A 115,343-nucleotide genomic window follows, 5' to 3' on the forward strand; every position below is an offset into this window, starting at 1 on the left:
CGGGCGCCAGATGAAAGCTGAAGTGCCCGTTGTGGTGAAGTTGTTTTGTTTGGGGCCCCTAGCGGCAGCCGGGGTAAGGCAAAAAGGCGGGGCCACTGGAAAGCGTGGCCTTACCCGCCAGCCGGCTTAGGCCACCGCTCCCCCCAAACAAAACAACTCCACCACAACGGGCGGTTGGGTTCGGCGGGTTTCGAGGCGCGCGGTGCCAGTTCTGTGTGGTGCTTCACCGCACGACGGTTTCCGGGGGGGGCGCGGTGCAAGTGTGGGACTTCGTCGATTTGGGGTGGGGTTTTGGGGAGCGCGGTGCAAGAGTGGCGCTTCGTCGATTGGGGAGTAGTTTTTTTGGGTGCGTGGTGCGAGGCTGTTTGTAAATGAGCCCGGCCGACCGCCTGCGTGGGGTGGTCGGCCGGGCCTTTGTTTTCTATCGGTAACTCAGTAGACGAACCAGCTAAAGGTGTCCTTTCCGCTGCCGCCAGACGCGTCGGTGGCGGTGACTGTCACGTTGAAGATTTGGGTGGCGGCTGCGGGTTTGCCGGTGATCAAGCCGGTGGTGGCGTTGATCGACAGACCTGCGGGCAGGCCGGTGGCGGTCCAGCGGTAAGTGCCTGATCCGCCGGTGGCCTGGAGTTGGAGGTTGACCTGGGTGCCGTGTTGGGTGAACTGGAAACCGGGGTCGCGGACACTGATCTTCGCCGGGGTGCCGGTTTGGACGGTGAGGGTGAAGGTGGTGTCGTGGGTGGTGCTGCCCTTGGTGCCGGTGATCTTCACCGGGTACGTGCCGGCCGGGGTGGTGGAACTCGTGCTGATGGTGAGGTTCGATGAGCCGCCCGCGTCGACCGTGGTGGGGTCGAAGGTGGCGGTGGCGCCGGTGGGGAGGCCGGTGGCGGTCAGGGTGATCGAACCACTCGGTGGGGTGGGGGTGCCGGTGGGCAACTGGGCTTTGATCTCGTCGGCGTAGGTGGTGACCCTGGCGTAGACGCCGTAGGTGTCGCATTGGGTGGAGTCCCAGGAGAAGATGCCGACGACCTGGTTGTTCTCCAGGAAGGGGCTGCCGCTGTCGCCGGTGCAGACGCCCTGGTGGCCGTCGGCGTAGCCGACGCACAGCATGGAGCCGTCGCTCTTGTAGTTCGACGACAGGACCGGCTGCTTGGCGCAGGACGAGTCCGCCGCCACCGGCAACTGCACCGTTCGCAGGACGTCGGAGTACGAGTTGGCGCCGGTTTGGCCCCAGCCGATGCCGGTGCCGGTGGTGCCGACCTTGTTCACGCCGGTGTCGGTGGCGATCGTCGGGTAGACGATGTTCGACGGGACCGGGACGTCCCGGTCCAGGGTGAACACGGCGACGTCGTGGCCGGTCTGCCAGCCGTTGTAGTTCGGGTCGACCCAGGTGCTCTTGATCTCGGCCCGGAAACCGCTGTCATTGAGGTTGGTGGCCCCGTAGATGAACCACTTGGTGCCGTCCTTCTCCTTGAGGCAGTGTGCCGCGCCGAGCACCGTGTGCGGGCCCATCAGGGCCATGCTGCACGACTGCTGACCGGGGAACACGCTGCCCTCGCGGCGCATGGAGATCATGTACGGGTACTGGTCCACAGTGGTCGGATTGCCGCCGACGACACCGGGGCTCGACGCGACGCGCGCGGTGGAGGTCGTGCGCACAGTGGCCGAAGTGGACTGTCCCGCAGTGACCGTCGCCGAGGTCGGCGCGACGCTGATCGAGAAGTCGCCCGGGGTGGTGGTCCCGTTGACGGTCAACGCGACCGTCGCGGTGTGGGTGGCGTCCGTGCCGGTACCGGTGATCGTCACGTTGGTGGTCCCCGGCGAGGCCGAGGACGACGCGGTGAGGGTCAGCGTCGCGGAGTTGCCCGCGGTCACCGAGGTCGGGTCGAAGGACGCGGTGACGCCAGACGGCAGACCACTGGCGGACAGCGAGATGTTCTGCGCGTTGCCCTTGGCGATCGTGGTGCTGATGGTGCTGGTCACCGACTTGCCCGGGTCGACGCTCACCGAGGACGGGGTGGCGGCGATGGTGAAGTCGTTGCTCGCGGGCGGGGTGGCGCCGTTGATCAGCGAGTCGGCGAGCGTGTCGCCCTTCATCGAACCCCAGCCGGTGCACAGGTCGTAGCCGGTGCCCGCGCTGTAGGTGCCGTTGCTGCCGCTCGTCACGTCGTGGAAGTTGTCGCCGTACTTGGCCGACCCGGCGATCGCGTAGAGCGTCGGGTTGATGCCGCCCAGGTTCGACTTGCCGCCCGCCTTGGCCTTCTGGTTGACCATGGCGATGTACCCGGCCCACAGCGGGGACGACAGGCTGGTGCCGCCCACGTCCTGCCAGCCGCCGTTCATGTACACCGACAGCGCGCCCGCGCCGTAGTCGGCGTCCAGCGCGACGTCCGGCACCGAGCGGTACTTGTTGGTGCCCGGCTGCCAGGACGGCTTGTCGAAGATCTGCGAGTACGCGCCGCCGGAACGGGTGTTGCCGCTGCCGCCCTGGTTCCAGCACGACTCCGACTGCCAGGTGCCCGCGCTGTCGCTGGTCTTGAGCTGGGTGCCGCCGACCCCGGTGAACAGCGGGTCGCTCGGCGGGAAGTCGGCCTGGATGGTCGAGTTGTCGCCGTTGTAGCCGCAGCCGGTGGCGCCCCAGTCACCCGACGCGGACAGCAGGGTGACGCCCTGGGCGGCCATCTGGTTGTACGAGTCGTGCGAGGCCTGGATCGGCTCGGACTCGCACTTCTCGCCGTTGAGCCAGGAGCCGGACAGGATGGTGATCGCGTTGTCCGAGGCGATCTTGGCCATCTCGTCGACCCACGCCGAGTCGCTGTTGGCCGCCTCGTAGACGACCTGCGCGGCCTTCGGCGCGGTGGCGGCGACGGCCTCGATGTCCAGCGTCACCTCCAACTGGTTGCTGCCGGGGGTGGACGGCGGGTTGTCGATCTTGACGACCTGCGGGGTCACCGACGGCTGGCTGAAGTTGCGGGTCCAGCCGTCGATGTCGGACTGCTTGAACCCGTCGAACTCGATCAGGCCGACGGTCTGGCCGGTGCCGTCGTAGGACGACGACAGGTTCTTCATGCTGTACGCGGTGCGGAACTGCGCCGGGGTGTAGCCGCCCCCGGGCCCACCGGGACCCGCCGGACCACTGGCGCGGTGGGCGAACGGCAGGCTGTTGAGGCCGACCACGGTGCGGAGTAAGCCCGCGACGTCGGCGGGCGCGGTCGGGGCGGCGTCGTTGGCGTAGAAGTGCGCGCCGTCCTGGCCGGTGTAGTCGCTGAGCGCGGTGCCGAACGCGGCCCGCACCTGGTCGGCGGTGCCCGCGGCGTTGACGACCTGGCGGTTGCCGGACACGCCCTTGACGGCGAGCCCGTTGGCCTGCAAGAAGTTCCGCACCGAGTCCACATCGGACTGTCGCGGCGCGAACTGGTCGTTGTACTCGGCCGAGGTCAGGAAATGCCGGTACGCGGGCGAAGCCGGGTCGTTGACCGCGGCGACGAACCGGTTCAACCCGGCTTCGTCGTGCGGCCGCAACGCGATCGCCACGTCGATCTGCCGGTTGCCGGCAACCGCACCGTCGCGGTGCGCGCCCGGCGGGACCGGGGCACTGCGCGCGGCAAGCGCGATCCGGGACATCGACGGTGCTGCCGGTGCCGACGGTGCCGCCTGGGACGCGTCCGCGGCACCGTTCACCACCATCGCGCCGATCGTCGCGAAGCAGGCCGCCGCGGCGACCACCTTCGCGGGGAGCAGGGACCTTGACATGCACGTCCTCCAAGCCCGAGGCAGGGGAAACCCGGTCGCCGAACCGCGACCGGGGCTCGAACAGTGCGCCAAGGTATGCGCGGCGGGCCCGGAATCACCGCCCTGACTGAATGTTCACTCCCGTTCAACCAGCGTCGGCGCGGATGACGTTCCCGCAGGTCAGGGCGTCGTGGATTGACGAACGTTCACAACGGGCCGGGTAAGTAACAGTTGACCCTGATCGATTTATCCGAATTCGGGGATAACGCCGGATCAGCCGAAGATCGCGCGATTCGCCAGCACGAACTCGGCGAGACCGCGCGCGGGGTGCCCGGTGAGGTCGAGCACGGTCGACGTCACCGCCGCCGCTCCGCCGTCCCGGAACGCCCTGGCGACATCGATCAGGGCGTCGGCGTGGAACTCGGGCATCCCCTGTCCCACCAGGCGAGAACGGGCTTCGTCGTCCGGGAACCCCAGGTAGCGCACGGGTTTGCCGAGGACATCGGCGAAGGTGGCCGCGGCCTGCGGGTAGGTCAGCGCCGCCGGGCCGGTGAGGCTGTAGACGCGACCGTCGTGGCCGTCGGTGGTGAGCACTGCCGCGGCCACGTCGGCGATGTCGTTGACGTCGACGAAGCTGATCGGCGCGTTGATCACCGGGAAGCTGAACTCGCCGGACGCGCGGATGCCGCCCTGCCGCAGGAAGTTCTGCAGGTAGAAGTTCGGCCGCAGCACCGTCCAGCGCAACCCGGACACCCGCAACGCCTCCTCGACCGGCCGGTGCAACCTCGCGATCGGCGACAGCCCCTCATCGGCCCGCCACACCGACAGCTTGACCACCCGCGCGCCCACCCGCCGGGCCGCCGCCAGGACGGCCAACTCGTGCGCGGTCTGCGCCGGGCTCATCGCACCCAGCAGGAACACCGTGTCGACCCCGCGCATCGCGGGTACGAGCGTCCCGGGCTCGCCGAGATCGACCCGGACCGCGCGCTGCCCGGCCGGGGCCTTGGCCGGATCGCGGTAGGCCCCCACGGCAGCGGCCCCCTTGGCGCGCAGGCGCTCCAACAGGGCCGATCCGACATTGCCACTCGCCCCGGTCACCAGGATCACCGCGCCCCCAACCACTGTGGACACCAGTATCCCACCGGCTGCCGACAAAACCGGGGCCGCTCGTGTTTGCCCCCGTGAACGTTGTCCGGATTCCGCCCCCACGCCGCGCCCCGCACGGCCACAATGACCGCAGGCGACGAGAGGGCAGGGGTCATGAGCGGGTTCGACGTCAACCTGGGGGAACTGCGGGCGCACGCCGCGACCGTGGCGGAGGTCGCGAGCGAGGTGAGCGCGGCGACCAGCGGCGCGCAGGCCACCAGCGGCAACGCGTTCGGGGTGATCGGTTCGTTCTTCGCGCAGGCCATCCTCGCCGCCAGCGGGGACGTCGGCGAGGCGTTCACCAAGACCGCGCAGGCGTACCAGGACGTGCGCAGCGGGCTGACGACCGTCGCCGACGACTACCAGCGGATCGACGAGGCGCACGCCCAGGTGTTCGGGGGTGGCTCGCCCAGCACGACCCCGGCGGGCACCACCCCGGCAGGCAGCACCCCAAGCGGCACCCAGCCGCAGTACTCCGACGGGCAGCGGTCGAAGGCGATCGAGGTGCTGGAGAAGATCTCCAAGGAACACCCGGTCAGCGTGGCGACGGTGGCCATCAAGCCGGTCAAGTGGTTGAACTCGTGGGCGGGCAACGTGCTCTCCGGCCACATCGGCGACCACTACGAGCGGGACGCCGCCGCGATCCTCGCCTCCCCGCCGACCAACGCGAACCTGCGGACCCTGGCCGACCGGGAGACCAAGTTCTGGAACTCCGACCAAGGCAACTGGGCCGGTCGGATGGTCTCCGCCGACCGCCGGTACAGCATGCTGGTCGACAGCCGCACCGAGTGGCTGGCCGCGATGCCCGCCGACCAGCGCGCGCAGGTCAAGAAGGACCTGGGGCTCTAGCTCCTGCGGGCGACCAGCAGGGCGATGTCGTCGCGGGTGTCCTCCCGGTCGACCAGGGCGGTCATCACCCGCGAGCACACGGTGTCCGGCGGAGCGGGGACGACGGTGGCGGCGAGCCCGGCCAGCGACGCGTCGATCGCCACCCCGCGCCGTTCCACCAGTCCGTCCGTGTAGAACGCGATGACCGACCCCGGCGGCAGGCACACAACGGTGTCGCGGCGTTCGCCGAGGTCGCGCAGTCCGAGACCGATCGGCGGGTCCGCCGGGATCTCCACCAGCCGGGACGCCTCCCCCGGTGCGGCCAGCACGGGCGGCGGGTGACCCGCGAGCGACAAGGTCAGCCGTTCCCGGGACCGGTCGACGATGCCGTAGCTGACGGTGGCCATCGCGCCGTGTTCGAAGTGGGTCGCCTTGCGGTTGAGCTTGGTAAGGACCTTGGCCGGGCTGTCGTAGTCCAAGGCGTATGCGCGCAACGCGCTCCGGAGCCTGCCCATGACAACAGCGGCCGGTAGACCGTGCCCGGCCACGTCGCCCATGACGATTCCGAAGCGGTCGCCGGGTAGGCCGAACACGTCGTACCAGTCGCCGCCGACGGCGGTCTGGGTGCCGGGGAGGTAGCGGGCGGCCAACTGCAGACCCGGGACCGACGGCAGCAGCGCGGGCAGCAGGCTCCGCTGCAACGCGCCCGTCGCCGCCCGTTCGGTGCGCGCCGTCTCCATCTGGGTGACCAGCGCGACCCGGTCGGCGACCAAGCGCAGCGACTCGATGTCGGACGCGTCGAACCGGCGGACGGCGCGGCGGCCGATGTGCAGCACCCCGACCAGCTCGCCCCGCGCGAGCATCGGCACACCAAGCAGGACCCGAACCCCCTGCGACCACAGCAGCGGGCCGACCGACTCGGAGTCCACTTGGTCCACCACGATCGGCTCGCGCGCGGCGGCGACACCACCGGAGAACCCGACCCCGACCGGGACGGTGATCCCCTGCAGGACCTCCTCGGACGAACCGACCGCGGCCGACACGCGGAGCAGGTCGGTGGCCGGTTCGTAGAGCAGCACCGTGGCCGTGTCGACGTCGAACAGCTCGCGGACGCGACCGAGGATCTCCTGGAGGAACTCACCGAGTTCAAGGTGCTCCAGGGCCCTGTCGGTGACCACCTCCAGGACACGCAGCCGGTCGGATCCCGAGGACACGGGCGCAGCCTAGCCAAGGGCAGGTGCCGGTGCCGGTATGGCCACCAGCTCAACCCGGTCGATGTTCCGGGCAGGCCACCAATGGCTCGGACCAGAGGGGTGGCCGGGTATCGGCCCGCCCACGATGCTCCTGGCCAGGCACCGAAACAGCCTCGGAACGCACGTGGTCGTCCCGACAACGCGGCCGGGACGCCGTGGGCGGGTCGAGACCCGGTCGACGTTCCGGGGTAGGCCGCCAGTGGCTCAACCCAGAGGGTCGGCTGGGTCTCGGCCTGCCCAGGCGTCCCTGGCAAGGCGCCGAAACGGCCTCGTACTGGATTCGGCAACGCCGCCGGCGGCGCCATGGGCAGGTCGAGACCTGGTCGACGTTCCGGGTCGGGCCACTAGGATCTCGCGCAGGCGGATGGTTGAGCGAACAGCCTCCCGAGGGGTCGTGGCGCGCGTGCCCGGTGTCCAAGCCCCGCCGCCGGTTCCCCCGTCGAGTCCGAGATCCCTTGAGTGGAGCGCGCGATGAGCACCCGTCCCCACCCCGCCACGGCCCGGTGGTCCCTGCGCCGGTGGTGGCTGCTGTCCTCGCTCGTGGTCGTGTTGGTCCTGATCGGATCGATGGTGGGGGTCGGGTTGGCCATCGCCGACCTGTCCGCCGCCAGGTCCCGGCTGCTGGACACGATCGGCCCGGCCGTGGTGACCACCCAGCAGCTCGGCACCGCGCTGGTGGACCAGGAAACCGGCGTACGCGGGTACGCCCTCAGCGGCCGGGACGACTTCCTCACCCCTTACCAGGACGGGCACGACCGCTACACCAAGGCGCGTGACCTGGTGGCGGGGTCGGTCGACGCGATGCCCTGGCTGGCCGGTGACCTCGCCGCCGTCGACCGGACGATGCGGGCCTGGAGCGCGAACTACGCCCAGCCGGTGATCGACGCCGTCCGCGCGAACACGACCGTGCCCGGGGTCGACGCGGGCAAGCGGGACTTCGACGCCGTCCGCGCGGCGCTGGCCAAGCTGCAGTCCGACCTGGAGACCGAGCGGGCCGCGGGCAAGGCGGCGCTCAACGCCGCCGCGGCGAGCATGGCCACCACCTGCGTGATCACCCTGGGCGGGTTGTTACTGGTCGTGCTGGCCGCGGTCGCCCTGTTCACCAGGTCGGTGGTCCGGCCGTTGAGCAGGCTCACCGACCAGGTGCGGGTGGTGGCGGACGGCGACTTCACGCACGCCGTGTCGGTGAGCGGGCCCCGGGAGATCGCGTCGCTGGGGCACGACGTCGACGCCATGCGGGACCGGATCGTCGTCGAGTTGAACCGGGCGCAGGAGGCGGGCCGCGACCTGGCCAGGTCCAACGCCGAACTGGAGCAGTTCGCCTACGTCGCGTCGCACGACCTGCAGGAACCGCTGCGCAAGGTGGCCAGCTTCTGCCAACTGCTGGAGCGCCGCTACCGGGGCAAGCTCGACGACAAGGCCGACCAGTACATCGGGTTCGCGGTGGACGGGGCGCGCCGGATGCAGGTGCTGATCAACGACCTGCTGGCGTTCAGCCGGGTCGGTCGGCACACCGGCAAGCACGCCGACCACGACGCGACCGCGCTCGCCGAGGCGGCCGCCCGCGACCTCGCCGACGTCATCGCCGCCGCTGGGGCGACGGTCGTGGTGGGCGACCTGCCCACCGTGCACGGCGAGGCCCCGCTGCTGACGTCGGTGTTCCAGAACCTGATCGGCAACGGCGTCAAGTTCCGCGGCGACCAGCCGCCGCACATCACGATCAGCGCCGAGCGCGCGGACGACGACTGGGTGTTCACGGTGACCGACAACGGCATCGGCATCGAGGCGCAGTACGCCGACCGGGTCTTCGTGATCTTCCAACGCCTGCACGGCAAGGACGCCTACCCGGGCACCGGCATCGGCCTGGCCATGTGCCGCAAGATCATCGAGTTCCACGGCGGCACGATCTGGGTGGACACGGAGCACACCGGCGGCACCAGAATCCGGTTCACCCTGCCCGCGGTCTGAACCGCGCGGTGGTGCCTCGGCGGGCTCACTCCCGTCGCGCCCGTTCGATCACCTCCTCCTGGGTGAGCGGGCTCGCCGGGTGGTGGGTCAGGCACAACGGTGTCGTCACCCGCCGGAACCCGAACGCCTCCCCCGACACGTAGAACTCGGCCCGCTCCAACCGCGAGATGTCCGCGACCCGGCTGCCCTTGGCCCGCGCCAACTCGTTCGCCGCCGCGATCTGCGCCGGGCTGTTCAACCGGCCGAAGAACTGCGTCATCGCATTCCCGGCGACCTGGTTGTGCAACCCCTTCGGCGCCTGCGTGGCGAACAACAACCCCAACCCGTATTTGCGGCCCTGCGACGCCAGCACAATCGTGCTCCGCGTACTCGCGGTGAGCGACCCGGACGCCGCAAGGGTTTGCGCCTCGTCCATCACGAACAACGCGCCCAACGGCCGATCCCCGGCCGGATTCCGCTTCGCCCAGGCGAACAACTCCATCTGCAACTGGTTGACGAAGTTCTGCCGCTGCTCCTCCGCGGGCAACCCGATGAAACTGATGACCGACACCCGCGCTTTCTTCCCCTCCTTCGGCGTCACCAACTCACCCGGGTCAACCCCGGTCCCGCTCCCGGCGAACAACGGGTCGTTCACCATCGCCGCCTTCAACGACTCGGCCAACTCCCCCGCTATCCGCCGCCCGTCGTTGAGCGTGCTCACCCCCTCCGGCAGGTCCGCCAGCACGTCGATCAACTCCGGCAGGCTCCGCGACCCCGTCCGCGCGTGGTGCACCACCGCCTGCCGCAACACCGCCAGCCCCTTGGTCGCCTTCACCGTGCTCCCGGTCAACCGCACCTGCGGCGCCAGACTCGCCACCGCCACCTCGACCGCCGCCGTGAACTCGTCCTCATCCGCCAACACCCCCGCGAAATCCGGCAGCGGCCGAAACGCCAACGGCCGCCCATTCGCCCGCCCCGGCGTCCACACCCGCACATCCACATCCGCCAGGTACCGCCGCGCCAACTCCGCGTCCCCATCCCCCCAAGCCCCCGGCGCCGAAGGCCACGCGTCCCCCAACCTCGCCAGGTCGTTGTTCGGATCCAGCACAATCGCCGAAACCCCCTGCAGCGCGCACTCCTCCACAATGCGCCGCAACAACACCGTCTTCCCCGACCCCGACCCCGCGAACACCACAGCGTGCTTGCGCAACGCCGCCAACTCCACCCTGATCGGCTCCCCCGCCTCACTCCCCAGCAGGATCTCCCCATCCGGCGGCCGTGGCCCGTCCTCCCGCTGCATGGCGGGCAAGACCTCACTCAGAAACTCCGACCCACTCGCATGCCTCCGGTCGACCAACCACTCGTGCAGGTTGGGCACACCGTCGGCGCGCAGCCGGTCCAGCGCCCAGAACGTCCGACCGTCCTTTTCGGACATCTCGACCTCGCGACCGCCCGCCGCCCGGAACGCGTCCAGCTCGGCCTGCGTCTTGGTCCCGTTCGACCAGCGCACATTGCGGATGATCACCAGGTTCCGGTTCTCCGCGCCCTGCCGCAGCCCGGCCGCCGTCCGCGCCTTGCGGAACCGGTGCAGCGCGGTGATGTGGTGCTTGGCGTTGATCGCCCGGAACGCCCAGTACTCGACCAGGTCGGACCTCTCGTCGACGGTGTAGGAGAACCACGCGTGCAGCTCGTGCCCGGCCCCGACCTGCAGCCGGTTCCAGGCCATCTCGTCGTCGCCGACCTCGGTCAACCAGGCCGCGAAGGCGGCGGCGAGCAGCCGGGGCATGACCTCGTCCTCGGACTTGTGGTCGAACAGCTCAGCCGGGTTGGCCTCGGCCCGCGCCTGCTCGAACAGTCGATCGATCTCGGCGAACCGGTCGACCGCGGCCACCCGGCGCACCGGCTGGACCGGTCGGGGCCCGTCCTCGCGGAACGTGGTCAGCTCGTGCGCGTTCCCGGCGCGCAGGCACGCCTCGATGTGCGAGCCGATGCGTTTCAGCAGCTCACGCGGGGTCATCTCCTCCCAACCCCGGTCGAACGCCGCGGCCGCGACCGGCCAGGTCGGGTGCGGCGGCGTGAACCCCATCCCCCGGTAGGCGACGCCGAGCCGCCGCTCGACCAGCGCCCGACCGAGCCCGCCGTCGACGATCCGACCCAGCGCGATGACGTCGCGGAACCGGTCCGGCACCGAGTCCGTGGCGCTCGCCCGCAACTGCGCCCAGGTGTTCGGCAGGGTGGCCAGCACGGTGACGGTCCGCCGGGTCAGCTCGCGCAGCCGCATCAGCCCGTCCGCGACCTGCGCCACCACCTGGGTGGTGGCGCCGGACCCGGCCTGCCCCGTAGTCTGGTCCGATTTGGCGATCAGGGTGTCGAGCTGGTCGACGCAGATCACCACCGGGCCGGTCATGGCCAGCAGCCAGGTGACGTCCCGCACGATGGTCAGCGCCGACCGGGACCGGCGGATGCCCCACTTCTCCCGCTCCCCCGCCTTCGATTCCACCGAGTTGCTGAGGTAGTCCTCGGCGATGTCGTTGGTGGCGTCGTCCTCGCTGCCGAACAGCACCAGCGCCCGCGCGGTGTCGGAACACTCGACGGCGACCTGTCGGTCGAGCGCGCGCAACCCGGCCACGAACGCGTCCACGTCCTCCCGCCGGAGCCCGTGGCCACTCAGAATCCGCTTGGCAGCCCCGGGGTCGACCACCCCGAACTCGCAGATCCGACGCAGGAAGCTGCGCAGTTGCATCTCCCCCGACTCGTCCACCTGGGACAGTCCGAAGCGGAGTGAGTCGGCCGCGTTCTCCCAGAACTCGTCCCCGGTGGACAGGTTGTCCAGGAAGAAATAGCCCCTCGCGGCATGCACTTGCCTGCGCACCATCCCGAGCAGATGCGTCTTGCCGATGCCCTTCTGCCCCTGCAACACCAAACCGATCGGGCTTGGGCCGTCGCTGCCCGAGGCATCGCGAACACTGCCCGCGATGGCCGCGTCCACCTCGGGGTGCAGCCCGTCCACGTGGTAGGGCGAGTCCTTCCACACGTGCCCCGGCGTGTCCGCCCAGTCGAACCGCAGCGTCGCCAGCACGGCTTCCTGTTCGATCATGACGCCTCGATCGAGATCAGGTGGTTGCCCTCGCCACCAACGCGAACGGCCGCCTCGTGGTCAGCCGGGGTGAGCGCCTTGCGGTTGGACTCGGGGACCAGTCTCACCTGCCGAGTCCGGCTCAGCTCCCGCAACACCTCGTCGACCTCCTCGGTGGGCACATCACCGAGCAGCGACCGCAGTCGCGCCAACCCGACCCACTCACCGGGTGCCTGCGCCAACTTCTGGTACGCCTCACGAACCCGCTGCTCAACATCCACTTCGAACGGGAGGAAGTCAGCGGGCCTGAGCCGACGTCGTTCCATTCCGGACACGAGAACACTCATGAGCTGGTACTGCGCCGCGACGATGACACTCTTGGCCGCGGGGGGCGGCGGCGTGGCCAACCGCACCTCCTCGTCGCACCACGCCCATCCGCTGTCGGTCAACTCGTGGTTGAAGCACCTGCTGACGATCTCCGAGCGGACGAACTGCAAGTCGTTGAGCTCCCGCCGCTCCTTCCCATCGAGCGTGTACCCGAACCGGGCCTTCATCTCCCGGTTCGAGATCTCCCCGGCGTAGCCCATCAAGATGAACATCACCGCGGTCTGCTTGTGCCCCAACCGTTGGGCCATGCTTCCTCCCTCGTATCGGTCGCCCGAGCACCAACCACCCGGCGCGCTTCGTCAACCACTTCCCGGACGTCGTCCGGCAGCGCGGTTCGGCGGACGTGCCTACTCCCCGCGGCCCGCGGCCGGATCAGGAACTCCAGATCGGCGGCGACCGACCGCACCTGGTCGCCGTCGCCGTCACCGACACCCGCGATGAGCGCGCCGGTGAACTCGTTCACCAACTCCCAGACCTGCGGCCGCAACGTCGCCCGCGCCACCCGGCTCAACAGGTCCACCAGATCGATCTCGGTGTCCACCAACGGCAGCACCCCCGTCACCTGGTCGGCGAGGGCCCCGGCCACCGAGGGGACGGCGCCGAGCCGCAGGTACCGCAGGTTGGCGATGAACCCGGGCAGCGACCCGATCTTCGTGTCGGCGGTCAGCACCGGGATCACCCGGCGTTCCTGACCGACCGTGCGGTGCAGGAAGATCTCCGCCTCGGTGAACTGCCACCTGGTCAGCTCCCGGTCGATGACCAGGCACAGGTGCCGCGACTCGTCGCTCACCCTGGTCAACTGCTCGCGGTCGCCGGAGAGCGACCGTTCGACCAGCAGGCCCCGCTCGGCCAGTTCGCCCGCCAACGCCTTGCCGGTGTCCGGGATCGTGCGGGGCGCGCTCACCCGGATGTCGTAGGCGTAGTCGCGCTTGCGGTCCCGGACGACCGCGACGAACGCGTCCCGGTTCTCGGCGAGCAGGGCGGTGCGGTCGAGGTCGTGCGCGATCACCGCGGCGATGGTCTCCAGCGCGAAGCTGATCTGGTCCGCGGCCGGGTCCTTCTCGTGCTCGACCGCGAGCTGCTCACCGTAGGCCCAGAAGGACACGTACGGGATCGTGAGGTGACGGGCCATCTCGCTGACCTGCACCGTCGTGTCCAACCAACTGCCGAACAGGTCCTTGGCCTCCTCGAAGCAGGTGTCCCGCCAGCGATCGGCCACTGTGTACTCATCCCGGGTGTCGAACCGGGAGAGCACCGGAACCACGGACAACCTGGGCCGGTCCAGCGGTAGCCGATCGCGGGCGGGCTTGGCCCGGTGGGCGACATCGACAGCGCCCCGCACGCTCTGCGCGTTGGCCGTGAACAGGACGACCAACCGGTCCGGCAACTGCGCGGTGCAGATGCCCCCGATGTCGGAGACCCCGGTCCTGCTGTCCAGGAGGACGAACTCGTAGTTCTCGACCCACTCCGCGCGGCAACGCTCCAGGTAGTCGCCGAAACCCTGGTCGTAGAGACCGTCCCAATCGATGTCCTGGACGCGGCCCGCGTCGTCGATCTCCTGACCACCGGCGGCGATGAAGTCCAGGCCCGCGAACCCCGCCAGCTTGACCACGTGGTGACCGGGTCGGAAGCGGCCCGCCCGGAAGTCGTCCACCAGGTCCACCACCCCGCTGGTCGGCTCGCCGTTCATCAGCGGGCGGAAGTAGTGGTGCAGGCCGGGTGCCTCCAGGTCCCAGTCGACGCACAACACGCGGTTTCCCCACCGCGCCAACAGAACGGCGATGTTGGCCAGGGCGAAGGATCGGCCGACCCCGCCCTTGAACGAGTAGAAGGTGATCACGGTCCCGCGCATCGGTCAGAGCCTCGGTTTCGCGAACGTCGGCGGCGGCTCCGGATCCGGCATGACGACGGGCCAGCCGGACTGCCAGCGCGGGGCCCGCAGGATGCGCGGGGTCAACTCCTCGGCGAGGTAGCGCACCTCCCGGCTGAACGTGAGGAAGTCCTGCGAGTCCTGGAAGTGCGGGGACGGCTCGGACCAGTCGCTGAAGTCGCGCATGTGCCGCCGCTTCGCCCAGTCGGGGTAGCTGTAGGAGTCGCTGTAGATCACCGGACAGATGAGACCGTGCGCGCCAACGGATTCCTGCTGTTCACGCCTGGCCATCGACTCCCACTCGGCCAGGCACCACTCGTTGCGGAAGTACTGCGGTGAGCACACGACGACCAGGACCTTGGCCGCCAACAAGGCGTCCTTGAGGACCGCGGGCCACTCGCCGCCGATGGCGACGTCGTCGTCGGTGAACACCCGGACCTTCTCCGACATGTTGTCGTTCAACCGATCGGACAACAACTTGCGGAAGTGGTTGCGGACCCACCTGGCGACGGTGTCGTTGTCCCGGTGATAGCTGATGAACACGTCGTACTCGTACACGTGTGCCATGGCTCCCCTCGGGCGGCGCACTGGGCGGGGGAAATCGTATGGCGCTCACGGCGGGGGCGGAGCTGACAAAAGGTGGACAAATGCTGGACAAGTCCGGGAAAGCCCGGCGGGACAAGGAAAAGAGGCGACAAGGAGGCGACAGTCGGGTGACAGATCTCGTCCCGGCGTGTCGGGGAGTGGACAATGCGTGTCGCCGGGGACGGTTATTCTCAGGGGAGTGTCGAGTGGCAGAACATGAAGCGCCGACGGTGTTCGTGACGTACTCACAGGATTCGGACCGGCACATGCGGCTGGTACACGAGTTCGCCACGTACCTGCGGGAGCGGATCGGGCTGGAGGTGGAGCTGGACCAGTGGGCGGACGGGGCCAGGCAGGACTGGTCGCTGTGGGCGCTCGACCACTTGCACGGGTCGAACTTCGTCATCGTCGTGGCGTCACCGGAGTACAAGCGCAGGGCGGAAGGCCGGGCGGCGCCGGACGAGGGGCGCGGGGCGCAGTTCGAGGCGTCGATCCTGCGGGACCAACTGACGGAGAACCTGCGGGCGGCGACCAAGCGCATTCTTCCGGTGGTCCTGCCCGGCGGTTCGGTGCGCGACATCCCGGCGTTCCTCGCGCCGTACTCCACGACCAGGTACGAGATCCCCGCGTTCACCGAGTCGGATGTCGCCGGGTTGATCTCGGCGATCACCGGGCTCAGCCAGTACCCACGGCCGGAACGCGCACCGTGGCGGGGTGGCGCGGAGAGCGTTGCCCGCGACCGGAAACCGCTGCCGTTGGCGGACAAGGGAAACTGGCTCGACCACAGCCCCGGCGTCGAGACCGGTCCCGCGACGATCGACGGGATCTGTTACCAGGACAGCATCCTGGTCCGGGGCATCGCTTCCCGTCCCGGTTTCGTCGACATCGATCTCGACCGCGGTGGCCACCGCACCCTGACCGCCGTGCTCGGCGTCCTCGACGACGCGGATGACCAGTTCCAGGTCGGGCAGTTCCGCGCGCACCTGGACGGCACACCGAGGCTGGACCACATCGTGGCGCGCGGAAAACCGGTCGAGGTCGAGTTGGACCTCACCGGAATACGGCGACTTCGGTTGGAGATGTTCCGGCCCGCTTCGGGAGTGGCGCCGTCGATACCGGCTGGGGGCGGGTTTTCCAGTCGGGCGCCGGAATTGGCGTGGGGGGATCCGGTTGTGCGCTAGTGCGGCCTGCCTTCGTGGCGGGTCGCGGTGACGAAACCGCGGCCGGGGCCGTGCGGGAGGTGGTCGAAAAGGTATGGGCGGCCGTAGGCGGCGGCTCTTTCCACAGGGTCGTGGACGGTGGCTTGCCAGCCGTGGCTCGCGAGCCAGGCGATGGGGTCGTCGGGGGTGCCGGATTGCCACAGGTCGACGATGGCGTTGTCGAGTAGGCGTTCTTTGATCTCGCCGAGGCGGCTTTGGTTGAGCACGGTGAGGGCGAGGTGGCTACCGGGGGCGGAGAGGGCGCTCACCTCGGCGATCAGTGCCTCGTTCTGCTCGCTGGTGAGGTAGACGAGGAGTCCTTCGGCCACCCACACCGTCGGTGCCGTGCGGTCGAAGCCCGCGGCGAGCAGCGGAGTGGTCCAGTCCTCGGTGAGGTCGGCCACCACGACCGAGCGGGCGCAGGCCGGGGTGTCGTCGGCGAGCACGCTCTCCTTGAACGCCACCATGTCCGGTAAGTCCACTTCGAACAGTTTCAGCCCGGGTGGCCAGTCCATCCGGAACGCCCGGGTGTCCAGGCCCGCGCCGAGCAGGACGACCTGACGGCAGCCCGCGTCCGCCGCGTCGGTGAGGGCTTCGTCGAGGAAACGGGTGCGGATCGGGATAGTCAGCACGACACCGGCGAGTCGCGTCCGCCCGTCGGCGCGGGTGGGCGGGGTCCAGCCGGTCGCGGCGAGGAAACGGGACGCGTACGGGTCGTCGAACAGGCGGTCGGGCCGCGTGCTCTCGTGGGCGCGAACGGCCGCGACCCCGATCGCCGTGGCACCGACGCCGTCGGGCACGCGAGTACTCACCCCGTCAGGTTCTCACGACTTCACGTCGTAGCGCAGGTGCGTGACCAGCCGGGTGTGCCGGACCTCGATGGGGACCAACTCGGTGCGGGCGACCCCGGTGAACAACCGCTCACCCTGGCCTAGCAGCACCGGGGCGACGTGCAGGCGCAGTTCGTCGATCACGCCCGCGGCCAGGTACTGGTTCACCGTGGCGGCCCCGCCCGCGATATCGATGGACTGACCGTCGGCGGCTTCCTTCGCCCGATCGAGTGCCTCGGTGATACCGCCGGTGACGAAGTGGAAGGTGGTTCCCCCTTCCATGGTCAGCGACTCCCGCGGGTAGTGGGTCAGCACGAACACCGGGGCGCGGTACGGCGGCTCGGCGCCCCACCAGCCGGTCCAGGTCAGGTCCCAGTCGCCGCGGGCCGGGTCGAACATGTTGCGGCCCATGATGAAGGCGCCCGCCGCGGTGATCCGGCCCAGCTCGACCGCGTTCTCCTCGGCGGCCTCGAACATCCACCGGGTCAGCACGTCGTGCGCCCCGTCGCCGAACGGCGCCTCCAGCCGTTGGTTGAGACCGGCGGCGTAGCCGTCGACGGACATCAACATGTCGCAGGTGATCTTGCTCATCTGGCGTCTCCCTCGGGTCGGACTCGCCACCATGACGGCGCCCGAAGCACATCATCGACCTGACCTGGTTGTGACGCCGCTCACTCCACAGTGGGGCGAAAACGGCTCAGGTCCACCTTCGCGCAGACTATTCTCTCGGTGCACGCCGACGCTGGGTTTCGCCTGCTCGGACCACACACCGAGGGGACCGACACGGTGAGCGACCTGTCCATCACGCTCGTCCTGTGCGTCGCCGTGTCGATCATCTACGCCGGCGCCGCGCTGATCCAGGCACGCCTCGGCCACCTCACCGTCCGCGAGCTGACCCGGGTGCCGATGTGGTGGGCCGCGCAGGGCCTCAACGGTGCGGGCGCCGCGCTGCACGTCCTCTCCCTCGGGTTCGGACCACTCGCGCTGATCCAGCCGCTGGGCGTACTGACCCTGGTCATCGCGGTCCCGGTCGCCGCGGCCACGGCCAAACGGCGGGTCACCGGCCTGGAACTGAGCGGGATGACCTGCACGGTCGGCGGCCTGGCCGGGCTCACCGTCATCATCGCGACCTCCGGCCACGCCGCCGCGCTGGGCGACGCGCAACTGTTCGGGCTGCTCGCAGTAGCCACCGTCGCCGTGTCGTGGACGTGGTGGCGCGGCCGCCAGCACGGCGCCTCCACCGTCTGGGAGGCAGCCGGCGGCGGCCTGGCGTACTCGGTGTGCTCCGCCCTGTGCCAAACAGCGGTCCTGCACTTCAGCGACGAAGGCCCCAGCATGCTGCTGCAGCCGCTGACCATCTTCACCATCATCGCCATCGTCGGCTTCGCCATCGCCGCAACAGTCCTCACCCAGCGCTCTTACCGCGACGGCCTCGGCGCCCCGTTGGCGGTAACGAACCTGGTCAACCCAGTCAGCGCCACCATCATCGGCGTAGCCTTCCTCGGCGAAGACCTGGGCGCCACACCGATCTCACTGACCCTCGCAGTCCTGTTCGGCATGGTCGCCGCCTTCGGAGTCACCCAACTAGCCCGCGCCCGCGCCGAGGAACCAGTCACCGCCACCGTGTAACCCCGCTGACCAGGACAACCCGGCGGGTTGCCCGGGTCAGGCCGTGATCAACGTTGGCGCGGGGTCAGGTCGGAGGGTCACCTCGCCCGCTGGTTCGGTCAACTCCAGTAATCGGTACATGGTCTGCCGGAGGATGCCCCCGGTCTGTCTTGGTCGCGAGGTGAGCAACCCGCACACGCGTTCACCCAAACCGGCGTCGACCACGAACTGTTCCACCAACGGTCGCTCCGGCTGCCACCACGGCACCGACTCCGCGACCACGGCCGCCGGACTCCCGGATCGCAGTGGACCGTCTGGTCCGGCCGACATGAGCACACCCACCCCGAGCCCGGCGGCGTACGTGGTGACCGACCCGTAATCGCCGATCAGGTGGTCAGCGGCCACCAGTGCGGCTCGCCAGCCCGCGTCCGGCGGTACGAGTCCCAGGCCGGAGCGCAGGCAGCGGGCCAGCCAGGCACGGATCTGCCACGCACCGTGGTGGGACCAGATGTTCGGGTGCAACAAACCGACAACCCGGTACCGGTCGGGTGGCAGCCCCGCCAACACCCGGTCGAACAGACCCGGGTGTCGACCGAAGGCCGAGGCCGGTCCCCAGGTGGAGCTGATCACCACAAGCCCCTGCCTGGCCGACACGCCCAGTGCCGCCCGGTAGTCGTCCCGGTGCGGGCGGCTCGTGGTGAGGCGGTCGAAGGCGATGTCACCTGCCACGACCGCGTACGGCACCGCCTGGGGGCAAACTTGTTCCAGTACCGCCAGTTCGTCGTCGTGGGTGAGCACGATCGCCGCGGCGCGGACCCGGCCGTCTCGTATCAACTGGGTGGAATCGAGGTTGAGCACCGGCGCCCACGATTCGCCGGTCTCGCGCGGCCGCCACCGCCGGTATTGCGCGAAACCGCCACCATGGGGAATGAGGAGAACGGGGCCGGAGACCTCATCGATTCCGCGCAGGCTTCCGGCGAGCACCAAGTCGTATTCGCCGCGTCGGGCTTGCGACCACGGCAATACGACTCCGCCGTGTTGAGCGAGGAAATCACCGGTCGCCTGCCAGTTCTCCCACGGCTCCGGTTGGGTGAACACGACCTGGACGCGGTGGTCGTCCTCCAGCAACGGCAACAGGTCGAGCAGGCGCGCGCCCGCCACCAGGTGCGGGACCATGACCAGCACTGACTTGCAGCCCTGCCGGGTCGCCCAATGGCGGTCCGCGGCTGCGGTGGGATCGCGGATCCACGGTTCGGTCATCGCGGGTGTTCTTTCGAATTTGGTCGGCGTTCCGGTTACTCGGCGTCGTGGAAGATGAGGGCTAGGGTGTGGCGGGAGCCGGTGTGGATTTCGCTTACACCGTGGCGGAGGGTGACTCGGCGCCAGGTGCGGGTTGGGGAGGGGACGGGGCGGTCGCGGACGGTGAAGATCATGCCCTGGCCGAGGGTGGGGCGGGCGACCATGGGGCGGGACTGGGCGCGGGGGCGCTGTTCGACGAAGACGTTCTCGCCGCCGGTGAAGTCGGCGTCGGGGGTGTTGAGCATGATGGCGAGTTGGAGGGGGAAGACGACTTCGCCGTAGAGGTCCTGGTGGAGGCAGTTGTAGCCGCCGGGGCCGTAGCGGAGGATCAGTGGGGTGGGGCGGTGTTGGCCCGCGGCGGCGCAGAGGGCGTGCAGGTCGGCGAGGTCGAGGGGGAACGCGGGGGTGCCCAGGCGGGTGGCCCAGGTGTTGGCGACGCGGGCCAGGTGTGGGTAGAACTCGGCGCGGAGGCGGGCGACCGGGTCGGGCAGGGGGTGCGCGAAGTAGCGGTAGACGCCCTCGCCGAACTGGTGGCGGGCCATGACGACGGTACTGCGGAAGCGGTCGAGGTCGTCGAACATGTCGCGGACCGCGGCGCACTCGTCCGGGGTGAGCAGCGGCGGGGTCAGCGCGAAGCCGTCCCGGTCGATGGCGGCGGCCAGCTCTGTCCAATTGAGACTATCGGCTGGGTGGGCGGCTGAGCACATGGTGATGACCTCGCTTGACTGGGGTACCCGGACACCGTAGCCACGGTCGGACCGCGGTGGCCTGTGAGAAGACACGCTGCAACAACACCGGGCGGTCCGGTGTTGTTGCGGATCAGCCGGGTAACCGCGCCAGCAACCGGGCCTGGGCCGGGCCGCCTGCCAGATACCTGCCGGGCTCGAGGATCGTTCGGTGCTGTAAGGAGAACTCGGCTTGGGCAAGCAGCGCGCACACGCGCTCCACCGGCAGGTGGTGGATGTCGAGGCTGATGCCTTCGTGGCCGTAGCCCTCGGTGCGGTGGCGGTGGGTGTCGCCGACGTGGAACGCGAGCTGGAGGTACCCACCGGGCGCGAGGACGCGGGCGAACTCGGCGACCGAACCCTGGACCACATCGGCGAACACGCGCAGCAGAGCGCGATCCAGCACGCTGGTCTCCAGCGCGGGCACCAGTCGGGCGTAGCTCTCGGCGACCGTGTTGTAGGACTCGCGGGTCGCCACCAGGAATTCCTCCACGCGGCGACCGTAGCGGGACCCACCGACAATTCAGGCGCCGCGCAGTTTGCGGATCAGCTCAGGGCGGCGCACCTTCCAGGTGGAGGTGCGCGGGACCTCGTGGAACGGCAGGTGGATCGGGTCGCCGAGGTGGCCGAGATCGCGGACGGCGGTCTGCCAGGCGGTGCGGTCGAGTGGCTGTTCGTCGCGGGTGCAGATGACCGGGGTGGGGCGGTTGTCCACACCGGGGATGATGACGACCTCCCGCAGGTCGGCCAGCCGGGACATCAGGATGTCCTCGATCTCCAGGTTGGAGTCGACGTCGTCGATCTGGTCGACCTCGCGGTCCATCAGGTGCAGCCTGCCGCGCTCGTCGAGCTTGCCCATGTCGCCCATCCGCCACCAACCGTCGTTGAGCTGGGCCTGCCAACGCGCGTCTTCAGCGTGGTAAGTCAACGCGCGTGCGTGGTTGCGCACCTCGATGTACCCGATTGTCCCGCGCGGCACGGGTTTCCCGTCTGGCCCGGTGATGCGGACGCGCACGAAGCCCGGTAATGGGATACCGACACAACGCCCGTCCGCGTTAAGAGCCGACGCCCGGGTGTACCGCTGAAACGACACAGGGCCCGTCTCGGACTGGCCGTAGAACTGGAAGAACATGGGGTTCTTGCGTTCCGACGCGTCGAGCAACCTGCGGATGGTGCGCGGGTGCATCGCGTCGAACGTGGCGCTGTAGTACCGCACGCTGGACAGGGGCTTCCCTGGCGCGGTGTCCATGTATTCCCACTCGATGAACGTGTTCGGCTGGGTCTCCAGCAACCCCGGCCGCGTGCGCACGAACAGCGGTCCGACGGTCTTGGGGTCAGGCGACACGGCGATCACGAGCGGGTTGCCGTAAGAGAGGAAAACGCCAAGTGCGTGATAAAAGCGCGAGTGCACGAACGTCATGCAGAACGCGACAGTCTCCACGCGGCGGATCGGCAACGCGACAAGCTTCTGCGGTACCAACCGGAACCACATGGCACGCGCGCAGTGCACAGCCAGCTTCGGCAATCCCGTAGTGCCTGAGCTGTGTGTGATCAGCGCGGGCTCGAACGGCCCGGTGAGCACCGGCCGCTGCCGAGGCGATCCGGCAAACCGGTCGAGCGACACCGCACCCCCGGCGGGTTCGCCCGACGCGAACAGCACCCCGCGCACCAGCTCGTCGACCCGCAAGCTCGACAGCTTCGCCGGGTCGGTCACCAGCCACGGCCGGTCCAGCCGCTCGACCAGGGCCGCGACGACATGCGGTTCCAGTGCGGGCGAGAGCATCGCGGGGACGGCGCCGATCCGGCCGACCGCGCAGGCCAGCACCGCGATGTCGAAGTTGTCCGTCTTGTGGATGGCGACCTTGTCCCCGGCGCGCACCCCGGCCGCCGCCAGCCGCGCCGCCAGCTCGTCGACCAGCTCGGCCAACTGGTCGACGGTGAGGTCGACCCCCAGGTCGGGGGCCAGTTCCAGCGGCTGGTCCAGGGTGACGGTGACGTGCCCGTACCGGGCCGCCGCGGCCTGGAACATCTGTCCGATGTGGAACACCCGGCGGTCAGCCATCGTGGTCACCCTTCAGCAGGTCCGGGGCCTGGTCGCGGAGCAGGTAGCGGCGCAACTTCCCGCTGGGTGTTCGGGGCAGGCCCGGTACGGTGTGGACCGAGCGCGGCACCTTGAACGGGGCGAGCCTGGCGCGGGCCAGCTCGACCAACTCCTCGGCGAGTCCGCTCGGCGGATGCGGCGCATACGTGACCACGAACGCCCGCAGCTTCGTCTGCCCCAGCTCGTCCGGGACCGCGACGACCCCGGCCTCGCGGACCTCGGGGTGGCTGCTCAGCACGGCCTCGATCTCGGTGGGGGCCACGGTGATCCCGCCGACCATCTCCATGTCGTCGGCCCGGCCGAAGTGCGTGAACGCGCCGTCGTCGTCGCGGACGACCAGGTCACGGGTGCGGAACCAGCCGGACTGGAGCACGGCGGCGGTCTCGTCCGGGAGGTTGAGGTACTCGGTCATCTGCACCGGCCGCACCCACAGCTCGCCCTGCTCACCGTCGGCGACCGGCTGCCCGGACGAGTCACGCACCTCGACCTCCAGTGCCCCGACCGGCTTACCGATCGACCCCGGCCGGTCGAAGTGGATCGTGTTGGCGGTGATCGCGCACCCCACCTCGGTGGCACCCAACTGGTTGAGCAGCGGCGCGTCAAGGAACTTGCCGACCTTGCCCGCCAGGTCCGCCGTCAACGCCTCACCGCCGGACACGGCCGCGCGCACCGACCCGAACGCGCCCGCGTCGGCCTCGGCGATCAACCGCGCGTACCAGGACGGCACCGAGTACAGCAGTGTCACCCCGTACCGGGTCACCAGCTCCTGCGCGACCTCCGGGGTCGGCCGGTCCTCGACGAGCACGGCGGAGGACCCGGTGTGCAGCGGGAAGACGAAGGTGTTGTTGAAGCCGTAGCCGAAGTACATCTTCGACACCGACAAGGTCACGTCGCCGGAGGTGATGCCGAAGGCACCCTGTCCTACCGCGTCGTGGTACACCTCCAGGCTGTCCTGCCCGTAGACAACGCCCTTGGGGCGACCGGTGGTGCCGGACGTGTAGTACACGTACAACGGCCCATCGGTCTCGACCGGGTCGGCAGCGTTCGCGCTATCAGCCGCGGATAAGAGTTCCTGCGCGGACAGGAAAGAAGACGCCCTCTCTCGTAACGCCTCCTCACCCACCATCAGTACGGCGCCGCTGTCCGACATCTGGAAGCGGTGGTTGTCGGCGGTAAGAGCGGGGTTCACCGGTACCGCTGTCCCGCCCAGCCTGGCTACCGCGAGGAAAGACACCACCCACGCGATGGAGTCCGACAGCGCGATCAGCACCCGGTCCCGTTCACCGACACCCCGCTCGGACAGCACTGTCGCCGCGCGTGCGGCCAACTCGTGCACCTCGCCGTGGGTGTAGCCGCGGCCGGGTGTGTGGAACGCGACCAGATCGTCCCACCCGGCCTCCGCGGACCGTTGCCGCAACCGCGCCGCCAGGTTCATCAGGCCACCGCCTCTGTATCGCTGCCGTCCGTCTCACCCGCATTGACCAGGGTCTGCGCGCCCAACCAGGCGCCTGCCTTGAGCTCCATCTCGGCGAACTCGTCAGCCGGGTCCGAGTCGAGGACGATCGCGCCGCCTGCGCCGACCTGCCACTGCCCGTCGCGCAGCACCCCGGTGCGGATGACGATGTTCAGGTCGGCGGTGCCGTTGCAGGCCAAGAACCCGATCGCGCCGGAGTACACGCCGCGCGGGCCGGTCTCCAGCCGGTCGATGATCTCCATGGTGCGCAGTTTCGGTGCGCCGGTCATCGAGCCGCCGGGGAAGCTCGCGCGCACGCAGTCGACCACATCGGCGCCCGCGCGCAGCGTGCCGCGCACGGTGCTGACCAGTTGGTGCACCGTCGCGTAGCTCTCCACCGCCATCAACCGGGGCACGTGCACCGAGCCGACCTCGCAGATCCGGCCCAGGTCGTTGCGCAGCAGGTCGACGATCATCAGGTTCTCCGCGCGGGTCTTCGCGCTGGCGGCGAGTTCCTCGCACAGCCGCCGGTCCTCGGCCGGGGTGCGCCCGCGCGGCGCGGTCCCCTTGATCGGCTTGGTCTCCACCACCCGGTCCGCGCCGATCTTGAGGAACCGTTCCGGCGACGAGCAGGCGACCTCCATGCCGTCCTCGGCGGAACCGAGCCGCAGGTAGGCCGCGTACGGGGCGGGGTTGCTGCGGCGCAGCCGCCGGTAGAGCTCGAACCCGGTGGACGTGGCCGGGACGGTGGCCATGTTGGTCAGGCAGATCTCGTAGCTCTCGCCGGCGACGAGCTGGCGTTGGCTCTCCGCGATGTCGGCCAGGTAACGGGACCGGCTGGTGCGCAGCCACGGCTCGACGTCGGCGCGGACCGGACGGCGCACCGCCACCCGCTCAGCGCCGCCGACGAACCCGCGCAGCGCGGTACCGGTCGCCGCTGTCCACGACCGGGCCGACGCTTCCGAGGCCGCGCTGCCGTCGCTGAGGGCGAGGACGTACGAGCGGTCGGTCTCGTGGTCGACGGCCACCATCCGGTCGGCGAACAGCCAGTACGCGTCCGGGGTCGCCGCGCGGTGCGGGCCGGGCGCGCCGAGGTCGGACTTCAGCTCGTAGCCGAAATAACCGACGTACCCGCATTGGAAGTCGAAGGGCAGCTCGGTGTCCGACCCGACCTGCCGGGCGGCGAGCTCGCGCTGCAGGTAGTCGAAAACCGTGCCCGGCTCGGTGCGCACGATCCCGCCTGCCCGGACCTCGACCTGGCCGCCCACGTGGTACGACACGGACTCGGCGTGCGGACCGGTGGCGTCACCGTAGAAGGAGAACCGCGAGCGGCCGGGTTCGACGTGCGAGCTGTCCAGCCAGAACGCCTCGGGCGAGTCCCCGTAGAGGCCCGCGAAAGCCGCCTCCGTGTCCACCCTTCCCTCCACAGTGGACACGTGCAGGAAGAACTTGCGGGTGGCGGGTGCCGCGGAGTACTTCGCGCAGGAAGGAGTGGCCACTGTCACCCGTTCGCGAGCCTCACCGCGCTGCCCCCGGGTCAGGTCGGCGAAGTTGGTCACCAGTTCGTGCCCGAACTGGCTCGACACCGACTCAGGGTGGAACTGCACCCCCCACAGTGGACGTTCGCGGTGCCGGATGCCCATCACCACGCCGTCCTCCGCGCGCGCCGTCACCTCCAACGATTCCGGTAACGGCTCCAATACCGCCAACGAGTGGTACCGCACGACGTCGAATCCCTGCGGCAATCCCCGGAACAGGTCCTTACCGTCGTGCTGCACCTGTGACACATAGCCGTGACGCGCGCGGGGGGCCAAGTCGACCACCCCACCCGCGAGGACCGCGATGCCCTGGTGGCCCAGGCACACACCGAGCACCGCTAGCTCTGTCTCCGCCAAGAGCCGCGTGCAGCCGCCGAAGTCGCGCTCTCTACCCGCGTGGCCCGGACCCGGCGAGACCACGACGTTGTCGAACTCGCCCAGGTCGATCCCGGTGAGGTCGTCGTTGGTGCGCACGGTCGGCTCCACCCCGTTCACGCCCGCGATGAGCTGGAACAGGTTGTAGGTGTAGGAGTCGAAGTTGTCGATCAGCAGGGTTCGCATCAGCACTCCGTCGCAGGTCCTGGGTGACAGGTCCGGGGTGTTGGGCCGCGCGGGGACGGTGGGGTGGGGTCAGGCGGTCAGCGGGGTGGGGAGCAACTGTCGGACCTCGGTGAGCACCTGGTGTGCCTGCGGCACGCTCAACCTCGGGTCGCACAAGGTGCGGTACGCCGTCGGTAACGCGGCCTCGTCGGTGGGGCCGCCCGCGCCGAGGCACTCGGTGATGTCCTCGTCGCCGATCTCCAGGTGCACCCCACCCGGCCACTCACCCGCCTCCAGCAGGACCTCGGTGAAACCGGCCCACTCGAACGCGATGTCACCGACCAGCCGGGTCTTCACCCCCGACGCGGTGCGGATCGTGTTGCCGTGCATCGGGTCGCACATCCACACGACCGGGTGCCCGGCGGCGCGGACCGCGGCCACCAGCGGCGGCAGCCTGGCGGCGACCTGGCCCGCGCCCAACCGGGCGATCAGGGTGAGCCTGCCGGGTTCCCGGTGCGGGTCCAGCCGCTCGCACAGCCGCACCAGGTCGTCCGGGGTGGCGGTGGGACCGACCTTGGCGCCGATCGGGTTGTCCAGTCCGGACAGGAACTCCACGTGCGCGCCGTCGAGTTGCCGGGTGCGCTCGCCCAGCCACGGGAAGTGGGTGGACAGCAGCGACCAGGTGCCGGTGTCCTGGTTCGGCCGGGTCAACGCCTGCTCGTACTCCAGGACCAGCGCCTCGTGACTGGTCCACAGCCGGTCGGGACCGGGCAACCGGCCCAGCTCGGCCATCACGTCCGCCGCTGCGCCGTAGGCGGCGACCAGCCTGCGCGGGTCGGCGCGGCGAGCGGCCTCGGTGGGTTCCGGACCGTTCACGATGGACCCGCGGTAGCTGGGCAGCTCACGCCCGTCGACCACCTCGGTCGCCGTGGACCGGGGTTTGCCGAACTGCCCGGCCAGCCGCCCGACACGCACGACCGGGACGCCCATCCACCGCTCCAACCGGCCGGCCAACTCGTGCAGGGTGGTCTGGCGGGCCCGCGCGGCGGCCACACCCTCCGGCCCGAACGGCTCGGCGCAGTCGCCGCCCTGCAGCACGAATCCGCGACCAGCGGCCACCTCGGCGAGCCGGGCGCGCAGCCGCGCCACATCGCGGGACGTGGTCAGCGCGGGCAGTTCGCGCAGCCGCCGGGACGCCTCGGCCAACTCGTCCTGGTCCGGCCACGGCGGCCGTTGTGCCACCGGTAACCCGTGCCAGGACGCCGGGTGCCAGCGCCGGTCCCGTTGCACCGGGATGGCGGTGGGTGCCCCGTTCTGGTTTCGTTGCTGCTGTCGCTCTTGCTGTCGGTCCTGATGTCGTTCGTGCCGCCGGTCGTGCTCCACCGTGCCGTCCACGCGTTTCCCCCCGGTACGAGAGCCCCGTGCCAACCCCGTGCTGTCCTGGTCGCTCTGTGTCTGCCACTGACAGTGTCGGCACCGGCACGGCCCCGTCCGGTCGCTTGGCATGTTCCTGTCAACGGCTTTCGCGACCTTGGCGAGGACGAAAAATGGTGGTGTGGCCACACCTGAGCGCTCACCGGAGAGTCCGGTCGTCCCCGTTCTCGCCCCTGTACTTGTCGTGGGCGCGGGTCCGGTTGGCCTGTCCGCGGCGATCGCCCTGCGGTCGCTGGGAGTGCCCGCGGTGGTGCTGGAGGCCGACGGGCAGAACCGGGAACGGCCCGGCAGCCGCGCCCTGTTCGTGCACCGGGAGTCGTTGCGGCTGTTGGAGTCCGGGGCACCGGGCCTGGCAGGTGAGCTGACCGGGTTCGGCGTCGTGTGGCACACCAAGCGCACCCTGTACCGCGGGCGGGAGGTGTTCGCCAAGACCTACCCGGCGCCACCCGCCGACGCAGCCCCGTTCACCAGCCTGCGCCAGGTCGACACCGAGCGGTTCCTGCGCAAGGCCTGCGAGCAGGCCGGGGCCACCGTGCACTGGGGCGCGCGGGTGAGCGGGCTGCGGGTCGACCCGGACGGGGTCGAGGTGGCCACTGAGGATGGTCGAACCTTCGCCGGCAGCCACGTGATCGCCGCCGACGGCGCCCGCTCGACGGTGCGCCGCGCGCTGGGCATCACCATGTCCGGCGGCCGTTCGGCGGGCTTCCACACGACCGTCGACATCGCCGATCCGGATTTCCCAATGGAGCGGCTGTTCCACTACCACCACCCGGCGCTGGGCAGCAGGCACGTGATGACGGTGCCGTTCGCGGGCGGCTTCCAGGTCGACGTGCAGTGCGCGCCGCAGGACACCGAGGCCCGGTTCAGCACCCCGGAGGCGGTGCGGGAGTGGCTGCCCCGGGTGGTTGAGCGGCGGCACCTCGACCACATCCTGTGGATCTCCAGCTACCGGTTCAACCAGGTCATCGCGGACAGGTTCGCCGAGGGCCGGGTGCTGCTCGCCGGTGAGGCCGCGCACCTGTTCCCGCCGTTGGGCGCGCGCGGGATGAACAGCGGCATCGCCGACGCGTTCGCCGCGGCCGACGCGATCGCGATCGCCCGTGGCGCGCACAACCCCGTGCGGGCGGCCGCCGCCATCAGCGGGTACGACGCCGCGCGCCGGTCGGCCGCGCAGCGCAACAACGCCGCCGTCAGCCAGGCCCTCGCCCACCTGCGGCCCCGGCACTGGCACACGACCGCCAGGCAGCGGGCGGCGGCGGCCCTGTCGTCGGTGGTGCCGAGGTTCGGCGCGTGGCTGGAGAACGCCACCTATGGGCCGAAGACCACCTCCGTGCGGTCGGGGCGGTACTGATGTCCACTGTGGAGTATGTGTTCACCGGCGGAGTGCTTCGACCGGGTGATCTCTGGACGGGCGAGTTGCTCGCCGCCGAGTCCTGGCTGGTGCACGAGGGCGGCGTGCGCGGGCTGCACTGGCACCGGCGCAGGTTCCAGCGGGTCTGCGCGGCCACCGGCCACGACGACCCGGGGCCGTTCTGGTCATCGATGGTGACAGCACTACCGACCACGGGCGCCTGGTTCCCCCGCGCGGAACTGACCCCCAACGGCACCTTCCAGCTCCGAGTGCGCCCAGCGCCTCCGTTGGGGCAGACGATCCGAATCCACCGCGCCGACCATCCGGACGTACGCACGCAACCACGTCGCAAGGGGCCGGATCTCCCGCTGCTGAACAACATCCGCGAGAAGGCACGGGCCGCAGGCGCCGATGAGACCCTCTTGGTCGACGGCGGCGGTTACGTGTTGGAGTCCACGACCGCCGCTGTGGTGTGGTGGGAGGACGACATCCTGTGCGTGCCGGACGACGAGCTACCGGTGCTGGACAGCGTCACCGTCAAAGTTGTGCTCGAACACGCACACGCGATCGGTACCCCTGTCGGGCGGAGGCGACGCAAACCGCACGAGTTGGCCGACAAGGAAACCTGGCTTCTTAACGCGCTGCACGGTCTTAGGCCCGTCGTGTCCTGGCCCGGCCCAGCAGCCCCCGCACCAAGAGCGCCCTACTGGCAACAGGTCTTGGAGTCGCTCCGCAGCCCCTTACCCGGATCGCAGAAAGGCACGTCATGAGCGCAGAGCACTCCCCGGCCTACCGGCTCAACGACCTGATGACCGGGTACTGGAAGACCCAGGCCATCAGCGTGACCGCGCGGCTGGGCATCGTGGACGCGGTGGCGCACGAGCGGCTGAGCAGCGCCGACCTGGCCGAGAAGCTGGCGGTCGACCGGGACAGCCTGCACCGGCTGTTGCTGTTCCTGGTCACCCTGGGTGTGCTCAGCGGCGACGAGCGCACCGGGTACGCCGCCACCGAGGTGGGTGAACTGCTCCGGGTCGACAATCCCGGCACGATGGCGCACTACGCCAAGATCTACGGCGACGAGTTCTACACCGCGTGGGGCCACCTGGAGGGGTCGGTGCGCACCGGCAAGTCGGCGTTCTCCCTGGCGTACGGCCAAGAGCTGTTCCCCTACCTGCAGTCGCACCCGGAGACCTCGCTGAGCTACGAGCGGGCGATGATCGCGGGCGCGAACTTCTTCGGCGAGGTCGACACGGTCTACCCGTTCCCGGAGACCGGGCTGGTGGTCGACATCGCCGGTGGCCACGGGCTGCTGCTGCGCCAGATCCTGGCCAAGCGGCCGGAGCTGCGCGGGATGCTGTTCGACCGCCCCCAGGTGATCGCCGAGGCCAAGGAGCACGGCTTCCTCGGCGACTTCGCCGACCGCTGCACCCTGGTCGCGGGCGACATCTTCGAGACCGCCCCCACCGGCGGCGACATTTACCTGATGTCCCGGCTGCTGCACTGCTTCGACGACGCGGGCTGCCTGGCGCTGCTGGGCAACTGCCGCGACGCCTTCGCCACCGGCACCCGCCTGCTGATCGTGGAGCGCCTGCTCCCCGAGGACGGGCAGGTCTCGCTGACCCCCGGCTACAACATGCACATGCTGGCCGTGATGGGCCAGGGCCGCGAACGCACCCGGTCGCAGTTCGCCGACCTGCTGGCCCAGACCGGTTTCCGGCTCGACGGCGCGCACGCCCTGCCGCTGGACGCCTACGTGCTGGCCGCCACCCGGGTCTGAGCCCGAGCGATCAGCCGGTCGGCGAGCACCACGAGCCCACCGGCCACTGCCTGCACGGCGGCGAGCACCAGCAGCACACCACCGAGCCCCTGGGACCGCAGCAGCACCACGACCTGCGGTCCCAGGCTGGCCCCCAGGAGCAGGGCGAAGGTGTAGACCGAGATGCCGGTCGCGCGCGCCGCGCCCGCCATCGACCCGACCAACTCGGTCAGGCCGGGCGAGATCAGCGCGATGGCCGCCACGTAGACCAGCAGCAACGCGCCCAACAGCACGACCCCTGGCGCGGACAGGGCGGCCAGCACGACCAGAACGGCGGCCGCCACGAACAGCGCCAGCGAGGTCCGGCGGGTGGCGCGGAACCGGCTCAACCAGGCCGTGATCAGCGGGATGAGGACCATCGCGGGCAGCGCGCTGGCCCGCAGCAGGAAGAACTCGTGCGGGCCGCCGACGAGCGCGGCGGGGGCGAGGACCTGCAGAGCGGTGTAGACACCCACGAACCCGCCGAGCACGGCCAGGGTCGCGAGGTAGAGCAGCGACAGTTCGGGGCGGACCACGAGCGACCCCATCGCCTTGAAGGACCCGCTCAAGGTGAGCGTGCCGCCTGCCGTGTCCGGTCGCATGACTTGGCGCAGCGCCAACATGATGACCAACAACAGGACCGCGTTCGCGTAGAACACCGCGCGCCAACTACCCAGGCCGGACAGCAACTGCGCCAGCAACTGCCCGACCACGGCCGCGGCGAGGAACGACGTGACGAGGAACGCCACCGCGCTCGGACGGCGGCGCGGTTCGATCCGCTCGGTGAGGTAAGCCAGCGCGGCGGGCGAGAACGCGGCCGCGCCCAACCCCTGCACAGCGCGCAGCACACCACCTACGGCCAACGAGTCCGAATAGCCGATGAGCACTGTGGCCACCGCCATCACCGACAGCCCTATCGTGATGACCGTGCGGCGACCGAACCTGTCCGCCAGCGGTCCCGTGAGCAGGAACCCGCTGGCGTAAGGGATGCCGAAGAACGTTGTTGTCGCGGTGGCCGCACCGACCGTGGTGTGCCAACTCGACGCGATGTCCTGCAACAGCGGGATCACCGCGTACAACTGCCCGACGATGACAAGACCGGCGACCGTCATCACCGACACGGTGCGCCAGAACGGCGCCCAGTCAGACCGTTCCGACCCCACTTCAGACACCACTGCTCCCCCACTCACGCGGCGGCCGATCCTACATAGTTCTCGGAGAAGCTCGTCATCGCCGCCTGCGACCCGGCCAGGTAGCGCAACCTGGCCTCCCTGAACCGGAACTGCATGTTCTGCTCGTCCGGGAACCGGTGCAGCAGCCCGGTCATCCAGTCGGAGAACTCCTCGGCCCGCCACACGCGACGCAGGCACGTCCGGGTGTAGCCGTCCAAGCCCGACCTGTCGCCCTTGGTGAACCAGTCCGCGAGGGCCTCCGCCAGCACACGGACGTCGGACATCGCGAGGTTGAGGCCCTTGGCGGCGGTGGGCGGCACGATGTGGGCGGCATCGCCCGCCAGGAACACGTTGTGGTGGCCCATCGGTTCGGACACGAACGACCGCATGGCGGTGATGCCCCGCTCGATGATCGGCCCCTCGGTGAGCTCGTGCCCCAGACCGGTCGCCAGCCGGGTGTGCAGCTCCTCCCAGACCCGGTCGTCCGGCCAGTCCGCGAGCGTGTCGGTCGGGTCGACCTGCAGGTAGAGCCTGCTCACCTCGGGCGAACGCATGCTGTAGAGCGAAAAACCGCGCTCGTGGCAGGCGTACACCAGTTCCTTGATCGCGGGCGGCGCGTCGACCAGCACGCCGAGCCACGCGAACGGGTACGTGTGCCGGTAGGTGCGCACGGTCGACGTGGGCAGGCTCGGGCGGGTCACCCCGTGGTACCCGTCGCAGCCGACGACGACATCGCACCGCACCTCGACCCGCTCACCGTCGAGTTCGAAGCGCAGCACCGGGTTCTCCGGGTCGGTGACAGTGACATCGCGCGCCTCGAAGTGCAACGGCGCCTTGCCCAGCCGCGCGGCGATGAGGTCTTTGACGACCTCGGCCTGCCCGTACATCCACACCGCGCGCCCGGACAAGTCCGCGAACGGCAACCGCACCGCCTCGTCGACGAACCTCAGCTCGAAGCCGGTGTGCACCGCCGCCAACCGGTCCAACCGGTCCGCGACACCGGCATCGCGTAAGAGCTCCACCGTGCCCTGCTCCAACAATCCCGCTCTTACCCGCTTTTCCACGTAGTCCCGCGAGCGGTGCTCGACGATGACCGAATCGATGCCCGCCAGCTCCAGCAGCCTGCCGAGCAACAACCCGGCGGGACCCGCGCCGACGATCCCCACCCGCGTCCGCCAGACAGCCACCGCACACCCTCCCGTCCGCTCCCCCAGCCCAGGTCAGCCGGGTCCATGGTCGGGGACCGCGGCCACCGCCCAGCGGCTCTGACAGCTTCCTGTCACCCGGAAAACCAACCAGGGCTCGATCCGGTAGTTTTTGCCCATGACCGAGGCTCGCATCAACCTGGGCAAGGCCTGGCCCGAGGGCTACCGGGCACTGTTCGCCTTCCACTCCGCGGTGGTCGAATCCGGGCTCGACCCGAAGATCATCCAACTGATCTTCACCCGCGGCTCGCAGATCAACGGCTGCGCCTTCTGCCTGGACATGCACACGCTGGACGCGCTCGCCGCGGGCGAGACCACCCAGCGCCTGCTGCTGCTCGACGCCTGGCGCGAGGCCGACTTCTACACCCCGGAGGAGCGCGCCGCCCTGGCGCTCACCGAGGCCATCACCAACGTGGCCACCAGCCACGTCCCCGACGACGTCTACGCCGAGGCCGCCAAGGTCTTCGACGAGGCGACCCTGGCCAAGGTCATCATGGCCGCCACGCTCATCAACGCCTGGAACCGCACCGGCGTCACCCAGCGCAAGGCCCCGGGGCAGTACACCCCGCAGCCGCAGGGCTGACCGCCACCAGGGCCTGACCACCCCCGTCACCGGCCGGTCCGCCGGCCGGTGACCCGCACCCGGTCACCCCGCCGGCCAGAATCCGGACCCGCCACCGCACTGCTCGGTCGAGTACACAGCACGGTCGAATACTCAGCGCGGTTGAGTACACGGCGCGGTTGAGTACACGGCGCGGTCGACAGCGGGATCAGCATCCCGGCGCGGACACCGAGTCGAGCCACGGGCCGCGACCCTGAGCCGCGCGAATCACCGCAGGCCCCCAGGCTTCCTCGTCGCGGACGCGACCGGGCCGAAGTCCACCGTGGCCGGTCCGGCCCGGCGACTCCCGCACCTGTTCACGGCATCTGGGGGGCTGTCAGTGCTGTCCGGAAGAGTGTCCCGAAGGCTGTTCCTGCGCGCCTCCGGCGTCGCCGCCATCGCGGTCGGACTGCCCGCCGCCGCCCAGGCGAGCCCGGCGAGCTGGGACCGGCTGCGCCGCCGGTTGGGCGGATCCCTCGTGCTGCCAACAGATCCGGGTTACCCGGTGGCGAAACGGCTGGCCGCCGCGCAGTTCGACTCGCTCAACCCGGCCGCCGTCGCCTACTGCGGTTCGCCGCGCGATGTCGGTGAGTGCCTGCGGTTCGCCGCGCACGAGGGCGTCGAGTTCGCGGTGCGCAGCGGTGGGCACAGCTTCCTCGGCTGGTCCTCGGGTCCCGGCCTGGTGGTCGACGTGTCCCGGCTGGACTCGGTCACCGTCGTCAGCCCGCACTCGGTCCGGGTCGGCGCGGGTGCCACGGCGGTCGACGTCAGCGTCGCGCTCAACCCGTACGGCCTGTCCACCCCGTCCGGTCTCTGCCCGACGGTCGCGCAGGGCGGCTTCATCTCCGGTGGCGGCCTCGGCTGGCAGACCCGGCTGCACGGCCCCGCCAGCGACCAGGTGACGGCCGCGCGGGTCGTCTTGGCCGACGGCCGGGTCGTGCGCGCGAGCCACCGGGACGACCCCGATCTGCTGTGGGCGGTGCGTGGCGGTGGTGGCGGGAACTTCGGCGTGGTAACGGAGTTCGAACTGCGCCCCGCCCCGGTGACCCGGGTGGCGTCGTTCAGCCTGAGCTGGCCGTGGGACCTCGCGCCGAAGGTGATCGCCGCGTGGCAGGCCTGGATCGCCGCGCAGCCCGCCGAGCTGACCTCCGGCATGGGCGTGCTGCTCAACGACGCCGCCCCGGACAAGGCGCCGATCACCGTCGCCTCCGGCGCGCACTTCGGCACCCTCGCCCAGGCGCAGGCCGCCGTCGACGAGTTCGTCGCCGCCGTCGGCACCGCGCCGCTGGCCCGGCGCGTCGAGGACATCCGCTATGACCAGGCCCTGATGCGCCTGTGGGGCTGCGCCGACAAGACCTCGGCCCAGTGCGACCTGGTGCAGCACAACCCCGAGGCGACCCTGCCCCGGCAGCAGTACATCCACCACCGCAGCCGGATGTTCACCGACGTCTGGCCGTCCTCTGGTATCGACGCCGCGTTGACCGCGTTCAACGCCGACCGCCGCGCGGGCCAGTACCGCTGGCTCGGTTTCCTGGCGTTGGGCAAGAACGCCAACGCGATCCCGGTCGACGCCACCGCCTACCCGCACCGCGACACGAGCTTCTTCAGCGTCTACTCGGTGGGCCTCACCGTCGCAGACCCCAATGCCGAGGAAGTCGCCCTCGCCACGGCCTGGGTCGACGCGGGTTTCGCCGCCGTCGACCCCCACTCCAACGGCCACACCTACCTCAACTACCCCGATCCGGCCCTCCCCGATTGGCGCAACGCCTACTACGGCCGCAACTACCCACGGTTGACCCGGGTCAAGCGGGCCTACGACCCACACGGACTGTTCCGACTGCCACAGGGAATCACCGCCAGGTAGGGCGGTCGGCGGCTACCCCTAGGCCACCGCGACCCCCCTAACCGGACAGGACCACCGGTCAGACCAGGCCGCGTTCCTGCGCGAGCATCCCGGCCTGGAACCGGGAGTCCGCGCCGAGGTCACGCATGATCGCCGCCACGTGCCGCCGGTACGTGCGCACCGAGATGCCCAGCTTGCGCGCGGCCGTGTCGTCGGTGTGGCCGCGGCCGAGCAGGGTCAGGATCTCCTGCTGCAGCTCGGCCCCGGTGATCCCGTCCAGCGGTCCCTGGTAGCGCGAGAGCGCCGCCTGCCAGCCGAGCGTGAACAGTTCGCGGACCGCCGCGACCACCCCGCTGTGCCGCAGCACGGTCGGCGCCACGTCGTCGGTCAGACCGGGTGGGAAGACGACCGCGCGGTGGTCCACGATGATCACGTCCGGCATCGCGCGCGGGACCACTTGGACCTCGACGGTGGGCTGGGCCAGTTCGACCATGCTCAGCTCACCGGCCGCGCACACGTTCTCCCGCGCGCACAACACCTGGACCGACGCGCCGCGCCCGGCGACCCCGGCCAGCAGCGCCACGGTCGCCCGCGGCGTCAGCGGCAACACCCCGTCGCGCCAGACCACCGCCACGTGCTGCCGGGCGGCGTGGACGAGGTCTTCGGCGCGTTCCCCCCTGGCCGCCACGGGTAAGGCACCACCACGACGGCACGACAACATCCCACTGGTCATTCAATCCCCCAACTGAAGATCAGAGCCGGTGATCCCCCAAGCCATCGCAGCACATGGTGGCATGGCCCTAACCACCCGTCAACAACGCCGGGATGTCGGGAAATCACCCTTGCCACCCCCCTTGAATGGCGCTCGACTTAGCCCTTTCCCAGCGGAATGAACGGGATCTACTCCCATTGCTGGAATCGCGTGCTCCGACCTTTCCGGTGGGCCGGACAGTGCCCTGAGCTGGGTCGACGGAGTCGACGGCGGGGGTGCAAGGGGTGGTCCGGGGTCACCCCTACCGCCGTCACCCGGTCAAGTGACTTCCACCGGGCGGACCCGGCTGTCCGTGCTGCGAACAACACCGAAATACCCTCGAATGGGCGTTGCCCACCGCATCGCCATCACTGCACGTATCCACCACTAGTGGTGATTTCTCGGCCGTCCACACGTGCGCCCGGTGACCTTTCCGGAAAGGTGAGCCACCGTCAAGGCGACTATTGGGGGTCGGGTTCCCGGCCCATTCGACTCGCCCGAACGGCGCAATCCGGCGCGGTCCGCCGCGGTTCGGGTTCACCGCCGATGCCCGGTGGCACCTCTTCAGTGATACCGAGTGGGGTGAGAGTTGTGCGCAAGAAGTGGATCGGCGTCCTCGCCGTCGTCGTGCTGGTCGTGGCGGCGGCAGTGGTAGGCATCGGCGTGGCCGGGTGGCTGCCCCAGTCGCCGGGGACCGACACGGTCGACCGCAGCCAGCCCGCCGTGCTGCAGGCCGTGCGCGACCTGAGCGAGTACCACGCCGCCGCGGGCGACTACCAGGTCGTGGTCGACATCGAGAAGGACGTGCGCTACGTGCCCGCGGAGATCGCCGGTGAGCGCACGCTGTTCGTGGCCGCGGGCAGCGTCGACGCGTTCGTCGACTTCCGCGGCTTGGCGGACAACGCGCTCACGGTGGACGAGCAGCACAAGACCGTGCAGGTGCGCCTGCCGAAGGCCCAACTGGGCAAGCCGAACCTGGACAACCAGCGCAGCTACGTCTACCGGCAGGACCGCGGCCTGTTCGACCAGTTGAGCGCCCTGGTCAGCGCCCCGGAGGACCAGCGGGAGTTCTACACCGCGGCGGAGAAGAAGATCAGCGAGGCCGCGCAGAAGTCGGGGCTGACCGACCGGGCGGAGAAGAACACCCTGTCGATGCTGACCGGCATGTTCTCCACCCTCGGCTACCACGTCACGCAGGCACCCCAGGGCCGGTAACCCTCCACACAGGACGCCCCCCGCCCAACGAGGACGGGGGGCGTCTGTGCTGTGCGGGCCTCTTACGGCAACACGCGCGGGTCCGCGTGCAGGCGGTCGGTCAACCGGACGGTGATGAACTCGTTGTTGTCCGGCTTGCCCGGCGTACGGCCTGACGAGAACGGGAAGTTGTTGTCGTTGAGGACCGCGATGGTGCGATCGTCGAGGATGGCGATGTCCTCGATGGTCTGGAACGGGAAGGTGAACGGGTCCGCGAACCCACCCAGGTGCCGCGGGTTGGCCAGGTTCAACAGGTCTGCCACCAACGTCTTGTCCACCTTGCCGTCGTGGTCACGGTCGCGCTTGTCGATGAGGTACACGCGCTTGAGCTTCGCGTCGGCACCCTGGCCCCCGTCGCGTTCGATGACGAGGAACCTATCGCGGTCGACCGTCGTAAGATCGCCGATGGAGTTACTCGGCGCGTCGAGCTGGTAGAACCAACGCTTGCCGGTAAAGCTACCGGAGGCCACGTCGAACTCGTTGAGCCGCAAGGCCCCCGCCGGGTCACCGGCGACCGTGCCCTCCAGCAGACCATAGAGCGTCTTGCGGTCCGGGGAGATGGCCAACCCCTCGAACCCCTTGCTGCTGTTCAGGTTCGGTGTGCCCGCCGGGTTCTCCGGCGCGAACACCCCGGGCAGTTGCACCGGCGCGGACAACAACCGGCCCGCCCGGTCGAAGTGCAACAGGTACGGACCGAACTCGTCGCCGATCCAGTACGTCCCGTCCGCCGCCCGCACGATCGACTCGACGTCGAAGTCCGCGCCGGTGAGCACCCGGTCCGGCCGGGTCAGCGGCTGCGGCGCCTTGTGGTTCGGGTCGGTCAGGTTGATCCCGCCCACCACGTCGACCGCGCCGGTCCGCAGGTCCGGGGCGATCCGGTGGATCCGCAGCACGAAGTCCGCGCTGTTGGCCTTGGTGCCGTACCCGTTGTCCGACAACACGTCGTACGTGCCGTCGCTGTTGCGCACGATGCCGCTGAACCCCTGCACGGGCTGATCGGCGAACGGCGGCACGATCCCGTTGATCGGGCTCGTCCCCAGCGCGGCGCCGGACGGGTCGCTCGCCGACACGTAGGTCTCGGCGGGCAGCGCCGCGAACCCGGTCAGGCTCGCTTGTCCGAACCCGTGGTCGCCGCGGTCGGGCGCGGCCGAACTGGGCGCGACGAACAGCGCGCCACACACACCGACCACGGCGACGGACGCGCCGATGGACAGAGATCTCCGCATACCTCTCCCCTTCTCCGCTGACACCCCCGATCGCCCGCACGCTAGAGACCCCAGGTGAACGCCGCGTGACCCCCGTCCGCACACGGGACGCCCCAGCCGGTCGCGCACGAAATCGCCCACCAGTACTCCTGGGCCACCCGGGTCAGGCGAGTTGGCCGCCGTCGATGGTAAGAGTCGTACCGGTGATGTGTCCGGCGGCCGGGCTTGCCAGGAATGTAACCGCGCCGGCGATGTCGTCCGCGGACCCGTAGTAGCCCAGTGCACTACGACCCCTCTGCGCTTCCGCCGCCGGACCGGTGGCCGGGTTCATGTCCGTGTCGGTGGAACCCGGCTGGACCAGGTTCGCGGTGATGCGGCGCGGGGCGACATCGTGGGCAAGACCCTTGGTGAAACCGAGGAGAGCGGACTTGGTCATCGCATAGAGGGCGTAACCGGGCTGGAAGACCTTCTCCGCGAGGTTGCTGCCGATGGTGATGACGCGGCCGCCGTCGCGCATCACCGGGAGGGCCGCGCGGGTGCCGATGAACACGGCACGGACGTTGACGTCGAGGAGTTCGTCCAGGTCGGCGTCGGTCACGTCGGCGATGTGACCGCCACGGCCGAGTCCGGCGTTGTTGACCAAGATGTCGAGGCCGCCGAGTTCGCCCGCGGCGGAGGTGACGGCGGTGGCGACGGACTCCCGGTCGGCGGTCGGGGTCTTGAAGGTGAGCGCGCGCCGCCCAAGAGCGGTGATCTCGTCGGCGACCGCGTCGGCCAGTGCCGCGTTGGTGTTGTAGGTCAGGGCGACGTCCGCGCCCGCTCGCGCCAGGTGCCGGGCGATCGCCGCGCCGATCCCCCGGCTGCCGCCGGTGACGAAGGCGACCGAGCCCGCGAGCGGTCCGTGCTGTGCCATCTGAGCATCCCCTAATTCCGCATCGAACGTTACACAAATACCCAACACCGGTACCATGGCCGTTGTCAACCACGAAGGGAGCGCCGATGCCGGGGCCGGGTCGCCCACGCGCGTTCGACCGCCAGGCCGCGCTCTGGACCGCGACGCGGCTGTTCTGGGAGCGCGGCTACGAGGGCGTGTCGATCGCCGACCTCACCGCCGCCATGGGCATCGGCACGCGCAGCCTGTACACGGCCTACGGCTGCAAGGAGGCCCTGTTCCGCGAGGCCGTGGCGCTCTACGCCACGCTCGACGACACCCGCCGCTACTGCGAACTGCCGACCGCGCGCGAGGCCGTCGAGCGGTTGCTGCGCCACCGCGGCGACGGTTACGCCGACCCGGCCACTCCCCCGGGCTGCATGGTCGTGCTGTCGGCGACCAACCTGAGCGCCGACAACGAGGCCATCCGCGAGTTCCTGGCCGAGTTCCGGCGGGCCGACCGGGTGCTGCTGGTCGACCGGCTCGCCACGGCCCGCGCTGACGGCGAGATCACCGGCGACCCGGCGACCGTGGTCGACTTCTACCTTTCAGTCCTTTATGGAATGTCGATCCGGGCGAGGGACGGGGCGTCGGCGGCCGAGCTGGGCCGGGTCGTCGACTCGGCGATGCTGGCCTGGGCGGCCCTGGCCTGCGGTTGACCACATGCTGGGAGGCCGTGTCCCGCCCGGTGAACCGGTTGCCACGCAGGCGAAGCACGGTCAAGGCGGGGTTCGGCACCGTCCGCGATGTGGGAGCGCCATTCAGTGCGTGAGAGCGCGGTTAGCGTGGCAGGGCCGATGCCCGTCGTACCGCTGGAGGCCATCCGTGTTCGGGCCCGCCTTACGTCCACTCCGCGCCGTCGGGCTGATCGCCCTGCTCGGGCTCGCCGCCTGCGGCACGCCGACCGCCGCGGACCCCGGTGCCGCCGGGCCGCCGCGCCCCGGTGGCACCCTGCGGTTGGGCATCTCGTCCAACCCGGACTGCCTGGACCCGCAGCAGATCGGCACCAACGCCGGGCTCAACGTGGGCCGCCAACTGGTCGACTCGCTGACCGACCAGGACCCGACCTCCGGCGCGATCACCCCGTGGCTGGCCGAGAAGTGGGACGTCTCCCCCGACTCGACCGGCTTCACCTTCCACCTGCGCCAGGGCGCCACGTTCGCCGACGGCACACCGGTCGACGCGGCCGCGGTCAAGGCCAGCTTCGACGGCATCAAGGCACTCGGCGCGAAAGCCCAGCTCGGGTCCGGCTACCTGGCCGCGTACAAGGGTTCCACCGTGGTCGACCCGAGCACCGTGCGGATCGACTTCACCGCGCCGAGCGCGCAGTTCCTGCAGGCCAGCTCGACGATGTCGCTCGGCGTCCTCGCTCCCGCCGCGTACGCGAAGTCACCGGAGCAGCGCTGCCAGGGTGACGGGTTGGTCGGGTCCGGCCCGTTCGTCTTCGAGAGCTTCAAGTCCAACCAGCAGATCGTGCTCACCAAGCGCAAGGGGTACGCCTGGGGTTCGCCCCTGTGGCGGCACCAGGGTGCGGCGTACCTGGACCGGGTGGAGTTCCGCATCGTGCCCGAGCCGGGGGTGCGGACCGGCAGCCTGGGGTCGGGCCAGTTGGACGCGATCACCGACGTGCAGCCGGTCGACGAGCCGCAGTTCGCGGGCAACGGGTTCACCGAGCCGGTGCGCGCCAACCCGGGCATCGTCTTCAACCTGCAGGCCAACGTGACGCGCGGCGTACTGACCGACGCGAAGGTGCGGCAGGCGGTGCAGAAGGGTGTCAACCGGCAAGAGGTCACCGACACCGTGTTGACGAAGAACTACAAGCCCGCCACGAGCATCCTTGGCTCGGCGACACCGTTGTACACAGACCTGTCAGCGTCGCTCGCCTACGACCCCGATGGGGCTAAGAAGCTGCTGGAGGACCAAGACTGGACACCGGGGCAAGACGGTATCCGCGTGAAGAACGGGCAGCGCTTAACGGCGAAGGTAGCGTTCTCCGCAGTGTTCAACCAGAACCAGAGCGTCCTGGAGCTCGTACAGCAGCAACTGCGCAAGATTGGCTTCGACCTGCAGATCGAGCTGCACACCACGGCGGAAACGCAGGCCTTGACGCTGGCGGGCAACTACGACTTCCTCTGGTACAACACGACCCGGTCTGATCCGGACATCTTGCGCCAACTGTTCTCGACGAAGTCAGGCAACCGCAGCAAGCTCACCCCCGGCGATCCGTTGGACGCGGCGCTGGACAAGCAAGCAGCGACCGTTGACCCTGTCGTGCGCAAGCCCGCGGTGGCCGACGCCCAGCGGATCATCCTGGATCAGGCCTACTCGATCCCGGTGTTCGAGCTGACCCAGGTGTGGGGTCTGGGGCCTAAGGCGCACGACGTGGACTTCGAGGGGTCTTCGCGAATGCGGCTGTTCGACGCGTGGGTGTCGGGATGACTGGCCTGCCACGCCGCCTGCTCCAAGCGGTGGTCGTGCTGTGGGCGGCGTTCACGGTGTCGTTTGTGATTCTGTACCTGCTACCGGGTGACGCGGTCCTGGCCAAGCTCGGCGCGTCCGAGGGCGGTCTTACCGCGTCGGCCGCCGACCTGACCAGGGAACGCGCGGCCTACGGGCTCGACGACCCGCTGCTCGTGCAGTACGGCAAGCGGTTGCTGGCCGCGTTGCACGGCGACTTCGGGCGCTCCATCACCACTGGCGAGAACGCCACCTCCCTTGTGCTGAACGCGTTGCCGTCCACGTTGGCGATAGCCGGGCTCGGGCTGCTGTTCGCGGTCCTCTTCGGCGGCTCTGTCGCGGTGCTGAGCACGTACACCCGGTCGCGGTGGCTCAGCCAGGCGCTGTCGACGCTGCCCCCGCTCGGCAACTCCCTCCCGACGTTCTGGGTGGGGTTGATGCTGATCCAGGTGTTCTCGTTCCAGTTGGGGCTGGTACCGGCGTTGGGGTCGAGCGGGTTCGCGTCGCTGGTCCTGCCCGCGGTGACGTTGGCCCTACCGACCGGCGCGGTGATCGGTCAGGTGCTGGCCAAGAGCCTGCGAACACAGCTCTCGGAGCCGTACGTCGAGATCGTGCTCGCCAAGGGCGCCTCGCGCGCGAGAGTCCACTTCGGACACGCGTTGCGCAATGCCGCGCTGCCCGCGCTGACGCTGGTCGGCGTGGTCACGGGCACCCTGCTGGCGGGCTCGGTGGTCACCGAGTCGGTGTTCTCCCGGGACGGTATCGGCCGGGTCACGGCGACGGCGGTCGGCAGCCAGGACATCCCGGTGGTGCAGGCGGTCATCGTGCTGGCGGCGTTGTTCTTCGTGACCATCAACCTGGTCGTGGACCTGCTGTACCCGGTCCTCGACCCCCGGGTGCGGACGGTGGCGCGTGTCTAGCATCGCGGTGCGACAAGAGATGAGCTTCTACCTGCGTCGCCCAGGTTTGGTGCTGTCCGTAGCGGTAGTGGCGTTCGTGCTCTTGTGCGCGGTAGCACCAACGCTGTTCACGGGCCAGGACCCACTCGCGGGTGTACCGGCGGAAAGATTGCAGGGACCGTCCGCGCGACACCTGTTCGGCACCGATGAAACCGGACGCGATGTGTTCACCCGGGTCGTGCACGGGTCAGCACTGTCCCTGCAGGCAACCGTGCTCGCTGTCCTGGTGGCCTTGGTCATCGGGGCCGGGTTGGGCCTGCTCGCCGGGAGCCGGGGCGGCTGGGTCGACTCGCTGGTGATGCGCGTGGTCGACGTGTTGCAGGCCGTTCCCGCGATCCTGCTGTCCTTGGCGCTGGTCACCGCGCTCGGGTTCGGCACGACCAACGTCGCCATCGCGGTCGGAGTGGCGAACGTGGCCACTTTCGCGCGGCTCACGCGCGCCGAGGTCCTGCGTGTGCGCACCGGCGCCTACGTGGAGGCAGCACGCGCGTCCGGGGTGCGCTGGAGCGGTGTGCTCACCCGGCACGTGCTGCCGAACGCGGTCGGCCCCGTGCTCGTGCTGGCCACGCTGACCTTCGGTACCGCGGTGTTGGAGGTCTCCGCGCTGAGCTTCCTCGGTTACGGCGCGACGCCGCCGACCCCCGAGTGGGGCTCGCTGGTCGCGGGTGGCCGCAACTTCCTCGCGACCGCGTGGTGGATGACCACGTTCCCCGGTCTCACCGTCGCCGCCGTGGTGCTCGCGACCAACCGCATCTCCCGCGCCCTGGACAACGAACGGACCCCGGAGTGAACGCGTTACTGGAGATCCAGGGTCTCGCGGTGAACTACCACACCCGCTCCGGCCTGGTGCCCGCCGTGCGTGACGTAAGCCTGACCGTTAGCCCCGGCGAGATCGTCGCGGTGGTAGGGGAATCCGGCTCCGGTAAAAGCACAACAGCCCACGCCGCGATCGGCCTCTTACCGCGCGGTGGACGTATTGCGACAGGCAGCATCACCTTCGCCGGACGGGACCTGACCGGGCTAACCGACCGGCAGTGGCAGCGGGTACGCGGCACGGACATCGCATTGATCCCGCAAGACCCCACGGTGTCCCTGGACCCGGTGCGGCGCGTCGGTGACCAGGTGGCCGAGGTGCTGCTCGTACACCGGTTGGCCGGTCGGCGAGCCGCCGCGAGCCAGGCCGTGGAGTTGTTGCGGCGCGCGGGGATCAGCGAACCGGAGCGACGGGCACGCCAGTACCCGCACGAACTGTCCGGTGGTCTGCGGCAGCGGGTGCTGATCGCGATCGCGCTGGCGGGCAGGCCCAGGCTGATCATCGCCGACGAGCCGACATCCGCGCTCGACGTGACCGTGCAACGCGAGATCCTGGACCACCTCGCGCACCTCGCGGGCGAGTCGACGACCGCGATCCTGCTGATCACACACGATCTCGGCGTCGCCGCCGACCGCGCGTCCCGCATTGTCGTGATGTCCCAGGGTCAGATCGTCGAATCCGGCCCCACCAAGGAAATCCTCGCCGCGCCAACCCACACGTACACGCGCGAGTTGCTGTCCGCCGCTCCCAGCCTCACCCGCGAACCACTACGACCTCGCCGACAAGGCACAGACGTCCTCTTAACCGTCAACAGCGTGTCCAAGTCCTTCGACGGTCGCACCAGGGTGGTCGACGACGTCTCCTTCGCTCTTACCCGGGGCACGACTCTGGCCCTGGTAGGGGAATCCGGCTCCGGTAAGACCACCACGGCCCGTATGGTCGTGGGCCTGGAAACGCCCGACGACGGCACAGTCACCTTCGACGGCAACGACATCACCGACCTCACCCGTGAGGAGCTACGCCGCCTCCGTAGGCGCTTCCAACTCATCTACCAGAACCCTTACGCCTCACTGAACCCGCGCTTCACCATCGAAGACGTCATCACGGAACCACTCCGAGCCTTCAACGTCGGCACCAAACGCGACCGTCGAGCCCGTGCAGTGGAGCTACTCGACCAGGTCGCCCTCCCCGCTGACACCCTCGCCCGCAAGCCTGCCGAGCTCTCCGGTGGTCAACGCCAACGCGCGGCGATCGCTCGCGCCCTCGCCCTGCACCCCGATCTACTGGTCTGTGACGAGCCGGTGTCCGCGCTGGACGTGTCCGTGCAGGCTCAGATCCTGCGGCTGCTGGTACGGCTCCAAGAGGAGTTGGGCTTGACGTACCTGTTCATCACGCACGACCTGGCCGTCGTCCGCGAGATCGCCGACCACGTCGCCGTCATGCACAACGGCCGCGTCGTCGAACACGGACCGGCCGACGACGTACTCGAAAGCCCCCGCGAGCAGTACACGCAAGACCTGCTCGCAGCCATCCCCGGCCGCACAACGGTGGACCAGGTCAACTCCGACCTGATGTGACCGGCTCGGGTTCGCGCAGCAACCCCAGGTCGATCAGGCTCCGCGCCGTGTCGACGATGACGTCCTCGTTCGGGCGTGGGTGCCACCCCAGCAGCCGGACGGCCTTGTCGTGCGACGCCCGCCGGTGCTTGCCCAGCAGCGGGACCATCGGCCGCAGCGGCTTGTGCAGCACCGCCGAGACCCGCACCAGCCAGTTCGGCAGTGCCCTGGTCGGCACCCGGGCGGCCGCCTGACCCAGGCGTTCCCGCAGCACAGCGGCCAGTTGCGGCATCGTCAGGTAGTCGCCTGCCACCGCCAGGAACCGCTGCCCCGCCGCGTTCGGGTCGACCATGGCCCGCACGTGCAGGTCGGCCACGTCCCGCACGTCCACCAGGGACGTCGACAACTGCGGCATCCCGGGCAGCTCCCCGTCGAGCAAGCGCCGGATGAGATCGATGGAACCGGCGTAGTCGGCGCTCAGCACCGGCCCGAAGATCCCCACCGGGTTGATGACCGCGAGCTCAAGGGCACCGCCGTCGTGCTCGACGAAGTCCCAGGCCGCCCGTTCCGCCAGCGTCTTGGACTTCACGTACGGCGTGATCCCTGGCCCGGTCAGATCGGTCCAGGTCTCCTCGGTGTACGTCCGGTCGGTCTGCGGGTACCCGTACCCCACCGCCGCGAACGACGAGGTCAGCACGACCCGGCGGACGCCGCCGTCCCGCGCCGCCCGCAACACGCGCAGCGCCCCCTCCCGCGCGGGCACGATCAGGTCGTCCTCGTGCTTCGGGGCCTTCGGCGGGAACGGCGAGGCCACGTGCAGCACGTACGCGCAGCCCTCGACCGCCGCGCGCCAACCCTCGTCGGCCAGCAGGTCGGCCAGGGTGATCGACAGGTGCTCGTCGACCACGTCCGGGTCGACCCCGCCTGCCCGGACCATGGCCCGCACCAGGTCGGCGCGGCCGAGCGACCGGACCGTGGTGCGCACCCGGTACCCCGAGTCGAGCAACTGGACGATCGCGTGCGCGCCGAGGAACCCCGACCCGCCGGTCACCAAGACCAGGTCACCACGCACAGCCACACCACCCCGCTAGCTCAGGCCCCTCCCGCCGGTCTCCCCCACCTTCCCACCGCCGGCGCGGACGCGCCCGCCACCATCCACCAAAGGGCCACGTCAGACGTGGTAGCGCAGCATGACGGTGCCGTTGTCGAACGCCTTCGTCTCGGCCAGCCGCAGCGGCAGCCGGAAGCCGTTGCCGGGGAACAGGCTCCGCCCGGCACCCAGGACCACCGGGCTCACGTACAGCAGCACCTGGTCGACCAGCCCGTACCGCAGGAACGTCTCGGCCAGGACCGCGCCACTGAGCACGAGGTCACCGCCCGGCGCCGCCTTGAGCACCTCGATCTCGGCGGGCAGCACGTCCCGCATGATCGTCGTGTTCCAGCCCGCCGAGGTCAGCGTCCTGGAGAACACGAACTTCGGCATGTCCCGCCAGATCCGGGCGAACTCGGCGATCGGCGCGGGCGCGTCCGGGTCCTCGTCGGCCGTCGGCCAGTAGTCGACCATCAACTGGTGGGTGACCCGGCCGGAGAGGAACCCGCCCATCACGGCCAGCCGGGAGTTGATGTACGAGTGCAACTCGTCGTCCACCTCGTGCCAACTGATGTCACCGCCCGGCCCCTCGAAGAACCCGTCGAGCGACACGGTCTGGTGCAACACGATCTCGCGCATCCGGGGACTCTACCGCCGAGAACGGCCCGAGCGGCCGGACCACGGGGGTCCGGCCGCTCGGGCGGTTCGGGGAACGGACAGGTCAGAGGTTGAAGCGGCTGACCTGGCTCTGCAGCTCGGCCGAGAGCCGGGCGAGGTCGTCGAGGACCTCGGTGGTCCGGGTGACGGTGCCGGTGGTGTTGCCCGCGCTCTCCGCGACGCCACCGATGTTGGCGGCGATCTCGGAGACACCGGCGGAGGCCTCACCGACGTTGCGGTTCATCTCCGTGGTGGTCGCGGTCTGCTCCTCCACCGCCGAGGCGATGGTGAGCTGGAAGTCGTTGATCCGGCCGATGATCTCGGAGATCTCGTCGATCGCGTTCACCGCGTTGGCCGTGTCGGCCTGGATCATCTCCACCCGGCGCGAGATGTCCTCGGTCGCCTTGGCGGTCTCCTGGGCGAGGTCCTTGACCTCGTTCGCGACGACCGCGAAGCCCTTGCCCGCGTCACCCGCCCGAGCGGCCTCGATGGTGGCGTTGAGGGCGAGCAGGTTGGTCTGCTCGGCGATCGAGGTGATGACCTTGACGACGTTGCCGATCTCCATCGACGACTCGCCCAGCTTCGCCACCGTGCCGTTGGTGGCCGCGGCCACCGACACGGCCTGACCCGCCACCCCCGCGGCCTCGTTGGCCGACTGCGCGATCTCCTTGATCGACGCGGACATCTCGTCCGCGCCGGTCGCGACGGTCTGCACGTTCTTCGCCACCTGGTCGGCGGCGGCGGTCACGACACCGGCCTGCGCGGAGGTCTCCTCGGCGGACGCGGTGACCTGGTGCGACATGTCGTTCATCTGCTGGGTGGACGCCTTCAGCGAGGTCACGCCGCGGGAGATGGTGCTGACGATCTCGCGGGTGCCGTCGGTCGCCTTGTTGAGCGCGGTGGCCATCCGGCCGACCTCGTCCTTGGAGTGGACGTCGACGCGCTGGGTGAGGTCGCCGTCCGCGACGGCCTCGAGGGCGGCGGACAGGCCGCGCATCGGCTTGGTGATCGAGCGGGTGATCAGCAGACCGACCCCGACCGAGATGATCGTGCCGACGGTGAGCAGGATGATGGCGAGGGTGATGCTGCGGTCGCGCTCGGTGCTGACCGACTCGATCTCACCCAGGGTGAGCTGGCGCTCGGCGTCGAGCATGCGGGCGGAGACCTCGTTGAACTTGACGAGCTGCGGCAGGCCGTCCTTGTAGAACGCCTGGACACCGGCGGTGGTGCCCGCGGTGGCGGCCGGGATGACCTCCTTGCCGAGGACCTCGCCGAAGGCCGCGCTGGCCGCGTTCCACTCGTCGATCAGCTTCTGGTCGAAGGTACCGCGCGACTGGTAGCTCTTGTACGACGCGAACGAGGCGTCGATCTTCTTGTTCGCCTCGGCCAGGATCGTCCCCGCGTCGGTGGGGTTGCCGATCGCGGCGGCCAGCAGCATGTACAGGGTACCGCCGGAGCCGTTGGCGTTCAGCGCGTTCAGGTCGTTCAGCGCGGCCACGTTGTTGTCGATGCGCTTGGTGGCGTCCGCGGCGGAGTTCAGCGCGAACACGCCGACAAGACCGACAGCGATCGTGACCAGCGTCGAGAACACGACGACGGAGAGGATCTTCGAGGTGAGCGAGCGGTTGGCGAACACCCCTCGCACGCCCGCTCGGCCCGCGACCGGTACCGGGTCTGCGGTGGTGGACTGGGTCATAGCCTGCGCGCCCTTCGTGTTGTGAACCCGCGGGTGCCACACCGGCGCGAACGGGTCGCCCGCCCACGTCAGCGGCTGGTCCGCCGCGGACGGTCCAGCTTCAACGGCTTCCACATCGGCGACCGCGGTGGACACCTGAACTTTTCGTGCCACCTGTTCGGGTGAGGACCCGGCGTGTCGCCTGATCAGGTCACACCGGTTTCCGCCGGCCGCCTCGCGTGCTGTGGTGGCGGTGCGGGCACGCATCAGCCTGCCCGGAACACGGCGATTGGAGCGGACACATGCCTCCCGACTCCCCGATGACGATGGTGCTGCCCGAGGACCAGGTCCGCGACCGGGTCCACCGGCTGCTGCCCGAGCTCTGGAACACGCTGTCCGACCTGGTCCGGGACCGCTCGGTGGCCGCCAACCCGCAGCCGCAACTGGCGGTCACCGCGCAGACCATCGCCGGGCTGTTCCAGAAGGCGGGTATCACCTCGGCGAAGGTGGAGACGATCGGCGAGGGCGCGGACCGGTCCGCACCGATGGTGCTGGCCAACGAGGCCGCGCACCCGGGGGTCACCACCGTCCTGCTCTACGCGCACTACGACGTGCAGCCCGCCGACGAGCGGCTGTGGTCGACCAAGCCGTTCGAGCCGACCGAGCGCATGGACGAGAACCACGACATGCGGCTCTACGGGCGGGGCGCGGCCGACGACAAGTCCGGTGTGGTCATGCACCTCGGCGCGATCAAGGCGCTGCTGGGCAACCGCGGCAAGCTGCCGCTGAACCTCAAGCTGATCGTCGAGGGCGAGGAGGAGACCGGCGGCAGCAAGCTGGAGCAGTACATCGCGGCGAACCCGGACGACCCCCGGTTCAAGGCGGACCTGATCATCATCGCCGACACCGGCAACATCGAGCGGGGCGCTCCCACGCTCACCGAGACGCTGCGCGGGATCGTCACCGCGGACGTCGTGGTGGAGACCCTCAAGGGCAAGGTGCACAGCGGCATGTACGGCGGTCCGGCACCGGACGCGTTCATGGCCTTGGTGCAGATGCTCGCCACGCTGCAAGACCCCAAGACAGGCGACGTGGCCATCGACGGTCTTAGCCACTACGACCACGGGTGGCCGACGGTGTCGGAGGCGTCTTACCGCAAGAACGCCGGGGTACTGCCCACGACAAGCCTCATCGGTAGCGGCACCATCGAGAAGCTGATCTACGGCAAGCCGTCCATCAACGTGGTCGGGCTGAGCGGGCTACCGCTGGTCATCGGATCGGCCAATGTGCTCTGTCCGAAAGCGACCGCCCGGCTCAGCATGCGGCTGGCCCCCAACCAGGACCCGGAAGCCGCGTTCCAGGCCCTGGAGGCGCACCTGGTCGCGGCCGCGCCGTGGGGGCTCAAGCCCAAGGTGAAGCGGGTCGGCGAGGGCTCCGGGTTCATCTCCAGCCCCGGTGAGCACCACAGCGAGGTCGAGCGGGCGCTGCTGGAGTCCTACCACGCGACGGCCGTGGCGAAGGCCGGTCAGGGCGGGTCGATCCCGCTGGTCAACGCGTTCCAGCAGGCGAACCCCGAGGCGGACATCGTGCTGTGGGGCTGCGAGGAACCCACGGCCAACATCCACGGCGTCGACGAGAGCGTCAGCCAGTCGGAACTGGAACACATGACGCTGGCCGAGGCCCTGCTGCTGCAATCGGTGATGAGCCCCATCCCGATCCAGCACTAGGTGCGGTGCTCGCGATCATCAGCACCGCCTGCTCGGTGACCATGGCCTGCACGGCGACGCCGGGACGATCGCGAGGAGCGCGGGGCTGGTGGCGACCACCATCAGCCCCAGCTCCTGCGCGGCCGCGATGGCTGTCCCCAGCGGGAACTCACGCGGCGGAACCGGCGTTGGGTTGGCATGGGGTTGCTGTGGGCGATGAGCCTGCCCGGCTTGGTCGTGGCACTGGTGGTGTTCGCGGCGCTGGAGCGGTTCGGGGTGTGGACGCGCGGGGTCTCGTGGATCCCCTGGCGGCGCAAGCGGGACGCCCAAGCCGGGCTGGGCATGTCGGCGGTGGCGTTCGACCAGTTGGGGGCCGTGTTCTCCGGGGCGAAGCAAGACGAGATCGAGTACCGCCAGATGTCGTTGATGCTGCGCGACGAAACCGGGGACAACGCGCCACCGCGAACGACGGTGGACCTGGACGGGTACGGGGTGCGGGTGGTCTTACCGGAGAAGGAGAGCTAGGCTTCTCGCCGCACTCGGTCCTCTATGGACTAGGAGAACTCGACGACGTCCATCAGCGATCGGCGTGGCGTGCGTGGAACGGGTTCCGCGCCGACAACCGGCCTACCCAGCCGCAGCACGAGTTGGGGTACAACCCTGCCGCCGAGAACCCTCCGCCGCAGCAGTTCCCGGGTCTCACGCACCTCGACGGGTTGACTCAACGGGCAGGTAGCAAGCCGGAGCACGGTAGCGGTAAGAGTGATCGCACTGGTAGCCATCCCCGTACGCAGCCACGAGGTCCTGTCGTCGATAGCGGTACCGAGCACCAACAACGTGCCAGCACTATCGGCGCCGGTAGGCTGGACGAGTCGAGAAACAGAGAACCGTCGGGTGACCAAATCGCCGTACCGCGTCTCGGTTGTGCTGTTCGCGGCCGGAACACCGTCAGGGGAACCTACCCTGCCCGACCACAACGCCAACTCGCTCCGGTAAGCACCGTCGGCGGACTGAATCGCATCGGCTTTCGCAATAAGAGCCAATAACTCCGGTGAACGCACTACGCGAGTAGTCACACCACCTGCGGCGACCGCGACAAGCCGAGACAGTTGGTCGTCATCAACCGAAGACGGCGCATAAGCCCGCCGATCACTACGGCGTTGCGTGCTGGCCGCCGCCAAGACCAAGTCAACCTGCTCCGGCACCATCGTCGACACCTCGACGGCGGCAAGATGCTCGGGTAAGGACGGGTCGGGCAGTAGGTGCACGCGCGCGGCCCACCCGAACGCGGCAAGAGCGACGACAAGGTGGTGCAGCGCTGCTCCGCAACTGATGACGAGTTCACGGCCGTCCGGGTCGGTCGCGGGCAGCGCGCGGCTCGGGTCTGCCCACAGGTGCACGGCGCGGTGGCCGACCTGCCAGCGCCACGGCTGCGAGTTGTGCACCGACGGCGCGCAACAGGCCATCCGGATCGCGGTCAGCAGGGTCTCCCGGTCGGGGAAGCCGGTGCGCGGAGTCGTGCCGGGTGGGTGAACCTCCGTCATCTGCCCTTCCTCACCTCGGGAACGTCCGTCCAGCGTGCGGCAACCCGGGAGGCACCCACAGAGCGAGAGGTCCCTGGTCCGGCGGGACCTAGGTGCTCGGGACAGCGACGCCTCGTGCTCTGTGGCCGAGGGGGCTAAGCGGCATCGATGCGCGCATGATCCACGTGGCGGTGGACGACGGCGTGGTGCTCATTGTCGGCAGGGTTGAGTGGGACAGCCGGGCCCCGTGGTCGCCAAACGCGTTGGCGCGGTCCGCAACCGGTTGCGGTGGACCTGGGACGACGTCACGGGCTACCCGCGCTGGTGGCGCCTGCATTAATCGACCGGCGTGCCATTCCACTGCCACTTGGTCAGCCTCGGCCTGCCGGGGAGGTCGATCCGGCCCGCGCACCACAGCAGCGCCTGCCAGCCACCGACTTCGTCCGGGGCGTACGGGAACAACCGGGCCAGGATTCGGTCGCACAGGTCGTCCGGTGGTGCCCAGGGCAGGTCGCAGGCGAGGGCGATGTCCAGCCCGTGCACCAGCGTCTCCACCACGCCCATGGCCGCGAACCCCTCGGGGTCGGAGGCGCCGTAGGTGTGGTGCGCCAGGCCGCTCGGGCGCGCGGTGGTGGCCAGTGAGGACAACATCGCCCCGCAGGCCTCCAGCACCTGCAGGAGGCCCGCGGTCCCGGCGGACGGGTCGGCGAACACGATGTTCTCCGGGCCGTCCGGGCGTCGCGGCGCCCAGGAGAACGGGACCGCGCCGGTCGGCGGGACACGGGTGGAGATCTGGGCCGCGTAGTAGAACAGGCAGTCGGCGACGTGCTCGACGACCTCCCAGCAGGTCCACTCCGAGTCCGCCGCGGCCCGTTCCCACTGCTCGGGGCTGACGTCGTGGAAGGTGGTCGTGGCGAGTCGGACGGCCGCGTCGAGGTCGTCAGGGGTAACCGGTGTCCTGGGCACGGCGGGAGGGTATCCAGCCGGTGTGCGCCGAGTCGTCCGATTTACCGCACCCGGAAAGGGGGCGACCGGAATGGGCGATCCAGACAACCCGGAACAGCCCGGGTTCCGTCCCCTGGACATGCGTACTCGACTGCTGACCCCGGCCCTGGCCGTCACGCTGATCCTGGCGGGTTGCGGTAGCTCCGGCGGGTCCAACCAACCCGCGACGAATGGACCTACCCCGGTCGGTAAGACCTACGCGTACGACTCCGCCAAGGACAAAGGCACACCACACGCGCTGGTACCGGGCTCCACGGTAACCCTCACCTTCCACGACGACGGCAGGCTCACCGCCAACGCCGGGTGCAACACCATCGGAGGCACGGTGTCGCTATCCGGCGGAACACTGCAACCCGGCGCTCTTAGCACCACCGACATGGCGTGCTCGGCGGGCCTAGAACAACAAGACCAGTGGCTGACCCACACGCTGGAGGCCAACCCCACCTGGCGCGTCGACGGTGACCGCCTGACTCTTACCTCCACCGAGACCGAGTTGGTGTTGTCAGTCCCAAAGGCGGCTTCGCTCACCGGCCACAAGTGGACCGTTGAGTCCACCATCTCCGATGACGCCGAGGCTTCCGTGCCCGAACCGCACAAGGCCACCCTGACCTTCGACAGCGACCAGGTCGCCATCAACACCGGCTGCAACTCCGGCAGCGCCCCTTACACGGTCAACGGCGCGACCCTGAAGTTCGACCCACCCATCCTCACCAAGATGGCGTGCACCGACGGCAGCACCGACCTGGAAAACACCATCCTCGCCACCCTCACCCCCCACACCCAATTCAGGATCGACGCCCAAACCCTGACCCTCACCACCGACAACAAGGGCCTCCGGCTCCGAACGTCTTGACCCCGCTGGCGGCCGCCCCGGACCATCAACCCCCCACCCGCCCTGGGGAGCTCCCGGGGGGGGCCAGCCTATCGGGGGGCGGCGATGTTGCTGGGCGGACCGAGCTGGGCTGTGGACGACGGCTTGCGTTGTGGACAACCGGCATATGGTCAGGCGCACGGGGACTGCCGTGAGGAGAGCGGAATCCGCCGGTAGCTAGAGCTGGTGCAGGATGAACATCCCACCGTGGGCTGGGTGGGCGCGGCGGGTGTGGTCGGTAGTGATGTAGTCGTCCAGGACGGCGAGGATGCGGCGGTCGAGTTCTTCGAGGTCGTCGGCGGAGAGGTGCAGGACGAAGCGGCTGGCGTGGCGGATCGACCCGGGGCCGGTGGCGGCCAGTTCCTCCTGGAAGGCCTGGATGGGGGCGTACTCCTCCGGAGCGCCGACCAGGGGGCCGTCCAGCCACCAGGAGACGCCGGTGGAGCGGTAGGGCTTCTCCAGGGCGCCGCTGTCGCCGGTGCGGACCGGGGCGGGTTCGAGCAGGCCCGCGCCGACCAGGACGCGGACGTGGTGCAGGACGGTGCCCGGGTCGCGGTCGAGGTGGTCGGCGAGTTGCTTGTTGGTCAGCTCGCCGGTGCCGCACAGGCGCAGGATGCGCAGCCGGAGCGGGTGGCCGAGGGCCTTGGCCTCGGCGGCGGTGGCCGGGCGTCGAGTCGGCATGGATCGACTATAGCCAATCGGTGGAGAATTCCCCATCGATGTGTGAGACTCGATCGGTGCGTGACTACTGGCGGTTGTGGGTGTCCTCCGCGCTGTCGAACCTGGCCGACGGCGTACTGAAGATCGCGTTGCCGCTGGTCGCGGTCGACTACACCCGGTCCCCCGCGGCGATCGCCGGGCTCTCCCTGGCCTTCACCCTCCCCTGGCTGCTGTTCGCGCTGCCCGCGGGCGCGGTGACCGATCGGGTCGACCGGCGGCTGGCGATGGTGGTGGCGAACGTGGCGCGGGCGGCATTGCTCACCGTGCTCGTAGTGGCACCGGGGACACTCTGGGTCCTCTATGCGGTGGCGTTCGCGGTAGGGGTGGCCGAGACGGTCTACGACACGTCCGCTCAGTCGATCGTGCCGCAGTTGGTGGACATGGATCAACTGTCCAAAGCCAACGGGCGGTTGTACGCGGCGGAGCTAACGGCGAACCAGTTCATCGGACCTCCACTGGGCGGGCTACTCGCCGCAGCGGGCGCGGTCGCCGCGTTCATCACCCCGACCGCGCTATGGGTGGCAGCAGTCGGCGCCCTCTTACTGGTGCAAGGCAAGTTCCGCCCTGAACGTCTACACCGCACGTCGTTGCTGTCCGACATCGCCGAGGGGGTGCGTTTCCTGTGGCGCCAACGGCTTCTGCGCACGTTCGCCGTCGTCGTCGGTCTCTACAACTTTGCGGGTAACGCCGCTGGCGCCTTGTTGGTCCTCTATGCCGTTGGTCCTATGGGACTCAGCGACACCGGTTTCGGTGTGCTCATGTCGATGTACGCGATCGGTAGCCTCATCGGGACGTTCTTCGCGCCGTGGATAGAGCGCACAATGGGCCGGGCCAAGGCATTGCTGGTCACCTTCGGAGTCGGCGCGCTCTCCATCGTCGCGCCCGCCCTCACCAGCAATCCGTACCTGATCGGCGCGTCATTCGTGATCAGCGGCGCCGGGGTGGTGGTGTCCAACATCATCCTGGTGTCACTGCGGCAACGGATCACACCGAACCGCCTGCTCGGCCGGGTCAACAGCGGGTACCGCCTGGTCGCCTGGGGCACGATGCCGCTCGGCTCGGTGGTCGGCGGCGCGCTGGGTCAGGCTTTCGGACTACGACCGGTTTTCGCCATCATGGGCGTGCTCTCGTTCGCGCTCCTGTTGCTGCTCCTGGGGGTCACCGACAGCGCTATGCACGCCGCTGAAGCGACCACCCAAGAGCCCGCCCTACCCGACTCAGCGCCTCCGGTGAGTTAAAGCTCCACAGTGGCCCTACTCGACCGGCTCCCCCGCCGCCGAGGCCAACTCCGCCCCCACGCTCTCCCTGTTGTCGCGAACCGGCGCGCAGAACCAGGACGCGACCGCACCGACCAGGCACAACGCGATCGCGCAGCCGAACGCGATGGCCAGGCCGTGCGCGAACGGACCGGAGATCAGGCTGGGGAAGAAGCCGCGGCCGGTGAGGTACGCGGCCTGGTCGTGCGGCAGCGTCGTCAACTGGCCGCCGAGCAACTGCTGGATCGGGTTGTAGCCGAGGAACGCGGCGAACAGCACCGCGACCGCGGGCAGCCCGGCGATCTGCTCGGCCGACCCGGCGGGCACACCGTGCGCCTCCAGTCCGGTGCGCATGGCGCCCGGCAGGGTGCTGGCGAACCCGGCGATGATCAGGCTGAAGAAGAACCCGATGGACAGCACCATCGCGGTGTTCTGGAAGGTCGTCATCATGCCCGAGCCGGAGCCGCGGGCGTTGGCGGGCAGGCTGTTCATCACCTCGGCCCGGTTGGGCGAAGAGAACATGCCCATACCGATCCCGTTGAGCACCAGCACCGCCGCGAACGCCCAGTACGGGAAGTCCACCGGCAGCGCTATCAGCAACAGGAAGGACAACGCGGACACCACGAGGCCACCCGACGCCAGCAACCTGCTGCCAACGCGGTCGGACAGGATGCCCGCCGTGGGGGCGGACACGAGGAAACCCACCGTCATCGGCAACATGTAGATACCGGCCCACAACGGCGTCTGCTCGTAGCTGTAACCGTGCTGCGGTAGCCAAATGCCCTGCAGCCACACGATCAAGATGAACTGCAACCCACCGCGACCCAACGACGCGGCGAAGTTGGCGATATTTCCCCAGGTGAACGAGCGCGACCGGAACAACGAAAGATCGAACAACGGGTTCGGCACCCGGTTCTCGACCACGACGAACGCGGCCAGCACCACCGCGCCGCCGATCAGGCAGGTCAGCACGAACGGACTGCCCCAGCCGGTCTGCGACTCACCGTAGGGCTGGATGCCGTACGTGATGCCGACCAGCACCGTGACCAGGCCGACGGCGAAGGTGATGTTGCCCCACCAGTCCATCTTCGCGTGCTTGCGGACCCCGGTGTCGTGCAGCTTCAGGTACGCCCAGATGGTGCCGATGATCCCGAACGGCACCGACACGAGGAACACCAGGTTCCAGTTGACCGGCGCGAGCACCCCGCCGACGACCAGCCCGAGGAACGACCCGGCGATCGCCGCGACGCCGTTGACGCCCAGCGCCATGCCGCGCTGGTTGGCCGGGAACGCGTCGGTCAGGATCGCCGACGAGTTGGCCATCAGGAACGCCCCGCCGACCCCCTGCACGACCCGCCAGCCGATCAGCCACAGCGCGGCGGCGTCGCCCTGGAACCAGGTCACCGCCAGCAGGATCGACGACACGGTGAACACTGCGAAGCCCAGGTTGTACATCCTGGCCCGCCCGTACATGTCCCCCAGCCGCCCGAAGCTGACCACCAGCACCGCGGTGACCACCAGGAACCCCATGATCATCCACAGCAGGTAGCCGGTGTTCGACGGCTCCAGCGGGTTGATCCCGATCCCCTTGAAGATGTCCGGCAACGCGATCAACACGATCGACGAGTTGATCGTCGCGATCAACATCCCCAACGTCGTGTTCGACAGCGCGATCCACTTGTACTTCGGCCCGAGCTCCTCCGCCGACCGGTAACGACGGTCCACCCCGGTGTCCAACCCTGCGGTCACCTGCACCTCCCCTGTCACTTAGCCATGCTAAGCAATTGGTTGCCCCAAGGCAACAACCAGGAGGTCACCGTCAAACCGGACAAACCGGATCCGCCTCGCCCCCGGCGCCGCCGACAACGAATTCCACGAACTCCGCCGGAAAACGGAATCGACAACCGAGAACCGGGCCGACAAACCGAGAGTTGACCGGGAGTAGTTCCACTTTCACATTTTCCCAGCGGTCACCCGGCAAAAGCCGGACAGCGCGGAACCAACGGAGTACGCCGAATGTGCGAAGCGGGCAGGCGTTTTCCACAATCGTTGCGCCAAGCGGCTGACATCGGCCGAGTTCGTCGTGTTGACCTCGATCACCGGTCACTAGACTCGGCTACCGAAAACGCCAGACGCGCATTCCGCCGCCGCGCGCGGCTGCCGGATCCGGGGAATCCAGGTCGAGGGGTGAGACTGGGTGGAGGCCGCGTTCGGGATTCTCGGCGCGACGGCCCTGCGGCTGGACGGGGTCCTCGACGCCGGATGGGCGACGCACAAGCCCAAGGCGATGTTGGCCGCGCTGCTCATCTCCCCCGGCAGGCCGCTGACCGGCGAGTCCCTGTTGCGCTGGGTGTGGGAGGACGAGCGGCGCCTGCCCACCGACACCACCTCGACTCTCGACGTGTACGCGAGCCGGATCCGCAGGCTGCTCGAACGGTTGCCGGTACCCGCCACCCTGCGCCGCGACCGCGGCGTCTACCGGTTGGACACGGACCGCGCCACCATCGACTACTTCCAGTTCCGCGATCTGGCCGCCACCGCGAGCAGGCACGCCGGGAACGGCGCGCACGCCGAGGCCGCCCGCTACGCCGAACTGGCGCTGGGGTTGAGCCGGGGCAGACCGCTGGACGACCTGCGCTCGTCGGTGGCGCGGGACTGGCGCGCCCGGTTCGAACGCGAGGAGCTGGTGCCCGCGCACGCCACGCACCTGCACGCGCTGATCGAACTCGGCCGCGCCGAAGAGGTCCTGGGGCTGTTGGGTGATCTGCAGGAGACCCACCAGGACAACCTGACCCTGCACAAGCTGCGGCTGGTCACGCTGCACGCGCTCGACCGCCACCAGGAGGCGGGCGAGTACTTCGTCGCGGCGCACCGGGCACTGCACGGAAACGGCGACGCCGAGGCCGCGGTTCTCCTGCGCGAGCACCACGAGTCACTCGCCACCAGGCCGAACGGCTCCCGACCGGTACCGGCCCGGGTGGCATACCGGCCACGCCAACTGCGTCACGACGTGCGCGACTTCGTCGGCCGCGCGCACGAACTGTCCCAATTGGACACCATCGGACTCGGCGCGGACGGCGGACCGGTCCGCGGTGTCATCGTCCTGGAGGGCATGCCGGGGGTCGGCAAGACGGCCCTGGCCGTCCACTGGGCACACCGGATCCGGTCCAGGTTCCCCGACGGCGACCTGTTCGTCGACCTGCACGGGCACTCCGGCCTACCCGCCGCGACGCAGGTGTCCGTTGTGGATGAACTGCTGTTCGGCCTCGGCGAGGACCCGGCCCCATCGGCCCAGCCGCAGGCCCGCGCCGCCGCGCTGCGCCGGGTGCTGACCAACCGGCTCACGCTGGTGATCCTGGACAACGCCCGCAACTCCGACCACGTCCGCGCGTTGGTGCCGCTGCTGACCGACTGCCTCGTCGTGGTGACCAGTCGCCACTCGCTCACCGCGCTGACCGCGTCCCACGGGGTGCGCCGGGTCCGGGTCGCGCCGATGACGCAGGCGGAATCGGCCATGCTGCTGGGCACCCGGCTCAGCGACGGCGACCACGCCAACCGCGCCGACCACGACCTGCGCACCGAGGTGGTGCGGCTGTGCGGCGGCCTGCCCCTGGTGATCACCGTGGTCGGGCAGAACATCGCGGAGTACCGGCTGCGCAGGCATACCCAGCGGATCCCGCCCCGGCGGCTGCTGCTCGAACTGGGCATCGACGCCGACGGCGACACCTCGCCGCGGACGCTGTTCACCTGGTCGTACCGGGCGTTGGCCGACGCGCCGCGGCGGCTGTTCCGGCTGCTGGGACTGCACCCCGGCCGGGACTTCACGGTGGCGGCCGCGAGCGCGTGCTGGGGTCGGGACGAGCGGGAGACCGCCGCCGCCCTGTCCACCCTGGTCAGCACGAACCTGTTGGAGCGCACGGAAACCCTTGAGCGGTACCGGTTCCACGACCTGGTCCGCGAGTGTGCCCACGAACTCGCCCACATCGACGAGCCTCCCGAGTCCCGGCACGCGGCCGAACGGCGCGTTCTGGGTTTCTACCTGGGTTCGGCGACCGCCGCGGACAACGCGCTCTACCCCGGGCACGGTGCTCCCCCGCCGCTGGAACCGGACCCGCTCGCGCGACCGCGCGCCTTCGACGACCCGGACGCGGCCCACTCCTGGTTCACCGAGGAGCACGCCAACCTCATGGCGGCGACCGCGTTCGCCGCGCACGCGGGACACCACGCCCTCGCCTGGCGGCTGCCGCACGCGGTGAGCCGCTACCTGGAACGACACGGCTACCACGAGGACTGCAGGCGGGTACGGGAGATCGCGGTGCACGCGGCCCGGCTCGACGGCGAGCAGGAGGCCGAGGCCGCCTCGTTGGCCGATCTGGGCATCTCGCACATCAACCTCGGCCAGTTCGACGCGGCCAAGGACTGCCTGCGCCGGGCGCTGCTGTTCGCCGACCACACACGCAACGAGCACGGGCAGTGCATGATCCTGTTCCACCTCGGCAGGTTGGCCCGGACCCAGGGCGACCCGGTGACCAGCGCGCGACTGCTCGACCAAAGCCTTGCCCTTGCCCGTTCAAGCGCCGAAGGCAGGCGCTGGACGCACTACGAACTCGGCGAGGCGCTGCGCGCGCTGGGGCGGTATGACGAGGCGCTGCACCAGTTCCGATCCGCGGAGTCGCTGGCGGCGGAGCAGGCGGACGATTCGGCGCGGGCCAGCGCGCTGGCCGGGATCAGCGCGGTCCTGCGCGCCCGCCGGGACGACCGGGGTGCCGTCGCATTCGGTCGGGACGCGGTGCTGACCGCCGAGGCCGCGCGGGACGCCGGGGTGATCGTGGCAGCACGCGTCACGCTGGCCGAGGCGGAACGGGCGCGGGGAGCACTCGCCACCGCCGAGGTGCTGGCGAACCGGGCCGCCGAGTTGGCCGACCGCATCCACAACGTGCCGCTGCACGCCCAGGCCATCGATCTGGTCGGCGACATCCTGGCCGGGCAGGGGAAGCGGGAACCCGCGGTCGGCGCGTGGCAGGTGGCCAGGGACCTGTACTCGCTGATGGCCGACCCCACCAGGGAACAGGCGATCACCGAGAAGATCACGGGCAACCGGGGATAGCCCTTCCGGGGACAGCGGCGTTCGTGGCGGCGGCGCGATCCGGCGATGAACCACAGTTCAGCGGGTTGAGTTGAGCGCGGCTCAGCGAACAACCCCAGGTTTGCCAACGCACCCACGGTTGCATCGCGGGCAATGTTCCGCAAGGATCACCGGGCAGAGTCAGTTCAACCCGAGCCGCCGGTGTGGCGGCGTTCTCCAAGAACGGTGCAATCGTGCTCAACCGAATCGCGCTGGTTGTCGCGTTCCTGCTGGTGGTGCTCGTCGCGGTGCTCGTCGGCCCGCACGCCGCGCCCGAGCACGCGACCGCGTGGTGGACCTTCCACTAGGCAGGCGACAGTCCCTTTAGGACTCAACCTCCGCGGGCAGGGCGATCAGGCGCTCGAACAACTCCACATGGGACAAGCCGCAGAACACGGCCAGCTCAGCCACCGTCTTCGGTTCCAAGTGGACAACACCGTCATCGGCCGGTTGGGTCAGCAGCCGGTGCGATGCCCAGCGGCGCACCGGTTCCAGTTCGGGCGCACGGTCGCGCACGAGCGCACGCAGATCCACCGAGCACACGAGCAGGTGCGGCTCGACCTCCGCGTGGCGCATCGCGGTCTCGAGGACGTCCGGCGCGGGCAGGCCGAGTGCCTCGCAGATGGCCACGAACCGGCCGAGCGTGCACTGGCGGATTCCCAGTTCATATGTGGCAATGGTCTGCGAGTGCACGTCGAAATCCAGTCGGGCCACCAGTTGGGCTCGCGTCCAGCCGAGGTCTTCCCGCGCGGTGCGCAACTCGTGCCCGATGGCGCGCAACAATTTCGGGTTCGTCAACACCCGTTCTCGGTGGTCGCTCAACGCCACCCCCTGGATTTGGCCAGCCACCCGGGAGATAGCATCGACCTTCTCGCCACCGGTGTTACCGCGATCCGAATCGGATATCGCGGGCAGTCACGGCGCGCTCACCTGCCTCGTGCGGTTTGGCCAACCGGGTGGCCCAGCGGGATGCCCAGCGCCGCAGGTCGGGAGCGGCTTCGTCCACGGGCGGCGATCCGCTGTGGGCGGAAGTCCTTCCAGGCTGGGCCAACCGGGTGGTTGACTGGCGGTATGACGACAGCGGAGGCGGCCGGGCGGGTGGCGCGGCCCTCGATCCTCACGGTGGACGACGACCCGAGTGTGTCGCGGGCGATCGCGCGGGATCTGCGGCGGGAGTACGGGGAGGCGTACCGGGTGGTGCGTGCGGAGTCCGGGGAGCAGGCGCTGGCGGCGGTGCGGGAGATCAAGCTGCGCGGGGAGGAGGTGGCGGCACTGCTGGCCGACTACCGGATGCCGGGGATGTCCGGGATCGAGTTCCTCGAGCAGGCGATGGAGGTGTTCCCGCTGGCCCGGCGGGTCCTGCTGACGGCGTACGCGGACACGGACGCGGCGATCCGGGCGATCAACGTGGTGGACCTGGACCACTACCTGCTCAAGCCGTGGGACCCGCCGACGGAGAAGCTGTACCCGGTGTTGGACGAGCTGTTGGCGGCCTGGTCGGTGGCGGACCGGCAGCCGGTGCGGCAGGTTCGGGTGGTGGGGCACCGGTGGTCGAGCAGGTCGTACGCGGTCCGGGACTTCCTGGCCCGCAACTCGGTTCCGTTCCGGTGGCACGCGCTGGGTGAGGACGCCGAGGCGGAGCGGTTGTTGACGGCGGCGGGCGCGGACGGGTCGCGGTTGCCGGTGGTGGTCACCGCGACGGGGGACGCGCTGGTCGAACCGTCCGACGGGGAGTTGGCGACGACGGTCGGGCTGACCATCGACCCCGCCACGGATTTCTACGACCTGATCGTGGTCGGCGGCGGCCCGGCGGGGCTGGGCGCGGCGGTGTACGGCGGGTCCGAGGGGCTGCGCACGGTGCTCGTCGAGCGGATGGCCACCGGCGGGCAGGCGGGGACGAGCAGCCGGATCGAGAACTACCTGGGGTTCCCGGACGGGGTCTCCGGTGAGCAGTTGACCGAGCGGGCGCGCAGGCAGGCGGCCAAGTTCGCGGTCGAGATGCTGACCACCCGCCAGGTCGTGGCCCTGGAGCCGCGCGGCGCGGCGCGGGTCGTCCGGTTCGACGACGGCACCGAGTTGGCCGCGCACACCGTCATCCTCGCGACCGGCGTCTCCTACCGGCTGCTGCGCGCGCCCGGCCTCGACGAGTTGTCCGGCCGCGGCGTCTTCTACGGCGCGGCGACAACCGAGGGGCCGAGTTGTTCCGGTCAGGACGTGTACCTGGTCGGCGGCGCGAACTCGGCCGGTCAGGCGGCGATGTACTTCGCCCGGCACGCGCGCACCGTGGTGCTCGTGGTCCGCGGCGACTCGCTGGACCGGTCGATGTCGCGGTACCTGATCGACCAGATCGCCGAGGTGCCCAACATCGAGGTCCGCACCTGCACCGAGGTCGTCGCGGGCACCGGCACCGACCACCTGGAAACCTTGACGCTGCGCGACAACCGCACCAACGAGAAGACCACGGTCGACGCGTCGTGGCTGTTCGTCTTCATCGGCGCCGCGCCGCGCACGGACTGGCTGGACGGGACGCTCTCGCGGGACGAACGCGGGTTCGTACTGGCCGGTCCCGACCTGGTGTCCGACGGGAAGCGGCCGCCGGGCTGGGAGCTCGACCGCGACCCGTACCACCTGGAGACCAGCGTGCCCGGCGTGTTCGTCGCCGGGGACGTGCGGGCCGACTCGGTCAAGCGCGTGGCGTCCGCGGTGGGCGAGGGCGCGATGGCCGTCACCCTGGTGCACCGCTACCTGGAGAAGGCATGACCCCCGACGACCTGCGCGACCTGTTCCTGTTCGAGAGCCTCGACGACGACAAGCTGGCCTGGTTGGCCGAGCACGGCGTCGAGGAGACCTCGCCGCGCGGCACCGACATCCTGGCCGAGGGCCAACCGGCGACCTGCTTCTACGTGCTGCTCGACGGCACGGTCTCGCTGCACCGCACGATCGGCGGCGAGCGGGTCGAGGTGCAGCGCAGCGACCACCGCGGGTCGTACTTCGGCGCGACCCAGTCGTACCTGAGCGGCGACATCCAGGCCCGGCCGGTGTACATGATGTCGGTCGTCGCGGTCACCGACGTGCGGATGCTGCAGTTGCCCGCGGCGGAGTTCGGCCCGGTGCTGCGGTCCTGGTTCCCGATGGCCACCCACCTGTTGGAGGGCCTGTTCTGGGGCATGCAGAACACCCAGGCCGTGGTGGGGCAACGGGAACGGCTGCTCGCGCTCGGCTCGCTGACCGCCGGGCTGACCCACGAGCTGAACAACCCGGCCGCCGCGGCGGTGCGGGCGACGGCGTCGCTGCGCGAGCGGGTGGCCGGGATGCGGCACAAGCTGGCCCTGCTCGCGGGCGGCCGGATCGACCCGGAAACGCTGCCCGCCCTCGTCCACCTGCAGGAGGAGGCGGTGGAGCGGGTCGCCAAGGCACCCAAGCTGACCGCGATGGAGTCCAGCGACCGCGAGGACGAGCTGGCCGACTGGCTCGACGACCGCGGCATCGGCGGCGGCTGGGACCTGGCGCCGGTGCTGGTCGCGGGCGGCCTGGACGTCGCGTGGCTGGAGCACGCCGTCGGCCTGTGCCCGGTGTCGTCGACCGAGGCGGCGGTGCGCTGGCTGGCGTACACGGTCGAGACCGAGACCCTGATGAACGAGATCGAGGACGCCACCACCCGGATGTCCACCCTGGTCGGCGCGGCCAAGCAGTACTCCCAGATGGACCGCGCCCCGTTCCAGGTGGTCGACGTGCACGACCTGCTGGACTCCACCCTGGTCATGCTCGGCGGCAAGATCGGCTCGGGGGTCGAGGTGGTCAAGGACTACGACCGCTCGCTGCCCCCGCTGCACGCCTACGCCGCCGAGCTCAACCAGGTCTGGACCAACCTGATCGACAACGCGGTCGCCGCCATGGCCGGGTCCGGCACCCTCACCATCCGCACCGCCACCCGCGACGACCGCCTGGTGGTGGAGATCGGCGACACCGGTCCGGGCATCCCGGAAGAGGTCCTCGGCCGGATCTTCGAACCGTTCTTCACCACCAAGGCGGTCGGCGAGGGCACCGGGCTCGGGCTGGACATCTCCTGGCGGATCGTGGTCAACAAGCACCACGGCGACATCCGGGTGAACTCCGCACCCGGCGACACCCGGTTCCAGGTCGTCCTGCCCTTCGGCGAGTGACCGCTTCCCTTCCCGACGCCGCATCTCGATGGTGGTCCGCCTGGCCTTGATCCACTCTGACTCGGCAGCCCCCGAATCAAGTCCAGTGCGGGACAGCGGTGTCGCCGGGCTCGATGGCGGGCCTGTGCGCCACTGAAAGCCTTGTGGACAACTCGAAGTGGATGCTTTGCCCACATGGTCGTGCCTGCCAGGTGGATGGATTGTCCACAACGATCTGGCCATCCAGTGGATGGATTGTCCACAGTGGTCGTGGCCACCTAGTGGATGGCCTGTCCACAACGCGGTCGAGGCCATCCAGTGGGCGACTTGTCCACAACGGTCGAGTACGCCCACAGCCGGTCGATTCGGCTTCCGGGCCGATGGCGATCCACCGTAGGCTGGATTCGGGGGCTGCTGAGTCAGGGCTGGGCGGCGCGGGCTCGGTCGGGTACGCGGATCTGGCTGAGGTGCTGGCCCGCCAACCGCCACCGGTGGCCGTCGCGGTGGAGCAGGTGGGTCACCCGGAACTCGCCGCTGGTGGGGTTGCCCTGGTAGGCGAGGGTCATTGTGTGCCTGCCGATGGCGACGGCGGTGTCGCCGTGGTCGCGGACGGCCAGGTCGTCGACGGTGATGGAGTCGGTGCGGAGGGCGCCGGTGCGGTAGCGGTCGAGCCACTGGTCCCTGCTCAGGACGAAACCGACCGGGCCGACGGCGGTGAAGTCGGGGGTGGTGATCTCCTGCAGGGCGGGGAGATCACCGGCGGCCTCGGCGGTGGCCCAGCGCTGGATGAGGGTGTTGATCTCGGTCATGCGCCCGACCATATCATTAGATGTCGAACGATTCGACATCTAATGCGAATGTTAGGCTCCCCGGGTGCACTTCCTCGCTCCACCGCCGCTGGGCCTGCTGCTCAGCCAGACCGCCAAGGTGATCGGCCGCGCGATGGAGGACGCGATGGCGGCGGAGGGCGGCACCGTGCCCGTGTGGCAGGTGCTGCTGACCCTGAAAACCCGCCCCGTGTCCAACCAGCGCGAACTGGCCGCCGCGGTCGGGATCCAGGGGGCCACGCTGACCCACCACCTCAACGCGATGGAGGACGACGGGCTGCTGACCCGGCGCCGCTCCCCCGGCAACCGGCGGGTGCACGAGGTCGAGCTGACCGAGCGCGGCGAGGAGCTCTTCGCCCGGCTGCGCGGGGTGGCAGTCGGGTTCGACCAGCGGCTGCGGTCGGGGTTCAGTCCAGAGGAGACGGCGACGCTGGCGGAGTTGTTGACCCGGTTGAAGTCCAGCGTCGACGATCCCGAGTAGACGGTGGTGCCCCCTGCACGGACGCCACCGCCCACTCGCCTAGCGCTCGGCCAGGTACCGAGAGGCCGACGAGCGCAGACGGTCGTGGATCCCGTCGTACGCGCTGGTGCCCAGGAGTGATTTCGGGAGTTTCGCGAGCATCGTGTAATTGGTGTCGACGACATTCCCCACCGGTGCCAGACCGGCCTGGCTGACGAGCTGGTAAGCGTCGAGAGAATCGAGGTCCAGCAATTCCCCGGTCCATCCGACGAGATCGTGCTGACTGATCCGGAACGCGTCTTCCAGCGGGCGGGCGGACCCGGTCGACATCAGGTAGTCGTCGTTTTCCAGGCGTGGCCACGGACAAGCGGTCGCCTTGATCAGGTCGACGATCACCACGGTCGACATGGCGGCCTCGACGGCGGTGCCGCAGACCTCGCCCTCGCCCTGGCGGCAATGCCCATCACCGATGCCGACCAGGCCGCCGGGCACGTTGACCCCGAAGTACGCCGTGGTCCCGGCCCGCATCTCGGGGGTGTCCATGTTCCCGCCGTGCGCGCCGGGGGTGATGCTCATGATCACCTCGCCCGCGGCCGGGGCGACGCCGACGGTGCCGTGCATCGGGTCGAGCGGCAGTTCGACGGTGAACTCACTCGCCCGTGCGTTGAACCGGCAAACGCCCCGTTCCACGTCGACGTCGTAGAGCCACACCCGTTCCGGGAGGGCGTCGTGCAGCATGGCCGTCGTGTGGGTTGTGGTGAGCGCACCGAAATGCGGGAATGTGGACGAGACAGCCCAGTCGCGAACCGGTCGGATGTCCACGAAATGGACCGCGATCGTATCCCCGGGCTCGGCGCCCTCGACCGCGATCGGGCCGGTCACCGGGTTCAGGTACGGGAACTGGCACACCTGGCTCGGCAGATCCGCCACACCGCGGACCGCGCCGCCAAAACAGTCCTCAGTGGACAATTCGACGACCGTTCCGGGTGGGACGGTCAGTGCCGCGGCCCGTCCGCCGAACGCGTACCCGGGTGCCGACTCCAGCCGTTCGACCCTCACTTGTCCTCCCCTCCGATGCCCGCGAGCTCCGGCCGTCGACCGGTGAGCAGCAGGCCCGCCAGGATCACCGCGCCGATCCCGAGCCAGACGAACCCCATGGTCTGCGCGGCGACCTTGGCGTTGATGACGACGTACCCGAGGATCACGAACCCGATGACCGGCGCGACCAGGTGCCGCCACCAGTCCTTGCTGCGGTGCCGCACCACGTAGTGCACGACGACGGACACGTGCAGCACCAGGAACGCGGTCATCGCACCGAAGTTCACCAGCGTGCTGAGCAGCGTCACCCCGTCGTCGCGGGACGACATGCAGAGCCCCAGCGCCAACGACACCCCGGCGACCAGCAACGTCGCGTTCACCGGGACCCGCCGGGTCGGGTGGATCTTCGCGAGGAACCCGGGCAACTGGCGGTCGCGGGCCATCGCGTAGAGCAACCGCGACGTGGCGGCCTGCGCGACAAGCGAGTTGGCGAACCCCCAGGACACGGCGGTCGCGGCGGCCGTCAACGTCGCCAGCCAGCCGCCGCCCGCGACCCGCGCGGCGTCGTAGAACGAGGTGCCCGCCGCGTCACCGTTGGCGATCAGGCCCTGTGGGTCCGGCACCAGCAGCGCGGCCACCCAGGTCTGCACGATGAACAGCACCCCGGTGACCAGCAGCGCCGCCACCATCGACCGCCCGATCGCGCGCGCCGAGTCCCGGTTCTCCTCGGCCAGCGTCGAGATCCCGTCGAACCCGAGGAAGCTGAGCACCGCGATCGACACCGCCCCGAACACGAGCGGCCAGGCGAACGTGTGGCTGTCGAAGATCGGCGAGAAGCTGAACCCGTGCCCCTTGCCCTGCGCCAGGGCCACCACACCGATCGCGATGAACACCGCCAGGATGATCAACTGGGCGACCAGCGTGACCCGGTTCACCCGCGCCGTCATCTCGATCCCCAGGTAGTTGACCGCCGTGTTGAGCGCCACGAACGCGATCAGCCACAGCCACACCGGAATCCCGGGCAGCAACGAGTTCATCGCGATCCCGGCGATGAGGTAGAGCAGGCTCGGCACGAGGACGTAGTCCAGCAGGATCATCCACCCGGACAAGAACCCGACCGGCGCCGCGATCCCCCGCCCCGCGTAGGTGTAGACGGACCCGGCGACCGGGAACGCCTTCGCCATCTGCGCGTACGAGTTGGCGGTGAACAACATCGCCACCATGCCGACCGCGTACGCCAACGCGATCATGCCCCCCGACCCCTGGAACACACTCCCGAAGATCCCGAACGGCGCGATCGGCACCATGAAGACCAGCCCGTAGATCAGCAGATCCCGAAACCCGAGCGACCGCCGCAACTCCTGCTTGTACCCGTACCGCCCCAGCTCGCCCTCGTCGCCCATCCGCAACCTCCAACCCAACCGTGGTCCGCGGAAGCGTAGACAGATTCCTTCCATTTGGAAACAGTTCATCCACCCCCGTTTCCACCCGAAGATCAACACCCGTTGCCCCTGCCCGACCACCACCCCCAGCCCACCCGAACCACCCCGCCGATCGCCCCCACCCGCCGCAAACCCGCGCAACTCCCCCGATCGAACCGCACCGCACGCCCGTCAGCGACGCCACTCAACCCCGCACACTCACCCACCCCAGCGATTGACGCCACCGCCACCCCGGCCCTACCCAGGACCCCTCCCACCCGGGGCGCCGGGGCCCATCTCTGAACCTAGCCGAGAGCGGATCTGTCAAGGGGCGGTCGGAGGCGGTTGTGCACAAGTCAAGGGGATGTGGACAACCCGGGGCGGCGGGCACGGCTTTGGGCGAGACCAGGCGACCACGCCGGACAGGCAAGGCCAGCCGACACGCAGGCCAGGCCGGAGGGCGGACACGCCGGGCGGCCCAAACGGGTGGGCATGCCGGGCAGGCCAACATGCTGGGCAGGCGGGTCGGGCCGGACAGGCGGGGCAGGTCGGGGCAGACCAGGCAGGCCAACATGCCGGGCAGGCGGGGCGGGCCGGACAGGCGGGGCAGGCCGGGACATGCGGGGCAGGCCAGGCAGGCCAACATGCCGGGCAGGCAGGGCGGGCCAGACAGGCGGGGAATGGCGGGCATGGCGGATAGGCCAGACATGTCGGGCAGGCCGAACAGGGGGCAAGCCAGATGGCGGGGGAGGCGGACAGGCGGGATGGGCAGGCCCGCGCCGGGACGCCCGGCTTCCGGAGTCGGCACGGCAGGCCCGGGACCCGTGCCCCGTTGGCGTGGCAGTACGGCACGGGGGTGGCACGGTCGGGATCGGCGCCGGTGGGTGGGGACGCGGGCAGCCTCCGGCCCCACCCACCGACATGTCCGGCCTGGACGACCTGCCGGTTCGCGAATCGCGTGGCACAGTTCTAACATGTCATCACAACAATGACAACTCAGATGTCGTTGACACGATGACATCACATCGTTGTTCACCCAGTTCACCTGCTCTACAGTGTCATCATCAGGACGACGGTGAGGCGGCATGACGCAGGATGAACGGAGCGACGCGCGGTCTCGGCTGCGTGGGCAACCGCATCGGGTTGATGACGCGGCGGCCGATTTGGCGTTGGTGTCCGCGGTCGCCGAGCAGGGCAGCGACGACGTCGACGACCTGTTGGCGGCGTTGAGCCTGCTGCGGCACATCCGCGACGAGATCGTCGACTGGGAGCCCAGGTTGATCACCGCGGCGCGGGCGGCGGGGGTGAGTTGGGCCAGGTTGGCGCCCGCGCTCGGGGTGGCGAGCAGACAGGCCGCCGAGCGCCGGTACCTGCGGTTGCGGCCGGACGGTACGGACAACTCGGCCGAGCAGCGGGTGCGCGCCGAGCGTGACCGGCGGGCGGGCGACCGGGCCGTGCTGCGTTGGGCCAGGGAGAACGCGACGCTCCTGCGTCAACTGGCCGCCGCGGTCAGCGCCGCCGACGGGTTGGCGGCCGATGCGCAACGCAGCGTCGACGACGTCACCACGGCACTGGGCGACGACGACAGCGCATCGTTGCTCACCCCGCTCGCGGGCGCAGGCCCCATGCTGCGCGACACGCATCCCGACCTGGCCAATCGCATCGCCGAGGTCGGCGTGCAGACCGAGCGGACCAGGGATCGGCCAGCCGGGTGATCGGCCGGTGACCCGGGCCACATCGCCACCCGTTCGGTGTAGGTGGCTGGGACGAGGGGTATCTGGTCGGTGAGAATCAGATCGGCCACGGAAGAGGGGAACGTCCAATGTGGATCGCGCTCGCCATCCCGTTCGTCCTGATGCTCGGCGCTGTCGGCATGCAGCGCCTGGAGCCGACCGCGATCACGCCCGTCACCAGCGACGACGCCCTGCAGCAGAGCGAGATCTGATCAGTCCGTTGTGGAGGTAACCCCGCACGGTCCGTCCTTTGTGGATCTCTAGAGCCGCAGGTCGCGCAGCAGCCCGGCGAGTGCCTCGACCGTGTCGGCGCTGAGCCTGCCGACCAGGGTCCGCTCGTGCGCGGCGGCCAGCGCCTCCAGCCGGTCCAGCTTGGCCCGGCCCGGTTCGGAGATGTGCACCGACACCCGGCGGCGGTCCTCGGCCGACTGGGTGCGGTAGAGGAACGCCGAGTCGACGAGGGCGTCGACCAGGCGGGTCAGCGTCGGGTGCGGGATCTCGACGGTGACCGCCAACTCCCCCATCGAGCGACCGTCCGGTGCGGCGGCGAGCGCGCGCAGCACCCGCCACTGGTCGACCGTGGTGGCCTCCTCCTCGAACACGGTGCCCAGGTCACGGGCAAGGGCGCGCTGGGCGCGGGTCAGCAGATCGACCAGGTCGGGGACCCGCGTACCGCGCTGACCAGCCATGACGCGCCTTTCGCCGGGGAGGTTCACGGCGAGCATACTGTCCGGTCATGGACTCCACCTCGGTCGTGCGCGCGGTGCTGCGGGACCGGGTGGAGGTCGCGCTCACCGGGCCGGACCCGGCGGTGCTGCGGCTCGGCCTGCTGCTCCCGCTGTCCGGCGCGCTCGGCCTGACCGGCCCGTCCGGCCTGATGGCGGCCGCGCTGGCGGCGACCGAGTTGAACACGGCGGGTGGCGTCAACGGTCGACCGGTGCAGTTGGTGCTGCTGGACGCGGGTAGGTCTCCCGTCGAGGTCGCCGCGGACGCGTCAGCGCTGGGTGACCTGGTGGACGCCTACGTCGGATTCCACACGAGCGACGTGCACCGGGCGCTGGAGGTCGCGCTCGGCGGGCGGGTGCCGTACATCTTCACGCCGCCGCACGAGGGTGGCGGTCGACGCGCCGGGGTCGTCCTGCTCGGCGACAGCCCGACCCGGCAACTGGCCCCCGCGGTGCGCTGGCTCGCGGCCCGGCGCGGCGCCCGCCGGTGGGCGCTGGTGGGCAGCGACTACATCTGGCCGCGGGCGGTGCACCGGGTCGCGGGCGGGATCGTCCGGTCGCTCGGCGGGGAAGTCGTGGCGCAGTGGCTGGTGCCGTTCCCCGGCCGCGGCATCGACGCGGAGGAAATCGTCGCCGGGCTGGGTCGGGTCCGCGCTGAGGCGATCCTGCTGAGCCTGGTCGGGCGGGACCTCGCGCAGTTCAACCGCGCGTTCGCCACGTCGCCGTTGGCGTCGCGGGTGGTGCGGCTGTCGGGTTCGCTGGAGGAGAACGGCCTGCTCGCCGCGGGCGGCGACGACACCGGCGAGCTCTACGCGGCAATGCGATCGTTCGCAGGGCAAGGTGACGACCGTCGGATCGCGTTGGCCGAGCGACACCACGCCCTGTTCGGCGGGCACGCCCCCGTCCTCGACGCTTACGCCGAAGGTTGCTACGACGGCGTGCACCTCGCGGCGGCGTTGGCCACACGCGGAGCGCTGACCGCGCCACTGGCCCAGCCGACGACAGCGGCGTTGCTGGCCGACGGGGACCGGACGCCTTGGTCGTCGTCTCCGTTGGGGCCACCGCGGGCGGGGAGCTTCCTGGCTCGGGCGGACGGGCTCGACCTCACGGTGATCGCGCCGCTGTCCGGCTGACTTTCGGTCTACGTGCCGGTGTCCTCGCTTGTCTCCGCCTGACCAGGGCTGTCCCATCCCGTCCGCAACCAGTTCCACCCCACTGGGCTACCGAGTTATCCACAGTAGGGCCTCCCCGGTTACTTGCTGGAGATCAACTGTCGGTGGGGGGCGGTAGACTGGGTCCGGGGCCGCCCCCCGGGAAGGGTGGGGGCTGGGCTGGACGTGGGGGGCGAGTTGAAGAGGGCGGTAAGGCCGTCGGGTGGGAGTTGGCGGTGGGGTAACGGGGGGATGGGGCTGTTGGGCGCGGGGAGACGGTGGGGCGACCGGGGGGTGAGGCTGGGTGGAAGTTGGTGACGGGTGGTGCCGCTGGGGGCGGGAACAGAGGGCGAGCGTTGGGATGGCCGGGAACGGGCGAGTTTCCGGCGGGCGATAGGGGTAGGGGCGGGGGCATCGAAGTGGACAGATAGCTATAGAAAGAGATAGTGGGGATGGCAGGTGAAATGGGGGCGGCTTGTCCGGTTGGGGTGGGTTGAAAGGGGAATGGAGGCCGAGACAGGGGTGATTGGTACACGATCGGGTGGCACGAGGAAGCGGAATCGGTGGTGATCCGTATGGTGGGTCCGCACCGCGTGGGGAGTTGCTGGTGAGCGCGGGAAAAGCCCAGTCGGAGGAGCTGCCGTGCTCGCGTTCGCAGTCGTGTCCGCGGTGTTGGTGGCGGCGGTGCCCGCGCCGGGGGTTGGGGTGGCGACGGCGCCGCGATTGAGCATTTCGGTGGAGAACGGGCGGGTGACGGCGGCGGCCGGGGACCAGTTGGCGTACACGGTGACGCTGCGGAACCTGGGGGCGAACGCGGTGGACAACCTCGACCTGACGCAGAGCGTGCCGGTGGGGCTGCGGTTCGACGCGGCCGACCCGCGGGGGACGGCGGGGGCGAAGGCCGTGGAGTGGGTGGTGGACCTGGCGCCGGGTGGGGCGGCGGTGTTCCGGTCGCGGATGACGGTGGTCGGCTCGGGCGACCGGTACCGGGTGGCGACTGTTGCGTGCGCGCGCACCACTTCGGACAGCCCGCCACTGGTGTGCGCGACGCACTCGGCGCGGCTGACGGCGGAGGCGGCGGGTGACTCGTGGGTGACCCGGAACCGCTGGTACGTGGCGGGCGGGCTCATCCTGGCGGCCGCGGTGGCCTTGTTCGCCCGGCGGCGGTTCGGCCGCGAGGACATCGGGTAACCAGGTGCGCGTTATATCAGTTCTTGTTCAACCGGGTGCGCTAAAAGCGAATTCATAACGTGATCTCGTTCATATAGAGATTGAATCTGCGACAAACTCTGAGTGGCCGTCCATCTATTCACGACACCCGTTGGTACCAATCGCGAACACCGGCTGTTCGCATTCGGTGAATACGCCCTGCCGGTTTGCCGGTAGTACACCTGATGCCCGCTCCGAATGGACCAGTGCGACTCGCCGGCCGTCTTGCGACATCGCTGAAGTCGACTGGTAACGGGGAACGGGAGTGGGCGACACTGCTGATGTCGCCGTAATCGCGCCTGGGGATGACCGAGGGGGAAGTCTCATGGATGTCGTTGTGCCCGCGCACAACGAGGAGTCCGGAATCACCGCTTGTCTCGACCGACTTGCCGAGTCGATCGAGGTAAAGCGGGTGGTGGTGGTCGCGAATGCCTGCTCCGACCGGACCGCGGAACTCGCGAGGAACCACCACAGCAACCCGGACGTAATCGTCGTTGAACAACCGGGAAAGGCGCTGGCACTGAATGCAGGTGACGCGCTGTGCGAGGGCTTCCCGCGCGCGTACCTCGACGCGGACATCGACCTCGCAGGCGCCGACCTCGACGCGCTGGCCAAGGCCGTCGTGCCCGGTGTCGACGCGTCCTACCCGGCCTCCCGGATCGACCTGGACGGCACGTCGTGGCTGGTCAGGCGGTACTACGCGGTGTGGCAGCGGCTGCCGTCGGTCAGCCGGTCGTCGGCGGGGCGCGGGGTCTACGTGCTCAGCGAGGCCGCGCACAACCTGCTGTTCCCGCTCCCGGAAGACCTCATCAGCGACGACGGCCACGTTTCCAGAACCATCACAAATCGGACGGTCGTCCCCACTGCCGTGGTCACCGTGAAAGCGCCGCGTGACATCCGCAGCCTTGTGCGCAGGCGACTGCGGGTACACCGGGGAAACACCAGGATTCAGCAGAGCAGTGCCACGGGCAGTGGGCTGGCGTCGGTGTTCAACCTCCTCAGGACACGACAGGCCTATGTCACCGACGTGGCCGTGTTCATCTCGGTGACGATGCTCGCGCGAATTATGGTGAGTACCCGCCGCGGCCCGGTCGACTGGGGCACCGACCATTCCAGCAGGACCCCGTGAATCAACCGGACCCCGACCGTCGGGTTTAGGCGAAACCCCGATCCGCGAACGGCGCGTCGGCCACGGCGGCCGCCGCGCGGAACAGTCCGGTGTGCGCGTCGGCGGAGTCAAAGGCGTACAGGTCGGCGATGAATGCGCCAATCTTGTCCTGAGTGGTCGCGCCCATCAGAAAAACGTGGGCCACATGGCGGACGCTGCTGTCGTCACCCGGTTTCATCCGCACGCTCACGGCGGACAGCGACCGCTTGGCGACCAGCAGGCTCAACGAGCACGACGCCGAGTTCACCACGGACTGGGTGACCGGCTCGCCGATGAGCCGGCGGGAGAACGGGGTCACCATCACCGACCCCGAACAGGTCGTCCTCGAAGCCGACCCACCCCGGCGGCTCTCCTACACCTGGCACACCCTGTCCGACGAATGGCGCGACTCGCACGGGTCGGCTGGGGGCGGCCCGACCCGGACCCGGCTCGTCCGGGTAACCCCTCTGCCCGGCTCCAGGGGGCGCGGCGTGGGGATTGTCCGGCTGGCGGGCGGGCGGTTGTCCACAAGCCGGTTGTTCGTCCACAGGGGACGGGTGGCCGCTCTTGACAGGTCGTCGTTCGCGATACGTTCAGGAATGGGCCCCCGGCCCCCGGGTGGGCGGGCTCCTGCGTAGCCGCCGGAGGGCGAAATCGGGGGAGGCGCGGCGTGCTCGACGGGGTGTCCGGTGGCATCCCGCACAGCCGCCGGACCCGCGATGGCGCGGGAGTCGACGGCCGCTTGGCGGGGTGCCCTGCTTGGCGGAGTGCCCTGCTTGGCGGAGTGCCCTGCTTGACGGGATGCCCCGCGTGGCGGATGCCGTAGAGGTCGAGGGTCATCAGCAGGCGCAGCCGGGTGCCGGTGGGGACGTCGCACTCCCAGTGCCCTGCTTGACGGCGTGTCCCGCTCGACGGGGCGCCTGCTCGGTGGGGGCAGGCCAGGGTGCGTATCGGGCTCGCCGGGACGGGCTACCCGAGGCGCAACCGAGTGGCTACTGGGCCGCGCACGGTTGGGTGGTGTAGTGGCTATTACTCACTGGTAGTGGTGTTGGGCGACCACGCGGTGCACCCGATCGTGTACTGCTGGTGACTCATTGCGGTATGTGACCGGCCAGACCGGCAGATTCACCCGTTCTAGCTACCCGGTCCGATCTGTTCGGCCAATTTGCCACTCAGCGTGTAGTTACTACCCGTTCGCGGCGGGTAGGGGGGCGGTGGACCCGGGGGTGGGGCCGCCAGTGCTACGGAGTGTCTGAGTTGGACCGTCCACTGTCACCCGGTCGGCGCGGGCTCGGCGTCACCGGGGGCACACTCGTACGTGTCTGGGGATAAGGAACAGCTCGTGGCCAGCGATGAATGGGCTGGTGCAGCCAAAGCGAGACCCGCGTCCCCGCCCAACCGGCACCACCCCTGCCGGGCCGAGAAAGGGTTGCCAATGACTACGCACACCGGACGTGCCGCGCGGCGCCGCCGCGATCGGTCGCGCAACCGCACCTCTGCCCTGCTCGTGCTCGCGGGTGGTCTGGTCGGCACCACGCTGCTGGCGTTGGCGCTGACCGGGACGCTGTCGGCGTTCACCGCCGCCATCACCAACACGACCGACACCGTGTCGACCGGCTCGCTGATCATGCAGGAGTCCGACGGCTCCAACACGTGCACCAGCAACAGCTCGTCCACCAACTCCGCCAACTGCGCCACCATCAACAAGTACAGCGGCTCCACGCTGCTGCCCGGCGGGTCGGCCACCAAGACGGTGACGTTGACCAACAACGGCACCATCACCCCGGCGACGTTCACGCTGACCCCGGGCTCGTGCAGCCAGTCCGGCTCGGTCAGCGGCATCACGCCCGCGTCGGACTTCTGCGCGCAGGTGACGCTGAAGCTGTACGCCGCGGCGACCGCCACCGGTTCGCCGATCTACAACGGGGCACTGTCCGCGTTCACCACGCCGCTGTCGCTGACCGCGCTCGGCCCGTCGAGCAACCAACCGTACACATTCGTCGTGAGCCTGCCGTCGTCGCTGGGCAACAGCTACATGGGACTGACCGCGTCGCAGGCGCTCACCTGGACGTTCAGCTCGTGATCCGGTGAAGGTCGACCTGCGGTCGAGGCGGCGCGGTGGGAAACACCGCGCCGCCCCGGTCCGCGAACGCCACCGCCGTCAGCTCATGCTGGCGGCGGTTGTGCTGTTCACCTTCGTCCTGATCGCGCTGGGGTGGCGGGTCACCGGCGGGCGCTGGCTGTCGGTCGACTCGCCGTCGATGGGGGAGGCCGCGCCGGTCGGGACGCTGGTGCTGACCCGGCCGACCCACCTCGACCAACTGCGCCAAGGCGACATCATCTCGTTCACCCCCACCGGTGGCGGACCCGTCCACACGCACCGGGTCGAGCGGATCACCCTGGGCCAGGTGTTCACCAAGGGCGACATCAACGGCGCCGAGGACCCGCGGCCGGTGGCCGAGGAGCAACTGGTCGGCAAGGCCGTCGCGCGGTGGTGGGGGCTGGCGTGGCTGGTCAAGTCGCTGCCGATCCTGATCCCGGGGTCGGCCCTGGTGTGGCTGGCCACCCGGTGGACCGGGTCGCGCTGGCGCACCCCGCTGCGGCTGGTCGGGTACCCGCTGGTCGTGTGCGCCGCGATCGTGGTGCTGCGGCCGCTGGTCAACGCGAGCCTGCTCACCACGCTCGGCCAGGAGGACTCGGTCCGGGCGACCGTGGTGTCCACCGGGTTGCTGCCGATCCGGGTGCAGACCCCGGACGACGTGTTCGCCGACCTGCGCTCCGGGCAGGTGTCCGACCTGGTCAGCCACGCCGCCGACGCCAAGGGGCAGGTCTCGCTGTCGGTTGACGCGCACATGTCGTGGCTGTGGTGGACAGTGTGTTTCGCGCTGTGTTCGATACCGCTGGCCGCCTCGGTGTACCTGGGGCTGCGCGCGAACCGGGGACCGGTGACATGACGAGGTGGAGGCTGGCCGCGCTGGTCGGGGTGCTCGCCCTGATCGCGTACCTCGGCACGACCTCCACCATCAGCACCTTCATCGCCCGGATCACCAACACCACGAACACCATCTCCTCCGCCGGGCCCTCGTGCCACTCGGTGCCCTTGGCCGACGGGGCCACGCGGCTCTATCCACTGAACGAGCAGACAGGTCTCTCGGCCACTGACGAGAGTTCCACCAACGCCACCGGTACATACCAAGGCGGTAGGCAGTCGGTGTCGCAGACCCCGTACCCGTGCGTGCGCGACAACGACTGGTACTCCCGGGTCGACCAGACCCACTGGGTGTCCACACCGGGCACGATCAGCATCGCGCCGGGCAGCAGCACCAGCCAGGAAGCCTGGTTCCGCACGGTCAACAGCCAGGGTGTGATCTCCGCGTTCGGCAGCACGCAGACCGGCCAGTCGACGAACAAGACGAACCTCATCACCATCACCAGCAACGGCCATCTCGCGTTCCTCGTGCAGGGCTCGTCGACCACCTATGAGGTCGTCAACACCTACGCGGTGAACGACGGCGCCTGGCACAACGTCATCGCCGTGCACGACGCGTCCTACGGGGTCAAGGTGTACCTGGACGGTGCGCTGCTGATGCAGCAATCGAGCGCCCACCCGGCGGCGCTCACCGGCTACCTGCGCATCGGCTACGAGAACACCAACGGCTTCACGAACGGGTTCGGCACCGACCAGTCGCTGGCCCACTTCTGGGACAACCTGGCCTTCATCTCCTTCTACCCGTTCGCCTTGTCGGCCACGCAGGCCACCCAGCATTACCAGGCAGGCAGGTGACCACCATGACCACACGGAGGCTGGCCGCGCTGGTCGGGGTGCTCGCCCTGATCGCGTACCTCGGCACGACCTCCACCATCAGCGCCTTCATCGCCCGCCTCAACAACACCGGCAACACCATCTCGTCGTCCGGGCCGTCGTGCCACTCGGTGCCGCTGGCGGACGGGGCCACGCGGCTCTACCCCCTGAACGAGTCGACGGGTCTGGTGGCTTACGACGAGAGTTCCAACCACGCGACCGGCACGTACCAGGGCGGTAGGCAGTCGCAGTCCCAGGTCGAGTACCCGTGCGTGCGGGAGCAGGACTGGTACGCGAACCTGGACCAGACGCACTGGGTGTCGACGCCGGGCACCTACAGCATCGCCCCGGGCAGCAGCACCAGCCAGGAAGCCTGGTTCAACTCGTACAACAACCAGGGCGTCATCTGCGGTTTCGGCAGCACCCAGACCGCCCAGTCGTCGACCAAGACGAACCTTCTCGCCCTCAACACCAGCGGCGACCTGCTGTTCCTGGTCCAGGGCGCGTCCACGACCTACGAACTGGTGAGCCCGTTCGCCTACAGCGACGGCGGCTGGCACAACGTCATCGCCGTGCACGACGCGTCGTACGGCATCAAGGTCTACCTCGACGGGGCGCTGCTGATGCAGCAGGCGGGCGCGCACCCCGCCGCCATGACCGGCTATTTCCGCATCGGGTACGAGAACACCAACGGCTTCACCAACGGGTTCGGCACCAACCAGTCGTTGGCGCACTGGTGGGGGAGCATGGCGTTCGTGTCGTTCTACCCGTTCGCGTTGTCGGCTTCGCAGGCCGCGCAGCACTACCAGGTGGGGGCGTAAGCGGTCAGGTCACGGGCGCGACCTCGCGGGTGCGGCGGCGCTGCTCGACGGGGTCGGGGATGGGGACGGCGGCTACCAGGCGGCGGGTGTAGTCGGCGGTGGGGGTGCGCAGGACCTCGTGGTGCGGGCCTTCCTCGACGACCTGGCCGCGGTGCAGGACGGTGACCCGGTGGGCCAGCGAGTCGACGACGGCGAGGTCGTGGCTGATGAACAGGCAGGCGAAGCCCAGGGTCCGTTGCAGTGACGTCAACAGCTCCAGAACAGCGGCCTGGACGGAGACGTCAAGGGCGCTGGTGGGTTCGTCGGCGATGAGCAGGCCGGGATTGAGCGCCAGGGCGCGGGCGATGCCGACGCGCTGGCGTTGGCCGCCGGAGAGCTCGCGGGGGCGGCGGCGGGCGTAGCCGCGTGGGAGTTGGACGGCGTCGAGGAGTTCGGCGACGCGGTTGTGGTAGGGCCGGCCGCGCAGGGTGCGGTGGATGCGCAGGGGTTCGCCGACGCAGTCTGAAATGGACATTCGCGGGTTCAGCGAGCCCGCGGGGTCTTGGAAGATGAAGCCGAGGCGGTCGCGAGAAGCTGACGGGTCGCCGCCGAGCAGGGAGACGGTTCCCGAGGCGGGGTGCAGCAAACCGGCCGCGACCTTGCCCAAAGTGGACTTACCGGACCCGGACTCCCCCACCAGGCCGACGACCTCGCCCTGGGCGATCCGCAAGTCTACCCCGTCCAGGGCAACGAAATCCTTGTACCGAACGACGACCTGGTCCAGCCGGAGCGCGTCCACAGCGGACACTGGAGACGACGGCGTGCGGTGACCGAGACGGGGAACGGCGGCGAGGAGGGCCTGGGTATAGGCGCGAGTGGGGCGGGCGAAGAGGTCTTCGACCGGGGCCTGCTCGACCAAGATCCCCTGGTGCATGACGGCGACGCGGTCGGCAAGGTCGGCGACGACACCCATGTTGTGGGTGATGAGCAGGATCGCGGTACCGAGGCGGTCGCGAAGATCCCGCAGCAACGACAGGATCTCGGCCTGGACGGTCACGTCGAGCGCGGTGGTCGGCTCGTCGGCGATGATCAGGCGGGGGTTGTTGGCCAGGGCGAGCGCGATGACCACGCGTTGTTTCTGGCCGCCGGAGAGCTGGTGCGGGTAGTGGCGGACGCGGGTGCCGGGATCGGGGATGCCGACCAGGTCGAGCAGGCGGACGGCCTCCTGCCGCGCCTGGGTGCGGCTGAGCGAGCGGTGCGCGCGCAGAACGGCCGCGATCTGCCAGCCCACGGTGTGCACCGGGTTCAGGGCCGTCGCCGGTTCCTGGAAGACCATGGCGATCTGGCTGCCGCGCACCTCCAGCAGCGACTCCTCGTCGGCGCCGATCAGTTCCCGGTCGCCGAGCGTGGCGCTGCCGCCGACGGTGGCGGTGGGCGGCAGCAGGCCGAGCAGCGCGCGGGCGGTCACCGACTTGCCGGAGCCGGATTCCCCCACCAGCGCGAGGATCTCGCCCTCGACCACGGTGAAATCAATGCCCCGCACAGCTTCCGCGGCGCCGAAGGACACCCGCAGGTCCTTGACGGTCAACACTGGGCCAGCTCCCGGAGAAGTAGGCGGGGCGGGCGGTGAGACCCGCCCCGCGTGATTACTAGTCGTAGACACGTTCTGCCTCGGCCCAGAGCCGGGCGAGCAGGCTCGGGTCGTAGGGCGCCTGCTTGCCCGGCTCGTAGCGGACGTGGTGCAGCGTCCCGGTGAACGGCGCGGTCCCGGCGCGGGTGTGCAGGTCCCAGTCGACCGGGCCGCCGCGGTCGGCGCCGACGCTGATGCCGGTGAACGGGGCCATGCCGATCATCTGCGGGACCGGGCCCAGCTCGGTGGTGCCCGCCCCGGTGTCCAGGACCAGGTTGGCCTGGAAGTCCGGCAGCGCCGAGGACGCCAGTCGGATCTCCACCGGCCCAGCGGTCAGCGGGAGGGCGGCCGAGCGGTGTACGACGCCGTAGGCATTGTACGTCAGGTGAACCGATCCGTCCTCGATGTACACGCCGTACCCGCCGCCCTGGTCGCCGTGGGCGAAGAGGACGCCGTGGTCGCCGTCCCGGTAGTCCACTGAGGACACTACGACGAAGTCGCGGAACTGGATGAGCTGACCGGAACGGTACCGTTCCAGCAGCGGTGTGCCGGGGTACAACGTCACCGGGCGTTCCAGGCGCTCGTCGGACGGGCGGCGCAGGTCGGCGGCGGCGGTGTGGTCGGTCAGCGGGAACACCGTGTTGTGCCAGGCCGCGCGTTCCCAGTCGGCCGCCAGTTCGGCCAGCTTCTCCGGGTGCCGGGCGGCCACGTTGGTGGTCTCGGTCGGGTCGGTGGCGACGTGGTAGAGCTCCCACTCGCTGTCGTCGTACGGGGTTCCGGGGCGGTGCCGGGTGACGATCTTCCAGCCGTCCGCGTAGTAGCCGCGGTTGCCGCCGGTCTCGGTGTACTGCGTGACGTGCTCGCTCACCGCGTCGGCGTCGTGCAGCACGGGCACGGCGCTGACCCCGTCCTGCTCGGCGGCGGCGACACCGTGGCGCTCGGGCAGCCGGGGCACTCCCGCGAGGTCGAGCAGCGTCGGGGCCACGTCGGTGACGTACACGTACTGGTGCCGCAGTCCCGGTTCCAGGCCGGCGGGCCAGTGCACGATGAACGGGGTCCGCACACCACCGGCGTAGGTGTCGAACTTGTAGAGCCGGAACGGGGTGTTCGACGCCTGCGCCCAGCCGCGCGGGTAGTGGATCGTGGTCTGCGGGCCGCCGAGCAGGTCGAGCTCGCGTTCGACGTCACGGTCCCAACTGGACGGTACGCCGGGGACGTGCACGAACTGGCTGAAGTAGCTGCGGGTGCCCTCCGGTCCGCCCTCGGCGGTGGCGCCGTTGTCCGAGGTGAACACGAGGATGGTGTTGTCCAGCTCGCCGTGGCGGCGCAGGGCCTCGACGATCCGGCCGACGCTTTGGTCCACATTGTCCAGTGCGGCCGCGTAGACCTCCATGTACCGGGCGAACAGCTCTTTCCGGTCGTCCGGCACCTCGGACCACGGCGGCACGTCGCGGCCGGGTTCGCTGTTGCGCGGCGGCAGCGCGGTACCGGGCGGGAACAGGCCCTCGGCCAACTGCTTGGCGAACCGGCGTTCCCGGATGACGTCCCAGCCCTCGGCGTAGCGACCGCGGTAGCGTTGGAGGTCGGATTCCTTGGCGCCCAAGGGTCCGTGCATGGCGTGGTGGGCGTAGTAGAGGAAGAACGGCTTGTCCGGGTCGTTGGCCCGCAACGTGTCGATCATGCGGACGGCGCGGTCGGTCAGGTCGTCGGTGAGGTAGTAGCCGTCCGGGTAGTCACCGTCGTAGGGGCTGTTGTCCCAGACCAGGCGGTGCGGGTGGTGCAGGTTGGTCAGGCCCTCCAGGCTGCCGAAGTACCGGTCGAACCCGCGCTGCAGCGGCCACGACGACCGGTCCGCCGCGTCGTGGCTCGCGGCGTCGCGGGTCAGGTGCCACTTGCCGACGGCGAAGGTCGCGTACCCGGCGGCGCGCAACGACTCGGCCAGCGACGGCGCGTTGTCCGGGAGCTGGAACGAGTACGCGGGATAGCCCGGGTCCGCGTTGGCCGGGAAGGCGAAACCCGCGCGGTGCGGGTTGAGGCCGGTCAGCAGCGCCGCGCGCGACGGCGAGCACAGCGGGGTGGTGTGGTAGTTGGTCAGCCGGAGACCGCCCGCGGCGAGCGCGTCCAGGGTGGGGGTGGCGACCTCGCCGCCGAACGGGCCGATGTCGGCGTAGCCCAGGTCGTCCACCAGGATCACGACGACGTTGGGGCCGGTCGACCGCCGCTCGGCGGGCCAGCCGGGCCGGGACTCGGCGAACACCCGGCCGACCCGGCCGGTGAAACCCTCGTACCCGCGGGCGTGTGGGGGGAGCGTCATGGTGTGGTCCTTCTTCTCAGGCGCCGCGTGCGGCGTTCGCGGCCTGGGCGATCAACTGGAACCCCAGCACGAGGACGGCCGTCACCGCCAGGGGGCCGATCGCGAACAACGGGTTGAGGTCGAGGTAGCGCAGTGAGGTGGTCAGCACCGCGCCCAGCGACGGTGACGGCGGCGTGACCCCGATGCCCAGCACGCTCATCGCGCCCTCGACGAACACGGCGACCGACATGGACAGTGCCAACTGGACCAACACCGGCTCCAGCGAGTTCGGCAACACGTGTTGACGCAAGATGTGCGCCCTGCGCCCGCCGACCACCTCCGCCGCCGTCACGTACTGCGACTCGCGCACCCGCAACACCGCCGCCCGGAGCAACCGCCCGAACACCGGGATCTCCACGCTGACCACCACGATCAGCACCGACCCGGTGCCCGGCCCGATGACGGCCGCCAGCCCGATGGCGAGGATGAGTTGCGGGAAGGCGAGCAACACGTCGAACAGCCGCTGCACCGCGACGTCGAGCACGGAGTTGACGGTGGCCAGCGCCCCGATCGCGCACCCGATGAGCGCGCCGAGCGGGACGGCGGTGAGGCTGATCAGCAGGTCGACCCGGATGCCCGCGAGCAGCCGGGCGAGCACGTCCCGGTTGAGGTCGTCGGTGCCGAGCGGGTGGGTGGCGGACGGGCCGAGCAGGTTGGCGCCGGGGATCTGCTGGTAGGCGTCCCACTGCCAGAGCAGCGGGCCGACCAGGCCGAGCAGGACGACGACGCCGACCAGCACCAGGCCGACCAGGCCCTTGCCCCGCCGGAAAGTACGCGGCCGCTCGGGAACGGCGACCTCGACGGGCTCGACGGGCTCCTCCACGGCGGCGGTCATGAGTCCGCCCCCGGGCGAAGATCGCGAACCGGGTTGAGCAGCCCCCGAATCGAGCCTACTGGTGCCGACCGACGCGGAACGGGGGTCGACGGCGGGCTGTGCGCAACTCGGGTGTTTGTGGATGGTTGGGATGGGCGATGCCTCAGCGTCATGACTGCGCCCCCAGTCTGATTCTCGGGTCCAGTGCGGCGTGGATGACGTCGGTCAGCAGTTGGACCAGCACGAACACCGTCACCGACAGCATCAGCAGCACCTGGACCAGCGGGTAGTCCCGGCGGGTGATGCCCTGCTCGACGAGCAGTCCCAAGCCGGGCCAGGAGAAGATCGACTCGACCAGGACCGCGCCGCCGAGCAGGGCGCCGGTCTGCAGACCGAGCGTGGTGATGGCGACCGGCAGCGCGCCGCGCAGCGCGTGCCGGTAGACGACCGCGCGGCGGCGCACCCCGGCCGCCAGCACCGTCGTCACGTAGTCCTGTCGCAGTTCGCCGCGCAGCGTCTCGGCGAGGAAGCCGGTGAGCACCCCGGCGACCGGCAGGGCGAGGCACACGGCGGGCAGGACCAGGTACTGGGCGGTGATGTCGAGCCGGTCGACCATGCCCTTCGGGGGGATTCCGCCGGTGGGCAGCACCCGGAAGAACACGCCGAAGACGATGATCAAGACGACGCCGGTGACGAAGGTGGGCAGGGCGACGGCGGCCGTGTGGAAGGCCGTGAGCACCCGGTCCACCCAGCGGTTGCGGGTGGCCGCCCAGAGCGGGCCGAGGCCCAACGCGATCAGCACGGCGATGAGCAGTGCCGTCGCGGTGAGGACGACCGTGTTGCCCAGGCCGGTGCCGACCAGGTCGGCGATGTCGCCGCCGATCAGGTAGGAGCGGCCGAGGTCGCCGGTGAACAGGCCGCCGAGCCAGTGCAGGTACTGCGTCACCACGGGCAGGTCGAGACCGAGGTCGTGCCGGATCGCGGCGATCGTCTCGGGGGTGGCGTCCGGGCCCGCCATCGCGGTCGCCGCGTCACCGGGGATGGCCCGCAGGACGAGGAAGATCAGCACGGACGAGAGCCACAGCACGACCAGTGCGGACGGGGCGCGGCGCAGCACGTAGCGGGTCATGCCAGGTACGCCTTGCCGAAGTCCAGCTCGCGCCGCTTGTTCCAGGTGACGCCGTGCAGGTTGTCGCGGTGCACGATCTGCTCGTAGGTCACGCCGATCTCGGCCAGGAAGGTCGCGTCGAGCAGTTGGTTCGAGAGCTCCTTGTAGGCGGCGGTCGCCTGCGGGCCGGTCGCGGTGCCCAACTGCCAGGCGTCCTCGGCGGCGGTGGTGTACGCGGGCGAGGTGAAGTGCGACGAGTTGCGGTGGGCGTTGAACGGGTAGGCGCTCACGGTCAGCGTGGCCGGGGAGAACTGGGCCCACGAGTGGCTGGTGGTCCACAGACCGGGGAACTGGGCGCCGATCAACTGCTTGACGAACTGGGTCGAGTCGACCGGGGTCAGCTTGACCGTGATGCCCGCCTCGGCGAGGTTGTTCTGGATGATCTGCGCGATCGCGGTGAACACCTGGTCGTTGCCGACGTAGCTCAGCGGGATCTCGGGGAGCTGCTTGTCCGCCAGCAACTGCTTGGCCTTGGCGACGTCGTGCCGGTAGCGGCTGTCCAGGTCCTGGTCGTACGCCGGGCTGGTCTTCGGCCAGGGCAGCGACACGGGGTAGCCCTGGTCGCGGAAGACCTCCGTGATGATCCGCTGCTTGTCCAGCGCGTAGGCGATGGCCTGGCGCACGGTCGGGTCGTCGAGGCCCGGCGCGGTGACGTTGATGCCGACGTACGCCTGCAACTCGGCGCCCTCCAGCGACTCGACCTTGATGCCGGGCGCGCTCGACAGGGTCTGCGCGTCGCGGTAGCCGACACCCCGGGCGAGCTGGACCTGACCGGACTTGACCGCGGCCGCCAGCGACTGCACGTCCGGGATGACCCGCACGTGCACGCCGTCGAGGTACGGCGCGCCGCCCCAGTAGTCGGTGTTGTGGGAGAAGGTCAGGTCGGTGTTGGGGCGCCACGAGTCGAACTTGAACGGGCCGGTGCCGACGAACTTCTTGCCGGTGCCGATGTCGGCGGCGGTCTCGGAGTCGATCAGCGGCACCGTGTCGAGCAGGTCGAACAGGTTGCTCACCGGGTGCGCCAGGTGCAGCACGACCTGGTCCGGCGCCGGGGTGTCGATGGTGCTGATCGTCTTCGCGGTGCTGGCGAGCTGGCCGTTCCACTTGGGATCGGCGTAGCTGGTGAGCGAGAACTTGACGTCGGCTGAGGTCAGCGTGCGGCCGGTGTGGTACTTGACGTCCGTGCGCAGCTTGAGGGTGACGGTCTTGCCGCCGTCGGTCTGCTGCCACTCGGTCGCCACCCGCGGCTTCGGGTCCAGCGACTTGTTGTCGTAGCGGACAAGCGTGTCGTACACGAGTCCGACGACGGTGGTGATGGACACGTTGCTGTTGGTGAACAGGTTGGCGGGCACCAGGTCGAGGTTGACGCCGAGCTCGGCCACCCCACCCTGCTTCGGTGCCGCCGACGCGCCCGCGGAGCTGGTCTCCGCGTCCACAGCGGACTGGCAGGCGGTCGCGGCCACCAGCAGGAGCACTGCCGCGAGGGCCTTGAGCGTCTGACGTGCGTTCATCGGGCGGGGACCTTTCTCAGGTTCTCCCGCTCGTCCAGGCCAGGTGCCTGGTCGAGCAGGTCGAGCGGGTGGTCGAAGAGGCGGTTGAGCAGTCCGGTGCAGGCGGCGGTGGCCTGCAGGGTCGGGCCGAAGCGGGTGGCGGAGACGATGTCGGTACCGGGCAGCGCGGTCGCCCTGGCGAAGGCGCCGAGCAGGTCGGGCAGCCGCTCGGCGGGGTCGGTGATCGCCTGCCCGCCGAGCACGACCCGGTCCGGGTTGAGCGCGTCGCGGAGCAGGGCCACCGCACGGCCCAGCGCGGTCGCGCGGTCGGTGAGCAGGGCGACGGCGGTGGGGTCACCGGCGGTGGCGGCGGCCCGGACCAGCTTGATGTCCGGTTCGTCGACCACGCCCGCCGCGACGGCCTTCTCGGCGACCGTGCGGTCGGCGACGGTGACCTCCAGGCAGCCGGTGGCCCCGCACGGACATCGGATGTCGCCGCCGACCGGCAGGTGGGCCACGCTGCCCCCGCCGCCGGGGCCGCGGTGCAGCACGCCGTCGAGGGCGAACGCGATGCCGACGACCTCGCGGGCGTAGAAGTACAGCAGGCTGGACACCCGCGGACCCCAACCGAAGAGGAGTTCGGCGTTCGCCATGGCGGCGACGTGGCCGTCGAGGTGCACGGGGTAGCCGGTGGCGCGGCGCAGCAGGTCGGCGGCGGGGACCCGGTACCAGCCGAGCCGGTCGTGGTCGAGCACCCCGTGCTCGGCGTCAACCAGGCCGCCGCTGGCCAGGCCGATGCCGACGACCTTGCGGCGCGGCCACCGGCGCAGGAACGCCCGGACCTTGCCCGCGATGTGCGCGAGGGCGTCCTCGGCGCTGCCCTGCGGGGTCGGGATCTCCTCCGCGTCGAGCAGGGCGCCACGCAGGTCGGCCAGGCCGTAGGTGACCGTGCTCACCCCGATGTGCACGCCCGCGGCGGCGTACACGGTGTCGTCGAGGTGGATCGGCACCCGCGGGCGGCCGATCGCGCCGACCGGGACCAGCTCCGGCACCTCGCGCAGCAGGCCCAGCTCGATCAGCACGGCCACCTGCCTGCTGACCGTGGGCATGCTCAGCCCGGTGTGCTCGCCGATCGCCGCGCGCGAGAGCGGGCCCTCGCGGCGGATGACGGCCAGCACCGCGGCCGCGTTGGCGGCGCGCACGCTCGGGCGGCGCGGGGACTCGGGCACGGCGGACCCTTCTCGGTTCGTTCAGTGACAGTCGGTGTCGGTCGGCGGCGGTTGGTGGTTGTCGGCGCGCGGCGCGGTCGCGGTGCTTTTGTGCACGCGAGGAAGAATCCGGGCGAACGCGGGCAGACCCGACGGGCGGGCGGCGGCGGGAAGAGTCGATCAACAACAGCGGCGCACAACGGAAGAATCCGTGTGTCCACACGGGATGTCAACGGCGTCCGGGATATGGAACCCCTGGTGTCCCGTTAATTTCAGTGCTTACCGGAAGCTTGTTGGTCTCCGGGTGTGGTTCGTAGGTTCGAATCGCGGGGGCAGCCCCGCGTCTCGCCGCGGTCGCGGCATCCGCAGCAGAAAGGAACCCCACCGTGAGCCTGTCCGTGGAGAACGAGGTGTCGGTCGTCAAGCTCGGTTCGGCCATCGGGGCGCGGATCGACGGCGTCCAGTTGGGTGGCGACCTGGCGCCCGCGACCGTCGCCGCGATCCGGTCCGCCCTGCTGGCCAACAAAGTGGTCTTCTTCCGGGACCAGCAGGACCTCGACGACGAGGGTCAACTGGCGTTCGGGGCGCTGCTGGGCGAGGTGACGCTCGCACACCCCACTGTGCGCGGGGTGAAGAACCCGAACGTGCTGCCGATCGATTCGGAGTACGGCAAGGCCAACAGCTGGCACACCGACGTCACGTTCGTCGACCGGATCCCGGCCTTCAGCGTGCTGCGCGCGGTGAACCTGCCGCCGTACGGCGGGAACACCGTGTGGGCCAACACGGTCGCGGCCTACGAGTCGCTGCCGCTGTCGCTCAAGGCACTGGTCGACGGGCTGTGGGCGGTGCACACCAACGCCTACGACTACGCCGCCAACATCGACGAGCTGCGCATCGGCGGCGTGGACGTCAAGACCGAGCAGTACCGGGCCGAGTTCCAGTCCGACCTGTTCGAGACCGAGCACCCGGTCGTCCGGGTGCACCCGGAGACCGGCGAGCGCTCGCTGTTGTTGGGACATTTCGTGAAGCGGTTGGTCGGGGTCACCTCGACCGAGTCGCAAGCGCTGTTCGGGTTGCTGCAGCAGCGGGTGACCCGCTTGGAGCACACCGTCCGCTGGCAGTGGCAGCCGGGCGACGTGGCGATCTGGGACAACCGCGCCACCCAGCACTACGCCATCGCCGACTACGACAACCAGCCGCGCCGCATGCACCGCATCACCATCGCGGGCGACGTCCCGGTCAGCGTCGACGGCACCCCCAGCGTCGTGCGCACCGGCGACGCGTCGCACTACTCCACCGTCTGAGTCCTCTGTGGACAGAGGTGGCGTGATGGACCGAGTGGAGCAGTGAGGCCGCCGACATCCGGAGGCGAGTCGAGGTCGTGGTCGGCGTATCGACCACGACCTCGGCATCTCGGTGGGTCTCTGTGGACAGTGACTACTGGGCGGTCAGCGGTTTCGCGATGTCCTCCAGGTTGGCCTGCTCGGTGCGCACGCCGAGGAAGATCTCGGTGATGCCGCCGACCGCCATCACACCGGCGCTGACCAGGAACCCGATGGCGACCTTGCCCGCGTTGCCCGTCTCGACCAGGCTGCCGAACAGGACCGGGCCGATGACGCCGCCCGCCGCCGTGCCGACGGCGTAGAAGAAGGCGATGGCCAGGGCGCGGGTCTCCATCGGGAAGATCTCGCTGACGGTCAGGTACGCGGCGCTGGCCCCGGCGGAGGCGAGGAAGAAGACGCCGAGGAGCCAGCACAGGAACGTCCAGGGGCCGAGCGTGCCGCCGGTGAACATCCAGACCATCGGCAGCGTGAGCGCGGCGGCCCCCAGGTAGGCGGCGGCGATCATCGGGATGCGGCCGACCGTGTCGAACAGCCTGCCGAGGATGACCGGGCCGAGGAAGTTGCCGAGGGCGAAGACGACCAGGAAAAGCGGCGCACCGGAGGACGAGACGCCGTAGAATTTGCCCAGCAAAGTGCCGAGGTTGAAGGTGATCCCGTTGTAGAGGAACGCCTGCCCGACGAACAACGCCAAACCGAGAATTGTCCGTTTGGGGTATTTGCGCACCGCGGTCGCGATGATTTCCCGCAAGGGGATGGTGCGGCGCTGGTGAATGCGAATGGACTTGTCCGGCTCGTCCAGTCGGACGCCGCCGCGCTCCTCCACCTCCCGTTCGATATCGGCCATGACCTGCTCGGCCTCGTCCTCCCGGCCGTGGATGAACAGCCAGCGCGGGCTCTCCGGCACATGCCGCCGCACCAGCAGGATCACCACGGCCAGCACGGCGCCGATGCCGAACGCCAGCCGCCAGCCCAGGTCCGCCGGGAAGATCGACTCGTCGAGCAGCAGGATCGCCGCCGCGGCGCCCACCGCCGAGCCGAGCCAGTACGAGCCGCTGATCAGCAGGTCCACCCGGCCGCGCACCCGCGCCGGGATCAACTCGTCGATCGCCGAGTGGATGGCCGCGTACTCGCCGCCGATGCCCGCGCCGGTGAGGAACCGGGTCAGGTAGAAGAACCACGGCGCCCACGCGAACGCCGTGGCCACCGTGGCGACGAGGTAGAGGGCCAGGGTCAGGATGAACAGCTTCTTGCGACCGAACCGGTCGGTGAGCTGCCCGAACACCAGCGCGCCCACGCACGCGCCGAGGATGTAGAGGGCGGCGGCCAGCCCGACCTCGCCGTCGGTGAGCGACACCCCGCTGCCCGGCTCCACCAGCCGGGCGGCCACCGACCCCACCATGGTCACTTCCAGGCCGTCGAGCAGCCACACGGTGCCGAGGCCGACGATGACCCGCCAGTGGAACCGCGACCACGGCAGCCGGTCGAGCCGGGCCGGGATCTTGGTGTCGATGGTCGCCATGGGCACTTACTTCCCCGTGCCGACCCCGATGAATCACCCCTGCGGGGTCACCGCCTGCGGCAGCCGCCACCGCTCCCCCACCACCGACCCGTCACACGGCTGCAGGCCGACGTAGTCGCTGCCGTCGGCCTGCCACAGGCACCAGGTGAGGTCCCCGTCGTCCTTGGCCGACTGGATCCAGTAGGACCCGTCCTGCGCCACCAACCGCCACGCCTGCATCGTCTCCAACTCGTCGCACGGGGTGCTGACGACCTCCACCTCGTCGTAGGCCAGGCACAGGTCGGCCCCCGCCGCCGTGATCGCCAGCCGCAGGTCCGACGTCTGGGTCAGGTGCCAGCTCTGCTCGACGACGGCACCGCAGGTCGCCCCGTGCACCGCCCCGGACACCTCCCGCTGCACGCACTTCCCCGACCCGACCGACGCCAGCGCCACCTCCCCCTCAGCAGGCGCCGCGACCGCGACCCCCGGCACCAACACAAGCGCGGCGGCCAGCACAAGAGCACGCATGATGTCTCCTCAACGACGACAACCGGTCCACTCCGGACACTGCCGCCCGCACCGACCCGACACTCCCCCGAGCCCGCACTTCCCACCCGATCGTGCGGCCCGGATCAGCCGGTGGGCGACTGTTCGGCGACCCCAGCACAATCAGCTACCAGCCGACCCGCGACCTGGAACCAGACGGCATACAACCAGCCGACAACGGCCCTAGCGGTCCGGTGCCACGATGGCCGACCAGGCGGCGATGGTCGGGGTCTCGGCGAGGTCGGCGAAGGTCAGGTCGAAGCCTGCCGCACGCCAGGTCTCCAGCAGGCTCATCACCCGGATGGAGTCGAGGCCGTGGTCGAGCAGGTTGTCCTCAATGGACAGATCGGCCTGCGGGACCTCCAGCAGGGCGGCGATCTGGGCGCGGATGTCGTCGGGGGTCATGCGGGGTCCAAGAGGGTGAGGAGGCGGTCGGTGGTGAGGGTCGTGGCGCAGCGGCCTGCGGCGTAGCGCAGGGCCATGGCGTGGTCCTCGGGGGTGAAGTCGGCGACCGCGTCGGCGACGAAGAACGCCTGGATGTCGCGCGTGAAGGCGTCGGCGGCGGTCATCAGGCAGCCGATGTGCGCGTAGACGCCGGTGATGATGAGCTGGTCGCGGGCGGTCATCAGCGATTCGAGGTCGGTGCGGTGGAAGGCGTTGTAGCGCCACTTGGTCATCAGGACGTCGGGTGCCAGCGGGGCCAGCGCGGGGGTGATCTCGGCGTCGGCCGGGGAGGCGATGCCGCCGCCCCACATGTCGAGCTGCAGGCCGCGCTCGGACGGGGATTGCGCGCCGGGTTGGGCGGAGAACACGACCGGGATGCCCAGGCGGCGGCAGAGATCGCGCAGGCGCTGGATGTTGCCGACGAGGTCGGCGACGGGCTGGGACCCGGTGAACGCGCGCAGGAAGTGGGTCTGCATGTCGTGGACGAGCAGCACGGCCCGCGCGGGGTCCGGGGTCCACTCGACCCGGTTCGCCGGCAGCGTGGTCGGCATGGGGTAGGGGGCGATGGCGGGTAAGGCCATGGGGTCACGCTTTCCGGAGTCGTGCGGTCAGGGTGGCGCGCAGGTCGCGGCGGCTGGTCTTGCCGACCCCGGTGTGCGGGAACTCGTCCACGAACACGACCCGGTCGGGGATCTTGTACGCCGCCAGGCCGCGTTCGCGCAGGAACCCGCGCAGGGCGGGAGCGGTCACGGGGGTGGTGGCGATGACGAAGGCGCAGGTCCGCTCGCCGAGGAACGCGTCCGGCGCGGCGACGACGGCGGCGTCGTGCACGGCGGGGTGGGCGAGCAGGTGGTTCTCCACCTCCTCGGCGGCGACCTTCTCACCGCCCCGGTTGATCTGGTCCTTCGCCCGGCCCTCGACCACCACATGGCCCGACGGCAGCACGCGGACGAGGTCGCCGGTCCGGTAGTAGCCGTCCGGGGTGAACGCGACCTCGTTGTGGTCGTCGGCGCGGTAGTAGCCGCGGATCGTGTACGGACCGCGGGTCAGCAGTTCGCCCACCTCGCCCTCGGCGACGGGCTTGCCCTCGGCATCGACGACGAGCAGTTCGTCGTCGGGGGAAATGGGGCGGCCCTGGGAGATGGCGACGAGGTCGTCCGGGTCGCAGGCGCGGGTGTAGTTGACCAGGCCCTCGGCCATGCCGAACACCTGCTGCACCGCGCAGCCGAGCTCGGGGCGCACCCGCCGGGCGGCCTCAGCGGCGAACTTGGCGCCCCCGACCTGCAGTACGTCCAAACTGGACAGATCCTCGGGCCGCCTGGCCGCCGAGTCCAGCCACAGCAACGCGAGTGGCGGGACGACCCCGGTGATGGTGACCCGCTCCTGCTCGATCAGTCCGAACGCGACATCCGGGCTGGGGGCCGACGCCATGACGATCCGGGACCCGGCGTGCAACGCGCCCAGCACCCCCGGCGAGCTCATCGGGAAGTTGTGCGCGACCGGCAGGGCGGCCAGGTAGACCGAGTCCGGGGTCAGGCCGCAGATGTCGGCGCTCTCCCGGACGCTGTAGAGGTAGTCGTCGTGGGTACGCGGGATCAGTTTGGGCACACCCGTGCTCCCGCCGGACAACTGCAGGAACGCCACCGACGACGGGTCGACCTCGGGCAGTTCACCTGATGCCGCGGGGACGTCGGCCAGCGCGGTGTGCCGTCCCGGGTCGCCGAGGACGAACACCGACGGGACGTCGAGCTGATCGGCCAGGGTCCGGTAGTCGAACCCGCCGAACCGGTCGGCGATCACATAGGCCTTGGCGTCGGTGTGCGAACAGAAGTACGAGATCTCGTTGAGCCGGTGCGGCGGTAGCGCGAAGACCGGTAGCGCCCCGGCTCTGAAGAGTCCGAACACGATGGTCAGGAACTCCGCGACGTTCGGCAGTTGCACGACGACCCGGTCGCCGGGCGAGATCCCCCGCGCGACGAAGCCGTGCGCCATCCGGGTCGCCCGTGCGTCCAACTCCCGGTATGTCCACCGGTTCTCGTCGTCGACCACGGCGATCCGGTCGGCGAACCTCGCGGCGCGGTCGGCCAGGAAGGCACCGAACGTCTCACCGGTCCAGTACCCGGCGTCCCGGTAGCGCTGGGCGAACTCGGGCGGGTACGGCACCCAGTCGCTCACGCCGACTCCTCCACGCCCAACGCGCCGAGGAAGGTGCGCAGCTTGGCCCCGGTCTCGGCCAGTTCCTCCTCCGGGTCCGACCCCGGCACCAGGCCCGCGCCCGCGAACAGCCGCAGCGTGGTGCCGCGCACCTCACCGCAGCGGATAGTGACGATCCACTCGCCGTCGCCGCGCGCGTCCGACCAGCCGACCATCCCGGTGTAGAAACCGCGGTCGAAGGGTTCCAGCTCGCGGATCACCTTGCGCGCCAACGCCGTTGGCGTCCCACACACAGCCGGGGTGGGGTGCAGCGCGCTCGCCAACTCGAGAACGGGCGTGTCGGGATCGGCGAGCACACCGGACACCCTGGTCGACAGGTGCCACATCGACCGGGTGGGCAACAGTTCCGGGTTCGCGGGCACGGTCAACTCGCGACAGTACGGCGCCAACGCGTCGGCGACAGCGGTCACCACGACCGCGTGCTCGCGGCGGTCTTTGCCGGAGCACAACAGTTCGGTCGCGTTCCGACCGTCCACAACGGGATCGTCCGACCTGGGACGCGATCCGGCGAGCGGATTGGACAGTACGGCCGTGCCCGCGCGGCGGATCAGCAGTTCCGGGCTCGTCCCCAGCAAGGTCCGGTCTCCGAGATCCGCGGCGAAGGTGTGGCCGCGAGGATCGCGGGCAGCCAAGGCGACAACCAGGTCCAGGATGTCGACCGGTTCCGCGGCGACGAGGTCGAGCCTGCGCGCGAGGACCACCTTGCGCAGTTCGCCGGAATCCATGAGTTCGAGCGCGCGCCGCACACCGCCGCGGTACGCCTCGACGTCGGTGTGCTGGGCCAGCCACCGCGCGGACATCTTCGGACGGGGCCTGGGCACAGCCGCAAGCGCGCCGGCGCGATGCACGGTATGCGGGATGACGAGTCTGCTGGGCGCGCTCGGGTCGAACGGCACCGCGCCGACGACGATCTCGCCCTTGTCGAGCATCCCGGCGGCCTCGGTCGGTGAGCTCAGCACCGCCCGCTGCCCCTCGGCGAGCAGGACCCCGGCCCGCGAGGTGAACAGGAACGAACCCTCGCGGTAGGCGGCCGGTAAGTCGGTGGCGGGCGCTTCGGGAAGGGTTCCCAGGACTGACACAGACTGCTCCGTTCCGGGTCGGGGGTCCACTCGCTACTCGTCCACAGTGGACGTCAGCCGACCAGCGTCGCGCCGCCGTCAACATACAAGTTTTGCATGGTTATGTGTTTTGCCTTGTCGGAGGCCAGGAACAGGACGGCGTCGGCGACGTCGGCCGCGTCGGCGATGCGGCCGAGCGGGATGCCGACCCGGTAGTTCTCCGGGGAACCCTCGATGACCCGACGAGCGCCCCCACCGGTCCACAACGCGCGCTGCATGGGGGTGTCGGTGGAGCCGGGCGAGACGACGTTGCACCGGATACCGTGACCGGCCAGTTCCAGGCCGAGGCAGCGGGTGAACATGGTGGCGGCGGCCTTGGACGCGGCGTAGGCGGCCATCTCGGTGCGCGGCACGCCCGCCGCGTTGGAGCCGACGGTGATGATCACGCCGGTGCCGCGCGGGACCATCCGGCGGGCCACGGCGCGGGAGGTGAAGTAGACGCCGTCCGAGTTCACCGCGAAGGTGCCCAGCCAGTCCTCGTCGGTGGACTTGACCACCGAACCGGGACGCAGCACGCCTGCGACGTTGGCGAGGAAGTCGATCGGACCCAGGTCGTCCTCGACCCGGGCGACCACCCGATCCACGGCATCGGCGTAGCTGACGTCGGCGGTGTACGGGCGCACCCGGCGGCCCTGGGCGCGGTGTTCGGCGGCGACGGCCTCCACCCGGACCCGGTCGAGGTCGACCGCGGCGACGACGGCACCCTCGGCGGCGAACGCGGCGGCCACGGCGGCCCCGATGCCCTGCCCGGCCCCGGTCACGACCGCGATCCTGCCTGCGAAACCGGACATCGGGCTCCCCTGGGTGCTGAGACGGGCGGTGGCGCGTCTTTTAGGTTAGCCTAACTTAATCTTTTCGGGCAGGGGTCGGCCGGGGGTGTGGCGTCAGTCCTACGTGGATACCCGCGCCGAGGTCCTGGCCAGCGGGACGATCAGCGGGGTGCCGGTCTCCGGGTCGTCGACCACCCGGCAGCGCAGGCCGAAGACGTCTTCCACCAGGTCAGCGGTGACGATGTCGATCGGGTGGCCCTCGGCGGCGACCACTCCCCCGGGCCGCAGCGCGATCATGTGGCTGGCGTAGCGGCAGGCCTGGTTGAGGTCGTGCAGCACCGCGACCAGCGTGTACCCGTCGCGTTCGTGCAGCTCGGCGCACAGGTCGAGCACCTCGACCTGGTGCGCGATGTCGAGGAACGTGGTCGGCTCGTCCAGCAGCAGCAGCGAGGTGCGCTGGGCGAGGACCATGGCCAGCCAGACCCGTTGGCGCTGACCGCCGGACAGTTCGTCGACCAGCCGCCCGGCCAGTTCGGCGACCCCGGTGCGGGCCATGACCTCGTTGACGACCTTCTCGTCGTCGACCGACCATTGCCGTAAGAGGCCCTGATGGGGGTACCGGCCACGGGCGACCAAGTCGCCGACGGTGATCCCACTCGGCGCGATCGAGGTTTGCGGTAAGAGGCCGAGCCTGCGGGCCACTTCTTTGGACCGGTAAGAGGCGATGACCTCCCCGTCCAGGTACACCGCGCCCCTACTCGGTTTCAGCACACGCGCGAACGCCTTGAGCAGCGTGGACTTGCCGCACGCGTTAGGGCCGACGATGACGGTGAAAGACCCGTCGGGGATGGTCACGCCGAGTTCGCTCGCCACGACGCGCTTGTCGTAGGCGAGGGTCAGGTCGTCCGCACGCAACCGGCTCACAGGCCCACCTCCGCGTAGATGTCGTCCACCGCGTCGAAGTACTGCTCGTCGTCCTCGATGGCGTCGGCGGCCGCGAGTTTCGGGTCGACGATTCCGGCGACCTCCTGGTACCGCCGCTCCCAGCGCTCGGCGCCGAGTCGCCAGTAGCCAACGGTGTCGTAGCGATCGGCGGTCAGGCCGAAGGTGTGTCGGAAGCGCCTGCGGATGTCCCGCGTGGCCGCCGCCTCACCCGCGACCCAGGTGTACCCAGGGCCCTCGGGGAGATCGCGATCGCAGGCGATCCGGCGCAGCGCGTCGCCCGCGTCACCGGATCGGGCATAGACCCATTCGATGTCCACGTCACCCTGGGTGTCGAAGGTCTGCCGCTCGTTCGGGTTGTCCACCACGACGACGACGAGCGCGCGGGCGCCTGCCGGTAGTTCCTCGACGGCCCGACCGATCGCGGGCAGCGCGGTCGCGTCGCCGATCAGCCGCCGCCACGGGACGTCCGGCGCCGGGTGGTACTTGCCCGCCGGAGCGCCGCTGATCGTGATCTCCGCGCCCGGTTCGACCGCGGCGGCCCAGGCCGAGGCCACACCGCCGTCATGCAGGACGAAGTCGATGTCGATCTCTTCAGCGGCTGGATCACGACGGCGGATCGTGTAATTTCGGGTGATCTCCCCGGGGAACACGACCCGGCACGACTCGTCCGGCAGGCCGCTGCCCGAGTAGTCGCGCAGGGATTCACCGCCGAGGGTGATCCGGCGCATGAGCGGGGTCACCGCGACGGTCCGGCGCACCGCGGCGCGGTAAGCGGTCATGGTCTCCCGGTCTCTCCTGTGACTGTGGACGCGTTGTCAAAATAGGATAGCCTCACCTAACCTCCGGGTCAGGGCCGCCCGTTCGGGCGAAGCGACAGTTCACTTGGAGTAGCCACATGAGAGCGACAGCCCACCCCGTCCGGCGCCTGGTCGCGCTGGGCGCGGCGGCACTGCTGACCCTGGGGGCCGCGGCCTGCGGTTCGGCCGACCCGGGCACCGGCGGGACGGGGGCGGCTGGGCAGTCCAGCGCGGCCGCCGCCCCGGCGAAGCGCACGGTGCAGACCGCCAAGGGTCCGGTGCAGGTGCCCGGCGACCCGAAGAAGATCGTCGCGATCGACTTCCAGATCCCGTACATCCTGCTCGACCTCAAGGCGAACCTGGCGGGCGCGATCGACCTGACCGGGGCCAAGGACGGCGAGCCGTTCACCAAGCTGACCATCATCGGCAGCGACACCGGCGAGCTGAACTACGACAAGATCGCCGCACTGGACCCGGACCTGATCCTCGCGGGCGACTACCAGGAGCCCGAGTACGACAAGCTCAAGGACCGCTACCCGACCGTGCTGATCCCCGCCGCAGGCGACCAGCCGGGGTGGAAGCCGCAGGTCAAGGCGGTCGCCGAGGCGATCGGCAAGAGCGGTGACGTCACCGAGCTGGAGAAGAAGTACCAGGCGCGGGTCGGCGAGATCAAGGACAAGCACAAGGACAAGATCACCGCCAAGAAGTGGGCCACGCTGGGCACCTACGACGGGTCCGGCTGGTACCTCTACGACAAGGTCGGCGGCCCGTCCACCGCGCTGGCCGACCTGGGCATCCCGCTCGACGAGGCGACCACCAAGGTCGCCGACGGCAACGTCGCGCAGTACTCGATCGAGCAGCTCAACCAGCTCAACGGCGCCGACGTGCTGCTGTTCGACGACCTCGGCCCGCCGGTCACCGCCCCCGGCGCGGGCGCCAAGCTGAAGGCGAACCCGCTGTTCACCTCGATCTCCGCGGTCAAGGCGGGCACTGTGTTCGACGGTGAGTACAACATCATCGACTACGGCGACGCGATGCGCGTGCTCGACGAGATCGACGGCGTGCTCGGCAAGATCTGATCCCATCCCGCGACGGGGGCTGTCCATTGTGGACGGCCCCCGTTCCGCTGTGCCCGGGATCGCACTACCGCTCGGCGGAGTTCGCGCCTAACATGGGGTCCTAATGATTGGCACACCAAGCAATCCAGAGGACCCCTTGGCGTTAGAGCGCCAGGTCTGCTTCGCGCTGTCCATCGCCTCGCGCAGCGTCATCGGCCTCTACCGGCCACTGCTCGAACCGATGGGCCTCACGCACCCGCAGTACCTGGTGATGCTCGCGCTGTGGGGACGCACCCCGCTGTCGGTCAAGGAGCTGAGCGGCATGCTCGCGCTCGACCCCGGCACGCTGTCCCCGCTGCTCAAACGCCTGGAGGCGATCGGCTACCTCCGCCGTGACCGCGCCGTGACCGACGAACGTCAACTCGCGGTCACCCTCACCCCAGAGGGCACCGCGCTGCGCGACCAGGCCATCGCCATCCCCACCGCCGTGTTCGAGCGGCTCGGCATGGGCGTGGCGGAACTGGTCGCCCTGCACGAGTCCCTCGGCCGCGTCATCGCCGCCGCGGCCGAGTCGTCGAAAGGACGCCCATGACCACCCCCGGCCTCCCCCGCCGCGCCTGGTACCTCCTCGGCGGCCGCCTCCCCCACCGCTACCGCGACTGGGTACTGGCCGACGCCGCCCGCCCGTCCTGGCTGGCCTGGTTCGCCCTGCGCACACTGCTCCGAATGGGGCCGCTGACCCTGGTCATCACCCTCGGCCTGCTGTTCGGCCTGGACGCCCCGGTCGGCCTCGCGCTCGCCTGCGGCGCCCTCGGCCTGGTGGTCGGCGTGTACTTCATGCTCTCGTACGCCATCGAAAGCACCGAATACCGCATGACCCGCTACGGCTTCCCCCATGGCGCCGCCGGTGAGGCCCGCCGAGCACGCACAGCCGAGCGCGACCGTGCCCGCGAGGAGCGCTATTCGGCCGCGTGGCGCCAGTAACCTCACGAACCTTGATGACTGTCCTCAGAGGAGTTGACTGAGCAGGGCGCCCAGGGTCGGAAGCATGTGCGGGGACAGGATTTGGGCGTGTCTGCACGGGAAGTCGTGGGTGTAGATGGTGGTGGCGTGGGCGCGCCAGTCGTTGGCGGCGGGGGTGTGGGTGAAGCCGGGCTCGGGGATTTTGGCGTCAACGAGGATGACGGGGCCGGGGAAGTGGGGGTAGGTGGCGGTGGCGAGGAGTTGTTGGCTGGTCAGGTAGCTCTCGACGATGGCGGCGATGGTGGTGGGGGTGAACTGGGACATGATGTCGCCCCGGGAGTGGATGAGGGTGACGGCCGTGTCGAGGGTGGAGTCCTCCGGGGTCGGATAGTCCAAATCGGACAGTAGGCCGGTGATGGCGGTGGCGCGGTCGGTGGGGACCTCGTCGATTGTCGGGTCGAAGTGGCGGGAATCGAGGAGGGCGAGCAGGGACACCTCGTGGCCGCGGGAGTGGAGAGCGCAGGCGATGAGGTGGGCGACGTTGCCGCCGAAAGACCAGCCGACGAGGCGATAAGGGCCGGTTGGTTGGATGCGGGTGATCTCGGCGCAATAATGGTCGGCCAAAGCGTCGAGGGTGGGGAAAGCCCGCGAGGGGTCGCTGAGCAGCGGGGATTGCAGGCCGTAGAGGGGGATCTGGGCGGGCAGGTGGGCCTTGAGCGGGGCGAACTGCCAGGCCAGACCACTGGCGGGGTGGATGAAGAAGACCGGGGTTCCCGTACCGGGGCGTAGTTCGACGATGGGGGCGAGGGCAGCGGATTCCTCGGATCCCATTGGGCCGTCCAGGTGAGCGGCGAGTGCGGCGGGAGTGGGGGCGGTGAACAAGGCGGTGATGGGGACTGTGACGCCGGTGTGGGACTCGATGGCGGAGCTGAGGCGGACCAGCAGGAGTGAATGGCCGCCGAGGGCGAAGAAATCGTCGTCGGCGCCGATGGTGTCCAAGCCGAGGGTTTCCGCGAACAGGTCGCACAGCAAGCGTTCGCGGTCGGTCGATGGGTCGCGGCGCGCGGACATCGACGCGAAGTCGGGGGCCGGAAGGGCTCGGCGGTTGACTTTTCCGTTGTTGGTCAAGGGGAATGCGTCAAGGCCGACGAAGGCGGACGGGACCATGTATTCGGGGAGTCGGGCGACGGCGTGGGCGCGGAGCACGGCCGGGTCGATCGGAGGCGTGACGTAGCCGACCAGGCGGGAATCGCGGGCGACGACGACAGCGCGGGTCACACCATCCACATCGGACAGCACGGACTCGATCTCGCCCAGCTCGATGCGGAAACCGCGGACCTTGACCTGGTCGTCGACTCGGCTGAGGTATTCCAGGCCGTGTGCGGTTCGGCGGACGAGGTCTCCGGTGCGGTACAGGCGACCGGGGCCGTAGGGGTTGGCGATGAAACGGGACGCGGTCAGGTCGGGACGGTTGTGGTAGCCGCGCACGACACCGGCGCCCGCGATGTAGAGCTCGCCCGCGACGCCGTCGGGGACCAGGTTGAGGTGGTCGTCGAGGACATACACCTGGGTGGCCCGGATTGGGTGGCCGATTGTCACCTGGTCGGTGATCTCGGCGGCGGTGGACCAGACCGTGGTCTCGGTGGGGCCGTAGAGGTTGACGACGCGGCGGGCGCGGGTGGCCAGCGATCCGGCGAGCACGGCGGGCAGGGCCTCGCCGCCGACCAGGACGGTCGTGTCGCGCAGGGTCGCGCCGGTGTCGATGACGGCCTGCCACAACGACGGGGTCGCCTGGACGTAGTCGGTGACCAGGCAGGCGAGCAGGCGGGGGTCGAGGACTTCGTCGCGGGTGGCGATGCGGACGGTGACGCCCCGGGTGAGCGGGACCAGGAGTTCGAGCACGGCGATGTCGAACGACAGGGTGGTCACGGCGAGCAGGCGGTCGCCCGGCCCGAACCCGATCAGCGCGGCCATGGCCTCGGCGAAGTTCGCCACGGCGCCGTGCGGGATGACGACGCCCTTGGGGCGGCCGGTCGAGCCGGAGGTGTAGATCACGTAGGCCGGGCTGTCCATATCGGACACCAGCTCGGGTGCGTTGCCCTGCAGGTCATCCGCGAGGGCGATGGTGTCCCGGACCGGCGGCAGCGCGGCGCGGAGTGCCGCCGTGGTGATCAGGATGGCGGGCTCGGCGTCGGCGATCATGTACGCGAGGCGGTCGGTCGGGTAGTCCGGGTCGAGCGGGAGGTAGGCGGCGCCGGAACGCAGCACGGCGAGCATGGCGACGACCATGTCCACCGACCGGGGCAGGGCCAGCGCGACGATCCGCTCGGGGGCGGCGCCGCGACGGACCAGGTCACCGGCGAGCGCTTCGACGCGGCTCGCGAGTTCGGCGTAGCTGAGGGTGCCGTCGGCGGCTTCGACGGCGATGGCGTCGGGCGTGCGAGTGGCCTGTGCGGCAAATTGTTGGTGGATGGTAGTGGTGACCGGTTGGTCGACTGGGAAGGCAAGCGTGGCGTGGCGTTCGTCGGCGGACAACAGATCGATCGCGCTCACGCGGGTGTCCGGGGTGAGGGCTTCGACCAGGCGGACGAGGCGGGTGGCGAAGCCGGTCGCGGTGGCGCGGTCGAAGAGGTCGTCGGCGTACTCGACGGTGCCGGTGATGCCGTCGGGCAGCTCGGTGAAGGTGAAGGTCAGGTCGAACCGGGCGGTGGTCACCTCGGCGGCCTGCTCGGTGGTCGCGACGCCGGGGAGACCGAGGTCGCGGTCGTCGGCGTCGTGGAAGATGACCATGGTTTGGAACAGCGGGTGCCTGGCCATCGAGCGGGCCGGGTTCAAGATCTCCACCAGGCGCTCGAACGGCACGTCCTGATGCGCGTAGGCGGCCAGGTCGGTCTCCCTGACCCGGCGCAACAATTCGCTGAACGTCGGATCGCCGGAGACGTCGGTGCGCAGGACGAGGGTGTTCAGGAAGAAGCCGACCAGGTCGTCCAAGGCTTCGTCGGTGCGGCCCGCGATGGGGGAACCGAGCGGGATGTCGGTGCCCGCGCCGAGCCGGGAGAGCAGGGCGGCAACGGCGGCCTGGGTGGCCATGAACAGGGTCGCGCCGCTGGCACGGGCGGCGGCGCGCAGACCGCGTAGTGCCTCACTGCTGAGGTTGAACCGGACTTCACCGCCACGGTAGGACGCGACAGGAGGTCGTGGCCGGTCGGTCGGTAGCGCCAACTCCTCCGGCATCCCGTCGAGGGCCGCGCGCCAGTACGAGACCTGTGTCGACACGAGACTGTTAGCGCTGTCTTCGGAGCCGAGCAGTTGACGCTGCCAGAGCGTGTAGTCGGCGTAGTGGACCGGCAGTGGGGCCCATTGCGGTGCGGCTCCGGCGCGGCGGGCGGCGTAAGCGGTGCCGAGGTCACCGAGGAGCGGCGCGGTGGACCACTCGTCGGCGGCGATGTGGTGCACCAGCAGAACGATCACCGAGATGTCCGCCGACTCGCGGAACAGCCACGCCCGAACCGGGATCTCCCGGGACAGGTCGAAGGCGTACTCGGTGGCTTCCTGGACACCGTTACCCTCAACGACCTCGAACGGGACCTCGACGTCGGACCGCACGCGCTGGTATGGCACGCCGTCGTGGTCGGGGAAGACCGTGCGCAGGCTCTCGTGTCGGGCGATGACGTCGTTGAGCGCGGCCTTGAGGGCGTCCGGGTCGACATCACCGGTGAGCCGCGCGGTAAGGGGGATGTTGTAGGTCGAGCTGGGGCCTTCCATGCGGAACAGGAACCAGAGCCGCTGCTGCGCGAACGACAACGGCAGCCGCTCGGGCCGCTCGGCACGGTTTAGAGCGGGCCGGGCAACACCGGCGGCGGGCAGGCGGGACACGAGTCCGGCGACCGTGGGGGCCTCGAAGACATCTCGGATGGTGGGCGCGGTTCCCAAGACCGAGCGGATGCGGCTGACGAGCTTGGTCGCGAGCAGGGAGTGTCCGCCGAGGGCGAAGAAGTTGTCATCGAGGCCGACCGTGTCGCGGCTGAGGAGGTCGGCGAAGATGCCCGCGACGAGTTCTTCACGCGGGTTGCGGGGCACGCGCTTCTCCCCCGTATCCATGACCGGGTCCGGTAGGGCCTTGCGGTCGACCTTGCCGTTGGGGGTAGTCGGCAGCGTGTCCAACTCCACGAATGCGGACGGGACCATGTAGTCGGGCAGGGTGGTTCGCGCCCAGGCTGGTAGGTCGGACAGATTGCCGTCCGCGACGACGTAAGCGGCCAGGTAGGCGCTACCAGCGGGGACGGTGACAACGGCGGAGCGGACGCCAGGGTGGCTGAGCAGAGCCGCTTCGACCTCTTCGAGCTCCAGGCGCATACCGCGGATCTTGACCTGGTTGTCGGCCCGTCCGACGAAGTCCAGCGTGCCGTCGCCCGCCCATCGGACGAGGTCACCCGTGCGATAGAGGCGGGTACCGGGTGCGCCTAGGGGGTTGGCGACGAAACGGGACGCGGTCAGGTCGGGGCGGTTCACGTAGCCACGGCCGAGGAGGTAACCACCGACGTACAGCTCGCCCGCGACACCCGGCGGGACAGGATTAAGGGCTTCATCGAGCACATAGAGCTGTGTGTTGGGGTTGGGGCCACCGATGGAGGTGGCGATTCGATCGGCGCCCTCGCGGTAGACGATGTGGGAGACGCCGATGGTGGTCTCGGCAGGGCCGTAGCCGTGATACATCGTGGTGTTAAGAGCCTGGCGGAACCTGTCGAACAGCTCCGGGGTCAGGACCTCGCCGCCGCACCACACGTGCTTAAGACCCTGCAACGAGGCGGTACCCGCCGACAGCTCCAACAGCGCGTCCAGCATCGAGGAAGGCAGGTAGACGAAGGTGACGCCTTCACCGTCGATGAGGTCGAGCAGGTAACGCGGGTCGCGTTCGCCGCCGGGTTCCGCGATGACGACGCGCCCACCGGTGACCAGCGGCAGCAGGATCTCGTTGACGGAGATGTCGAACGAGAGAGGGGCCTTGAACAGGGACGCGTCGCCCTTGCCGAAGCCGAGCAGCCCGCTCTGCCAGACCAACCGCGCGCAGATGGCCTCATGCCGGATCATCGCGCCCTTAGGCGTACCGGTGGAGCCAGAGGTGAACATGACATACGCGAGTTGGGTCCCGTGCGTCGGCGCGGCCTCGGCGACGGGGTGACCGCCATAGCCCCAGCGCGTCAGGTCTACCGACACCGTTAGCTCTGACTCCGGCACGCCGCCTGGGCCGGTCACGGTCAACATGGCACCGGAATCGCGCAGCACGGTCTCACGGCGCGCGGTGGGCCACGTCGGGTCGAGCGGCACGAAGGCGCCACCCGCGCGAAGGATCGCCAGCAACGCGATGACCATCTCGGCGCCGCGCGGCAGCCCGATCGCCACCACGCGCTCCGAGTCCACTCCGCGTGCACGCAGCTCCGTGGCCAACTGGCCCACCAGGACGTCCAGTTCGCGGTAGGACAACCGGGTGGACCCGGAAACCAGCGCTGTCTCCTGCGGGTAGGTGCTGAACGTCGTTGCCAGCAACTCGGGCAGGGTACGGGTGATCTCGGGCTCGACGGTGTCGTTCCAAGAGTGGACGACCTGGACGCGTTCGTCGGCGGACAGCAGGTTGACGCGTCTGACGAGTTGACCGGGGTCGGTGCTGACGGCGGTAAGAAGGCGCACGAGCCGGGTAGCGATGTCTGCGACGGTTACCTCGTCGAACAGATCGGTGGCGTACTCGATGGAGCCGACCATGCCGGTTGGTGTGTCAGTGAAGCCGAAGGACAGGTCGAACTTGGCCGTAGTAGTGGGCAGGTCCTGTGCGGCGGTATCGGTGCCGGGGATGCCGAGGTCGCTGTCGTCGAGGCCGGTGTGGGTGACCATGACGTGGAACAACGGGTGCCTGGCCATCGAGCGGGCCGGGTTCAAGATCTCCACCAAGCGCTCGAACGGCACGTCCTGATGCGCGTATGCGGCGAGGTCGGCTTCCCGAACCCGGCGCAACAATTCACTGAACGTCGGGTCGCCGGAGACATCGGTACGCAGGACGAGGGTGTTGACGAAGAAGCCGACCAGGCGGTCCAGGTTCTCGTCGGTGCGGCCCGCGATCGGGGTGCCGAGCGGGATGTCGGTGCCCGCGCCGAGCCGAGTCAGCAGGGCGGCGACGGCGGCTTGGGCGATCATGAACGCGGTGACGCCCTCGCGGCGGGCGAGGTCCTTGAGCGCGGCGGCGACCGCCGGTTCCAGCGCGAAGCGGACATCGTCGCCCCGGTAGGACGCCACGGCGGGACGCGGGCGGTCGAGGGGCAGGGCGATCTCGTCGGGGACGCCGGCGAGGGTGTCGCGCCAGTAGGCGACCTGGCGGCCGACGAGGCTGTCCGGGTCGTCCTCGGAACCAAGCAGGTCACGCTGCCACAGGGTGTAGTCACCGTACTGAACCGGCAGGTTTGTCCATTGAGAACTAGCGCCGATTTTACGCGCAGCGTAGGCGATTCCCAGGTCGCCGAGCAGCGGCGCGGTGGACCACTCGTCGGCCGCGATGTGGTGCACCAGCAGAACGATCACCGAGATGTCCGCCGACTCGCGGAACAGCCAGGCGCGAACCGGGATCTCCCCCGAGAGGTCGAATGCGTATTCGGTCGCCTCCTGGACACCATTTCCCTCGACAACCTGGAACGGGACCTCCACATCAGTCAGAACGTCCTGGTATGGGACACCGTCGTGTTCCGGGAAGACCGTGCGGAGGCTTTCGTGGCGAGCGACAACATCGTTGAGCGCAGCGTGTAGAGCCTCGGGATCGACATGGCCGGTGAGGTGGGCGACAAAGGGGATGTTGTTGGTCGAGCTGGGGCCTTCCATGCGGAACAGGAACCAGAGCCGCTGCTGCGCGAACGACAACGGCAGCCGATCCGGCCGCTCGGCAATCACCAGTGCCGGGCGGGCGTCGCCGGTCGAATTCGCCAACGCGGCGATTCCGGCGACAGTGCGGGCGGTGAAGACGTCGCGGATCGCCAACTCAGCGCCGAGGGTGGCGCGAACGCGGGACACCAGGCGGGTCGCCAGCAGGGAGTGGCCGCCGATGGCGAAGAAGTCGTCGTCGGGTCCGACCTCGGGCAGGTCAAGCACTTCGGCGAACAGTGCCGCGACGATCTCCTCGGCCGGGGTTCGCGCCCGGCCGGAGCCTGCCGTAGCGCTGAAATCGGGCGCCGGGAGGGCTTTTCGGTCGACTTTTCCGGTCGGCAACGTCGGAAACTCTTCCAGCACAACAATCGCGGCGGGAACCATGTGCTCGGGGAGGGTCTTCCCGAGCCTGACACGCAGAGAAACCGGGTCGGCTTCGAAGCCCGGCGTGGAGATGACGTAAGCCACGAGCTGACTGTCGCGGGCGATCACGGTGGCTTGGGAAACCGTGTCATCGTCGGTCAGGGCGGATTCGACCTCGCCGGGCTCGATGCGGAAGCCGCGGACCTTGATCTGCTCGTCGACCCGGCCGAGGAATTCCACTTGGCCCTCGGCAGTCCAGCGGACCAGGTCGCCGGTGCGGTAAAGGCGGCCAGTCCCGGTGATGAAGTTCGGGATGAAGCGCGACGCGGTCAGGCCGGGCCGGTTGAGGTAGCCGCGCGCGACGCCGGGGCCGCCGAGGTACAGCTCACCCGGGACGCCGACCGGGGTGTTGCCCAGGGTGCGGTTGAGCACGTGCGCCTCGGTGTTCGCCACCGGCCCGCCGATGACGGGCTTGGCGCCGTCGATTCGAGCGAACACCGCGTCCACTGTGGTCTCCGTGGGGCCGTAGAAGTTGAACGCGGCGATCCCCGTCAGGCGGTCCCACAGGGCCGGTCCAATGGCCTCGCCGCCAGTGCCGATCAACGCGATCCCGGTGTCCAACAGACCTTCGTCGACGAGCTGCGCGAGGAGGGCCGGGGCGGCATCCAAGTAGCCGATCTTGTTCTCGCGGACGTAGGCGACCAGGTCGGTGGCGTCTGAGCGGACGAGGTGCAGCTCGTGGCCCGCGATCATCCACAGCAGACCCTCGATGGACGCGTCGAACGAGAAGGACGCCGTGTTGAGGACGCGCAGGCGTTCGCCGGGCATGACCGAGGCACGGTGTGAAGCAAGCAGATTGGCCAGGCCCCGGTGCTCGACAACGACACCTTTGGGCTTGCCGGTAGAACCCGAGGTGTAGAGGACATAGGCCGCGCTGAGAAGTGGTTTGGGGCAGCGTGAATCAGACGTGCCGATGGTGTCGAGAACGAGTTTCGGCTGGGCATCGGCGACCATGTGAGCGATGCGGTCTTCCGGATACGCCGGGTCCACAACGAGATACGCCGCACCCACCTTCCACGCGCCGATGATCGCCGCCACCAAGTCCACCGAGGACTTCATGGCGAGCCCGACGATGTCGCCGGACCCCACTCCCCCATCGGTCAAATACCCGGCGACGCCTGCAGCGAGGTCGTCGAGCTGGGCGAACGTCAATGACCCGCGCTCGTCAACCACCGCTGTAGTTGTGGGGGTCGCGGCAACCTGGTGCGCGAACACCTCTAGAACCGAATCGGGAACGTCGACTTCTAGTCCCCTGTGGATGATCGACTCGGCGAGCGTGACATCGCGGACCCGGCGGCTCGGGTCGGCGGCGAGTGCGTCGAGGACCCGCAGCAGGTCAGCGGCGAGGGTGGTCGCGGTGGCCCGGTCGACGACGTCCGGCCGGTACTCCAAGGAGAGCTCCAGCGTGCGACCGACCTCGGCGGTGAGCGTCACCGGGTAGTCGGTGGCGTCGGTGCCGGACACGCCGGTGACGCGCAGGCCCGCCGCGGCCTCGGCGGCGCCCAAGGCCTCGGTGTCGACCGGGTAGCTCTCGAACACGGTCAGTGTGTCGAACAGTTCGGTGAACCCGCTGCCACGACGGGTTTCGGCGAGGCTGAGGTGCTGGTGCTCGATGAGCGCGGACTGCTCGGCCTGCACCCTGCGGGCCGCCTCGGCAAGGCTTTCGCCCCGGTCGAGCCGAACGCGAACGGGTACGGTGTTGATGAACAGCCCGATCATCAACTCGACTCCGGGCAGGTCGGCGGGCCGCCCGGACACCGTCGCGCCGAACACCACGTCTTCCCGCCCGAGCCGCCGGGCCAGCACGAGCCCCCAGGCGAGCTGGACCGCCGTGTTCAGGGTGATTCCGAGCGCCCGAACCACATCGGCCAGATCCCGATTCCCGACTTCGACCCGCTCTGGCCGCACCGCCGTCGTGGCGATACCGGGTCCCGCGACGAGCGTCGGTTCCGCAAGACCCCGGAGCGCCCTGTCCCACGCTTCCCGCGCCGCATTCTTATCCTGTGTGGACAGCCAGCACAGGTAGTCGGTGAATGGTTTCGGCTTGGGGAGGTCGACTTCGCCGTAGAGCTGGAAGAGTTCCTGCCCGAGCAGTGGGGTCGACCACCCGTCGAGCAGGACGTGGTGATTCGTAATGACCAGCCGCCCCTCGGGATCGAACAGGAACCGGATCAGCGGCGCGGTGCCGAGGTCGAACCGGGTGTCGAGATCGCGGTCGGCATCACCGCCCACCCGCCACGGTGCCCGCACCGCGTCCGCCACAACCTGGACGAGTTCACCGTTGGGCCGAGCGCGGAAACCTACCCGGAGATTGGCATGCCTGGCCAACAACTCGTCCGCCGCCCGTCGCAGCCTGACCGGGTCAACTTCCCCCTCCAGCTCGAAAATCGTCTGTACCGTGTAGACATCCTGATCGCTGCTGTCCAAATTGGATAGATAGACCAGTCCTTCCTGCAACGGACTCAATGGCCAGATGTCCGCCGCACCGGTCGCCACGAGCGCGTCGACCTCGCCCTGGTCGAGATCGACCAACGGGAAGTCCGACGGCGTCCGCCCCCCGTCCGCCGCGCTCAGCTCGGCGAGCGCGGCAACCCAGTGATCGCTGATCGCCTTGATGTCCGCGTCGGTGAACACCCCGTCCGCCCACGTCCAGTCGAACACCACCCTGGCACCCACCGCCATGATGTCCACCTGCAACGCGTGGTCCAGCGGCATGTCCCCATCCGCACCACCCGCGATCCCGCCGCTACCGCCCTCCGCGAACCGCCCCAGGTAGTTCACCAACACCTGCGGCTTCCGCGTCAACAACGGCGCCGTGCCTTCGTTCAGGTGGCGGAGCAACCCAAACCCACTCCCCCGCCGCGGCGTCGCCCGCAACTCCTCCTTGACCCGCTTCAACGTCGCCACCGCGCCACCCGCAGGCGTCAACCGAACCGGGTACAGGCTGGTGAACCACCCCACCGTCCGGTGCAGATCCGCCCCCGGCACCAACTCCTCATCCCGCCCATGCCCCTCTCGAGCAATGAGCACACCCACCCGTGGACTCCACCGCGCAAGCGCCACCGTCAACCCGGCCAACAACACGTCGTCAACCTCGGCCCGGAACCGCGCCGGAACCCCCGTCAACAACTCCCCCACCGGCACCTCAACCCGCGCCCGCCCCGCCGACGCCACCGTGTCCCCGGCCGTCAACGCCCGAGCGCCGAGCAGCGGATCATCCCCCGCCAACACCCCCTCCCAATACCCCAGCTCCGCCGTCTCCTGCGCGGCCGCCACCAACCCCTGCGCCCACCGCCGAAACGACGTCCCCACCGGCTGCAACTCGTCCCCCCGCAGCCCGGCTTCCAAATCGGGCACCAGGACCCGCCAGGACACCCCATCAACCACAAAATGGTGCGCCACCACCACAAGAACCCCAGCCCAGCCCCCACCCAGTCCCGGGGGGCGTCCCTGGTCCAGTCTACCGGCACCACCCGACCGGGCAAAGAAGCCGACCGGAGCTGTGGACGACTGCGAAGGATGTGGATAACTCGTCGACAGGGTGCGATCCGGGCCGGCGGGGATCCAGGCGACGGCGAAGACGGAGCCGGTGTGGGGGTCCAGGGAGTCCAGCAGGCGGTTGACGACCGTGGTGGTGAGGTCGGGGTCCTCCGGGGCGGCTTGTGGGGTGGGTGGGGCTCCGGCGCGAGAGGCGTCAACGGTGGCGGGTCTGAGGCCCGCAGGTGCCACGTCCGGGGCGAAGTCGTCGAGGGCACTGGGGACATCGATGGTGGTGACCAGAGAAGCGGCATCGACGGCGTCGGCGATGGTGAGGCCGTCGGGGGTGAGGCGGGCGCGAAGGATGTCGTGGGTGTCGAGGAGGCGTTGGACGGCTTGGACCAGGCGGGGCTCGGTGAGGTCGGCGGGGGCGGGGATGACCTGCACCTGGGCGAAGCGGTTGATGGGACCGCCGGTGGCCAGGAGGTCGCGCATGATGGGGGTGAAGGGGACGAGGCCGGTGTCGGGAGTGTCGACGACGGTCGGCGCGGTGTCGGTGGTGGTGCGGGCCGCGAGGGCGGCGACGGTGCGTTGTTCGAAGACGTCGCGGGGGGTGAAACGCAGACCTGCGGCGCGGGCGCGGCTGACCAGTTGGATGGAGACGATGCTGTCGCCGCCGAGGGCGAAGAAGTCGTCGTCAACCGCAACGGGGACACCGAGAACGGCGGCGAAGAGGTCGACGAGGGTGGCCTCGACAGGGGTGCTGGGGCGGCGGCCCACGGAAATGGCGGAGACGGCGGGGGCGGGCAGGGCGCGGCGGTCGATCTTGCCGTTGGGGAGTTGGGGAAGCGAGTCGAGGACGACGATGGCGGCGGGGACCATGTGGTCGGGGAGCAGCGAAGCGGCGTGGGCGCGGGCATCGGCGGCGGTGGTGCCGACGACGTAGCCGATGAGGAGTCCATCGTGGACGGTGACGGCGGCGTGGGGGGCGATCTCGGCCAGCACGGATTCGATCTCGCCGAGTTCGACGCGGAAACCGCGGATCTTCACCTGGTCATCGGCGCGGCCGAGGAATTCCAAGGAGCCCGCGCTGTTCCAGCGAGCGAGGTCGCCGGTGCGGTACAACCGGCCGGGGCCGAAGGGATTCGCGACGAACCGGGACGACGTCAGCCCCGGCTGACCCCAATACCCGCGTGCCACACCAGGACCGCCGACATACAGCTCCCCCGCAACCCCGGGGCCAACCATGGCCAGCGTCGAGTCCAACACGTGGGCGGAGGAATTGGCGATGGGCCGACCGACAACCACATTCGGGCCGACAATGGGGGCGAACAAAGCATCCACAGTAGACTCAGTGGGTCCGTAGAAGTTGAACGCCGCCACCGAACTGTCGGCCAGAGTTCGCCACAAAGTGGGGCTGACGGCCTCGCCGCCGGTACCGACAACAGAGATCCCGGTGTCGAGCAGGCCCACCTCGACAAGCTGGGTCAACAGTGTCGGAGCGGCATCCACATACGCGATGTTGTTGGCGCGCACGTATTTCACGAGCGCTTCCGCATCGCGCATCAGATCGAGATCGGCGATGTGCAATGTGTGACCGGACAGCATCCACAGCAACGGGTCCATCGACGCGTCGAACGAGAACGACGCCGCGTGCAACACGGGACCTGGGCGCATCACTGACGACCGGTGGGAAGCCAGCAGGTTCACCAAGCCGGAATGCTCGACAACAACACCCTTGGGTCGACCGGTCGAGCCCGACGTGAAGATCATGTACGCCGCGCCATCCACCGCGACCGGGGTGAACGGGCTCGACATGTGGTCTTCGACGGCCGACAGCACCAGAACCGGCCGCGCGTCATCGAGCATCAGCCGGATGCGCGACTCGGGGTAGGCGGGATCAATCGGTAGGTGGATAGCGCCCGCCTTCCACACAGCCAACAACCCGACCACGGCATCAACCGACCGAGGCAGCATCGACGCGACGACCGACTCGCGCACCACGCCTTGCGCCTGCAGCCAACCTGCCAACTCGGACGACCGCGCGTCGAGTTCGGCGAAGGTCAGCGATCCAGCCGAATCGACAACAGCCATCCCGTCAAACGCTGCGATATCCAGCAAATCCCCAACGGGCACGGCAGAACCCGCAGAAACCCGAGCGAGGAATGCACGATCCACAGTGGACAGCAAATCGATCGATCGAATGGGTCGCGCCGAATCGTCGACGAAAGCCGTCAGCGCGGCCACGAGTCGATCGGCGAACCACTCGGCGGAGTCGATCACGTCGGGGCGGTGGTCGATCCACACCGTGAGCCCGTCGGACGCCTCGGCCGTCAGGGTCAGCGGGTAGTTGGTGTCATCCACCCCCTGAACGCCAACAACTCGCAACCCAGCCGCGGTTTCCGCCCGGCCGAGCGCGTCCGTGTCGACCGGGTAGCTCTCGAACACGGTGATCGTGTCGAACAGCTCGGGCAGGCCGGTGCGCCGCTGGACGCGGGACAGCCCGACGTACTGGTGGTCCATCACCCGGGTCTGTTCCGCCTGCACCCGACCGACCAGTGCGCACACCGTGTCCGCCGGTTCGATCCGGACCCGGACCGGCACCGTGTTGATGAACAACCCGATCATCGAGTCGACGCCGGGCAGGTCAGCGGGCCTGCCGGACACCGTCGCGCCGAACACGACATCGGACCGGCCGAGCCTGCGGGCGATCACCAGCCCCCACGCGGTCTGCAGCAGGGTGTTGACGGTGACGCGCAGGCTCCGGGCCAGGTCACCGAGCCGCCGCGCCAGCTCGGGGGTCACCTCGACCGGAACGCGCCGGGTCAGCGAACCGGAGTGGGCGGCACCGGCAGGGCCGACGAGAGTGGGTTCGGTGACGCCGTCGAGCGCGTCCGCCCAGACCTTCTCCCCCAGTTCACGGTCTTGCCGGGACAGCCAGACGAGGTAGTCGCGGAACGGCCGGACCCGGCGCAGACCGCCGGTGTCGCCGCGCGCGCCGTAGATCTCGAACAGCTCGCCGAGCAGCAGCGGCGTCGACCAGCCGTCCAGGATGATGTGGTGGTTGGTGACCAACAATCGGTGACGATTCGGGCCCACCCTGGCGAGCAGGAACCGGATCAGCGGCGGTTCGGCGAGATCGAACCGGGTGGCCCGGTCCCGCTCGACGATCGCGGGCCACTCGGCCTCGGTGGTGTCGATCTCGGTCCACGGCACGGCGACCCGGGCGGGCACCAACTGCACGGCTTCCTCGGCGGCGAAGCAGACCCGCAGGTTGGCGTGCCTGCGCAGCAACGCGGTCGCCGACTCGCGCATCAACTCGGCGTCCAGCGGCCCGTCGATGTCCAGTACCGTTTGGACGGTGTAAATGTCTACTTCGGACTCGTCGTAGCCCGCGAGGAACAGCAATCCTTCCTGCAGCGGCGACAACGGCCAGATGTCCTGCAACCCCGCCCGCGTCACCGGGTCCTCCACTTCGCTTCGAAACTGTCGATCCGGTCCTGCCCGAACCCGGTAACCAGCAGGTCGGACGGGGTCAGGCCACCCGCCCCCTCTTCGGCGGCGTGCTCGGCGATGGCGCGCAGGGCACCGCCGACGCAGGTGGCGAGGTCACGGACATCGCGTTCGGTGAAGACACCGTCGAGATACGTCCAGGCGATCCGCAGTTCCGCGCCAACCGCAGCAATGTCCACTTGCAACGGATACTCGGCAGGCAGATCCGCGTTGGCACCACCACCGATCCCGCCACCGGCGATGCGACCGAGGTAGTTGAACAGGACTTGACGGCGACCGGCGAGCGCGGGCCCCGTGCCCGGGTTGAGGTGCCGGAGCAGCCCGAACCCGATCCCAGTACCCGGCGTGGCCCGCAAACCCTCCTTGACCTGCTTGAGCGCCTTGCCCGCCGCCGGTCCCCCCGCCACCGCGTCAGCGATGTCGATACCCGCGACGTCGAGCCGAACCGGGTGCACGCTGGTGAACCAACCAACCGTGCGGTGCAAATCGGCCCCCGGCACAGCATCCTCATCGCGACCGTGCGACTCCAAGTCAACGGTGATGCTGGTGCGCGCCACGTTGCGATACCGCGCGGACCACCGAGCAACACCGAGCGCGAACCCAGTCAGCAACACGTCATCGACCTCAGCGTGGAACAACTCCGGAACCGCACGCAACAGCGGCTCGGCGACATCGGCGTCAACGACCGTGGTCACCCGACGCAGATCGGCCACGGTGTCACCGGACTCAAGCAGCCGATCCCCCAACACGGCCTCGTCCGCCGACACCACCGCGGTCCAATGCCCCAGCTCCCCGACGCGGTTCTCGGCAGCCTCCACCAGCCCACTCGCCCACCGCCGAAACGACGTCCCCACCGGCCGCAGCCCATCCCCCCGCAGCGCCGCCTCCAGATCCGGCACCAACACCCGCCAGGACACCCCATCAACCACAAAATGGTGCGCCACCACCACAAGAACCCCAGCCCAGCCCCCACCCAGTCCCGGGGGGCGTCCCTGGTCCAGTCTACCGGCACCACCCGACCGGGCAAAGAAGCCGACCGGAGCTGTGGACGACTGCGGGGGTTGTGGATAACTCGCTGACAGGGTGGGGGTGACCTGGGGGTTGGCGGACGCGAGGCTTGAGGTGTCGGGGAACGAGGCA

At 69.6% G+C, this 115,343-nt stretch carries 87 protein-coding genes (1 of these 87 cut by a window edge); 36 read left to right on the plus strand and 51 right to left on the minus strand.

Annotated features, from left to right (window positions below):
* Positions 1-432: 432 nt before the first annotated feature.
* Both H504_RS39155 and H504_RS0130625 read right to left on the minus strand, forming a co-directional pair.
* The gene (locus H504_RS39155) at positions 433-3,750 is read right to left on the minus strand and encodes a trypsin-like serine protease (protein ID WP_051386425.1); all 3,318 of its coding nucleotides are present in this window, start codon (positions 3,748-3,750) and stop codon (positions 433-435) included.
* A gap of 252 nt (positions 3,751-4,002) precedes the next feature.
* Positions 4,003-4,827, minus strand: coding sequence for an NAD(P)H-binding protein (locus tag H504_RS0130625; RefSeq protein WP_245614521.1), 825 nt, complete (start codon positions 4,825-4,827; stop codon positions 4,003-4,005).
* 162 nt (positions 4,828-4,989) lie between these two features.
* On the opposite strand from H504_RS0130625, the gene H504_RS37830 reads away from it, so the two are divergent.
* Positions 4,990-5,724, plus strand: a complete 735-nt coding sequence (locus H504_RS37830; protein ID WP_035307018.1) for a type VII secretion target — start codon at positions 4,990-4,992, stop codon at positions 5,722-5,724.
* Here H504_RS37830 and H504_RS0130635 read toward each other — a convergent pair.
* Positions 5,721-6,917, minus strand: a complete 1,197-nt coding sequence (locus H504_RS0130635) for a PP2C family protein-serine/threonine phosphatase (protein WP_026425918.1) — start codon at positions 6,915-6,917, stop codon at positions 5,721-5,723. The genes H504_RS37830 and H504_RS0130635 overlap by 4 nt on opposite strands.
* Positions 6,918-7,427: 510 nt before the next feature.
* Between H504_RS0130635 and H504_RS0130640 the strand changes: the two genes are divergently transcribed.
* Positions 7,428-8,924: a sensor histidine kinase gene (locus H504_RS0130640; protein ID WP_026425919.1), complete on the plus strand. Its 1,497-nt coding sequence runs from the start codon at positions 7,428-7,430 to the stop codon at positions 8,922-8,924.
* A gap of 25 nt (positions 8,925-8,949) precedes the next feature.
* On the opposite strand, the gene H504_RS0130645 is transcribed toward H504_RS0130640, so the two are convergent.
* Genes H504_RS0130645 through H504_RS0130660 form a run of 4 tightly spaced genes read right to left on the minus strand, consistent with a single transcriptional unit; the run spans position 8,950 to position 14,803 of the window.
* Positions 8,950-12,000: an ATP-binding protein gene (locus tag H504_RS0130645; RefSeq protein WP_026425920.1), complete on the minus strand. Its 3,051-nt coding sequence runs from the start codon at positions 11,998-12,000 to the stop codon at positions 8,950-8,952.
* On the minus strand, positions 11,997-12,614 hold the full coding sequence (locus tag H504_RS0130650; protein ID WP_026425921.1) for a hypothetical protein: 618 nt from the start codon (positions 12,612-12,614) through the stop codon (positions 11,997-11,999). The genes H504_RS0130645 and H504_RS0130650 overlap by 4 nt, the downstream gene beginning before the upstream one ends.
* Complete coding sequence (locus H504_RS37835) at positions 12,578-14,218, minus strand: CATRA system-associated protein (protein WP_084468434.1); 1,641 nt, start codon at positions 14,216-14,218, stop codon at positions 12,578-12,580. Before H504_RS37835 ends, H504_RS0130650 begins: the two co-directional genes overlap by 37 nt.
* A gap of 3 nt (positions 14,219-14,221) precedes the next feature.
* Positions 14,222-14,803 carry a toll/interleukin-1 receptor domain-containing protein gene (locus tag H504_RS0130660; RefSeq protein WP_051386426.1) on the minus strand — a complete coding sequence of 194 codons (582 nt, stop codon included), beginning with the start codon at positions 14,801-14,803 and terminating at the stop codon, positions 14,222-14,224.
* Positions 14,804-15,027: 224 nt separating this feature from the next.
* On the opposite strand from H504_RS0130660, the gene H504_RS0130665 reads away from it, so the two are divergent.
* The gene (locus H504_RS0130665) at positions 15,028-16,002 is read left to right on the plus strand and encodes an SEFIR domain-containing protein (protein ID WP_026425923.1); all 975 of its coding nucleotides are present in this window, start codon (positions 15,028-15,030) and stop codon (positions 16,000-16,002) included.
* On the opposite strand, the gene H504_RS0130670 is transcribed toward H504_RS0130665, so the two are convergent.
* Together H504_RS0130670 and H504_RS0130675 are read right to left on the minus strand one after the other, a co-directional pair.
* Complete coding sequence (locus H504_RS0130670; protein WP_026425924.1) at positions 15,999-16,832, minus strand: class I SAM-dependent methyltransferase; 834 nt, start codon at positions 16,830-16,832, stop codon at positions 15,999-16,001. The two genes, H504_RS0130665 and H504_RS0130670, sit on opposite strands and share 4 nt — an antisense overlap.
* A gap of 12 nt (positions 16,833-16,844) precedes the next feature.
* Positions 16,845-17,441 carry a dihydrofolate reductase family protein gene (locus tag H504_RS0130675; protein WP_026425925.1) on the minus strand — a complete coding sequence of 199 codons (597 nt, stop codon included), beginning with the start codon at positions 17,439-17,441 and terminating at the stop codon, positions 16,845-16,847.
* A gap of 195 nt (positions 17,442-17,636) precedes the next feature.
* On the opposite strand from H504_RS0130675, the gene H504_RS37840 reads away from it, so the two are divergent.
* Positions 17,637-18,479, plus strand: a complete 843-nt coding sequence (locus H504_RS37840) for a DMT family protein (RefSeq protein ID WP_157440731.1) — start codon at positions 17,637-17,639, stop codon at positions 18,477-18,479.
* Positions 18,480-18,515: 36 nt separating this feature from the next.
* On the opposite strand, the gene H504_RS0130685 is transcribed toward H504_RS37840, so the two are convergent.
* The 7 genes from H504_RS0130685 to H504_RS37860 form a co-directional block, all read right to left on the minus strand.
* Positions 18,516-19,718 (minus strand): hypothetical protein, encoded by a 1,203-nt coding sequence (locus H504_RS0130685; protein WP_026425926.1) that lies wholly within the window; start codon positions 19,716-19,718, stop codon positions 18,516-18,518.
* Positions 19,719-19,753: 35 nt separating this feature from the next.
* On the minus strand, positions 19,754-20,464 hold the full coding sequence (locus tag H504_RS0130690; protein WP_026425927.1) for a 2OG-Fe(II) oxygenase: 711 nt from the start codon (positions 20,462-20,464) through the stop codon (positions 19,754-19,756).
* Positions 20,465-20,576: 112 nt separating this feature from the next.
* Entirely contained in the window at positions 20,577-20,975 is a 399-nt protein-coding gene (locus H504_RS39160; protein ID WP_026425928.1) for a hypothetical protein, read from the minus strand.
* 30 nt (positions 20,976-21,005) lie between these two features.
* The gene (locus H504_RS0130700; protein WP_035307021.1) at positions 21,006-22,544 is read right to left on the minus strand and encodes a class I adenylate-forming enzyme family protein; all 1,539 of its coding nucleotides are present in this window, start codon (positions 22,542-22,544) and stop codon (positions 21,006-21,008) included.
* Positions 22,537-24,018: a class I adenylate-forming enzyme family protein gene (locus H504_RS37850; RefSeq protein ID WP_051386428.1), complete on the minus strand. Its 1,482-nt coding sequence runs from the start codon at positions 24,016-24,018 to the stop codon at positions 22,537-22,539. The genes H504_RS0130700 and H504_RS37850 overlap by 8 nt, the downstream gene beginning before the upstream one ends.
* On the minus strand, positions 24,018-26,135 hold the full coding sequence (gene pabB / locus H504_RS37855) for an aminodeoxychorismate synthase component I (protein WP_051386429.1): 2,118 nt from the start codon (positions 26,133-26,135) through the stop codon (positions 24,018-24,020). The genes H504_RS37850 and pabB overlap by 1 nt, the downstream gene beginning before the upstream one ends.
* Before the next feature lie 69 nt (positions 26,136-26,204).
* Complete coding sequence (locus H504_RS37860; RefSeq protein ID WP_245614522.1) at positions 26,205-27,509, minus strand: 3-deoxy-7-phosphoheptulonate synthase; 1,305 nt, start codon at positions 27,507-27,509, stop codon at positions 26,205-26,207.
* 160 nt (positions 27,510-27,669) lie between these two features.
* Here H504_RS37860 and H504_RS0130720 point away from each other — a divergent pair, with 160 nt between their 5' ends.
* From H504_RS0130720 to H504_RS0130730, 3 genes are read left to right on the plus strand one after another with little or no spacing between them, the layout of a single operon-like run.
* Positions 27,670-28,899, plus strand: coding sequence for an FAD-dependent monooxygenase (locus tag H504_RS0130720; protein WP_051386430.1), 1,230 nt, complete (start codon positions 27,670-27,672; stop codon positions 28,897-28,899).
* A complete protein-coding gene (locus tag H504_RS0130725) occupies positions 28,899-29,669 on the plus strand; it encodes an aminotransferase class IV (protein WP_051386431.1) in 771 nt (256 codons plus the stop codon). Before H504_RS0130720 ends, H504_RS0130725 begins: the two co-directional genes overlap by 1 nt.
* Positions 29,666-30,676, plus strand: coding sequence for a methyltransferase (locus H504_RS0130730; RefSeq protein WP_026425932.1), 1,011 nt, complete (start codon positions 29,666-29,668; stop codon positions 30,674-30,676). The genes H504_RS0130725 and H504_RS0130730 overlap by 4 nt, the downstream gene beginning before the upstream one ends.
* Here H504_RS0130730 and H504_RS0130735 read toward each other — a convergent pair.
* A complete protein-coding gene (locus H504_RS0130735; RefSeq protein ID WP_157440732.1) occupies positions 30,649-31,866 on the minus strand; it encodes an MFS transporter in 1,218 nt (405 codons plus the stop codon). The two genes, H504_RS0130730 and H504_RS0130735, sit on opposite strands and share 28 nt — an antisense overlap.
* Before the next feature lie 14 nt (positions 31,867-31,880).
* Positions 31,881-33,053 (minus strand): 4-hydroxybenzoate 3-monooxygenase, encoded by a 1,173-nt coding sequence (locus H504_RS0130740; protein ID WP_026425934.1) that lies wholly within the window; start codon positions 33,051-33,053, stop codon positions 31,881-31,883.
* Positions 33,054-33,189: 136 nt separating this feature from the next.
* Here H504_RS0130740 and H504_RS0130745 point away from each other — a divergent pair, with 136 nt between their 5' ends.
* Together H504_RS0130745 and H504_RS0130750 are read left to right on the plus strand one after the other, a co-directional pair.
* Complete coding sequence (locus H504_RS0130745) at positions 33,190-33,654, plus strand: carboxymuconolactone decarboxylase family protein (RefSeq protein WP_026425935.1); 465 nt, start codon at positions 33,190-33,192, stop codon at positions 33,652-33,654.
* A 373-nt stretch (positions 33,655-34,027) separates the two neighbouring features.
* The gene (locus H504_RS0130750; protein ID WP_035307024.1) at positions 34,028-35,536 is read left to right on the plus strand and encodes an FAD-binding oxidoreductase; all 1,509 of its coding nucleotides are present in this window, start codon (positions 34,028-34,030) and stop codon (positions 35,534-35,536) included.
* 58 nt (positions 35,537-35,594) lie between these two features.
* Here H504_RS0130750 and H504_RS39165 read toward each other — a convergent pair whose 3' ends face one another.
* Entirely contained in the window at positions 35,595-36,203 is a 609-nt protein-coding gene (locus H504_RS39165; protein ID WP_051386433.1) for a response regulator transcription factor, read from the minus strand.
* A 654-nt stretch (positions 36,204-36,857) separates the two neighbouring features.
* Between H504_RS39165 and H504_RS0130760 the strand changes: the two genes are divergently transcribed.
* On the plus strand, positions 36,858-37,481 hold the full coding sequence (locus H504_RS0130760; RefSeq protein ID WP_026425937.1) for a DUF4230 domain-containing protein: 624 nt from the start codon (positions 36,858-36,860) through the stop codon (positions 37,479-37,481).
* Positions 37,482-37,543: 62 nt separating this feature from the next.
* On the opposite strand, the gene H504_RS0130765 is transcribed toward H504_RS0130760, so the two are convergent.
* Complete coding sequence (locus tag H504_RS0130765) at positions 37,544-38,746, minus strand: esterase-like activity of phytase family protein (protein WP_026425938.1); 1,203 nt, start codon at positions 38,744-38,746, stop codon at positions 37,544-37,546.
* Positions 38,747-38,888: 142 nt separating this feature from the next.
* Complete coding sequence (locus H504_RS0130770) at positions 38,889-39,638, minus strand: SDR family NAD(P)-dependent oxidoreductase (protein ID WP_026425939.1); 750 nt, start codon at positions 39,636-39,638, stop codon at positions 38,889-38,891.
* An 86-nt stretch (positions 39,639-39,724) separates the two neighbouring features.
* On the opposite strand from H504_RS0130770, the gene H504_RS0130775 reads away from it, so the two are divergent.
* The 5 genes from H504_RS0130775 to H504_RS0130795 all read left to right on the plus strand — a co-directional run bounded on the left by H504_RS0130775 (position 39,725) and on the right by H504_RS0130795 (position 45,463).
* Positions 39,725-40,315, plus strand: a complete 591-nt coding sequence (locus H504_RS0130775) for a TetR/AcrR family transcriptional regulator (RefSeq protein WP_026425940.1) — start codon at positions 39,725-39,727, stop codon at positions 40,313-40,315.
* Positions 40,316-40,481: 166 nt separating this feature from the next.
* On the plus strand, positions 40,482-42,095 hold the full coding sequence (locus H504_RS0130780) for an ABC transporter substrate-binding protein (RefSeq protein ID WP_051386435.1): 1,614 nt from the start codon (positions 40,482-40,484) through the stop codon (positions 42,093-42,095).
* Positions 42,092-43,033 carry an ABC transporter permease gene (locus H504_RS0130785; RefSeq protein WP_026425942.1) on the plus strand — a complete coding sequence of 314 codons (942 nt, stop codon included), beginning with the start codon at positions 42,092-42,094 and terminating at the stop codon, positions 43,031-43,033. Before H504_RS0130780 ends, H504_RS0130785 begins: the two co-directional genes overlap by 4 nt.
* A gap of 19 nt (positions 43,034-43,052) precedes the next feature.
* Entirely contained in the window at positions 43,053-43,862 is an 810-nt protein-coding gene (locus H504_RS0130790) for an ABC transporter permease (protein ID WP_026425943.1), read from the plus strand.
* On the plus strand, positions 43,859-45,463 hold the full coding sequence (locus H504_RS0130795; RefSeq protein WP_026425944.1) for a dipeptide ABC transporter ATP-binding protein: 1,605 nt from the start codon (positions 43,859-43,861) through the stop codon (positions 45,461-45,463). The genes H504_RS0130790 and H504_RS0130795 overlap by 4 nt, the downstream gene beginning before the upstream one ends.
* Here the strand turns inward: H504_RS0130795 and H504_RS43760 are convergent.
* The 3 genes from H504_RS43760 to H504_RS0130810 form a co-directional block, all read right to left on the minus strand.
* Positions 45,444-46,520: an SDR family oxidoreductase gene (locus H504_RS43760; RefSeq protein ID WP_281173680.1), complete on the minus strand. Its 1,077-nt coding sequence runs from the start codon at positions 46,518-46,520 to the stop codon at positions 45,444-45,446. The two genes, H504_RS0130795 and H504_RS43760, sit on opposite strands and share 20 nt — an antisense overlap.
* A 93-nt stretch (positions 46,521-46,613) precedes the next feature.
* Positions 46,614-47,171, minus strand: a complete 558-nt coding sequence (locus H504_RS0130805; protein ID WP_026425946.1) for a dihydrofolate reductase family protein — start codon at positions 47,169-47,171, stop codon at positions 46,614-46,616.
* 82 nt (positions 47,172-47,253) lie between these two features.
* Positions 47,254-49,020, minus strand: a complete 1,767-nt coding sequence (locus tag H504_RS0130810) for a methyl-accepting chemotaxis protein (protein ID WP_245614523.1) — start codon at positions 49,018-49,020, stop codon at positions 47,254-47,256.
* A gap of 146 nt (positions 49,021-49,166) precedes the next feature.
* Between H504_RS0130810 and H504_RS0130815 the strand changes: the two genes are divergently transcribed.
* Together H504_RS0130815 and H504_RS0130820 are read left to right on the plus strand one after the other, a co-directional pair.
* Positions 49,167-50,591 carry a M20/M25/M40 family metallo-hydrolase gene (locus H504_RS0130815; protein ID WP_084468445.1) on the plus strand — a complete coding sequence of 475 codons (1,425 nt, stop codon included), beginning with the start codon at positions 49,167-49,169 and terminating at the stop codon, positions 50,589-50,591.
* A 177-nt stretch (positions 50,592-50,768) separates the two neighbouring features.
* Positions 50,769-51,095 carry a DUF6191 domain-containing protein gene (locus H504_RS0130820; RefSeq protein ID WP_026425949.1) on the plus strand — a complete coding sequence of 109 codons (327 nt, stop codon included), beginning with the start codon at positions 50,769-50,771 and terminating at the stop codon, positions 51,093-51,095.
* A 29-nt stretch (positions 51,096-51,124) separates the two neighbouring features.
* Here H504_RS0130820 and H504_RS0130825 read toward each other — a convergent pair whose 3' ends face one another.
* Positions 51,125-52,114, minus strand: coding sequence for an Acg family FMN-binding oxidoreductase (locus H504_RS0130825; RefSeq protein WP_051386436.1), 990 nt, complete (start codon positions 52,112-52,114; stop codon positions 51,125-51,127).
* A gap of 315 nt (positions 52,115-52,429) precedes the next feature.
* Positions 52,430-53,059 (minus strand): DinB family protein, encoded by a 630-nt coding sequence (locus H504_RS0130835; RefSeq protein WP_026425951.1) that lies wholly within the window; start codon positions 53,057-53,059, stop codon positions 52,430-52,432.
* A 118-nt stretch (positions 53,060-53,177) separates the two neighbouring features.
* On the opposite strand from H504_RS0130835, the gene H504_RS39170 reads away from it, so the two are divergent.
* Complete coding sequence (locus H504_RS39170) at positions 53,178-53,951, plus strand: META domain-containing protein (RefSeq protein WP_051386437.1); 774 nt, start codon at positions 53,178-53,180, stop codon at positions 53,949-53,951.
* 195 nt (positions 53,952-54,146) lie between these two features.
* On the opposite strand, the gene H504_RS0130845 is transcribed toward H504_RS39170, so the two are convergent.
* On the minus strand, positions 54,147-54,650 hold the full coding sequence (locus tag H504_RS0130845) for an ArsR/SmtB family transcription factor (RefSeq protein WP_211239430.1): 504 nt from the start codon (positions 54,648-54,650) through the stop codon (positions 54,147-54,149).
* Between the two features lie 56 nt (positions 54,651-54,706).
* On the opposite strand from H504_RS0130845, the gene H504_RS37875 reads away from it, so the two are divergent.
* Complete coding sequence (locus tag H504_RS37875) at positions 54,707-55,927, plus strand: MFS transporter (RefSeq protein WP_342668816.1); 1,221 nt, start codon at positions 54,707-54,709, stop codon at positions 55,925-55,927.
* A gap of 15 nt (positions 55,928-55,942) precedes the next feature.
* Here the strand turns inward: H504_RS37875 and H504_RS0130855 are convergent, their stop codons facing one another.
* A complete protein-coding gene (locus H504_RS0130855) occupies positions 55,943-57,592 on the minus strand; it encodes an MFS transporter (RefSeq protein WP_245614526.1) in 1,650 nt (549 codons plus the stop codon).
* Between the two features lie 550 nt (positions 57,593-58,142).
* Between H504_RS0130855 and H504_RS0130860 the strand changes: the two genes are divergently transcribed.
* Positions 58,143-61,052, plus strand: a complete 2,910-nt coding sequence (locus H504_RS0130860) for an AfsR/SARP family transcriptional regulator (RefSeq protein WP_026425954.1) — start codon at positions 58,143-58,145, stop codon at positions 61,050-61,052.
* Between the two features lie 342 nt (positions 61,053-61,394).
* Here H504_RS0130860 and H504_RS0130870 read toward each other — a convergent pair whose 3' ends face one another.
* Entirely contained in the window at positions 61,395-61,919 is a 525-nt protein-coding gene (locus tag H504_RS0130870) for a helix-turn-helix domain-containing protein (RefSeq protein ID WP_245614524.1), read from the minus strand.
* A gap of 249 nt (positions 61,920-62,168) precedes the next feature.
* On the opposite strand from H504_RS0130870, the gene H504_RS0130875 reads away from it, so the two are divergent.
* Positions 62,169-63,830, plus strand: a complete 1,662-nt coding sequence (locus tag H504_RS0130875; RefSeq protein ID WP_211239434.1) for an NAD(P)/FAD-dependent oxidoreductase — start codon at positions 62,169-62,171, stop codon at positions 63,828-63,830.
* Positions 63,827-65,233, plus strand: a complete 1,407-nt coding sequence (locus H504_RS0130880; RefSeq protein ID WP_026425957.1) for an ATP-binding protein — start codon at positions 63,827-63,829, stop codon at positions 65,231-65,233. The genes H504_RS0130875 and H504_RS0130880 overlap by 4 nt, the downstream gene beginning before the upstream one ends.
* Before the next feature lie 398 nt (positions 65,234-65,631).
* On the opposite strand, the gene H504_RS0130885 is transcribed toward H504_RS0130880, so the two are convergent.
* On the minus strand, positions 65,632-66,021 hold the full coding sequence (locus tag H504_RS0130885; protein WP_026425958.1) for a nuclear transport factor 2 family protein: 390 nt from the start codon (positions 66,019-66,021) through the stop codon (positions 65,632-65,634).
* Between the two features lie 64 nt (positions 66,022-66,085).
* Here H504_RS0130885 and H504_RS0130890 point away from each other — a divergent pair, with 64 nt between their 5' ends.
* On the plus strand, positions 66,086-66,520 hold the full coding sequence (locus H504_RS0130890; protein ID WP_026425959.1) for a MarR family winged helix-turn-helix transcriptional regulator: 435 nt from the start codon (positions 66,086-66,088) through the stop codon (positions 66,518-66,520).
* A gap of 39 nt (positions 66,521-66,559) precedes the next feature.
* Here H504_RS0130890 and H504_RS0130895 read toward each other — a convergent pair whose 3' ends face one another.
* Positions 66,560-67,558, minus strand: a complete 999-nt coding sequence (locus tag H504_RS0130895) for an acetamidase/formamidase family protein (protein ID WP_026425960.1) — start codon at positions 67,556-67,558, stop codon at positions 66,560-66,562.
* Positions 67,555-68,940 carry an APC family permease gene (locus tag H504_RS0130900; RefSeq protein ID WP_026425961.1) on the minus strand — a complete coding sequence of 462 codons (1,386 nt, stop codon included), beginning with the start codon at positions 68,938-68,940 and terminating at the stop codon, positions 67,555-67,557. The genes H504_RS0130895 and H504_RS0130900 overlap by 4 nt, the downstream gene beginning before the upstream one ends.
* Positions 68,941-70,043: 1,103 nt before the next feature.
* On the opposite strand from H504_RS0130900, the gene H504_RS0130905 reads away from it, so the two are divergent.
* Both H504_RS0130905 and H504_RS43765 read left to right on the plus strand, forming a co-directional pair.
* Positions 70,044-70,673: an HSP18 transcriptional regulator gene (locus H504_RS0130905; protein ID WP_211239431.1), complete on the plus strand. Its 630-nt coding sequence runs from the start codon at positions 70,044-70,046 to the stop codon at positions 70,671-70,673.
* Between the two features lie 107 nt (positions 70,674-70,780).
* The gene (locus tag H504_RS43765) at positions 70,781-70,903 is read left to right on the plus strand and encodes a hypothetical protein (protein WP_281173681.1); all 123 of its coding nucleotides are present in this window, start codon (positions 70,781-70,783) and stop codon (positions 70,901-70,903) included.
* 48 nt (positions 70,904-70,951) lie between these two features.
* Here the strand turns inward: H504_RS43765 and H504_RS0130915 are convergent, their stop codons facing one another.
* Complete coding sequence (locus H504_RS0130915; RefSeq protein WP_035307094.1) at positions 70,952-71,380, minus strand: MarR family winged helix-turn-helix transcriptional regulator; 429 nt, start codon at positions 71,378-71,380, stop codon at positions 70,952-70,954.
* Between the two features lie 47 nt (positions 71,381-71,427).
* On the opposite strand from H504_RS0130915, the gene H504_RS0130920 reads away from it, so the two are divergent.
* The 3 genes from H504_RS0130920 to H504_RS37885 all read left to right on the plus strand — a co-directional run bounded on the left by H504_RS0130920 (position 71,428) and on the right by H504_RS37885 (position 74,905).
* The gene (locus H504_RS0130920) at positions 71,428-72,549 is read left to right on the plus strand and encodes an ABC transporter substrate-binding protein (protein WP_026425964.1); all 1,122 of its coding nucleotides are present in this window, start codon (positions 71,428-71,430) and stop codon (positions 72,547-72,549) included.
* 660 nt (positions 72,550-73,209) lie between these two features.
* The gene (locus H504_RS39175; protein WP_051386441.1) at positions 73,210-73,758 is read left to right on the plus strand and encodes a DUF11 domain-containing protein; all 549 of its coding nucleotides are present in this window, start codon (positions 73,210-73,212) and stop codon (positions 73,756-73,758) included.
* A 343-nt stretch (positions 73,759-74,101) separates the two neighbouring features.
* Positions 74,102-74,905 carry a glycosyltransferase family 2 protein gene (locus tag H504_RS37885; RefSeq protein WP_051386442.1) on the plus strand — a complete coding sequence of 268 codons (804 nt, stop codon included), beginning with the start codon at positions 74,102-74,104 and terminating at the stop codon, positions 74,903-74,905.
* 25 nt (positions 74,906-74,930) lie between these two features.
* On the opposite strand, the gene H504_RS41740 is transcribed toward H504_RS37885, so the two are convergent.
* Complete coding sequence (locus H504_RS41740) at positions 74,931-75,242, minus strand: hypothetical protein (protein WP_157440734.1); 312 nt, start codon at positions 75,240-75,242, stop codon at positions 74,931-74,933.
* Positions 75,243-76,358: 1,116 nt separating this feature from the next.
* Here H504_RS41740 and H504_RS0130940 point away from each other — a divergent pair.
* From H504_RS0130940 to H504_RS0130955, 4 genes are read left to right on the plus strand one after another with little or no spacing between them, the layout of a single operon-like run.
* Complete coding sequence (locus H504_RS0130940; protein WP_026425966.1) at positions 76,359-77,006, plus strand: hypothetical protein; 648 nt, start codon at positions 76,359-76,361, stop codon at positions 77,004-77,006.
* Positions 77,007-77,010: 4 nt separating this feature from the next.
* Complete coding sequence (locus H504_RS39180; RefSeq protein WP_051386443.1) at positions 77,011-77,877, plus strand: S24/S26 family peptidase; 867 nt, start codon at positions 77,011-77,013, stop codon at positions 77,875-77,877.
* A complete protein-coding gene (locus tag H504_RS0130950; protein ID WP_026425967.1) occupies positions 77,874-78,707 on the plus strand; it encodes a LamG-like jellyroll fold domain-containing protein in 834 nt (277 codons plus the stop codon). The genes H504_RS39180 and H504_RS0130950 overlap by 4 nt, the downstream gene beginning before the upstream one ends.
* A gap of 5 nt (positions 78,708-78,712) precedes the next feature.
* Positions 78,713-79,546: a LamG-like jellyroll fold domain-containing protein gene (locus tag H504_RS0130955; protein ID WP_026425968.1), complete on the plus strand. Its 834-nt coding sequence runs from the start codon at positions 78,713-78,715 to the stop codon at positions 79,544-79,546.
* Positions 79,547-79,550: 4 nt separating this feature from the next.
* Here H504_RS0130955 and H504_RS0130960 read toward each other — a convergent pair whose 3' ends face one another.
* From H504_RS0130960 to H504_RS37900, 6 genes are all read right to left on the minus strand, one after another.
* Entirely contained in the window at positions 79,551-81,116 is a 1,566-nt protein-coding gene (locus H504_RS0130960) for a dipeptide ABC transporter ATP-binding protein (protein ID WP_026425969.1), read from the minus strand.
* A 58-nt stretch (positions 81,117-81,174) separates the two neighbouring features.
* The gene (locus H504_RS0130965) at positions 81,175-83,469 is read right to left on the minus strand and encodes an arylsulfatase (RefSeq protein ID WP_026425970.1); all 2,295 of its coding nucleotides are present in this window, start codon (positions 83,467-83,469) and stop codon (positions 81,175-81,177) included.
* A 16-nt stretch (positions 83,470-83,485) separates the two neighbouring features.
* Positions 83,486-84,343 carry an ABC transporter permease gene (locus H504_RS37895; RefSeq protein WP_035307032.1) on the minus strand — a complete coding sequence of 286 codons (858 nt, stop codon included), beginning with the start codon at positions 84,341-84,343 and terminating at the stop codon, positions 83,486-83,488.
* Between the two features lie 148 nt (positions 84,344-84,491).
* Positions 84,492-85,451 carry an ABC transporter permease gene (locus tag H504_RS0130975; RefSeq protein WP_026425971.1) on the minus strand — a complete coding sequence of 320 codons (960 nt, stop codon included), beginning with the start codon at positions 85,449-85,451 and terminating at the stop codon, positions 84,492-84,494.
* Positions 85,448-87,001: an ABC transporter substrate-binding protein gene (locus tag H504_RS0130980; protein ID WP_026425972.1), complete on the minus strand. Its 1,554-nt coding sequence runs from the start codon at positions 86,999-87,001 to the stop codon at positions 85,448-85,450. Before H504_RS0130980 ends, H504_RS0130975 begins: the two co-directional genes overlap by 4 nt.
* Entirely contained in the window at positions 86,998-88,209 is a 1,212-nt protein-coding gene (locus H504_RS37900) for an ROK family transcriptional regulator (RefSeq protein WP_051386444.1), read from the minus strand. Before H504_RS37900 ends, H504_RS0130980 begins: the two co-directional genes overlap by 4 nt.
* Positions 88,210-88,574: 365 nt before the next feature.
* Between H504_RS37900 and H504_RS0130990 the strand changes: the two genes are divergently transcribed.
* On the plus strand, positions 88,575-89,492 hold the full coding sequence (locus H504_RS0130990; RefSeq protein ID WP_026425973.1) for a TauD/TfdA dioxygenase family protein: 918 nt from the start codon (positions 88,575-88,577) through the stop codon (positions 89,490-89,492).
* A 133-nt stretch (positions 89,493-89,625) separates the two neighbouring features.
* Here the strand turns inward: H504_RS0130990 and H504_RS37905 are convergent, their stop codons facing one another.
* From H504_RS37905 to H504_RS0131035, 9 genes are all read right to left on the minus strand, one after another.
* Positions 89,626-91,050 (minus strand): MFS transporter, encoded by a 1,425-nt coding sequence (locus H504_RS37905; RefSeq protein WP_035307036.1) that lies wholly within the window; start codon positions 91,048-91,050, stop codon positions 89,626-89,628.
* Between the two features lie 33 nt (positions 91,051-91,083).
* Positions 91,084-91,557: a ricin-type beta-trefoil lectin domain protein gene (locus H504_RS0131000; RefSeq protein ID WP_157440735.1), complete on the minus strand. Its 474-nt coding sequence runs from the start codon at positions 91,555-91,557 to the stop codon at positions 91,084-91,086.
* A gap of 201 nt (positions 91,558-91,758) precedes the next feature.
* Positions 91,759-91,980: a phosphopantetheine-binding protein gene (locus H504_RS0131005; RefSeq protein WP_026425975.1), complete on the minus strand. Its 222-nt coding sequence runs from the start codon at positions 91,978-91,980 to the stop codon at positions 91,759-91,761.
* Complete coding sequence (locus H504_RS0131010) at positions 91,977-92,600, minus strand: isochorismatase family protein (protein ID WP_026425976.1); 624 nt, start codon at positions 92,598-92,600, stop codon at positions 91,977-91,979. The genes H504_RS0131005 and H504_RS0131010 overlap by 4 nt, the downstream gene beginning before the upstream one ends.
* Positions 92,601-92,604: 4 nt before the next feature.
* Positions 92,605-94,194, minus strand: a complete 1,590-nt coding sequence (locus tag H504_RS0131015; protein ID WP_026425977.1) for a (2,3-dihydroxybenzoyl)adenylate synthase — start codon at positions 94,192-94,194, stop codon at positions 92,605-92,607.
* A complete protein-coding gene (locus tag H504_RS0131020) occupies positions 94,191-95,312 on the minus strand; it encodes an isochorismate synthase (RefSeq protein WP_026425978.1) in 1,122 nt (373 codons plus the stop codon). Before H504_RS0131020 ends, H504_RS0131015 begins: the two co-directional genes overlap by 4 nt.
* Positions 95,313-95,365: 53 nt before the next feature.
* Positions 95,366-96,142: a 2,3-dihydro-2,3-dihydroxybenzoate dehydrogenase gene (locus H504_RS0131025; RefSeq protein WP_026425979.1), complete on the minus strand. Its 777-nt coding sequence runs from the start codon at positions 96,140-96,142 to the stop codon at positions 95,366-95,368.
* A gap of 99 nt (positions 96,143-96,241) precedes the next feature.
* Positions 96,242-97,045, minus strand: coding sequence for an ABC transporter ATP-binding protein (locus H504_RS37910; RefSeq protein ID WP_035307040.1), 804 nt, complete (start codon positions 97,043-97,045; stop codon positions 96,242-96,244).
* Positions 97,042-97,845 carry a siderophore-interacting protein gene (locus tag H504_RS0131035; protein ID WP_026425980.1) on the minus strand — a complete coding sequence of 268 codons (804 nt, stop codon included), beginning with the start codon at positions 97,843-97,845 and terminating at the stop codon, positions 97,042-97,044. The genes H504_RS37910 and H504_RS0131035 overlap by 4 nt, the downstream gene beginning before the upstream one ends.
* A 116-nt stretch (positions 97,846-97,961) precedes the next feature.
* On the opposite strand from H504_RS0131035, the gene H504_RS0131040 reads away from it, so the two are divergent.
* The 3 genes from H504_RS0131040 to H504_RS0131050 all read left to right on the plus strand — a co-directional run bounded on the left by H504_RS0131040 (position 97,962) and on the right by H504_RS0131050 (position 99,905).
* Entirely contained in the window at positions 97,962-98,942 is a 981-nt protein-coding gene (locus H504_RS0131040; RefSeq protein WP_026425981.1) for an ABC transporter substrate-binding protein, read from the plus strand.
* 103 nt (positions 98,943-99,045) lie between these two features.
* Positions 99,046-99,513 carry a MarR family winged helix-turn-helix transcriptional regulator gene (locus H504_RS0131045; protein WP_026425982.1) on the plus strand — a complete coding sequence of 156 codons (468 nt, stop codon included), beginning with the start codon at positions 99,046-99,048 and terminating at the stop codon, positions 99,511-99,513.
* Positions 99,510-99,905 carry a DUF5313 family protein gene (locus H504_RS0131050; RefSeq protein ID WP_026425983.1) on the plus strand — a complete coding sequence of 132 codons (396 nt, stop codon included), beginning with the start codon at positions 99,510-99,512 and terminating at the stop codon, positions 99,903-99,905. Before H504_RS0131045 ends, H504_RS0131050 begins: the two co-directional genes overlap by 4 nt.
* 24 nt (positions 99,906-99,929) lie before the next feature.
* Here the strand turns inward: H504_RS0131050 and H504_RS0131055 are convergent, their stop codons facing one another.
* The gene (locus H504_RS0131055) at positions 99,930-114,152 is read right to left on the minus strand and encodes a non-ribosomal peptide synthetase (RefSeq protein ID WP_026425984.1); all 14,223 of its coding nucleotides are present in this window, start codon (positions 114,150-114,152) and stop codon (positions 99,930-99,932) included.
* Positions 114,149-115,343, minus strand: partial view of a non-ribosomal peptide synthetase gene (locus H504_RS37915; RefSeq protein WP_051386445.1) — the 3' end only. 8,078 nt of this gene lie beyond the right edge of the window; 1,195 of the gene's 9,273 nt are visible here — the last part of the coding sequence; its start codon lies off the right edge, out of view; it ends in the stop codon at positions 114,149-114,151. The genes H504_RS0131055 and H504_RS37915 overlap by 4 nt, the downstream gene beginning before the upstream one ends.

Source organism: Actinokineospora inagensis DSM 44258 (assembly GCF_000482865.1).
Lineage (GTDB): Bacteria > Actinomycetota > Actinomycetes > Mycobacteriales > Pseudonocardiaceae > Actinokineospora > Actinokineospora inagensis.

Excerpts from the sequence above, each read along its gene's own strand:
- H504_RS39155 (WP_051386425.1), bottom strand. The coding sequence starts at position 3,750 with ATGTCAAGGTCCCTGCTCCCCGCGAAGGTGGTCGCCGCGGCGGCCTGC.
- H504_RS37830 (WP_035307018.1), top strand. The coding sequence starts at position 4,990 with ATGAGCGGGTTCGACGTCAACCTGGGGGAACTGCGGGCGCACGCCGCG.
- H504_RS0130640 (WP_026425919.1), top strand. The coding sequence starts at position 7,428 with ATGAGCACCCGTCCCCACCCCGCCACGGCCCGGTGGTCCCTGCGCCGG.
- H504_RS0130645 (WP_026425920.1), bottom strand. The coding sequence starts at position 12,000 with ATGATCGAACAGGAAGCCGTGCTGGCGACGCTGCGGTTCGACTGGGCG.
- H504_RS0130650 (WP_026425921.1), bottom strand. The coding sequence starts at position 12,614 with ATGGCCCAACGGTTGGGGCACAAGCAGACCGCGGTGATGTTCATCTTG.
- H504_RS37835 (WP_084468434.1), bottom strand. The coding sequence starts at position 14,218 with ATGCGCGGGACCGTGATCACCTTCTACTCGTTCAAGGGCGGGGTCGGC.
- H504_RS0130660 (WP_051386426.1), bottom strand. The coding sequence starts at position 14,803 with ATGGCACACGTGTACGAGTACGACGTGTTCATCAGCTATCACCGGGAC.
- H504_RS0130675 (WP_026425925.1), bottom strand. The coding sequence starts at position 17,441 with ATGAGCAAGATCACCTGCGACATGTTGATGTCCGTCGACGGCTACGCC.
- H504_RS0130685 (WP_026425926.1), bottom strand. The coding sequence starts at position 19,718 with ATGACCGAACCGTGGATCCGCGATCCCACCGCAGCCGCGGACCGCCAT.
- H504_RS0130690 (WP_026425927.1), bottom strand. The coding sequence starts at position 20,464 with ATGTGCTCAGCCGCCCACCCAGCCGATAGTCTCAATTGGACAGAGCTG.
- H504_RS0130700 (WP_035307021.1), bottom strand. The coding sequence starts at position 22,544 with ATGGCTGACCGCCGGGTGTTCCACATCGGACAGATGTTCCAGGCCGCG.
- H504_RS37850 (WP_051386428.1), bottom strand. The coding sequence starts at position 24,018 with ATGAACCTGGCGGCGCGGTTGCGGCAACGGTCCGCGGAGGCCGGGTGG.
- pabB (WP_051386429.1), bottom strand. The coding sequence starts at position 26,135 with ATGCGAACCCTGCTGATCGACAACTTCGACTCCTACACCTACAACCTG.
- H504_RS0130725 (WP_051386431.1), top strand. The coding sequence starts at position 28,899 with ATGTCCACTGTGGAGTATGTGTTCACCGGCGGAGTGCTTCGACCGGGT.
- H504_RS0130730 (WP_026425932.1), top strand. The coding sequence starts at position 29,666 with ATGAGCGCAGAGCACTCCCCGGCCTACCGGCTCAACGACCTGATGACC.
- H504_RS0130745 (WP_026425935.1), top strand. The coding sequence starts at position 33,190 with ATGACCGAGGCTCGCATCAACCTGGGCAAGGCCTGGCCCGAGGGCTAC.
- H504_RS0130765 (WP_026425938.1), bottom strand. The coding sequence starts at position 38,746 with ATGCGGAGATCTCTGTCCATCGGCGCGTCCGTCGCCGTGGTCGGTGTG.
- H504_RS0130770 (WP_026425939.1), bottom strand. The coding sequence starts at position 39,638 with ATGGCACAGCACGGACCGCTCGCGGGCTCGGTCGCCTTCGTCACCGGC.
- H504_RS0130775 (WP_026425940.1), top strand. The coding sequence starts at position 39,725 with ATGCCGGGGCCGGGTCGCCCACGCGCGTTCGACCGCCAGGCCGCGCTC.
- H504_RS0130785 (WP_026425942.1), top strand. The coding sequence starts at position 42,092 with ATGACTGGCCTGCCACGCCGCCTGCTCCAAGCGGTGGTCGTGCTGTGG.
- H504_RS0130790 (WP_026425943.1), top strand. The coding sequence starts at position 43,053 with ATGAGCTTCTACCTGCGTCGCCCAGGTTTGGTGCTGTCCGTAGCGGTA.
- H504_RS0130805 (WP_026425946.1), bottom strand. The coding sequence starts at position 47,171 with ATGCGCGAGATCGTGTTGCACCAGACCGTGTCGCTCGACGGGTTCTTC.
- H504_RS0130815 (WP_084468445.1), top strand. The coding sequence starts at position 49,167 with ATGCCTCCCGACTCCCCGATGACGATGGTGCTGCCCGAGGACCAGGTC.
- H504_RS0130820 (WP_026425949.1), top strand. The coding sequence starts at position 50,769 with ATGGGGTTGCTGTGGGCGATGAGCCTGCCCGGCTTGGTCGTGGCACTG.
- H504_RS0130825 (WP_051386436.1), bottom strand. The coding sequence starts at position 52,114 with ATGACGGAGGTTCACCCACCCGGCACGACTCCGCGCACCGGCTTCCCC.
- H504_RS39170 (WP_051386437.1), top strand. The coding sequence starts at position 53,178 with ATGCGTACTCGACTGCTGACCCCGGCCCTGGCCGTCACGCTGATCCTG.
- H504_RS0130845 (WP_211239430.1), bottom strand. The coding sequence starts at position 54,650 with ATGCCGACTCGACGCCCGGCCACCGCCGCCGAGGCCAAGGCCCTCGGC.
- H504_RS0130855 (WP_245614526.1), bottom strand. The coding sequence starts at position 57,592 with ATGTTGATCGCGACGATCAACTCGTCGATCGTGTTGATCGCGTTGCCG.
- H504_RS0130880 (WP_026425957.1), top strand. The coding sequence starts at position 63,827 with ATGACCCCCGACGACCTGCGCGACCTGTTCCTGTTCGAGAGCCTCGAC.
- H504_RS0130885 (WP_026425958.1), bottom strand. The coding sequence starts at position 66,021 with ATGACCGAGATCAACACCCTCATCCAGCGCTGGGCCACCGCCGAGGCC.
- H504_RS0130900 (WP_026425961.1), bottom strand. The coding sequence starts at position 68,940 with ATGGGCGACGAGGGCGAGCTGGGGCGGTACGGGTACAAGCAGGAGTTG.
- H504_RS0130905 (WP_211239431.1), top strand. The coding sequence starts at position 70,044 with ATGACGCAGGATGAACGGAGCGACGCGCGGTCTCGGCTGCGTGGGCAA.
- H504_RS43765 (WP_281173681.1), top strand. The coding sequence starts at position 70,781 with ATGTGGATCGCGCTCGCCATCCCGTTCGTCCTGATGCTCGGCGCTGTC.
- H504_RS0130915 (WP_035307094.1), bottom strand. The coding sequence starts at position 71,380 with ATGGCTGGTCAGCGCGGTACGCGGGTCCCCGACCTGGTCGATCTGCTG.
- H504_RS0130920 (WP_026425964.1), top strand. The coding sequence starts at position 71,428 with ATGGACTCCACCTCGGTCGTGCGCGCGGTGCTGCGGGACCGGGTGGAG.
- H504_RS37885 (WP_051386442.1), top strand. The coding sequence starts at position 74,102 with ATGGATGTCGTTGTGCCCGCGCACAACGAGGAGTCCGGAATCACCGCT.
- H504_RS0130940 (WP_026425966.1), top strand. The coding sequence starts at position 76,359 with ATGACTACGCACACCGGACGTGCCGCGCGGCGCCGCCGCGATCGGTCG.
- H504_RS0130950 (WP_026425967.1), top strand. The coding sequence starts at position 77,874 with ATGACGAGGTGGAGGCTGGCCGCGCTGGTCGGGGTGCTCGCCCTGATC.
- H504_RS0130955 (WP_026425968.1), top strand. The coding sequence starts at position 78,713 with ATGACCACACGGAGGCTGGCCGCGCTGGTCGGGGTGCTCGCCCTGATC.
- H504_RS0130965 (WP_026425970.1), bottom strand. The coding sequence starts at position 83,469 with ATGACGCTCCCCCCACACGCCCGCGGGTACGAGGGTTTCACCGGCCGG.
- H504_RS37895 (WP_035307032.1), bottom strand. The coding sequence starts at position 84,343 with ATGACCGCCGCCGTGGAGGAGCCCGTCGAGCCCGTCGAGGTCGCCGTT.
- H504_RS0130975 (WP_026425971.1), bottom strand. The coding sequence starts at position 85,451 with ATGACCCGCTACGTGCTGCGCCGCGCCCCGTCCGCACTGGTCGTGCTG.
- H504_RS0130980 (WP_026425972.1), bottom strand. The coding sequence starts at position 87,001 with ATGAACGCACGTCAGACGCTCAAGGCCCTCGCGGCAGTGCTCCTGCTG.
- H504_RS37905 (WP_035307036.1), bottom strand. The coding sequence starts at position 91,050 with ATGGCGACCATCGACACCAAGATCCCGGCCCGGCTCGACCGGCTGCCG.
- H504_RS0131000 (WP_157440735.1), bottom strand. The coding sequence starts at position 91,557 with ATGCGTGCTCTTGTGCTGGCCGCCGCGCTTGTGTTGGTGCCGGGGGTC.
- H504_RS0131005 (WP_026425975.1), bottom strand. The coding sequence starts at position 91,980 with ATGACCCCCGACGACATCCGCGCCCAGATCGCCGCCCTGCTGGAGGTC.
- H504_RS0131010 (WP_026425976.1), bottom strand. The coding sequence starts at position 92,600 with ATGGCCTTACCCGCCATCGCCCCCTACCCCATGCCGACCACGCTGCCG.
- H504_RS0131025 (WP_026425979.1), bottom strand. The coding sequence starts at position 96,142 with ATGTCCGGTTTCGCAGGCAGGATCGCGGTCGTGACCGGGGCCGGGCAG.
- H504_RS0131035 (WP_026425980.1), bottom strand. The coding sequence starts at position 97,845 with ATGACCGCTTACCGCGCCGCGGTGCGCCGGACCGTCGCGGTGACCCCG.
- H504_RS0131040 (WP_026425981.1), top strand. The coding sequence starts at position 97,962 with ATGAGAGCGACAGCCCACCCCGTCCGGCGCCTGGTCGCGCTGGGCGCG.
- H504_RS0131045 (WP_026425982.1), top strand. The coding sequence starts at position 99,046 with ATGATTGGCACACCAAGCAATCCAGAGGACCCCTTGGCGTTAGAGCGC.
- H504_RS0131050 (WP_026425983.1), top strand. The coding sequence starts at position 99,510 with ATGACCACCCCCGGCCTCCCCCGCCGCGCCTGGTACCTCCTCGGCGGC.